This window comes from Amycolatopsis sp. VC5-11 (assembly GCF_037034185.1).
GTDB classification, from domain to species: Bacteria; Actinomycetota; Actinomycetes; order Mycobacteriales; family Pseudonocardiaceae; genus Amycolatopsis; species Amycolatopsis nivea.
The window spans coordinates 281,337-393,497 of sequence record NZ_JBAGKF010000004.1; the positions used below are offsets into that span (position 1 = coordinate 281,337).

Sequence of the window (112,161 nt, forward strand, 5' to 3'; positions counted from 1 at the left end):
CGCCGGAGATCGCGGACGCGTTGAAGGACACCGGGTACGACACCTGCTCCACCGCGTCGAACCACACGCTCGACCAGGGCGCGGCGGGTATTCAGCGGACGCTGGACAAGCTCGACCAGACCGGGCTGAAGCACACCGGGTCCGCGCGTTCGGCGGAGGAGGCGGGGAAACCGCTGATCCTGGACGTGCACGGGGTGAAGGTCGCGCAGCTGTCGTATTCGTTCGGGTTCAACGGGATCAAGCGGCCGGCCGGGAAACCGTGGCTGGCCAACGAAATCGACCCCGACGAGATCCTTTCCGCGGCGCGCGAGGCGAAAGCGGCCGGGGCGGAGGTCGTGATCGCGAGCCTGCATTGGGGCGTCGAATATCAGCACGACGTGACTGCTGAGCAGAAGCAGCTGGCGCAGAAGCTGACGGCGTCGCCGGATCTCGACCTGATCGTCGGGCATCACGCGCATGTGGTGCAGCCGTTCCAGAAGGTCGGCGGCAAGTGGGTGGCGTTCGGGCTCGGCAACGAGGTCGCGCGGCACGACGAACCTCGCGGATCCACGGAGGAAGGGGTCGCGGCCCGGTTCCGGTTCAGTCGGGCGGGCGGGAAGTGGACGGTGGACAAGGCCGAGTACGTGCCAACGCTGATCGACCTCGGGCCGCCGATCCGGTTGCGGGACCTGACGACCGCGCCGCCGACGGAGCGCGGGAAGGAAGCGCTCGGGAACACCGACGAGGTGGTGCTTTCCCGGGGTGCTGGGGATGACGGGTTGAACCGACCGGGGCGGTGACGGTTCCGCGGCTTCAGGCGGCCGACGGCACGGGTGCTTTCAAGAACAACACCAGGCCGCCGGTGATGGTGCCAGCCATCACCAGAATGCCGAGCGCGTCGAATCCGGACCAGGTCAGCAGCGCCCCGCCCAGCGCGGCTCCCAAGAGGTACCCGGTTTGAGTAATCGCGGTCCTCGCGGTCATCATCGCGTCTGTTCGAGTCGGTTCGACCTGTGTGCCGATAAAGCTGGCGACTGGGGTGCGAACTCCGCAGAACGCCGACATGACGCAAAACAGGGCGGCTAGCAGTGCGGCGGGAAGAGGGAGCAAAAAGAGCGCTCCTCCCGTTATCGACATGCCTGCGGAAGAGGTGATGATGGCTGCTTTCGCGCTCGTTCTGGAGAGAAGGTTCTTGACGCGGCTGGAGATGATGAAGAACATGCTGGCGCCGAGACCCAGGCAGACGCCTGCGAGGGTTTCCGACAGCTGACCTCGTTGGATCAAAAGCGGGCCGACGAAAGTCATGGTTGCCGTCCAGGCGGTGTAGGCGGCCAGTTCGGCGAGAATCCACATTCGAGCTGGCTTCGCGGCCAGCAGTTGCCATACTGTTGATCTTTCGCTCTGGTTTTGTGTCTTGGTCGGGGGTACGTATCGTGCGCACCACATGGCGGTCAGGGCAAATCCTGCTGGCAGCAAGAAGGAAAACCGCCAGCTGAGCGTCTGGGCGAACAGTCCGGAAAGAGGGTTGATCGCTACCCAAGCCAGTGAATTCGCCGCTGCCACGAGGCCGAGTGTTCGGACGGGGGACTCGGCGGCAGCGGCACCCGAGAACGAGGCGGAAAGAAGAAACGACACCGCCAAACCGACGATGAGATGTGCTAGCCAGAAAATCCACAGCGACGCGGAAAGTCCTACGACGAGGCAAGCAGCAAGCGAGAGCAGTCCGCCTGTTTGAATTGCTCGCCGTACTCCGATCTTGCTCAACCTCGGGCTGAGCCAGAAAGACGAGACAACTGCCGCGACGGCCGCTACTGCGCGAGCTTGGCTCACCGTGCCTACTGACGCGTGGAACGATTCGGCTATGCGAACCATTGCTGGCGCCAGAACAACCATGAGAGATTGCGACGCCATCGAGGCAAGCATGAGTCCGGCAATGCGACGCGACTCGCGGTTGGCCACTGGCGAACCCTACCGCAGGCGCGGCTTTATCCGCCGCGTCTCAGCGGCCTGCGGAGGCTCGGTATGAGCTCCGAGCGGCAACCCTGGTGAAAGGGTGTCTGCCCGGATGCTGCGGTTTGCTCCCTTCAGTGGTCCCGGCGGGTGATGAGCTGGGCGATCGCGGTCAGTTCGGCTGTCGCGCGGGCGGCTGGGTGGGCGGCGGTGAGGGCGGTCAACGCGTCGGTGAGCAGTTCGTCTGCTTGGGCGTGGCTCCAGGATCGGCCGCCGGCTTCGTCGATCAGGGCCGCGGCTCTCGCGAGGCAGTCGTCGGGCAGGGGCTGTCGGTACAGCATTGCCAGTTCCTGTCCGGCTGACGTGCCTGACGTGAGCGCCGCGACCACGGGGAGGGATTTCTTGCGGCTGCGCAGGTCCGAGTAGACCGGCTTTCCGGTGACTGCTGGGTCTCCCCAGATGCCGAGGAGGTCGTCGACGTGCTGGAAGGCCAGGCCTAGCGATCGGCCGAAACGGCTGAAACGTTCGACGTGTTCGCCGCGGCCTCCGACTACCAGCACGCCGAGGGTGCAGGCCGCGCTCAGCAGGGCTGCCGTTTTGCCTTGGGCCATTCGGACGCATTCCGCCACTTCGACGTTCGTTCGCTGCTCGAACGCCAGGTCCTCGTGCTGTCCGTGCAGCAGGTCCAGCACCGCGGTGCTCAGCAGGCGGGCGGCGGCTGGGCCGTCCGCGGACAGGACGTCGAAGGCCAGTGCGAGCAGGGAATCTCCGGCCAGCACGGCTTGTCCGGTGCCGAACACGGTCCACGCGGTGGGGCGGTGCCGCCGGGTGCGGTCGCCGTCCATGACGTCGTCATGCAGCAGCGAGAAATTGTGGGCCAGTTCGACGGCCACCGCGGCGGGGATCGCGTCTTCCGGGTCTCCGCCGCAGGCTTCCGCGCACAGCAGCACCAGCGCCGGGCGCAGGGCTTTGCCGCCGGAGGCGCTCGTGGCCGTTCCGGTTTCGTCCCACCAGCCGAGGTGGTAGCCGGCGATCCGGCGCATCGACCCGGGCAGCCGGTCGACCGCCGCTCGCATCGCCGGTTCCCAGCGGCTCCGGCTCCAGTCCAGCACCTCGGCCACGGAGCGGGCCCCGGTGCGCGCGTCCACCGTCGTCATCGTTCTACCGCTTCCGGACGCAGCGCGGCGGCCACAGTGGACAGTGCGGAGGGGCTCGGGACGATCACTGCGAAACCACCTAACGTCGAAAACGCCGGAACACGGCGGAGCGGTGTTTTCCGGGAGAGGAATGCGAATGGTAAGCGGCGCCGCGCATCAACTTAGCAAGAAGGATGACCTCGACAATCACTCGATCGGGTAGGCGCGTTCGATTCACCTGTTTGCCGAAGCTCCTTTTCTGACATTGCCGGTGCTGTTGTCCGGTCGACAACGAGAAGCGCGTCACGGTGGGTCTGCTGCCGTAACCCGGTCGAGTGCGCACCAGCGGTATCCGAGGCGTTTCCCTTGCCGAGCAAGAGCAATCGAGGGAACCCGTACCCGGCCCGCTGCTCCGATCCGGCGAACCGCGCGGGCGGTGGACGGCCACCCGGCTGAATCGCGGGTGGCGCCGTTGTCCGTTCCGGAATCGGCTGGATAGCGTCGGCCAGCGTATTCACCCGCGCGAAAGGAACCGGATGAACGTCTACGTGACCGGGGTGTTCTGGGTCGTCGGCGCGGCGATCGCGGCGGCGGTGATCGGCTATCTCGTCCGGCGCTTCGGCTGGGACGAGGGCCGCCGCGACAACAACGACGCCGCGGGCCAGGTGTTCACCATCGTCGGCGGGCTGCACGCGGTGCTGGTCGCGTTCGTGCTGATCTCGCTCTTCGACGCCGTCACGGCCACGCGCGAGGGTTCCTACACCGAGGCGGAGGGCCTGGTCGCCGCCACCTGGTCGGCCGAGGCGCTGCCCGGCGACACCGGCGAGCAGGTGCGGCGCCTGGCCATCGCGTACGCGACGACGGTGTCGAAGCAGGAGTGGCCCCGGCTCATCGACGACGGACCGGTCCCGGACACCGGCTGGACGCAGCTCGACCAGATGCGCCGCGTCGTCGCCAACGCGCAAGCCAGCGACGACTGGACGAACGACCGGAAGAAAGACGCCGCCGCCCAGCTCTGGCAGGTCTACCAGGCCCGGCAGACCCGGCTCACCGGCGCGGAAACCGACGGCGTCGGCTCGGTCATGTGGTTCGCGCTCATCCTCGGCAGCGTCATCTCGATCCTGCTGCCCAACCTCTTCGGCGGCACGCGGATGGCCGCGCACCTGGTGATCGTGTCGACGCTGGCCGGCACGATCGTGCTGCTGTTGTACGCGATCTTCCAGCTGCAGAACCCTTACGCCGGCGGCGCGAACGTGCATCCGGACGCGTTCACCTCGGCGATCTCGCGGCTCGGCTGACCGGTGCGAGGTTCCCGGTACCTGACTGTGGTGGCCGCCGCGGCCGCGGTCGCCGGGCTGCTCGTCGCGTCGGGGTGGCTCGCTCCGGCTCGCCAGCGCGCGGCCGCGACGTCCTGCCGGGTGCTTCAGGTCGAAAGTCGCGACGGGCAGTCGTCCGACATCGTGCGGTTGACCTTGCCCTCCGGTGCGCGACATCTGTTGCACCACAGTCCCTTCGCGCTGAATGCCATCGCGTATTCGGCGGCGCAAGACGTAACGTACGGCGTCGCCGACGGGCGCTTCCGCGACGGCTGGCACGCGGTGCGGATCGACTCCGATGGCGAGTTGACCGACCTCGGCGGGGTCGGCCGCGACACGCACCACGGAGTATGGAGTTGGGTGACTGGCGCGACGGCCGGGGCGATGTCCGGCAACTCCTGGTACGTGAAGCGGGCGACCAGTCTGTACACAGTGGACGTCGACCCGCACAGTTCCGGTTATCTCACCGCGACTGGGCCGGTGTTGCTGCATCCGTGGTGGCTCGCGTCCGGAGTGGACGATTTCGCGTACAACTCCGAAGACGGCCTGCTGTATGGGGTTTCGTCCACGGGCGAGGGCGCGGTGGTCACGGTGAATCCGGTGACCGGGAAGGTCGCGAAGGTGCCGGGGGAGCGGTTTCCGGAGGCGACTTACGGGTCGGTCGTGTTCGGGCCGGACCGCAAGCTCTACGCGACCGCGAACTGGGTCGACGGGCGGAGTGTCACTTACCGGCTGGACGGCGGTTCCGCGGTCGAGGTGAGCACTGGGCCGCCGATGGTCATGTCCGACGGTGCCGGGTGCTTGGCGGAACCCCCGCCGCCACCGCCTCCGCCACCCCCGCCGCCGCCGTCGTCCTCGGCCCCGCCGACGACCTCGTCCACGCCGACGCCACCACCACCCTCGACGTCGTCTGCGTCCCCGACGCCATCGACCTCGGCGAGCCCCACGCCGTCGTCCACCCCACCGTCCTCATCGTCACCGCCACCCATCACGCCGAATCCGGTCACCCCCACCCCGTCCCGGCAACCGCCAGACGCGATCATCCCGCCCATCCCGATGCCGCAGCCCCCGGCGCCGTCGCGCGCCGCCCCGGTGAAGGCCATCCCGAAACTGCCCGAGAAACGTGCGGCGAGAGCACACGACAACGTCAAGAAGCAGCGGCGCTGGGGCATCACCGCGGTCCTGCTGATCGTCGGAGGAGGTGCGGTGGCGGCTCGAGCACGGCGCGCTCGTTAACGCGGCGGTCGTCTCGATGACGGACGCTGTCCAACTCGGCCGTCAAGACTCCCCCAGGCGTCGAAACGACGCCAGAGGAGGAGAAAGCCGAATGAAAAGCGTGAAGATCGGGTTGGTCGCGCTGGTGCTGCCGCTGGCCGCCGCGGGCCCGGCCGAGGCCAAGGGCCGTCCGGACGACCATTACCGGGTGCGGGCCGGGCACACGCTGCAGGTGCGCGGCGACGCGCAGCGCGACGGTGCGGTGGTGCGGCACACCGATCCCGGGCACGGCGCGCTGACCATCGGCCCGGACGGGTCGTTCCGCTACACGCCCGCTGCCGGGTTCACCGGACGCGACACGTTCGCCTACACGGTGAGCGACGCGGTCCGGCTGTACCCGACGGACTTGCCGCCGCTCGGCACTGTCGGCGGCGTCAAGATCACCGGCGGCGGGTACGGGTCTGCGCTCACCCCGGTGCCGGGTTCGCGTGACGAGTTCTACGGGCTCACCGACCGCGGCCCGAACGTCGACGCGCCGGATGGGGCCAAAGTGGAGCCGCTGCCGTCGTTCACGCCCGCCATCGGCAAGTTCCGGCTCAAGGGCGGGAAAGCTGTGCTGGAGCGGAACATTCCGCTGCGCGCGGCCGACGGATCGCCCTACAACGGCCAGGTCAACACTCTGGCGAACACCGGCGAGACCATCGTGGACCGCGACGGCGCGAAACTGCCCGCGTCGCCGAACGGTTACGACTCCGAAGGGCTCGTCGCGCAACGCGACGGGACGTTCTGGGTGTCGGACGAGTACGGCCCTTTCATCACGCACTTCCGCGCGGACGGCCGGGCGATCGAGCGGCTCTCGCCGTTCGACGGGTCGCTGCCGAAGGAACTCAAGAACCGCGTGCCGAACAAGGGCATGGAGGGGCTCGCGCTCACTCCGGACGGCCGGACGCTCGTCGGCATCATGCAGTCCGCGCTGCAGCAGCCGGATCTCACGAAGAAGCCCAGCAAGGTTCCCGCGCTGCGGATCGTGACGGTCGACCTGAAGACCCGCGCCACGCAAGAGTACGCCTACCTGCTCGACAACCCGGACGAGACCGGCACCGCGGTCTCCGAGATCACCGCGCTGTCGGCGACCCGGTTTCTCGTGGACGAGCGCGACGGCAAGGCCGAGCCCGGCGCGTACAAGAGGCTGTTCGAGATCGACCTGAGCAAGGCGACCGACCTTGGACCGGCGGCGAAGGTGCCGGGCGCGACCTACGACGCGGCGAAGGGCGGGCTGCTCGTCGACGGCGGCAAGAGCATCGAGGCGTACGTCGGCAAGGCCACTACCGCGGAGGCTCAGGAGGCGCTGGCGAAGGTCGGGGTGACGCCTGCGGCGAAGAAGCTGTTCCTCGACGTCGGCGGCCTGGTGACCGGGCTCGACCCGAGCGGCGGTTTCTTCGGGCACGACAAGGTCGAAGGCGTCGCGACGACCGACGGCGGCCGCACCGTGGTGATCAGCAACGACAGCGACTTCGGCATCGACGGCGTCGCGAACTCGGCGGCTCCCTACACCCTGCACGCCAAGACTCAGCCGAACGGCCGTCAGGACGACGGCGAGTACCTGAAGGTGGACATGACGAAGCTGCCGGCGCGGACGCGCACGTTGACCGTGACCATTGACGTGCGCTGAGGACCGTCAGTACTTGAACTGATCCACGTTGTTCTGCGTGATCAGCAGGGGATCGCCGAGCAGGACCGTCTGGGTTGCCGCGTCGTAGCGCACCGCGGGGAGCTCCGGGCTCACGTTGTTCTTGGGCCGGAGCGGGGCGCCGGTCGCGAGCTGCTCGGCGGTCCAGGCGGTGAGGTAGCCGAGGGATTCGACGTTCCACAGCACCGTCATGGAGCAGGAACCGTCGACCAGGTACGGCTTCATCGTCTGCGGCGTGCCCGTGCCGACGGTGAAGACCTGGCCGATCTTCTGCTGATCACGCACCGCTCGCGCGATGCCGGGCGTCGCCGTGGTGCATTGGCCGATCATGCCGGTGAGCTTCGGATGCCGGTTGAGGATCTCCTTCGCCAGCTTCGTGGCGGTGGTGGTGTCCTCGTCGGCGTACACCGTCTCGACCAGCTTCGCCTGCGGATAGCGTTGCGCCGCATACGTTTTCTCGGCTTCGATCCACGAGTTGAGGTTCGCCGCGGCGCGCCCGCACGAGACGATGGCGTACTCGCCGGTGCCGCCGGTTTTCTTCATCAGCGAGTCGACCAGCGCCGAACCGATGCCCTCGGCCGTCGTCTGGTTCACGAAGACCTCGCGCTGGGAGCCGGCGGCGTCGGTGTCGGTGGTGAGCACGTGGATGCCCTTCGCGCGCGCCTCCGCGATCGTCGGGGCCAGCTGCGCCGGATCGTTCGGGGCGACCGCGATGACGTCCACGCGTTCGGCGATGAGCTGGCGCAGGATCGCCGTCTGCGCGGCCGGATCGACCGACGCCGGGGCACGCAGGAGCCACTTCGCGCCGAGCCGGTTGGCGGCCGCCATGCCGCCGGCGTTCATCGCGTCGAAGTACGGGATGCCGCCGATTTTCGGCACGAAGGCGATTTTCGCCTGCTCCGGGGGCGAGTCCGACAGAACCGGCGAGCAACTGGCCGCCATCGCCGCCGCGGTCGCCACGAGCGCCGCACCCAGCACGAGCGTTTTGGTCCGCCCTCGCATCCCCCACCGTTCCCCGGCTATGTGACCTGGCAGCCGAAGGTAGGGCCAGTGACGGCAGGGGGTCAACCGAACGCGACCAAACGGTTACGCAAGCGAGTTCAACCGCCGGACGGCGCAGCCTCCTCTCCGTCCGTCGGCTGGTTGACGCGGCGGTGCCGGGCGACAGTCATCACATCGGGCGACCTTGCGTTATTGATACCCCCAAGGGGTATAGTCGCCAGCATGAACGAACACCAGCACGGAGCGTCTTGGTCCACCGCCGCCCAGGCGACGCTGCACTGCCTCACCGGTTGTGCCATCGGCGAAGTGCTCGGCATGGTTCTCGGCACCGCGCTCGGCCTGCACAACGCGGCCACTGTGGTGCTGTCCATCGTGCTGGCGTTCGTCTTCGGCTACGCCCTCACCATGCGCGGCGTGCTCAAGTCGGGCCTCGCGCTCGGTGCTGCCTTCAAGGTCGCGCTCGCCGCCGACACGGTGTCGATCGCGGTCATGGAGGTCATCGACAACACCGTCGTCGTGGCGATCCCGGGCGCGATGGACGCGGGATTGTCGAGCGGCTTGTTCTGGCTGTCGCTGGCGTTGTCGCTCGCGATCGCCTTCGTGGTCACGGTTCCGGTCAACAAGTGGATGATCGGCCGCGGTCGCGGGCACGCCGTCGTGCATGCCCACCACCAGCACTGAGCCTCAGCAGGACGGCACGGCCGCGTCGGCTCGGAGGTAGGCCCCGGACACGTAGTGCCCGGGGCCGATCCGGTTCCAGCGCGTGGTTCCGTCCACCGGATCGCCTTGTACGGAACACTCGATCGGCACCTGCGCGGAGTCGGCGGCCAAGCCGGCCGAGGGCGCGTCGTTGCTCGCGGACGTGCGCACGACCAGCGGGGCGCCGCCGGTCACCACGCCGGTGGCCGGAGCGCTGCCGGTCCACAGGAAAGTGACGTCCACGTAGCTGCTGCCTTTGAGGCCGAGACCGTCCCAGAACGTGCCGTCGGCCAGGTCGAGACCGGCTGGATTGCGCACGGTGCGGCCGCGTTCGTCCTTGCCGCCGTTGAACCCGTCTTGGTACGCCGCTTGCGCTTCCGGCACGCCTTGCGGCAGCGAACCGAACGTCGCGCGCCGGTCGGCGGGGTTCCAGTAATCGTCGTGTTCGTTCCACGGCCCGACATCCCACACCGGCGCGTACTCGCAGCGGGTGCCGTCGGTGCGGCAGACCCGGACGGTGAAGGTCCCTCTTCCCTTCGAGGACACCGTTTTCGTGGACGGGAGCGCGACGAAATGGTCCCGTTCGGTGATCCGGTGCCCGCTCGAAGTGGTGCCGCCGACGAGTCCTTCTCGGGTCGCGTAGAGGCGGTAGGTCAGCGGTCTTTCCAACGCTCTCCTGCCGTGCTTGGGTTTGGCGCCAGCGGGAGCCGGAGTCGACAAAGCGATAACCGCCACTGCGAGAAGGACGTGACCAGCCGCTTTCCTGGTGTTCATCTGCGCATCGTGGCCCGGCGCGCGGGTTTGGCCGCGCAACCGGGCCCGCGCGTCAGGCGGACACGATCCGGTGCGGTCCGGTCTTGCGGGGCTGGTCGTCGACCGGGGTGCCGGCGGATAGTTCGCGGCGGATGGCCCGGGCGCGTTCGGCGTAGCTGCGGGACCGTTCCGGCTGGCTGAGCGCGGAGTGAAGTTCGCCGAGGAGCTGGGACACCTCGGCCTCGGACCGGCGGTCGCCGTTGCGGCGGTGCACGCTCAGCGAGTTCACCAGCAGCAGTTGCGCGTGCGCGAGATCGCCGCTGTACAGGCACAGTGCGCCCAGGTTCTGGTTCGCGTAGCCGACACAGTGGTCGTCGCCGAGATCGGTGAACACGGCGATGGCGCGCGTGACGTGTTCGCGGGCTTCGGCGAGGTTGCCCTCGCGCTGGTTCAGGAGCCCGAGCCGTTGCAGCGCATGGGCTTCCCGGTGCCGGTCGCCGATTTCGCAGGACAGCTCGAGCGCGTCGGTGTACCAGCGGCGCGCGGTCGCGTAGCACTTGCGCGCGACCCAGATCGATCCGATCGCGATCCGGATCACCGCTTCGCCGTGCGGATCGCCCGCCTCGCCGAACAGCCGGAGCGCTTCGTGGCACGGTTCGAGCGCGCGGTCGGTTTTGCCTTGCATCCGCAGTACGGTGCCGAGACCGGCGTACGCCTCGCCGAGCCCTTGCTGGTCGCCGATCCGTTGGTACAGCTCGCGTGCTGCCTCGAAGGCGACCATCGCGTCCGCGTCGTTGTCTTGGTACAGCAGGACTTGGCCGAGGTTGCGCTGAACGACTGCCTCGCCGCGGATCGCGCCCGCCCGGCGTGCCGCTTCCAGTGCGATCAGGTGAGTGGCGTGCCAGTCGTCTTGGTGGCCGCGGAGGTCGAAGTACGGCGTGAGGGCCACGGTGAGCCGCCAGGTCAGGTCGTCGAACCCGCGTTCGGCGGCAAGCGCGACGGCGGCGACGCAGGTGGCGCGTTCGGCGGCGAACCAGGCGGCGGGGTCGGTCAGCAGACGGTCGGCTTCCGGCGGCAGGGCCAGGTCGGTGTCGTCGTGGTACTGGCCGAAGAAGTGGATCGGCATGCGTTCGGCGGCTTCTACTGCCAGCGCAAGGTATCCCTCGAGCACGCGGCCGATCGCGGCGCGGGTTTCGCCGGGCTCGGCCAGTTCCGCGGCGTAGACGCGCAGGAGGTCGTGCAGCCGGTAGCGCGGCTGTCCCGCGACGTCGGTGGCGACTAGCTCCACGAGGTGGGCGTCGACGAGCACGTCGAGGACGTCGTCCGCGGACGGGCGGCTCAGGACCGCGGCGACTGCCCAGGCGGGGAATTGCACGGGGCCCAGTGCGCCCAGGCGACGGAAGGCTGCGGCGGCGGACATCGGCAGGAGGTCGTAGCTCAGGGTCACGCTCGCCCGGACGGCCAGATCGCCGACGCGCAGCTCGTCCAGGCGGCGGTGCTCGTCGTGGAGGCGGTCGGCGAGGATGCGCAACGACCAGGTGGGCCGGTGGGTGAGTTTGGCTCCGGCTACCCGGATCGCCAGGGGCAGATGTCCGCATTGGCGCAGGATCGCCGCGGCGTCTTCGGGTTCGGCGGCTACTCGTTCGTGGCCGACGATGCCTTCCAGCAGCCGCGCGGCTTCCGGCTCGGGCAGGAGGTCGACGTCCACCGGGACCGCGCCGGCGAGGTCGGGCAGGCGGATCCGGCTGGTGACCAGTACGGCGGACGCGCCCGCGCCGGGGAGCAGCGGGCGTACCTGGGCGGCGCTGCCCGCGTCGTCGAGGACGATGCACATCCGGCGGCCGGCGAGCTGGGAACGCAGGAGCGCGGCGCGTTCGGCCAGGTCCCGGGGGAGGCCGGAGTCGGGAATGCCCAGGGCGCGCAGGAGTTCGGCAAGGACGCTCATGGGCGAGCGCGGCGACGACGAGGTTCCGGCGAGGTCCACATGCAACTGTCCATCCGGGAAAACGGTGCGGACGGCGTGCGCTACCCGTACGGCGATTGAGGATTTGCCGATGCCTGGTGCGCCGGAGAGGACGACGATCGTGGGGCGTTCCGCTTCGGCGTGGTGGCGGAGTTTCGCGACCAGGTGCTCGATGACTTCGCCGCGGCCGGTGAAATCGGGCAGATCCAAGGGGAGTTGGCAGATCGGCGGGATTTTGGCGCAGGGGACTTCGAGGGTGGTGCGGAGTTCGCGGAGTGCGGCGCCGGGGCTCGCGGACAGTTCGTCGGCGAGGGTTTGTTCGACCAGTTCGTACGCTTCCGCGGCTTCGGTGGTGCGGCCTGAGTCGCGCAGGGCGGTGATGAGGTGGTGCCAGAGTTCTTCGCGCAGCGGGTGCTCGGTGACGAGGGCGCGGAGTTCGGCGATGACTTCGTTGTGGCGGCCCAGATCCAGGCGGGCGCGCAGGCGTTGTTCCTGCACTGCCAGGCGCAGTTCGTCCAGGCGGGCGACGGTGGGTCCCCAGGTGGGGTCGTGGGGGAGGCCTTCCAGTACTTCGCCGCGCCAGAGGGAGTGGGCTTGGTCCAGCAGGGCCAGTGCGGTTTCCGGGTCGTCTTGGGATTCCCAGGCTTGGGTGGCCAAGCGGGTGAAGACGAGGTGGTCGAGTTCGTCTTCTTCGACGGTGAGGAGGTAGCCCGACGCTCGGCTGGTGATGCGGTCGGCGAGGTCGGGGGAGGTTTCCGCCAGGCGTCTGCGCAGGGAGTGGACGTAGGTGCGGATGTTGGCGGCCGCGGAGCGGGGAGCGGTGGTCGGCCAGAGGACTTCGACCAGGGCTTCGGTGGACACGACGATGTTGGGCTGGAGGGCCAGCGCGGCCAGCAGCAGACGGGGCTTCGGGCCGCCCAGCGGTACGGCCCGGCCCTCGGCGATGACCTCCAGCGGCCCCAGGATCCGGAAGGTCAGCGAAATCAATTTACCCGCCTTGGCGGCAAGGTCCCCATGGTCGGCATGCTAGGAGCGTTTGGGGCGGTTGCCTAGATCCACTGGGGGAGGAATACCCCATATGGGGTGATATCGGGGGTGGATGTTGCTTGGTGTTCGGCTGGGGTGGGGTGAATTGTTTTCATGTGCGGGCCGCGGGCGGCTCGTCGCCTGGCGGCGACATTGGCCTGAGCGTGCGTGGGGCACCCCGAAGCTTGATTGTGCTGACGGTCTGGGGGTGCTTGTCAAGGCGGGAAAGATGCCTTGACAAGCACCCCCAGACCGCAGGGGAGCTTCGTATCGGGGTGCGGGGGAGGGGCTGGGTGCCTCGCTCGTTGGGTGCATCGGTGCGGGTTGGATGGGGTGGGGGCTTGCGCCCCAATGTGGCATTGGGTGCGTGGGATGCACCCAATGTGGCGTTCGGTGCGTGGGATGCACCCAATGCGGCATTGGGTGCATCCCGGGTGGGGTGGGCTGGTCGTGGGTCGTGAGGGTTCCCCTCACGGAATCAGGGTCAATGTGGGTGGCCCACATGGCGGCTTGGGCAATGCGCTCGGCAGATGGGTGAGGTTCTGGTGTTGCTGAATGGGATTGTGCGACCTTCGTAGGTGGTGTTGCTGGCCGTCTAGTGCTGGGAGGGGGTTGTGGGGGAACGGGCATTCTTCTGATTTCTGGACATTCCGCTGTGGACAGTGCGGATGAAACGGACTTTGGTCGCAGTTGTCCCTTTGGTCGCGATGAGGGGAGCAGATAACGGTTCCGCACCGGGGAGCCGGACGCTTCCCTGGCGGGCCGGGCAGTCCTAATCTCGTTCCGGCGGCAGGCGGGGGTCGAGGGGCCGCGCAACACGAGGGAGTTGCTGTGCGTAGAAGCGTCACCATGTTTCTTTCGCTTGCGGTGGTGGGCGGTTTAGCCGCTTCGCCTGCCGTGGCGTCGGCTCAGGGGCGGGCGGACATTCCGCAATCGCACCCGGTTTGGGCCAATCCGCAGTCCAAGGTGGCCGACACGGCCGGGTCGTCCACTATGGACTTTCGGGTTTACTTGAACCTCAAGGACCAGGGCGCGGCCGAGGCCGCCGCTCAGTCGGTGTCCGATCCGAACAGTCGCAACTACCGGCATTACCTGTCGCCGGACCAGGTGCGGGACCGGTTCGCGGCTACCGACCAGACCGTGTCCGCCGTGAAGAACTGGCTGTCCGCAAGCGGATTCGGCATCGGCGAGGTGCCGTCCAACCGGGCGTACGTCGAGGCGACCGGTACCGCCGATCAGGTCCAGCGCGCGTTCGCCGTGACCCTGGGCAAGTACCAGGTCAAGGGGCAGACGTTGCGGGCGGCGGACAAGGACCTGTCCGTTCCGGCTTCGCTGGCGAACGACGTGCTCGGCGTCGTCGGCGTCGACCAGGCGACGAACCTCTTCAAGCCGGACCACACCGACGGTGCGGACCCGACCGCGAAGAAGCAGTCCCGGGCGCAGGCCAGCCCGTCGACCGCGCCGCCAAGCAACGGGTTCCGCAATTCTGGTCCGTGCAGCGCCTACTACGGCGAGAAGACCGACACGACTGACCCGGCGTACAACGGCAAGCAGCTTCCGTACGCGCCGTGCGGCTACACGCCCGCGCAGTTGCGTTCGGCGTACGGGCTGGACCAGGTCGCGAAGTTCGGTGCGGACGGCCGCGGCACCACGATCGCCATCGTGGACGCCTTCGCGTCGCCGACGATCTACGCCGACGCCTCGGAGTACGCCAAGCGCAACGACCCGGCGCACCCGCTCACCCAGCAGCAGTTCAAGCAGCACATCTTCCCGCCGAACCCGGTGCTCGAGCCGCCGGACCAGTGCGACGCTTCCGGCTGGTACGGCGAGGAAACCCTGGACGTCGAGGCCGCGCACGGGCTCGCGCCGGGCGCGAACATCCTGTACGTCGGCGGGCAGGACTGCGAGGACCTGTCGCTCGACACCGCGCTGAACTACGTCGTCGCGGGCCACAAGGCCGACATCATCTCCAACTCCTACGGCGACACCGGCGAGGACATCCCGGCCGCTGAGGTCAAGGTGTTCAACCGCATCTCGCTGCAGGCGGTGCTCGAGGGCATCGGCGTGTACTTCTCCTCCGGCGACAACGGCGACGAGGTCGCGCGCCTCGGCACGCCGTCGCCGGACTTCTCCGCCTCGGCTCCGTGGGTGACCGCGGTCGGCGGCACGTCGCTGGCGGTCGGCAAGGACGGCAAGCGGATCTTCGAAACCGGCTGGGAGACCGGCAAGTCGACGCTGACCGACGGCACGTACGCCCCGGCGTTCCCGGGCGCGTTCAACGGCGGCGCGGGCGGCGGCACCAGCCGGCTGTTCGGCCAGCCCTTCTACCAGAAGGGAATCGTGCCGGACGCGCTGTCCACGAAGAACCAGACCGGCGGCGCGAAGGGCCGGGTCGTCCCGGACATCTCCGCGATCGCCGACCCCAACACCGGCTTCCTGGTCGGCCAGACGCAGACCTTCCCGGACGGCGTCTACTACGACCAGTACCGGATCGGCGGCACGAGCCTCGCGTCGCCGGTGTTCGCGGGCGTGATGGCGGTGGCCGACAGCCTCGACCACTACCACCACGGGTTCATCAACCCGGTGCTGTACCAGCTGACGTCGCGCACGTCGGCGATCCACGACGTGCAGCACGTCGACGGCGCGGTGCAGCGCGTGGACTTCGCCAACGGGGTCGACGCCACGGAGGGGCTGAAGACCTCCGCCCGGGTGCTCGACTACCCGAACCTGACGATCCACACGACCAAGGGCTACGACGACGTGACGGGCCTCGGCTCGCCCAACGGAGTGGCGTTCCTGTTGCTGGTGTGACCGAGGGGTGAAGGAAGGGCCTGCCGGGATTGCCTGGCAGGCCCTTCCTTGCGTTCACGGCACGCGGACCGGCGGATGCCGCAGCGCGCGGACCGCGGGCGAGCGCAGCGGGGACAGCGCGGCGACGGCGATGACGATCCCGCCGACCAGCACCACCTGCGGCGCGCCGAACGCCGCCCCGAGCGGACCGGCCAGCAGTTCGCCGAGGGGGATGCCCGCGTAGGAACCGAAATCGTCGAAGGCGGCCATCCGCGACAGCAGATGCCCGCAGGTGTTTCGCTAATAGGTAGACTAGCACCCATGCCTGACACCGTGCCTGCCGTGTTGCGTTCGATGCGGTTCTACCTGCGTGTTTCGTTCGACCGGTCCGGCCAGCAGCGCAGCCCCGACGAGCAGCGCGCAGACCTGCGGAACGATTGCGAGCGCGAGGGGTTTGCCTGTTCCGGTGGCGACTACACGGACCTCGGCTCGGCGAGCCGGTACGCGGCCAAGCGGCGCGACGACTTTCCGCAGATGCTCGCCGACCTTGAGACGGGCGCGTTCGGCGCGTCGGTTCTCGGCCTGTGGGAGACCTCGCGCGGCACCCGCAAAGCGGGTGAGATGGCGCATCTGCTGGACCTGTTGGCCGAGCGTCGCATCCTGGTGTGGGTGCACACGCACCGACGCCTCTACGACCCCCGGATCGCGCGCGACTGGCGCGCGCTGATGGAGGACAGCGTCCACGACGAGTACTCGTCGCGGGAGACCTCGGACCGCGTCCTGCGCACGGTGGAGGCGGGCGCAGTCCGGGGCGAGGCGTATGGCCAGGCTCCGTACGGCTACCGCCACGTGTTCAACGCCAAAACCGGCAAGTTCGAGGCGCGGGTCATCGACGAGCCGAAGGCCGAGCACGTGCGCACTATGTTCCGCCGGTGGCTGGCCGGTGATACCGCTGTGGCCATTGCCCGCGACTTCGAGAAGAGCGGCGTCACGAAGCCGAGCGGCGGTCCGTTCTCTCCCGCGCACCTGCGAGCCTGGCTGCGCACACCGGCCTACACGGCCTTGCGAGTGCACCGACCGGGGATCGGCTCGACGGGCAGTCGCTCGGCACCGGGCCAGCTTTACGAGGCGCAGTGGGAGCCGATCATCTGCCGAGAGGACTGGCTGACCGTGCAAGCAAAGCTTGACGACCCGGCGCGCAAGAAATTCCGGAGCGGGCGTGCTCGGCACCTGCTCGGCGGGATCGCTCGGTGCAGCGTGTGCGGGGGCCCGATGCATCGTGTCAGCTCCACGGTGTCCCGCCGCCCGAAGTACCGCTGCCTTCCCAAGGGATGTGTGACTGTCTCGTTCGGCGGCCTGAACTCGGCCGTGCGCCGCGTCCTGTACGCGTTCCTGTCCGGCGACGCCTACGCCGACCTGGTGCAGCCGGACGAGGACCGGTCGACGGAGCAGAAGGCCGCCGACCTGAAGCTGAAGGCGGTGCAGGCCGAACTGGCCAATCTGAAGGCCAAGGTGCGGACCGGTGCTCTCACGCTCGATTTCGCGGCAGAGGTTGAGCCAGGGTTGCGCGAGCGGGAAGCATCGGCCCTCGCGGAAGTGGAGCGGCTCAAGCGTCCCGCGTTGAAGGGCTTGCTCGACCCGGGCGAGGACATCGTGCAGCGGTGGCGCGTCATGTCGGCCCCGGCGAAGCGCCAGCTTGTGCGCGCGCTTCTCGTCCCGGAGATCCTGGGGGAGCTGTGGGTGCTGCGGAACCCGGTGAACGGCATCGAAGCACCGGCCCGGGACCGGGTGCACTTCCATCGCGGTGAGGGCTGTTCGACCGGCCCGTGCGCGACGTGACCAAATCGAGACGCGAGCTGGGCCGTCCTGTCCGGCGGCGAGTGCCCCAGGTCTCTGACCTGGGGTTTCTTTTACTCTGAATACGGACCGTATTCAGAGTTTATATGCAGGATCCTGAGTTTGAGCCTAGATGCCACTACCCATTATGGGAGTTAATTGGGTGTCGTAGGTTGTTCGTTAGTGGTGCACGGTGACATCGGCCTGTACATTCGTTTTCGTAAGCGGGAGTACGCAGCGCACCGGAGCAAGCGCCCCCAACCGTTGAACTGGTTGGAGGAATGGCGTGGAAACGGTGCGCGTGCCATTGAAGGCGTTCCGAGAAGGGCGTCTGACTAATTCTGCGTGGCGGGCCTACGTTCTGGGCGTGGCCGAAGGTCGCCCGCTGCGGGCTACCGAAGTCGCCGAGTTGCTCGGCATCTCCGGGGTCCGTGCGCGGCAGGTGCTTCAGGCGCTGGAAGCTGAGGGGCTTGTGGTCCGCGGGCTGATGGAGATGCCGCGCACTCGCCAGCCTGCCGCCACGTGGACGTTCCACGAAGTCCAGGCCGCGTCGTGAGCCCGGCCGATGAGGCGTGGGTCGACGAGGTCGTCCGCAATGCGGGCCCGCTGACCGCCGAAGCGCGATCCGAAATCCGCCGCCTTCTTCCGCCCGCCCCGAAAAAGGAAGCAGATCCGGCCCGCTAACGCCGGATCTGCCCAGGTACTTCCCTTGTCAAAAGGAGCAATTCCGATGGTACTCCGGAACTTCAATAACTACACCCCGCCCCGGCCAGTTTCCGTCCCCGAGAACTGGCGGCGCGTCCCTGGCGCGGCGGGTTACCTGATCAGCGACGCAGGGCGGCTGATGTCCATCTGCGGCCGCGAGGCGCGCATTCTGCGGCCGAGCAGCAATCGCAAGGGCTATCAACTCGTCAAGGTCCACGGCCTCAACCGGTCGGTCCACCGCCTCGTCCTGGAAGCCTTCGTCGGCCCGCGCCCCGAAGGGCAAGAAGCCAGACATCTGAACGGGAATCCGGCGGACAACCGGCTGCACAACCTGGCCTGGGGCACGTCGAGCCAAAATAAGGCAGACATGGTCCGGCACGGCACGCACAACTGCGCGCGCCGAACGGCCTGCCCGGCGGGCCACGAGTACGTCGACTTCGGATACCGCGACTGCTCCGGCAAGAGGCGCTGCGGCCGGTGCGAGCGGGACCGGTCGACGGCGCGCCGCCAGGCGAAGGCGGCCGACCATGGCTGAGGGGGACGCCCTGCGGCGCTTGAAGCACCGCTACGACGACCAGGCGGCATTCCGGGCGATGGAGTGGGCCGTCAAGCTCCCGGTGATCCGGACCGCCAAGGGGCACGTCGATCATGTCCTGCACCGGGTAGCCGTCGTCCTGGCGCTGCATGCCGACGGCCGGACGGGCGAGAACGCCTTCCCCTCCCAGAAGACCATCGCCCAGTTCTGCGGAGCCGACTCGCTGTCCACAGTGGCCGACGCCCTGGAGCGCGGCGAGGATTTGGGGCTGTGGGCGAGCGAGGAGGACGCCAGCCCCTGGGGAACAGTCCAGTGGCACCTCGCGATCGACGACGACGGGCTGCTGCTGCGCCTGGAGAAGGCCGAGAACGAACGCCTTGAGCGCAAGCGTTCCCAGAGGGCGGCGAAGAATCGGCGACAGTACGAGAACCGCGTGGGAATTCAGCCCCAGTCCACGGGGTCTGAATCTTTCAGCCCTAGTGGACTGGGTATTCAGCCCCGGACGACTGGGTATTCAGCCCCGGTGGATGGGGGCTTCAGCCCCAGTGGACCGGGTATTCAGCCCCGGCCTGCCCTAGACAACCAGCCAACTACACCAGCCACTTTGGACCAGCCCTCTTCGACGAGCCCGCGTGAACAGCGCACCCCGCCAGCTGCGCTGGGCGGGGGTGTGGGCCGGGACCGGGCGTGTGGGGCCAGGGAGTCCGGGCGCGTGTGGGTTCGCGGTCTCGTCAACGCGGTCGCTGCGGGCTTGGTCCCGGACGACGAGCTGGAAGACTTCGCGGGCCTGAAGGTCCAGCCGTGCGGGAACAAGGCCCACGCGTACGAGGCCCGTGTGGTCCGCACCGCCAGGGGATCGCGATGACGCAGCCCCAGTACCGCGAGACCCGGACCCGGCTCCCGGACGGGTCGGTCCTCGTCGAGCGCCTGCTCGTGGTCCCGGTGGTCCCCGATCCCGCCACCGAACTGCTGGACGCGATCGACGGGACCGGGACCACTTCGGGCCCAAAGCCTTCAGAACAACAACGAGAGGAAAGCGAATGAACGTCGTCAACGTCGAGCCCGCATGCTGCGAGTGCGGGACCACCATCGGGCCCAACGAGCGAGCCGTGGTCGTGGTCCTGCGGGACCGCGCTGGTACTCCCGCCGCGTGCGCCGCTCACGTGGCCTGTGCCGAAGTGCTCGCGGAATCGCCGGCCGCGGTTCCGGACGGGCGGGACCGTCCTGTCACCGGCCGGGCCTAAGTCCATCAAGAGGTGAAGGGCAAGACCATGGGCCCATCGGGCCCGAGATCACGATGGAGGAGAGACCATGCGAGAGATTCCCGGACAGGCCCAGTACCAGGCCCTGAACGACGATGAGATTCTTCTGCACATCAGCCGGGCCCGAGCGGCGGGGCGGCCGCCGGTCCTGGCGCTGAGGGAGAAGCAGGACCGCGAGGCCGCCGGTACCTGGGCCCCTGACACGTCGATGGAGGGATGGGCCTGGTCCGACGAGTTCAGCCGGAAGCAGGCCCAACGTCTGGGCCGGTCTGAGGACTGGGCCCGGCGTGAAGTCGAGCAGTGGGCCCGCGCGATGACCCGGGACCAAGGAGTCCGGCGATGAGCCCCTTCTGGGTCCAGTTGGGCCTGACCTTCGCGTGCACGCTGCTTGGCGTGGGTCTGCTGGACCTGGGCTCGGCGATCCTGCGGTACTGGAGGCGGTCTCGATGAGCCGCTGGGACCGGGACCGGCTTAACGATCTGCTGCGCCGGATCGAGCAGGCGGGCCCGCTGGACCGAGACCCGGCAAAGCCCGGTACTGAGGCCCTGGAGGACCGCCTGGCGTGGCTGGAGCGGGCGTGGCCCGGAACAACTCGGGCCCAACGGTTGGCCCCGGCGCTCGACGACCTGAGCCCGGACCAGAGGGACCAGCTGGCGGCGGAACTGCTCGGGGACCTGGACGGGCCCGAGGACCACGAAAACGACTGGGAGAACTGAAGATGTCCAAGCCGAAGACCGCCGAGGAAACCCTGGACGCCATCGCGGCCGAGATGCAGAGACAGACGCACCAGCAGGCCGAGCTGCTGCGCGAGCTGGACAGCCTCGGCCGGAGCATCGTCGACCTGACGCGAGCGATCGAGCGCCAGCGCTGACGCTGAGTCATCGAAACGTCGAGCCCCGGGTTTCCCACGCCCGGGGCGTCTTCGTGAGAATTCTCGGCGCCGACGCGCGCACGCGCGCCTGCGCGCATTATGCGCGAGGCACGCCGCCCCGTGAGAAACCGGCAGCATGGCACCGCTCGGCGGTCACGCCGGGTTACTATTGGGACGATCGTCCCGGTTGTTTCGGTAGGAGGCTCCCGTGTCCGAAGTCCTCGAACTCCTGGCCCACGTCATCGAGCGCACCGCCGTCACCCGCAAGCCCGGCCCGATGTCCACCGGCGGCGGCTTCGGCAGCACCGTGCCGATCGACCTGGATGCCCTGGAACTGCGGGACAAGCTCCGCTGGGCCTCGGGTTTGAGGTGGCTGGAGCTGGAGGAGCTGGCCCTGGACCTGATCGAGCGCCCGCACCGGATCCCGCTCGGCGCGTGCCCGAACTGCGGCGAGCAGGTGGCCGTCGAGTTCGACCGCGTCGCCGCCCAGTGCCCGGACCCCGAGTGCGGAATCTGGGTCAGCCGCGCGGACGCCGTGCACGCCGCGCGGGAGTACGTGGAGCAGACCTGGCTGAGCCCGGCGGAGATCGAGCAGGAGACCCGCGGCTGGGGTACCCCGGTCCGTGCGGGTCGCGTGCGCACCTGGCGCTGGCGCGGCTGGATCGAGCCCAACGAGGACGGGCGCTACTGCTTGGCCGACGTGCTGGCCCTGATTGACAGCGAGGCAGTGAAAGCACGCGCAGGCTGACCGAGTTTTCCCTACCCACTTGGGTATTACTCGATCGGGTAGGGCCTTTCCCTTGCTTGCCAACAGGTTTGGCGACACGTACTGTCACAGGAGTGGGCGGAGCTGCGCCCAACGAATCCCAGCGTGAATCCCCTCGGGGAGGCAGCGGGAGGCGAGGCGCAGCGACCGCCCTTTCTGATCTCCGGACCCCCGCCGACACGCCAAGCGGACACACCTGCGGCGCGAGGGATCCGGCCTACTCCGGTCGAGCGCGGGCACGCGCCTCCTACCCGCGTGCCCGCGCTCCCGGTCCAAGTTGCGGGCACTCAGGACCATTCGCTGTTAGGCATGAGCTTCCCTTCTCGGGTCCGGGTCCATCGGTTTCCGTTGCTGTCGGAAAAGTAGACCTCCACCCATCCGAACGGCACGATGTTCTCCAGATCAGTTCGTGCTGCGAGGGACAAGGCTCTTCGTGCGCCGGGTTCGTCCGGGATCGTGAAAGCGGCCTCTCCCAGGTGTTCCTCGGCGACGTCGACCAGGTGCCTGATCAGCCATTTGGTTGCGTACGTGTGCACTTGAGGACCATCGGTGGGGCCCACGCTGTCGATCCTTATGACGCTCTTCTTGACGCCTTCTCCGGATTCCCAGGCGGCTGTGAGCTGGCCGGGGTCCGGGAACGTGAACCCCAGCAGCACCTGGTAGATCGGCAATGGGCCGCTGTTCGCGACCATGACCTTCGGGTTGACGACGTTCCCCCGGTCAATCCAGACGCCGAACCGCGAGGCGAGGTACTGCAGCTCCGCTGTCTCCGTACGCTGCGCTTGCTCGCGGTATTGGGCATCGGACTTGCGCCATCCCACGACGGCGATCCAGACCGCAGTGCCAGCCGCGGCGACCGAGCCGAAGGCACCAGCCCACTGGCCCCAGGCCGCCCACCACGTCGCGTCCTTGCCGTTTGAGATGCCCACGACGAGGAGCACCAGCGCACCGATCGCGGCGAGGAAAACCCAGAACATCGCACGGTCGCTCAGTCTCATGAGCGCGAGTATCGCCCGCTGCCTGACGGCCGCCGGGTCGGCACGCCGTGCCCTTGACGTAAGGGGGTTGACGCCATGGCAGGAGAAGGCGGCAACGCCCACAACAAGCGCACCGAGGCCGAGACTGCCGAGCTGCGGGCCGAGGCATACCGGCTCCGCTTGCGGGGCCTCACGCTCCGCCAGGCGGCCGCCGAGTTGGGCGTGAGCCACCAGACGGTCGCCAACTGGTCCAAGACCGAGGCCGAGGAGCTGGTGACCCCGCTAGCCGCGGAGCTTCGGCAGCAGCAGTTGGACCGCCTCGGCGAGCTTCGGCAGCGCGCACTGGAAGTCCTGGAGCGCGCGCACGTGACCGTCTCGCACGGCCGAGTGATCCGCGAGGGCCAGCCCTTCGTCGACTTCGACGACGACGGCGAGCCGGTGGCGAAGATCGCGCCCGGCCAGGGCGAGCCGATCCTGGACGACGGCCCGGTGCTGGCGGCCATGGACCGCCTGCTGCGCATCGAAGAGCGCATCGCCAAGCTCGCGGGCCTCGACGCGCCGGTGAAGTCGGACGTCGTCATGACCGCCGAGATCACCGAAGCGCCGGCCGACGCGGCCGAGCTGCTGCGCCAGGCCCGCGAACGCAACGCGGCCCGGCGTGCCGAGCTGTCCGGGGACTAGCGCCTGACCAGTTGGCCGTCGGGCTGCCGCACCCACCGCAGCCCGTTTGCGTCTCGGAACGTGACGGTGATCTCCGAACGGCGTGTGATCACGTCGTGCGGATCGCGGTAAAGGCGCTTGAGATGTCGCAACTCGGCTTCCCTGACGCGGGCCAAGCTGGAGTCATCATTCGGTGTCGCGTCCTGGACGAGCGACGTTAGGCGTGCGTGGAAAGTTTGGCTGTCGTCGCCGTCGAGCACCTGCGGCAGCGGCCCCGGCGGGCAAACCTGGGAGCGTACGTTGAACGAGCGGTCCCGAAGCACTCGCACGCTGACGGCGACCTGGTAGATCGGCAGAGGGCTGCTGTTCTGGAACATCAGCACGTACTCATCGAGCTTCAGGGTCCTCTGGTCCCCGAGGATCATGGCACCCATCACGCCGATCTCGGCCAACATCTGCGGGCTGATCTCCTTCTCCGTCTCCATCTTGCCGATCCACACGGCGAACTTCGACGCCTGGTCTCTGGTCTGCTGCTCGGCAGCTTGGTGCTCGGAGCGACGCCAGCCCTCGACCGCGATCCAGACCGCGACCCCGGCCGCGCCGATGGAGCCGACGCCACCGACCCACTGACCGGCCGAGGCCCACCAATCGGTGCCGCGCCCCGTGGCGATGCCGACGTCGAGCAGCACGATGAAACCGATGACGGCGACGAAGGTGACGAACAAGCCGCGTTGTCCAAGTTGCATGTACGGTCAGTCGTCGACCGGCTGCTGATCGTTTCGACGGGGCGCGTTCGGGTTGGATGTACAGGTGCTCAGCGCGTGTACCGGCGTGCGAGAACCGCGAAGTCCAGCGTCGTTTTTTCGAGCGCCTGCAAGGCTGCATCGAGGTCTGCCGGAACTGTCATGGGGTCCGGATCCGTGCCCGGTGATTCCAGCAGTTTGTGCGCGGCTAGCTCCGCATCTCTGACCTCGCGAGCCTTGCGTGCAAGGACGTCAGGACCATAGAGGAACAGCAGGTCAGATGACTGGCGAAGAGCAGCCTTGCCGTCGTTGACCTCCTGGATCCAGCCTGATCGCTGATCATCAGTAGCTGTCTGCTCTCGTGCTCGTTCGGCCCGGAAATCGGCGTTGAGCGACACCAATCGTTGCTGAATGACGGTGGCTGCCCCGATGAGCCTCGCGCATTGCTCGCCGCGTACCTGACGAGTCTTCGCACGAGCAGTGATCAAGTTCTTCACCGGCTCCAGGGCAGTGCCGACGAACACTCCGGCCAGTGCGAAGACGCCGGTGATGACGGTGGTCCACATGTCAAGTGAGTCGCGCGTGACAGCGGTGGTGTTTCGCCGCACGGCAGGGGAAGGAGCGGGGCGCGTGAAGATCTTCGGGTGGCTGGCCGACCGTTCCGGCTGCGGCTACTACCGCCTCATGCTGCCGGGCGCGGAGCTGGCCCAGCGCGGCCACGACGTGATGTTGGACGGCACGCTGCCCGCCGAGGCGAAGAGTGGCGAGTGCGACGTGGTGATCGGCCAGCGCGTGTGCAATGAGGGCGCGAGCGTCACGTGGCAGAAGCTGGCCCTCGCCGGGCACACCAAGCTGGTGTTCGAGACGGACGATCTGCTGACCGAAGTGGACCCGTCCAACCGGATCGCGCACCGCTTCTACACCGAGGACACCGTGCGCCGGTACCGCGAGAACATGGCCGTGGCGGACGTGATCACGGTGACCACGGACCGGCTCGCCGAGCACGCGCGCGAGATCAACCGAACCGCGGCGATTCACGTGCTGCCGAACATGATTCCGGCGTGGCTGCTCGACCACGAGCGCCCGAAGGCAGGCGACCTGGTGACGATCGGCTGGCGTGGCGGGGCAAGCCACTCGCGCGACTTCGGCGAGCTGGCCAAGCCGCTTCGCCGGTTCTTGCAGCACCCGGACTTCCGCGACCGCGCCGAACTGCACTGCATGGGTGCGCCGTATCAGGTGCGCGTGGAAAGCAACCACGGCCGCACCCGCTGGACTGGTTGGCACGAGGGCGTGTCGGACTTCCTGCGGGCCGTCGATTTCGACCTGGCGGTGATCCCGTTGCGGCCGTCGTCGTTCAACGAGTGCAAGAGCCCGCTTGCGGTGCTGGAGACGGCGGCGCTCGGCATCCCCGCGATCGCGTCGGACTTCGGCCCGTACCGGCTGGCCGCCGAATCAGGCTCAGCGACGCTCACAGCGTCGACACCGCGCGAGTGGACCGAGCACCTGACCACGTTGGTGAACGAGCCGGAGACGCGCACACAGCTGGGCAAGCAGGCCAAGGAATGGGCCAGCACACAGACCATCGAAGGCAACGCGTGGCGGTGGGAAGCCGCCTACACCAACGACTGAGGGAGTGAGCGAACATGGCGCACTGGGTGGAGTGCAATAACAACAAGTCCGCGTACGTGAACCTGGACGCGGCGGCCTTCGCCGACGTGGTCAACATCGGCGGGGTCGAGCAGATCACCGTGCACGGGCCGGACGGTCAGACCTACACGCTGACCAACACCTACGCCTCCAGCGCGGACGCCATCGCTGCGCTCGGCAAGCTGCTCCAGGGCTACACGGTCCCGTGACCGCCGCCGCGCCCATCACGGTCGTGGTCCCCACGATCCCGCCCCGGGAGCGCTTGCTCCGCAAGGCGTTGCTGTCAGTGAAGCGGCAGACGTTGCAGCCCGCCGAGGTGATCGTGGAGACCGACGGCGAGCACACCGGGAGCGCGGCCACCCGCAACCGGGCACTGGCCCGCGTGAGCACCGAGTGGGTGGCGTGGCTGGACGACGACGACCAGTTCCTGCCGAACCACCTGGAGCGCCTGCACGACGAGGCACAGCGCACCGGCGCGGACGTCGTCTACTCCCTGCCCCGCGTGCTCGACGAGCACAACAACGTGAAGCCCCGGCAATGGTACTGGGGCGGCGGGCCGGAGTTCGACCCCGAGCTGCTGCGGCGCAAGGCCCACATTCAGACCACGAGCTTGGTGCGCACCGAGTTCGCGCGCAAGGTCGGCGGCTTCCGGTTCATCACCGACGAGACCGGGGCCGTCAACGACGACCACGGGTTCTACCTCTCGTTGTACGACGCCGGGGCGAAGTTCGCCCACGTGCACGAGGAGACGTTCATCTGGCGTCATCACGGTTACGGCCTGCCCGGCCGCTCCGGCAACACCTCGGGACAGCCTTCCCGGTGGTGAGCTGCCGGACGGAGCCCGGCAGAGCCCTCGGTCACAGCCCGCCCACGGGCAGGACGCGGAGGGCACACCATGTTCGACCTCGACGCGCACCTGGCCGGGATCGACGAGCGTCTGCTGGAGTTCCCTGAGGGGCGGCGGGTGCTCACCGAGCTGGATCCTCTGCTCTTCGGCGTGGTCTATCTCGCGGATCATCTGCGGGGCCGGGAAACCGGCGGCGAGATCACGTTCAGCAAGGCGCACGTCGAATGGTGCGAGCTGGCGCAGCGGTACGTCCGGCCCATTTCGTCGTACCGGCCCGGCGACCTTCGCGACGGCATCATCGCCCCGCGCGGGCTCGGCAAGAGCACGTGGTGGTTCCTGATCATCCCGATGTGGCTTGCCGCGCACAGGCACCGTCGGTTCATCGCGGCCTTCGCCAACAGCGACAAGCAGGCCACAGACCACCTCGGCACGTTCAAGCGCGAGCTGGAGAACAACCCGCTGCTGCGGTCGGACTTCCCGCAGCTGTGCGCGCCGGCCAAGCGGCCCTCGGGCACCACGGTGTCGGACTCGCAGCACATGTTCGTGGCGCAGAACGGCTTAGTGATGACCGCCTCGGGCATCGACTCGCAGGTGCTGGGCCTGAAGGTCGGCAACACCCGGCCGGATCACTTGATCTTGGACGACGTCGAGGGCACCGAGGGCAACTATTCCCCGGCGCAGAAGGAAAACCGGCTCAAGACGATCGTGTCGGGCATCCTGCCGATGAACAACCTCGCCTCGGTGACGATGGCGGGCACGGTGGCGATCCCCGGCGCGATCATCGACGACGTGGCCGCGAAGCAGCGCGGCGACCAGTACCCCTCGTGGGTCGACGACCACGGCTTCGTGCCGCGTTACAGCGACATCATCGTGACCGACGACGACGGCACCGAGCGCAGCTTGTGGCCGGAGCGCTGGCCGATGGCCTGGATCGAGTCGCAGCGGCACATCCGCGAGTTTCAGAGCCAGATGCGGAACAACCCGATGGCCGCGGACACCGCCTTCTGGTCGGGTGAGGACTTCGCCTATCGCGACGACCTGCCGCTGACGCACCAGCTGTTGAGCATCGACCCTGCGGTGACCACGCGGGAGAAGTCGGACTACACGGCGCTCGCGGTGGTCGGCGCGACCGCGCCCGGTCCGGATCGTGCATGCGTCGTCCGCTACGCCCGGCAGGTCAAGATCCCGCCGGGGGAGAAGCTGCGGCAGCTCGTGCTGGAGATCCTGAACGAGTACCCGGAGATCACCGGCGTTCTGGTGGAGACCAACCAAGGCGGAGACGCCTGGAAGGCGATCCTGCATCACCTGCCGGTGAACGTCCGGACGGTGCACCAGTCCCGGCCGAAGGAAGTCCGCGCGGGCTCGCTGCTGGCGAAGTACCAGCGCGGCCGCGTTTTCCACGAGAAGCGCTTGCACCAGCTCGAAGCACAGATGATCCGGTTCCCCCTCGACGCGCACGACGACCTCGTGGACGCGGTGGGCTCCGGCGTCGACCTGTTCCTGAAGGACGCCCCGCCGCTGCGGGCCACTGCACGAGAGGGGGCGGACTGATGGCGGATCTCGACGACGGCCTGAAGGCGATGGACGACGCCGCGCCCGGCTACGACAAGGCCAAGGCGTACAGCGATGGCCCGGTGGAAGAGGTCTTCACCTCGCGGCGCGTGCGGCGGCTGCTGCGCGACCAGGGCGTGAGTTTCGAGACGCTGCACGGGAACGTCATCATCGACGCCGTCGCGAACAAGCTGCGCATCGAGTCCATCACCAGCGACACCGACGAACGCACGCAGATGATCGCGGACGCGGACGAGGCCAACCGGATGGCGCAGGTCCGGCCCGAGGTGATGCGCCGCGCCTTGCAGCTCGGCGACTGCTACCTGACGGCGTGGCCGGTGCTCGACGACAACGGCGACGTGGTCGAGGGCAAGGTGCAGATCTCGGTGCACGGACCGAAAACCATGCGCGTGATCTACGACGACGACGGCGTGGAACGGTTCGCGATCCAGCGGTGGAGCATCAAGACCACGCTGGGCGCGAAGCGGACGCGGGTCGACCTGATCTACACCGACCGCATCGAGCACCTGATCTCCAAGGGTGCAAGGGCGAGCAAGGCCGGGGACTTCCAGCCGTACGAGGCCGACGGCGTTCCGGCCGAGGAAGAGAACCCGTACGGCGAACTGCCGGTGTTCCACTTCCATGGCCGCGGATTGCCGGGCGAGTACGGGACACCCGAGCACAAGCCCTTCTACGGCAGCCAAAACAAGCTGTTGAAGCTGGAGATCTCCCACATGGCGGGCGTGGACTACAACACGCTCCCGCAGCGGGTGGCCCTGCGCGACGCGGGCAAGGTCGGCCCGTCGGACATCGACGACCTCGACGAGGACGAGTTCTTGGCGAGCCCGGACGGGCAGCGCACGGACTCGGCGATGGGCGACCGCAAGTCGAAGCTGTCCAGCGAGCCGGGTTCCGTGTGGGACCTGGAGGGCTACAAGGACGTCAAGCAGCTGGACCCGACGACGCCCGCCGTGTTCCTCGACCCGCGCGAGACGTACTTGCGCGAGGGCGCGCTGGTGTCGGCTACCCCGCTGCACCTGTTCGACCGCACGGGCCAGATCCCCAGCGGGGAGAGCCTGAAGACGGCCAACGAGCCGCTGGACGACAAGACCCGGGCGCACAAGACCTCGTTCGACGGCACCTGGCGGGGGTTCTACCGCTTCGTTCTCCGGCTGCTGGGCCAGGAGGACGCGCCGGTGTCGATCGCGTGGGCTCCGATCGAGTCCACCGACGAGACCACGAAACTCAGCCAGGCCAAGCAGAAGCAGGAACTCGGCGTCCCGCTCGACCAGTCGCTGACCGAGATCGGTTACAAGGCCGAGGACGTGCAGCGCTGGTTGGACGAGGGCGACGGCGGCCTTTCCGTTCGCGTGGCGCTGCTCGCGCAGCTCGGCGACGCGGTGGCCAGCTTCGCCACGGCCGTGGCCGGCGGTCTGATGGACACGGCCAGCGTCCAGGCGGTCATCGCCAAGACGATCGGCGACGTGGCGGGGCCGAGCGATGACGGCACCGGCTAGCGTCGTCCCGGCGGTGATCGTCGCCCACGACGGGCAGGCGCTCCAGCTGGAGGACGCGGCAGCGGCTGCTGCGGCCGGTCCGGTGCGGGACGCGCTCAAAGCGGCGCTGTCGTGGGCGCACGTGGCCTGGTCGCGGCGTTTCGGCAAGCCTGCGGGCCTTCGCTCCGGCGAGGACTTCGACGCCTACACGGCCGAGCTGGCTGCCCGCATCCGTGCCGTGAGCATCGACCCGGCACCGGTGCTGCTCGACTTCGCCCGGCGGGCCCGGATTCTCGGGGTCTCGCAGGGCCTGATCGAGGCGAACGCCCCGCAGCGGAACCTCGGCCACGAGATCCGCGCGGAGACCCGGCGGCAGATCGACGAGAGCACCGCGACGGCACGCGCGAAGCTGGCGCAGGCGGCGGATCTCGTGGAGTCCTTGCAGCGCGGCAGCTTCAAGACGATCAACCGGCAGCTGGCCGTTGCCGACCAGGCCGGGAACATCGTGGAGCGCGCCGCCCGCACGGCCGCGAACGACGAGCTGAACGAGGGCCTGGCCGCCGCTGCCGAGCACGTGGGCGGGCGGCTGGTGTGGATCGCCGAGCGCGACGCCTGCGTGGCTTGCCTGGCGTTGTCGGGCCACGTGATCGAGCCGGGGGACGCGTTCGACTGGCGGCTGACGTTCGGTGCCAAGGCGTACCCGCCGATGGGCTTCGACGCCGAGGGCGAGCTGGTCGAGATCGAGCTGGAGCGTCCGCCGAGGCATCCGTACTGCCGGTGCCGGGTTTCGCCCTGGCTCGGGCACGACGAGGCGGGCGCGCTGTCGGTGACGCACGACTGGGCCGACGCGGCCGCCGATTCCCTTGCCCGGGGCGACTTGGTGGGCGCGGCCGCCGCGCAGAAGGCCGCAGCGGAGGCCTCGGCCTCGGCTGCATTCGACCTGCCTTCGGCGCTCCGGCGCGAGGCCGAGCGCTCGATCCTGCGCGGCGACGCGCTGCCGAGCGAGTCCGAGAACGTCCGCATTCAAGCCGCCGACCGGTTGCTCAACCGCATCGGCAGCCAGAAGAACTCCCGCTCCCCGTCCGGCTGGCGTGTTCCGGCCTCGGTGAAGAAGCGGGCCGAGCGCGCCGTGCAGCGCGGCGCATTCACCAGATAGCCCGTGAGGGCGCAGAAAGCAGAGGAGACGCCGAGATGGCGATCAAGACCCTGAACTCCCGGTTCCGCCGGTTCGCGCGCGACGCGGACCCCGACGGCGGTTCGGGCGGCGGAGGCACCGGCGGTGGCGATGGCCAGGACACCGGCGGTACCGACGACGGCAAGGACGGCGGCGCCGAGTGGACGCCGCCGACGAAGGCCGAGTACGAGGCGTTGCAGGCCAAGCTGTCGGCCACCAACGCCGAGTCCGCGCAGCGGCGGGTGAAGATCCGCGAGCTGGAGCAGCAGCACGAGACCGACGCGGAGAAGGCCAAGCGCGAAGCCGACGAGGCCGCAGCCGCCCGGTACAAGCCCACCGCCGTCAAGGCCAGCGCCCGCGCGGCGCTGCTGGAGGCGGAGGCGAAGACCGATCGCGTGGCCGCGCTGATCGGCCTGGTCAACGTGTCCGCTTTGGACATCGACGACAAGGGCGACGTGACCGGCCTGGAGGCCGAGGTCAAGCGCGTCAAGGCCGACTACCCCGAGTTCTTCAAAGCCGAGGGCGACGGCGAGAAGCCGCGGCCCGGACGGCTGACTCCCGGCGGCAAGCAGACCGCCGAGACCCCGAAGACGGCGGGCGAGATCATCGCCGCCCGCTACGGCGGCTGATCCAGTCCGCCACCGCAGCACCAAGAGCAGCCCGTGAGGGCATTCCGGCCGAGCCGCAGCAATCCGAGGCACGGCCCTTTCCCTCATTTCCCAACTGAAACGGAGAGCCGTCATGGCTGTCGCTTTCACCGGGGCGGGCTGGATCCCGATCGAGACCAACCCCGATGTCATCCAGAAGGTTCAGCAGGCTTCGGCCGTGGAGCGCTTCGGCCACCACGTTCCGATGGGCTCGCAGACCAAGTACACCCCGCGTTCCGGCGGTGTCGTGCTCGGCCACTGGGAGAAGTCCCAGAGCGCACCGGCCGACTCCAGCCCGAACGACTCGGTGCTGCTGAACGCCGACAAGTTCGGCGGCAAGGTCACCGTGGCCGAGGAGGACATGGCCGACTCGCTCGCGGACGTCGTGAACGCCAAGAGCGGCGACGCGGGCACGGCCTACGGCAAGCTCTTCGACAATGTGTGCCTGGGCATCACGGCGGCGAAGGCGACGAGCGGGTGGGGCTTCGACAGCCTCTACTACCTGCTCGGTCAGAACGACTCGGCGGTGGGCTACACCGGCGGCACGAACCTGACCACGGGTGCCACGGCTGCGACCTACGACAACCTCTCGGCCCTGATCGGCCAGCACGAGGTCAGCGACTGGTTCGACGAGTCGCAGGTGGTCGTGATCGCGCACCCGTCGTTCAAGCAGGCGCTGCGGGGCATCAAGAACGCCAACGGCGATCCGGTCTTCCAGGAGTCCACCAACGGCACCGCCGGTGGTGGCCAGGCTGCGACCGCGACCCGGCTGTTCGGCTACGAGATGCAGTTCTCGATGGGCTGCAAGACCAGCGCGGCGGGCTCGGCGACCCCGACCGGGAAGCCGTTCATCGTGGTCGGCAACCGCCAGCTGCTCCAGGTCGGCGACCGCAACCCGCTCGCGGTCAACTTCCAGGACAGCCAGACCGGTATCGGCGTCGACACCGACGAGAACGTGCTGTACTTCCGCGCTCGCAAGGCGTTCGCGCCGGGCGCGGTCAACGGGTTCTCCATGCTGGTGATCGGCTGAGGCACGGCGTGACGGGGCCGCGTGGTTCGCTGCGCGGCCCCTCCCCGGAAGGGAGAACGCCGTGCCTGACACCGAAACCTGGGCCAATGCGGGTGACGTGTTCACCTACGCCAAAGCCACAGTGGACGACGACGCGGTGCTGCGCGCGCAGGCGACGATCGACCTGCACGCGGGCCGGATCTTCGCCGACGCGGACAGGATCGGCGGGCGGGACAGGTACTGGCTGAAGCTGGCCGTGGCCTACCAGGCCGCGTGGCAGTCTTCGCAGCCGGATCTGTTCGAGCGCCAGGACATCACCACGACCGGCGGCAGCAACTCGACGCAGGGCACGCCCACGTGGATGGTGCTCGCTCCGCATGCGGCGCAGGCGCTGCGGCGGGTGTCGTGGATCGGCTCCGGCTCGTTCCATGTGCGCGCACCGAACGAGCCAACGGACCAGCGCCGCGAGGTCTACGGGGACGACGGGGGAGATCCCGGAGTTTGGAGTCCGGTCTGATGTGGGCGCTCGCGACGTGCCGGGCGTCGATCTTCAGGGGCACCGCGCCCAGCCCGTACGGCGACCCGGTGCCGAACAACACCACTCCGGCCGCCACGGGAGTGCTGCTGGCGGTGGAAGAGCGCATGGCGCGCACCTGGGACCCGGCCACGCAGACGCCGCGCGTGGTGCGCGTCGTCTCCGGCACGGTTCCGTCCACTGCGGACATCCGCACGGGCGACCGGATCCGCGACGACACCAACGGCGTGCTGTACCTGGTGCAGAACGTCACCCGCCCGCGGACGCCGGGCCGGACGCCGGACACCGTGCTGGAGCTGAAACGCATCGGCGACGACGGGGGGTGAGCCGTGGCGGAGTACCGCGAGGAACCCGGCTGGAAAGAAAAGATCGCCGATGACGTGCGGGAGCTGTTCGGCAAGCTCACCGGGGAAGTCCTCGAAGACGCGAAGCGGCTGGTCCCGGTCGACACCGGGCACCTGCGCGAGTCGCTGTCGAGCGAGATCAACGGCGACACCGCGCGCATCGGCTCGGATCTCAACTACGCGCTCTATGTAGAAGAGGGCCATCGCGTCGGATACGCGGGGCCGGACGGCGAGACCGTGTTCACGGGTGAAGTCGTTCCGCCGCAGCCGTACCTTCGCCCGGCGCTCTACCGACGGCGGGGTGCGTGATGACCGCCCCGTTCATCTACGCCTCCGACGAGGCGGTGACATGCGCGTGGCTCGCGCAGCTGGCTGGCTTCTCGGCCGGGATGGTCGGGGAAGTCCTGCCGCGCGACGCGAGCACCTGGGCCGCAACGGGTTTCCTCACCGTGGCGGTGGCGGGCGGCGACACCGTGCCGGAGTACCGGTTCGAGTCGCCGGTGATGGACGTGCGCAGCTGGGCGACCACGCCGGGCACGGACGCTCCGCCGTGGAACAGGGCGCGCAACCTCGCCACCTCGGTGCAGGCGGGGACCTATCGGCGGGAGCCGTGGTTCCTGGAGTTGACCGGGTGCAGCGAGAACGCGGTGGTGAAGACCGCGTGGGTCCTCGGGAAGCCGAGGCGGGCGTACGGCGATTTCGGCGACTACGCCGTTTATGCGCTCGACCTGGTCCTGAACTGGGTCCCGGTCGCCAAGAGCACCCCGTGAGGGGACTGACAACCAACCATTCGGGCCGCACGGCCCACAGTCCTCTCTGGAGTGATCATGGCCGATCTCGATGGCCTTCAGCCCGGAAACCTGGTGATGGGTCCGGCCCGGCTCTACATCTACAAGTTCGCGTTCGACCCGTCGCTGGCTTACGAGCCCGCGCTGGCCGACGTGAACATCGCACCGGCCGCGAGCGCCTGGTACGACACCGGCATCACGCTCGGCGGCACCGATGTGTCGGTCGAGCCCACCTGGACGCCTCTCCAGGGCGACCAGCTCGTGGACAAGCTCGGCGGGCGGCTGACCGACCGCGACATCAAGGCGACGGTGAACTTCGCCGAGATGACCCGCCCGAACCTCGCCTACGCCTGGAACATGACGGCCGGGCCGACCGGCACCAGCTACGCCACGTCCGATCTGAACGCCGGACAGAACGCGAACCGCGCGCCGTACCGGACGCTGATGATCGACGGTCTCGGCCCGGACGTGACCGACGGTTCCCGTTCGCTGAAGCGGCGGGCGATCCTGCGCAAGGCGCTGCCGTCCGGCAACACGAAGCTGAACTGGGCCAAGGCCGACCAGCAGGTGCTCGCCGCCGAGTTCCAGGCGTACTTCGTCTCCGAGTCGGTGAGCCCGATTCGGATCATCGACGAGGTCGAAGCCTGATCCGTCCCCAGACGCAGTCCCGCGTCCGTGCGCGCCTGACCGCCACGGACTCGGGGCTGCCCCATTCCCTTGTCCTGTCAGGAGGACCGCACCATGGCCGCATCCACTCCCCGCAAGACCACTGCCCGCAAGCCCGCTCCGCGCAAGCGCCCGGCCAAAGCGCCGGCCGACCTCGGCCTGGTGCTCGACGACGCCGCCGCGCGCGCCGAGACCGACAAGCTGCTCGCCGACCGGGAAGCGCTGTTCACCATCGGCGGCACTACCTACACGATCCCGAAGCAGGTTCCGCCGTCCTGGTCGGTGAAGGCGTTCTCGCTCGCCGTCACGAAGGGCGAGGCGGCAGCCATCTCGTACGCGGCGGAGAAGCTGCTGACCCCGGAGGCGTGGGAAGCGTTGCAGGAGTGCGAGACGGTCACCCCGGACGCGTGGCAGACCGTGTTCAAGGCGCTGATGGACCGGATCCTGCCGGAGAGCGGGTTCGGCCCAAAAGCCTGACCGACGCCTGGCACGAACGGCTGTCGGCGGTCGGCTGGTTCTTCCAGCACCTCGACGACGTGCTCTCGGACATGTCGGTCTTCCACCGCGTGGACGAGCTGGACCAGCTGCCGGTCTCGGTGTTCCTGCCGCGCATGGTGCGGCTGCCGCTCTATGACGGCGCGGTGCGTCACGCGCTGCGGCTGGAGGCAGAACAGCCTGCCGCAACCGTCCACGAAGCCGTGGGCACGCCGGAGGCCGTATCGGTGACGGCGCACAGCCGGGATCAGCTGGCCGCGCTGAACCAGACCCGCGAGTTCGGGCCGCGCGGCGTGAACGAGGCCGGGGTGTTCGACCTCGGGTGAGGGGGTTCCGGTGGCAGGCGAGTTCAAGCTGGCCGGCGCTTACGTCGAAGTCAACCTGCGGGACAACACCTCGGGGGACGAGAAGCGCATCCGGGCCCGGATCGAGGGCGAGTCCGCGATCCGCTGGGACACCGCGCTCAACGACCCGAAGAACACCGAGGCCGTAAAGAAAAAGGTCTCCGCAGGGAAACCTGTCCAGTTCGACACAGACCTGGACGACAAGCTCGCGCAGGCCAAGGCGGACGAGTTCGTCGCCAAGCGACGCTCGGCCGTCATCGACCTTGACGCGAACATCGCCAAGCTCCGCACCAAGCTGGAGGAGCTGAACAAGAAGCGCGGCACGTCGGTGGAAGTCGACGCCGACATCCGCAAGGCCGAGGCCGAGCTGGCTGCGCTGGTGGCCCGTCGCCGTACGGTTCAGCTGGAAGTCCAGGCCAAGACCCGACCGGCCGAGGACGATCTGGCGCGGATGGCCAAGCGTGCCAACGCACAGTTCGACGCACTGAAGTTCACCGCCCTGTCGGTAGGTTTGCCCGCTGCGGCGGCTGCCGGTGCGGTCGGCGTTGGCGGGTCGCTGGCGTTGGTGGCGGGCGGTTTCGCCGCGCTGGGCACGTACATCGCTTCGACCGACGACGAGATCGCCCAGAAGTTCACCGACATGGTGAACAGCGTCGAGCGCGATGCGAAGCAGATGGGCGGCGGCTTCAAGACCGAGGTCTCCGGCGCGATCGACGATGCAGGCAAGGCGTGGGACCGGCTGCGTCCGCAGGTGGCCGCTGCGGTCAACGGCTCGGCTCCGGCGGTGCGGATCCTCACCGGCGCGGTGACGGACTTCGCGGAGAACGCCATGCCCGGCGTGGTGACTGCCGTCATGGCGTCGAAAGAGCCGCTGCTGGGCTTCCGTGCCCTGGTCGGGCAGACCGGTACCGGCGTCGGGCAGTTCTTCGCGAACGCGTCGGCGGGCTCTGCCGGTGCCGCGCAGGGCATGGCTCTGCTCGGCGGGATCGTGCAGCTGCTGCTGTCCCGGTTCGGCACGCTGTTCGCGAACCTGGCGCAGGGCTCGGCTGGTCCGCTGCACTCGCTGTACGCGATCACCGACGACGTCACCGGCGCTCTGGTCGACCTGACCGCGCAGGGCTCGGGAGCGATCGGGTTCCTGTCCGGGTTCACCACCACCGGCACCGGGGCCGTGGGGATGCTGCGGCTCGTGCTGGGCCTGGTGTCGCTGCTGCCGCCCGAGCTGACGCACCTGGCCGGATCGCTCACCGCGTCGACCCTGATCCTCTCGAAAATGGGCATCGATGTCGGCAAGAACTTCGAGGGGATCGGGCAGAAGGTCCGCGATGCCGGGAACAACCTGACCGGTGTCGAGCGAAATGCCGCGAAGGCGGGCACCGCAGTGGGCGGTCTCGCACGCGCCGCGCTGAGCCCGGCGACGCTCGCAGCGGGTGCGCTCGCAATCGGGCTGGACATCCTCGGCCAGAAGCAGCAGGAAGCCGCGGCGAACGCGGCGGCGCACGCCGAGCGCGAGCGCAACCTGGCGCAGGCGCTGCGGGACTCCGGCGGCGCGATCGACGGCAACGTGCGTTCGCAGGCCGCCTACGACCTCGGGAATTACAAGGTCGCCGACGGCGTGCGGAACCTGAACAAGGACGTCCTGAACCTGGTGGGGCAGCAGGGTTTGCAGCAGCTGCAGGACGCCTACCTGGGCAACACACAGGCGGGCGACACCCTGAAGGCGTCCCTCCAGGCGATCGCGACCGAGCACAGCAAGGTCGCCACGGGATTCCAGGCAGGGCGCGCGGCGTTCGACGACCACATCAACTACGTGGACGGCGTGGCCCGTGCCTATGACGACACGGGATTCCAAGCGCAGCAGCTGCTGGACATCATCAGTGGCGAGGGCGGCACGTTCGCCGACGCGTCGAAGGACGCGAACGCCAATGCGCAGGCGCTGAAGGGCGTTTCCGCTGCGGCGCAGGAGGTCACGCCCGCGCAGTACGCGGCGAAGGTGGCGGCGTCCAGCCTGAACTCGGCGTTCACGACGCTGAATCAGACTGCCGGTGACACGGCGGCCAAGGGCCAGGCGATCATCGATGTGCTCGACCGCCTCTCCGGACGGCACAAGTCCGAAGAGGAAGCGCTGCAGGCGTGGAACGACCACCTGCGGGCCATCGGCGACTCGTTCAAAGACCTCGGCTTGTCCAAGCACACCAAGGATCTGATCGACAACTCGGGCGCGATCAACACCACGTCCGAGGCCGGGTCGAAGCTCCAGGACGTTCTGGAGCAGGGCGCTACCGACATGGCGTCGTATGCGCAGTCGCTCAAGGACGGCGGCGCGTCGGCGGCGGACATCACCTCGAAGCTCGGGCCGATGCGGGACAAGTTCGCCGAGCAGCTCAAGCAGCTCGGGCTGAACGACATGCAGATCCAGACGCTGCTCGCGCACTACGGGCTCGTGCCGGATCAGATCGTGACGGCGCTGGGCTTGGAGGGCAATGAGGAGGCGCAGAAGAAGATCGGCGACGTGGTCAAGCAGTTGGCCACGCTGCCGCCCGGCGCGACGGTGACGCTCAACGCGGACGAGAAGCCCGCGGCCGATGCCCTGGAGAAGCTGGGGTACAAGGTCGAGACGCTGCCGAACGGCACGTTCTCGGTGTCTGCCAACACGATCCCGGCCGAGACCGGGATCAAGCTGATGGTGGACAAGGCGGGCAAGGTCACCGGCACGATCAAGCTGGACGCCAACTCCGCCCCGGCGGACGGGAAGCTGAGCTTCACTGTCCAGAAGGCCAACGGCTCGACCGGCACGATGACGCTCGACGCCCGCCAGGACCCGGCGACGAAGAAGCTGCAAGTCCTGGTGCAGAACGTCAACGGCAGCTGGGGCTGGATGAACATCGACGCCTACAACTCGGCGGCGAAGTCGATCATCGGCGACACCGTGCGGGTGGCGAACACCAGCAAGGGGTTCATCCAGGTCGGCGCGAACGCGTCGGAAGCCGACGGAGCGATCAACTGGGCCGCGCGCAACCGGTCGACGACGATCGTCGTCACCTACGACGTGCGCGGCGCGCCGAAGCTCCCTGCCGGTGCGAACCGGGCGGACTTCGCGGCGACGGGCGGTTTGCTGACGCACCACGGTGCCCGTCGGTACGCCTCGGGCGGTGTGACAGCGATCGGCGGCGGCCTGCTGTCCGGGCCGGGCGGTCCGCGTCAGGACCTGATTCCGGCGTGGGTGTCGCCGAAGGAGTTCGTAGTCAATGCGGTGGACACCGCGAAGTGGCTGCCGGAGTTGCTGGCGATCAACCGGGGGATGACCCCGGATGCGTTCGCGCCGAAAACCGCACCGGTTGCCACGGCGGCGGTACCGGTGCGGCGGTCGGCGTCCCCGACGGCCGCGAAGGTTGAGCAGCACTTCCACATCTACTCGCCGCCCGAGTCGAATCCGCAGCGGATCGCCGCGTCGGTGTCGTCGTCGGTCGGCTGGGCCATGAGGGGAGTGTGAGATGCCGACGCAGGTGATCCTGCCGACGTACGCGATCGGCTCGTGGTCGGCCAATGTGGACGACGATCTGGGATGCCGCTGGGTGGTGTCGCCCGGCGGTGCCTCGTTCGTCTCCGACGGCGTGGCGCGCAAGATGCACAACAACGAGCGGCCGTTTGGGTCCGGCGCGTACCGCTCGCGTTCGTATCCGGCGGCCCGTGCCGGTGCGCTGCAAGGCTGGTGCGACGCCGGAGACCGGGTTTCCCGCGTGGCTGCGCGGAAACGGCTGATGAGCATCTTCCCCGAGGGCGGCCAGGCGCTGCTCGTGATCGACGACGGGATCGACCCGCAGCAGATCACGGTCGAGCTGGACGCCGACGCGCCCAAGTGCGCGCTCTGGCAGGACGGCTGTGGGTTCGACTGGCAGCTGCCGCTCTACGCGGCGGACGGCCGGTTGCTCTCCACCGCGGAACGTTCGGCGAAGGCGACGCTGGCCACCGGCACCACCGACGGCCTCGACTGGATCGGCGGCTCGCCCGGCGGTCTCGACTGGGCCAACGGCGGCCTGGATTGGGGCAGCAGCGGCGCGAACAACGTGCTGGCGCTGGAAAACAGCGGCACCGCGACGACGTGGCCGCTGCTGGTCGTCACGACGCCGTCGAGCTTGCAGAACCCGGCGTGGACCGACCCGGTCACCGGCGGGGTTCTCGCCTACACCGGGTCAATCACGGCAGGGCAGACGCTGCGCATCGACTGCTCGCCCTTCAACCCGACGCCGGTGACTCTCGACGGGATCGACCGCACGGGCGCGCTGGGCAGCGCCAAGTTCATCTCTCTTCCGCCCAATTCCTCTCGCGCGGTGCAGTTCACCGGCGTGGGGGCCGGAACCACTGTCGCCTTCTGGCGCGACGCGAACAACTGAAAGGGGGCTGTCATGGCGCCTGTGAACGCCGATGCGGACGGCTACTTGACCGCGATGCCCAATGGCAACCGCGTCAACAACGCCCGCCAGGGCCGCGCCCTGATCCAGTCACTGTTCCTCGGCGGCTCGAACACCTCTCCGCTGTCCGCCATCCGGTCCGGCGTGATTCCCACGGCGGCGGACGCGTTGTCCGCGTACGACCTGCGGGTGTCTGTCCAGTCCGGACGGACGCTGCTGGTGAATCCGGGCTCGGCGGTCATCGGCCGGTCCGGGCAGGGCGGCTACCTGTCGTGGGAACTGCCTGCGGCGCGCACCGTCACGTGTGACACGCCTCCCGCGTCCAACCCGCGCAACGACATCGTGGTGTTCCGCGCCTACGACACGCAGCTGGGCGACACGATCCCGGCGAGCGGCGGCATCCCGGGCCGGATCGAGATCATCACCGGGCAGCCGGGCGGGACCCCGGTCGACCCGGTCACCTGGGACCCGTTCCTGGGGCACATCTCGACGTGGCCGGCGGCCGCGTCCGGCGGCGGGGCGGGCATCCCGCTGGCTCGGGCAAGGGTTGCCACCGACGGGACGGTGACGCTGACCGACCTCCGCCGCAGCACGGCTCCGATCGGCGGCGTGCGTGTGCTGCTGCCGGGCGACTTGCTCTCGGATCCCTCGTACATGCCCGGAGATATCGCCTGGTACAACGGGCATCGCTACTGGGACGGCAGCGCCTGGCAGGAGCTTTCGTCGTCGCTCGGCTACGCGAAAGGGCTGCTGGCCAAGAACGTCTACAACGGCGAGGGCGTGTTCGGCACGCAGACCGAGGTGGTGGGCGACAAGGCGTCGTTCACGTTCGACCCGGCGCGGTCGTACACGTTCGAGTGGCAGGGGTGCGTCTCGGCCGCCGCCGACCGGCCGTACATGACGATCGGGTTCCGCGCGGCGAACGGCGCCACGGTGACCAACACCAGCCCGCTGTTCCACAGCACCACGCAGACGCTCCAGGGCAACGGAAAGTTCCACACCTGCCACCTCACGGCCCCCGTTTCCGGCGCGTCGCTGGCGGCGCTCGGCCTCACCGCCGGAACCGTGACCGCGGCGATCACGCACTACATCACCCTCGGCAACGGCGGCTCGGGCTGGCAGGCGCGGGGCGGCCCGGGCGGCGGCGGGGAGCTTCCTGACAAGCGCCACTTCGCGGTGTTCGACACCGGGCTGAGCCGGTAAGAGGGGGCGACAGTGGCGACCGTCGAGCGCGAGTATTCGGCGCTGGTGTACCAGACCGTGACCGGCCGCGTGCTCTACGACCTGGATTTGCTCGCCGAGCCGGACTGGTCCGCACTGCTCAACGAGGCGGGCGGCTGGAAGGTCGCCGTCCCGCTCGACGGCGGCAACGGACCGCGGACCGCGCGGGTGCGGGAGTGGTGCGTGCCGGACCGGCATTCGGTCGCGGTGCTGCGCGGAGACTTCGTGTGCCAGGCCGGGCCGATCACGCCGTACCAGCCGGACTCGGAGACGACCGACTTCACGGTGTCCGGCAAAGGAATCTGGGACATCCTCGACCGGCGGGTGCTGCACAACGCGGCATGGAACCCGGCGACGCAACGGCTGACCGACCCGGCCGCCGACATCACGATCAACGGGACGCTGCCCTACATCGCCCGCGAGATCGTCAACCACCAGATCAACATGTCCTATATCGCGGGCAGCAACCTGCCGATAGATCTGCCGACGATCAGCCCGGGGAGCGGGAACACCCGGACCTATCACGGGTACGACCAGGCGTACGGCGGTGCGCGGCTGCGCGAGCTGACGCAGGTCGACCAGGGCCCGGACGTGTTCTTCCAGCCCTACCTCACCACCGTGGGCGGCCAGCGCTACATCCGGCACCGGCTGCTGATCGGCAGCCCGTACCTGGTGCAGCCCGGCGTCGATCTGCGGTTCTTCTACCGGCGGACGCTGACGAAGTTCGACATCGCCGGGGGACTGAAGCCCGGGGCGGTGCGCAGTTTCGTGAAGGGCGCGGGCCAGGACGCCGGGCAGCTGTACGGCACGGCCACCGCCTCGGGGCTCATCGCCGCCGGGTGGCCGTTGACCGACGACGTGGACAGCAGCCACGCCGACGCATCCGTGCAGTCCACGTTGGACAGCTGGGCGACCGCGAACGTGGCGCTGTCCTCTTCGCAGTCCGAGCAGTGGCAGGCCACGGTGCTGGCGGATGCGGACCCGCAGCTGGGTACGTACGCCCCCGGCCACTTCGCCGCCTACTCGGCGACCGATCACCACTGGCTGCCGGACGGCGAATACCGCTGGCGCGTGATCGGAATCTCGCGCACCAGCACCACCCCGCGCGACCGCGTCGACCACCAGTTGCAGGCCGTTCGCGCCGGATAGGAGGCCACGTGGTCGCGAACCACCCCGTCGAGCGTCCCGGCTCGGCCGACTACATCGTCAATCAGCTGACCGCGTTGCAGCAGCAGGCCGAGACCCAAGCCCGGCAGTCCAAGTTTCCGTTCGTGGTCAGTCACGACGATCCGGTGCTGGGCCGGATCACGGACATGCAGATCGTGCCGAACCCGAACGGGCTGGGCGGCGCGTCGGTGTCGGTCTTCGACGGTTCGGGAAACCTGGTGCTGGGCACCGACCCGGACACCGGCTACGGGCTGGCGCAGCCGCAGGTGCAAGTGCCGATGTACCCGAGCGCACCGGGTGCGATCTTCAACAGCAGCAGCGCGTTCACTTCGTACTACACCGGCCAGGTGCAGCAGAACAACAGCTGTTTCCTGGCACAGTGGCGGATGTCGACCGCGTGGGGCAACACCAATCCGGCTGCGGTCGGCGAGAGCTACGTGAAGATCGTCGATTCGGTGACCGGGTGGATGTGGCAGTCCCCGACGGTCACGTCCGGCCCTTCGACCAGCCCGACGGGAATCGTCACTCCGTGTGGCCCGTACACGGTGCAGGTTCCCGAAGCCAGCATCGGCCACTTCCTCGGAATCGACATCTACTCGCACGTGCTTTCCGGCGGGGCCAACTCCAGCGTCGCAGTCACACCGCTGTCCATGATCGGCACCTCCCTCGCGTTCGCCAGCCAGTGGCTGGCGGGCACTTCATCGCCTTAAGGAGACAGATACACGTGGCCACATTCATCGTGGACGGCGTCGAGCAGCTCCCCGTCACAGGCGAGTCGGTCTATCCGAAAATCATCTTCAACCGGGAATTCGGCCTACTGCGGGTGGAGTTCGACGACGTCGACCCGGACACCGCGCAGTCGTGGGGCGTGGTCCGCCAAGCCGTGGTGGCTCGTGCCGACGGAGTGCCCGCCGGGGTCTGGTACTTCCTTCAGGGCTACGTGCCGCCGCTGGCCGAAGAGACGGAGCCTGGCTCATGACGATCACGTTGCGGCGCAGCCGTTCTCCGTTCCAGGTCGGCGTCCTGCTGGCCCTGTTCCTGCTGTCGGCGGCCTCGGCGCTGTTCTTCGACGCCATGGCCACCAGCAGCGCTCGCGAGTTGGGTCCGCTGCTCGGTCGGCTGATGTACGGGGGGATGGCCGCGGCCGCGTGCGTCGGGCTCGTGGGGGTGTGGCTCGACGACGTCGTGGGCCTGCTCGTCGAGCGCGCGGGGTTGCTGTCGCTGGCCTGCTGGAGCCTGGCAGCCGGGTTGGCGGTGCTGGCGAATTCCGGTGTTCGGGGCGGCCAGTTCGGCGGCTACATGCTCGCCGTCGCCCTGATGTCGCTGTGGCGCGGCTGGCAGATCGGTCGGGAAGCGCGCGAGCTGGCGACCGTACGCCATTTGACCACTGTGGACAGACCCGAGGGGGATGAGTGAAGGACTGGATTCCGGTCGTCGTGGCGTTCCTCGGCGCGGGCGGTGTGGGCGTTCTGCTGGACCTGCTGCGGGCACGCAAGCAGGCGAAGAAGATCGCCGCCGAGACCGAGCTGACCGACGCCAACGCCGCCGACAAGCTGACCAGCGTGGCGCTGAAGCTCGTCGATCCGCTGACCAAGCAGCTGCAGGAAGCCGAGGACCGGGCCGCGCGGCTGAACACCCGCCTGCAGTCGGCCGAGGCCGAGGTGCAGCAGTTGCGCACGGAGGTCGAGTTGCTGACCAAGGACGTGCAGGCGAAGCAGGCCGAGATCGACCGGCTGAAGGGCGGCGAGTAGCCCCATGCGCATCATGTACGACTCGGTCACGCCGAGGAACATCCTCAAGGCCAACCCGAAGCCGCAGATGGTCGGCGGCTACATCAACGGCCGGTACAAGTGGTCCGACGCCGACTGGGCGCTGTTCCCCGATGCGGTGCACGTCCGGATCTCCGTGCGGGCCAGCTTCCTCGACGGGGACGTGCTCGACGTGGAACCGGGCGACGCCGACCCGTCCGAGGTTCCCGCATGGCTCACCGCCCGGCGCAAGGCCGGGGCGGACCCATCGGTCTACTGCAACCGCAGCACCTGGCCGCAGGTCGCCGCCGCGTGCAAGGCGGCCGGGATCGCCGAGCCCCACTACTTCATTGCCACCGCGAGCGGCAGAGCCCAGATCCCGGCCGGGGCCGTGGCCGCCCAGTACCTCCTCGACATCGCACCGGGCATCGACGTGTCGGCGGTCGCCGACTACTGGCCGGGCGTCGATCCCATCACTGCGAAGAACGGCGGTTTTCTCATGGCCCTCAACGACACCCAGCAGGCCCAGCTGTACACCTGGGTCAAGGGGCTCTACGACGACGCCTCGGAAACGTGGCTCGCCAACGGGAAAGGCTCCCTGACGCAGGGCAAGGCCCTCGCCCAGGTGTACGCCGACGTCAAGTGGATGGCCGCCAACCTCGGGAACACCCCGGACATGAACAAGGACGGCCGGGCGGGCGACGTGAGCCTGCTCGACTTCCGGCAGTTCCTCGTGAACAAGCTGAACGAGATCGACGCTCTGCTGAAGGCGCAGCAGCCCGGCACCGTCGCACCGGGGACCGGCAAGTGACCGCCGCCGCGCCGTACACGCCGCCGCTGTGGCTGCGCTACGCCAAGGCCCTGCTGGCGCTGGCCGGTGCGACCCCGCCCGCTGCCGTGTTCGCATGGCTCGACAGCGCGGGCGTGCACGCGGTCCCGCCGTGGGTCTCCGCGCTCGTGACCGTCGTCTGCGCCGTAGCCGCGGTGGCCGCCGGACCGAAGAACGCCGAGAAGAGCTAGGAGACCGCGATGTCCGAAGCCGAGTACCTGCCGGTCGTTCCGCACTTCAACCCCGCGCACCCGGACCACGAAGGCTGGGCGGCGGGAGCGACACCGCAGCCGGTCGCCAAAGCGCCGGCCAGCGAGGAACCGCCGGTGCCGGACCCCGACGAGAACCCCAAGCCGAGCCGCAAGCAGTCCTCCTGACCGCGAGCACACGAAAAGGCCCCCGTCTCCTGCACACGCAGGCGGCGGGGGCTCTTTTTCGTTTTCCTACAGGGAATCCAAGTCGACGGCCTCAGCTTGCGGCCGCTGGTAGCCGAGCTGTGCGAGCCGGGCTTCCAGTTGACCCCGATCGCGCTCGCGCTGCTGAACCTGGTGTGCCGACGGCTGAGCGGCCCGGCGGAGCGTTTCGGCGCGCTGGTCCTGGTTGGCCTGCATGGCGGCGATGCGTTGGGCGATAACGGTTTGCTGGTCGCTGGCCACGTCATTCTCCGTTCAGGGTCTTCTCGACGTTGTCGAGAGTGAGAGTGCAGTAGCGCGACTGCCGGGCCTGCGCGGTGGGGTAGCGGTTCCCTGCCGTGTCGTCGATGAGGCTGTAGAGGCCGTAGCCGAGGGCGCGGGGGTCACGCACGCGAGCCTTCACGAGGATGAGGCCCTGCCGGTCGGCCGCGCGGCGAAGCCGGTTCTCCCGCGCCTTCTCTTCTCGGTCCATGCCACCAGTGTACCCAAATCGTACTGGAAACGTACTGGTGTAACCTTATCGTTACTCGATGCGGGGATGGGCGGGCCCGGCGACCCGAGGGGGAGGGTGGGCGCCGGGCCCGCGTCGCCGATCGTTCCACACTGGCCGTTCAGCGACCGGCTTTCTGCTTGAGGTTGGTCAGCACCTGCCCGGCGATCTGGGTCGCGACCGGGCAGGCGTCGGCGGTGCTCTCGTCGCCGACGTGCACACCGACCACGAAGTCGGCGGTGTCGGCGATGCCGACTGCGACCTGGCAGAAGGACGACACCGGCCCCGGCTTGTCGGAGTACGCGACGGCCGGGTAGCCCTGGATCGGCGGCAGCACGTCGAAACGCTTCATTTGCTTGCGCGTCTGGCTGTAGTAGGGGCTCAGGCCCTCGTGCCGTTTGTTGGTGAAGAAGACGGCGAGGTTGGCCCCGGCTGAGTTGAACCAGTTGCAGGACGGCCCCGAGCCAGGCAGTGTGTCTGGCTGGCCGTCGGCGGCGTGGCCCACGTCGGCCTTGACCTGTTCAGGGGTGAGCGCGTCGCAGGGGCTCCCGGAGATGACGCTGTCCGGCAACGGGTTCTCGACCTTGGGTGCTCCGGCGTACGGCAGCGACGGGCTGTTCGGGGACGATTCGGGTGGGCTCGTCGCGGGTGAGGGGGCACCGCCCGTGGGGGTCGAGCACGCGGCGAGCAGCAGCCCGGCTGCCGCGACGGGGAGGAGGGTACGGGACTTCATTCGCTCTTTCCTGCTTGGGTGATGAGGCCGCCTTGGTCCTGGTCGTTGGCCACGGTGATGCCGAGCGCCTGCCTGATGCGTTTGATCAGCTCGGTGACGTGGTCGAGCTGGAGATCGATGTGCCCACCGCCATAGGAGTATGCCCCGAGTTGTCCGTGGCCGTCGCCGTGCATCGCTGTGTGCGCGGCAACGGTCGACGGGTCTTGTGACGGCGTTGTCATCGAGCAGAGTTTTGCCGCCTTCTGGTGCATCGCCTGGAGCTTCTGCTGAACGCCGGTCAGCTTGTCGAGCAGCATCCGGGCCTCGTCGGGCTCCAGTACGAAACCGTCCGGAGCGCTGGCCTTGTCGTCCTGGCTCGCGGCGACGGTGAACGCGGTGTCTTCCCACATGCTCGATCCAGCCCCTCCCTGGCCGCTGTCTGCATTTGCAGACACACGGATGGTAGCGGGTCGTTGACTGCACGCGCTGCGGAATCGGGAAGGTAGGTTGCCGCGCATGGCGAAGGAACCGCAGTCGGAAGCCACGCGGGAGCTGGGCGTGCGCGTGCGGACGCTGCGGGAACAACGCGGCATCGGCCAGGAGGAGCTTGCCCGGCGGGCCGGGGTGCACTGGACGTTCGTCAGCCAGTTGGAGCGCGGCCTGCGGAACGTCAATCTGCACAACCTGCTCAAGTTCGCCGCCGGTCTGGGCGTCGACCCGGCCGTGCTGGTGCGCGGGCTCAAGCCGCCGGAGGACTAGGCGCGTTCGCCCGTCCGGTAGAGGCGGTGGAACAAGGCCAGCTCCAGGATGCGCTTCTGCTCGGTGCCCACGATGCCGAGCGCGCCGAGGATGAGCGCGACCTGGATAGGGCTCGGCACGCGCTCGCCCTGCTCCCACACGGCGATCCGCCCCGGAGAGACGCCGATGCGGCGGGCCAGCTCGCGCACGCCGAAGCGCCGTTGCTCGCGTGCTTCGCGGAGCGCGTCGCCGAGCTGCTGCGCCGGGTCGGCGTTCATTCGCAGGCGGTGTCGTGCTTGGCGCAGTCGGGGCACTTCGCGGGGTCGCCGACGGGCGGTGCGGGCACCAGCCATCGACGGCACATCGCCTTGACGATCGTGCCGTCGGATTGCCGGAGCACGTACACCACCAGGTGCCGCCACCCGTCCGTGGTGATCGTCCAGACCGGCATCACGGCCGAATACCCGCCCATCGCAGCCTCCCGAACGCGGCGAAACGCGACAAGCGTACGTGAGCGACCGTGTTCGCGGCTCAACGCGGTGGAGTGCGTCACTCAGTTGGACGAGTGCGACATCTGCGGGCGAAGGTAGGCAAGTGACTGATCGACTGCTTCCCACCGCCGAGGCCGCCAAAGCCATCGGCGTCGACCGCCGGACGCTCCAGCGGTGGTGGAAGGCAGGCGACGTCAGCCCGGAGGTCGTGACGCCTGGCGGGCACGCCCGATGGAACGTGGAAGATCTCAAGCGGCAGCTGCGCGATCGCCGCTGACGCACGAAAACGGCCCGCCCGAGGGAATCGGAGCGGGCCGTTGACGCCGGTTTCGTGGCGCGCGCGGTCAGAAGGTGCGCATCTCGGCGAAGGTCATCGGCGCAGCGTTGAGCGTGCAGGTGTGCAGGTTCCGGAACCCGCCGCTGCCGTCGCTGTTCCAGCCTTGCAGCGGCTCGGCGTTGGAGTCGGTGACCGTCGTCCCGTCCCACGAGATCGTGCAGACCGGCCGCGGCTTGGATCCCATGCTGTCGGCGATGTCCTCCATGTCGACCGACGGCTGGGCCACCGCCACCCGCAATCGGAAGGCGTCTCGGGCCGCGTACGTTCCGAGCGTGAAGGTCTTCGTCCGGTTGGCGTCCGAGCCGTCGAAGACGCTGGCTTCCCGGGTTGTTCCGTACACAACCGATGCGTCGGGATCGAGGACGTAGCCGGTGGGGGACTTGATGTAGCGGTAGCTGTCGGCGTTCTGCGCGTCCCAGATCGTCACGGTCACCACGTGTGCGATAGCTCCGGGCGACCGCTCGGCGGTGCCTGTGACGACCGGGGCCGGTGTGGCGAGGGCTAAGGCTGCGATGCCGCCCGCGAGCAAGGCCCCGACGAGCGCGGCGATCTGGCGTCTTCGGCTGGTGTTCATGGTGGATTCCTCCGTCGCTCTGGAAGAAGAATCGCGAAACCGCCCGATTTGTAACGTGCTCATGCCCACTTCACCCGGCAGGCCACGGTGTTGGTGTGCTCCAGCGGAACTCGCTCGGTGGTCGCGATCTGCTTGCCGTCGTAGGTGATCGCGCATCCCACCGTGGTGTCGCCGATCGGCGCGGCCACGTACACCACGAGGTCCAGCTGATCGGCCGCCTTCTTGGTCTGGAAGCGCGCCGAGTCCGACCCGGAATCCGGCAGGCCGATCGGGCCGGTGTCGCCGAAGACCTCGCCCTTCACCCGGAACTGGGTACCGGGCGCACCGGTGACGGACACGACGACCTCGTGCTGCTCCGGCCCGCACTGGCGGTTGCCGTCCTTGTGGCAGTCCCAGCACGGCTCGTCCTCCTCGCAGGAGGCAGCCGCCGGTTCGGCCTTGCCCGGCACGGAGTCGGCCAGCGCCCCGGACGCCCAGAGAGCCAGCAGCGCCACGAGCACGATCACGGCGGCCAGGCCGAGCAGGGCAGCGGCGACAACCGCGGCGCGCCTCATCGGCCCGCCTCCTCGTCGTTGTCGGCCAGCTCGCGCCACAGGGCCGCAGCCGAGTTCTCGTCGAGCGCGTCCAGAAGGCCGGCGATCGCCTCGGCCTCCCCGGCGGCCATGCCCGGGGCCAGCTCCCGCACGCTGTCCTCCTCGGTGAGGGCGGTGCGGAACGCCTCCAGGGCGCTGCCGAGCCGGTCGCCGCCCTTGCGGCACCAGCAGACGCTGTGGTGCACGAGGAATCCGCCGGGGATCGCGCTGGTGTCGTGGATGCGCACGCTCATGCCGCCACCGCCTGCGCCTCGCGGACCTGCCTCAGCCATGCCCGCTCGTTCGGCGTGGTTCCGCCCCACACTCCGAATTCCTGTTCCGTGGCGAGTGCGTAGGACAGGCACTGCGCCCGCAGATCGCAGTTCCGGCAGGTGCGCTGGGCTGCCTTGGGGTTCTCGCCCTTCTCGGGAAAGAAGATCTCGGAGTCCGTCTCGGCGCACCGGCCGCCGACGGGGGCGTCCGGCCGGACCAGGTCCGCCTCGGCCAGCCACTCCAGGAGCTGGACCCGGCGGGTCTCCCGGCGGGGTGCCGTCCGGAATCTCGCCGCGCTCATCGGACGTCCCACCCGGCGTCGATCTGCGCGGGGGTGATCCCGGCGTGCAGGGCCTTGTTGACTCGACCGGCCAGCCGTGCGGCCGCCTCGCGCACGTCTCCGTCGGCGGCGGTGTGCGTGCCCTGCCGGACGGCGAGCAGGTGCCGCAACACGCGGTTCGCGTCGTTGGCTTCGCTGATGTTCACTGGTCCTCCTACCTGGGTGAATGGAGGCAAAACACCAGCTCAGCAGTGGTGCAATTAGCGCACTAGATGCCCGGGGATGTTCTCCTGCATCGTCGTGTCCCAGGCGACGCCCATGACGCCCGCGCAGAACCCGGCGGCGAAGGTCGACCCCGCCAGCACCGCGAACCCCGCGTGCAGGCCGAGCGCGATCAGCGGCAGCACAGTCAGCGCGGCACTCGCCAGCCCCAGCGGCAGCAGCCGTCGCGGCGCGAGCCGGTACATCACCAGCCCCGACAGCAGCGCGCCCACCGCCCGCACGCTCAGCACCACGCCCCAGCCGGCCGCGCCGATCGTGTCCTGCGCGATTCCCGGCCCGAGCACCAGCCAGCCGCCGGTGAACACGATGTTGTAGACGGTGAAGGCACTGACCACCCGCCACAGCCACGGGATCCGCCAGAACTGCCGCCAGCCGGTTCGCACACTGCGCAAGACGCTGTCCGGCCCGGAGTGCTCCGCCGGGGGCAGCGTGATCGCCTGGTAGAGCAAGGCGGCGAGCACGAACGACACCCCGTCGGCGGCGATCGCCCAGCCACCGCCGACCGTGCCGACCAGGATCCCGGCGACGGCCGGGCCGGCCACCTTGGTGAGGTTCCGCCCGGTGGCCAGCAGCGAGTTCGCCTGGCGCAGCGATTCCGCCGGGACGATCTGCGGCACGATCCCGCGCAGCACCGGCGTGGTGAACGCGGTGCAGACCCCGCCGAGGAACTCGGTGCCGGCGAGGGCGGCCAGCGAGTAATTGCCGGTGAGCAGGATGGCCGCGGCGACCAGCTGCGCCGCGCCCGCGCCGAGGTTCGACAGCCGCAGCACGCGGTTGCGCGGGAACCGGTCGCCGACCGCGCCGCCGACGAGCAGGAACGCGAGCCGCGGCACGATCCCGGCGGCGAGCACGACGCCGAGGTCGGTCGGGCTGCGGCTGCTGCCCAGCACCGCGAACGCCAGCGCGACCGGGGTCATGGCGCTGCCCAGCAGCGAGACCAGTCGTCCGGTGTAGAAAACGGCGAATGCCCGATGGCGCAGCGGAGTGCGCGGTCTTTCCCCCACCCCGCGATCTTGGCGAGAACGGGTCGGGAACGCCACAGAGTATTGGCGAGGTTGGGTACTCCGGTTCAGACTCACGGGTCAGCCGGGAGAAAGGGCACGAAATGAGCGGGATCGACGCCGAGGTCTTCGGGGGCCGAATGCCGTCTGGAGCAGGGGATTTCGCGATCGAAACGCACGGAATCACCCCGATCCCGCACGCGAACCGGTTCGGGCGGCCGTGGCGGCTCGCGGGCGTGTGGTTCGCCCCGAACCTGACCATGACCGCCGTCTTCACCGGCACCCTCGGCGCGACGCTCGGGCTCGGTTTCACCACCGGGTTCGTCATCGCGCTGATCGGCACCGTGCTCGGTTCGCTGCCGGTCGCGTGGCTGTCCACCTGGGGTCCGCGCACCGGAACCGGGCAGCTGCCGCTCGCCCGGCTCCCCTTCGGCCGCGGCGTCGTGCTGCCCGGTCTGGTGCAATGGCTCGGCTCGATCGCGTGGGACGCGCTGGTCGGGCTGTTCGGCGGCGAGGCGCTGGCGCAGCTGACCGGGCTGCCGTTCTGGGCGGCGGTGCTGGTGGTGCTGGTGTTGCAGTGCACGCTCGGCGTGTTCGGCTACGCGGTGATCCACCGGGTCCAGGCCGTGATGAGCGTGGTGCTGGTTGTCGCATTTGTCGCGCTCGCGGTAAAGGTGGTGCTTGATCACCCGATCACGTTCGCCGATTCCGCGACCGGCGGCGATTTCGCCGGAGCCGTCGTGCTGTTTTCCACCATTACGCTCAGCCTCGCTATTTCGTGGGCTCCTTACGCATCGGATTTCAGCCGTTACCTGCCCGCCACGACCCGGTCGAGCGGCGTCTTTTGGTACACGCTGCTCGGACTGACCGCGTCGTACGCGATCGGCGAGGGCATCGGTCTCGCCCTCGGCACAGCATTGGGCGACCAGACCGCCGCTGGAGTGTCGACGCTGCTCGGCGGTGGCGTGCTGGGTGCGGTGGCGCTGCTGGTGATCGCGCTGGCGGCGGTGTCGTCCAACGCGATGAACGACTACAGCGGTTCGCTCGCGTTGCAGACTGTCGGCGTGCGGGTGCGTCGTCCGGTGTCCGCGGTGGTCGTGACGGTGCTGGCGTTCGCGTTGATCCTCTGGATGCACAGCGGCGATCTGGCGGCGAAATTCCAGAATGTCCTGCTGGTGGTGAGTTACTGGATCCCGCCGTTCCTCGGTGTCGTCGTGCCGGACTGGCTGCGGCGCACCCGTCGCGGCCGCGAGGTCGACGTGCTGGCTGAGCTGCGCCGACCGGTTCGCAGCTGGGCCGCGCTGGTGGCGTTCGTGGTGGGCTTCGCGGCGGCGGTGCCGTTCATGAACACGACTGTCTACACCGGACCGGTCGCCGCGGCGCTGCACGGGGCGGATCTGGCCTACTACGCCGGCTTCGTGGTTTCGCTCGTGGCGTATTTGGTTCTACGCGGCCGCCGACCGGTTGACCTCCAGTAAGGTAGAGGTCGCACGCTGGCAGGTGCCTACTTCTGGAGGGACCATGCCAGTAGCTGTTGTCACCGGCGCTTCCGCCGGTCTGGGCCGGGCGCTCGCCTCGGCTCTCGTCCGTCGCGATTGGACAGTGCTGGGCACCGGACGCGACCCGGGGACGCTGCGCGCGGCCGCCGCGGACCTCGGGTTCACCCCGGTGCCCGGCGACGTCACCGATCCCGCACACCGCGCCCAGCTTGCCGAAGCCGCCGGACCCTGGCTCGATCTGCTCGTCAACAACGCCAGCACGCTCGGCGCCAGCCCGCTGCCGCCGCTGGCCGAGTATCCGCCGGACGAGCTGGAAACTGTCTTCCGCACCAACGTTTTCGCGCCGCTCGCTCTCACGCGGTTGCTGCTGCCCGCGCTCGCCGCGGCAAAGGGAGTGCTGGTGAACATCAGCTCCGACGCCGCCGTGGAGGCGTACGAGGGCTGGGGCGGCTACGGTTCGGCGAAGGCCGCGTTGGACCACGTGAGCGCGGTGCTGGGCGTGGAAAACCCGGACATCGCGGTGTATGCCGTCGATCCCGGGGATCTGCGCACCGCCATGCACCAGGCCGCTTTCCCCGGCGAGGACATCTCGGACCGGCCGCTGCCGGAGACCGCGGTACCGGCTTTCCTGCGGCTGCTGGAGGAACGTCCGGCGAGCGGCCGCTTCCGGGCAGCGGATCTGGAGGTGCAGTCATGACCGCACCGCGCACCCGGTTCGACCTGGCCGAGGACCGCAGCGCGTCCGCGCCGCCCGAAGCGCGCGGCCTCGCCCGGGACGAAGTGCGGCTGCTCGCTGCCGGTCCGGAAGGCGTGCAGCATGCCGTTTTCCGTGATCTGGCAGCGTTCTTGAATCCCGGCGATCTGCTGTTGGTCAACACTTCCGGCACGCTGGCCGCCGCGGTCGACGCCGTCCGGGACGACCACGTCATCACCGTCCACTTCTCCACTGAGCTGGACGACGGCACCTGGGTGGTCGAGCTTCGCGCTCCCGGCGGCCCACTCCTCGACGGACGCGCGGGGGAGCGGCTCCGGCTGCCCGCCGGCGCCGTCGTCACGTTGCGCGAGCCGCACGCCGCCGGGGCGCAACGGTTGTGGCGCGCGAAGATCGAAGTAGAAGGCGAGGTCCCGCGGTATCTCGCGAAGGTCGGGCGGCCGATCCGCTACGGCTATGTCCCGCGCGCGTGGCCGCTGCCGAATTACCAGACGGTGTTCGCGCTTGATCCGGGTTCGGCGGAGATGCCGAGCGCGGCGCGGCCGTTCACTGCGGAATTGGTCACACAACTCGTCTCGCGCGGTGTGCTGTTCGCACCGATCTTGTTGCACACCGGCGTCTCGTCGCCGGAAGCCGGGGAACCGCCGTACGGTGAGCGATTTCGCGTTCCGGCCACGACTGCGGCGTTGGTCAATTGGGTGCGTGACCAGGGTGGACGCGTTATCGCAGTAGGGACAACGGCGGTGCGCGCGATCGAATCCGCCGCGAATCCCGGCGGACTCGTCACCGCGGCTGCGGGCTGGACCGAACTGGTTCTCGGCCCGGACCGGCCGGCGCGCGCGGTCGACGGTTTGCTCACCGGATTGCACACGCCGGAGGCTTCCCACCTGCTGCTTCTCGAAGCGGTGGTGGGTCCGGAGCTGGTGCAACGGGCTTACGACGCGGCGGTGCGTCGGGAGTATCTGTGGCACGAGTTCGGCGATGTCTCGCTCCTGACAAGCAGGTGAGGCCCAGGCCTGTCAAGTAATCCCGCACAATTTCCCGGGATGCGGATGCATATGCAGTCTCGCGGGTGAACGTGTCATTCTCGCCCCGTTCCGCTGACCGCGAAAGGGCCATTTGTGCGTACATTTCCGCGAACCCGATTGCTCGCTTCCGCACTCGCCGCTGTGACGGTGCTCGGGGCGCTCGCCGGGTGCACCCGCGCGGATCGCACCGAGGCCGCGACCAACCAGGGCGCCGCCGGGGAGGTGCGCGTCGGCTTCTTCCCGAACGTGACGCACACGCCCGCGCTGATCGGGGTCAAGAAGAACTTCTTCGCGCAGAACCTCGGCGGCACGAAACTCACGACACAGACGTTCAACGCCGGTCCGTCCGAAGTGAACGCGTTGCTCGGCGGTTCGCTCGACGTCGCGTTCATCGGCTCCGGGCCGGCGATCAACGCCTTCACCAAGTCCAAGGGCGCGATCCAGCTGGTGTCCGGCGCGGTCACCGGCGGCGCGCAGCTGGTGGTCAAGCCCGGGATCACCTCGGTCGACCAGCTCAAGGGCAAGACGATCGCGACGCCGCAGCTGGCCAACACCCAGGACGTCGCGCTCAAGAAGTTCCTCGCCGAGAAGCACCTGACCGGCCAGGTCAACGTGACCAACCTGGACAACCCGAAGACGCTCGACGCGTTCCGCAAGGGCGAGGTCGACGGCGGCTGGCTGCCCGAACCGTGGTCGTCGCGGCTGATCGCCGACGCGGGCGCGAAGGTGCTGGTCGACGAGAAGTCGCTGTGGCCGCAAGGCCGGTTCCCGACGACCGTCGCGATCGTGCGCAGCGAATTCCTCAAGCAGCACCCGGACACCGTGCGCGCGCTGCTGAAGGGCGAACTGCAGGCGATCGACTGGGCGAAGAAGAACCCGGCCGAGGCGAAGACCGTGGTCAACGGAGCGCTCAAGGAGCTGTCCGGCAGCTCGCTCAGCCCGGCCGTGCTCGACCGCGCGTTCGCGAACATCGAACTCACCGCCGACCCGGTGCCCGCGCAGTTCCCGCAGCTGGCCAAGGACTCGGTGACCGCGGGCGTGGTCGACCAGGTGGTGGACCTCAAGGGGTTCGCCGACTTCGGCCCGCTCAACGAGGCACTCAAGGCACAGCAGCTGCCCGCCGTCAACGCGCCCGAACTGGCCAAGTGACGTCCCGACCGGAAGGCGATCCGCGATGACCACCACCCTGGCCCGGCCAGTGACCGCCGCCGTCCACCTCGACCGCGTGGGCAAGGTGTTCGGCTCCGCCGGCAACGCCGTGACCGCGCTCGACGGGGTCGACCTCACCGTCGAACCGGGCGAGTTCGTCTGCCTGCTCGGCGCGTCCGGCTGCGGCAAGAGCACGCTGCTGAACCTCGTCGCCGGCCTCGACCAGCCGTCCGCCGGCGAGATCACTCTCACCACCTCGCGGCCCGCGGTGATGTTCCAGGAGGCCGCGCTGATGCCGTGGCTGACCGCGTCCCGGAACGTGGAACTGCCGCTGCGGCTCGCTGGCTTCGGCCGTTCCGAGCGTCGGGAGAAGGCCGCTGAGCTGCTGGACCTGGTGCGGCTGAGCGACGCGGCACGCAAGCGTCCGCACGAGCTGTCCGGCGGGATGCGGCAGCGGGTCGCGCTGGCCCGTGCGCTGGCCGCGACCCACCGGGTCGGCGGTGACGACGGCAACGCGCTGCTGCTCATGGACGAACCGTTCGCGGCGCTCGACGCGATCACCCGCGACGTGCTGCAGAGCGAGTTGCTGCGGGTGTGGCGCAGCACCGGTACGTCGGTGCTGTTCGTGACGCACGACGTGCGCGAAGCCGTCCGGCTCGGACAGCGCGTGGTGCTGCTGTCGTCGCGTCCGGGCCGCGTGGTCCGCGAGTGGGACGACGTGCCGTCCGCCGACGCCGAACTGCTGGCCGAGGAGATCACGGCCGATCTGCGAAAGGTGATCAGCACCCATGCCGCAGCCTGATCAGGCGGCCCCCGAGCTCGACGAAGCCGTCGGCGCCGGCCTGGACCGGCTCGACACCCCCACCGGCGCGCGGCCGGCTTCGCTGCGCCGCCGGTTCGTGCGCGGATTCCTGCCGCCCGTCGGCGCGCTCGTGCTGCTGGTGATCCTCTGGCAGATCCTGTGGGCCGCCGCGTTCTGGCCGGAGACCACGCTGCCCGCGCCGCTGGACGTCTGGGCCGAGTTCTGGAGCACGGTCACCGACGGTTCGGTCTTCGGCTTCATCTGGACCTCCGTGCACCGCGCCGCCTTGGGTTTCGCCGCCGGGGTCGTGCTCGGCACGCCGCTGGGCATCCTGGTGGCGAAGGTCCGCGTGGTGCGCGCCGCGATCGGCCCGCTGCTGAGCGGATTGCAGAGCCTGCCGTCGGTGGCGTGGGTGCCCGCCGCGGTGATCTGGTTCGGCATCAACGACGCGGCGATCTACTTCGTCGTGCTGCTGGGCTCGGTCCCGTCGATCGCGAACGGCCTCGTGTCCGGCATCGACCAGATCCCGCCGATCCTGCCGCGCGTCGGCAAGGTGATGGGCGCTGGCCGCCTCGCCGCGGCCCGGCACATCCTGCTGCCCGCCGCGCTGCCCGGGTTCCTGGCAGGGCTCAAGCAGGGCTGGGCGTTCTCGTGGCGTTCGCTGATGGCCGCGGAACTGATCGCGCGCTCGCCGAGCCTCGGCGTCGGGCTGGGGACGTACTTGAACGACGGGTCGTCGTACAACTCGATGCCCAAGGTGATCGCGGCGATTTTCCTGATTTTGTTCGTCGGGGTGGCGATCGAGCTGATCGTGTTCCGTCCGCTGGAACGGTCGGTGCTGCGCGCGCGGGGCTTGACGGCGTCACTCTGAGTACCTGCCCGAGCGCCGCTCGCGGGTGCCAGACAGAATGCTGGACCATGACTTCCGGGCTGTTCGCGCTGGCTTCCGTGCTCGTGTTCGTCGTACGGTTCGCGCGCGAGCCGCGGCGGGTCGGCAACGCGGTGTGGTTCCTGATCGCGCTCGGCTTCACCGGATTGTGGCTGCTGTCGTTTTTCAACCACGTCGAATGGGCGCAGGTCGCGATCATCGTGGTGGTGGCGCTCGTCGGCGGGCTCGGTGCTTTGGCCCTGCCGTGGGCACTGATCGCGAACGGCGTCGTAATGCTGCGCCGGGAAGGCCGGCGGCTCGCGAACCTGTTGTCGCTGCTGGCCGGGCTCGGTCTGCTCGCGGTGTTCGCTCTCGCGGTGAGCTCGCTCATCTTCGACGATCAGCCGCTGCTGCGCGTGGCCGCGATGGCGGTGCTGCTCGTGACCGGTTATCTGGCGTTCCTGTTCACGGCGCTGCTGCTGTACTCGATCCTCTACAGCCGGGTCACCCGCCGCGCCAGCGCCGGAGCGGTGGTCGTCCTCGGCTCCGGGCTGCAGGGCGACCGGGTGCCGCCGCTGCTGGCCAGCAGGCTCGACCGCGCGGTGCAGGTGCAGCAGCGGTCGCCGGGTGCGTTGCTGGTGGTGTCCGGCGGGCAAGGCGCGGACGAACTGACGTCGGAAGCGGACGCGATGGCGCGGTACCTCCTCGCGGCGGAGGTCCCGGCGGAGCAGATCGTGCTGGAAGACCGGGCCACGACCACGAGCGAGAACCTGCGATTCAGCGTCGCTTTGCTTGCGCAGCGAGGCTTTTCCGGGCCGATTCTGGCGGTGACGAACAACTACCACGTGTTCCGGACCGCGGTGCTCGCGCGGCAGCTGGGGTTGCGGCTCAACGTGATCGGCGCGAAGACGGCGTCGTATTTCGTGCCGAGCGCTTTCTTACGGGAGTTCGTCGCTCTGCTGCTGGAGTACCGGAAGACGAACGCGGCGGCGTTGCTGTTCTTGGGTGTGGGACCGTTTTTGCTGTACCTGATGAGCTGATCAGACGGCGCGCACCTGGATCGCGCGCCAGTGGCAGCCGTCCTGCTCGGCCCGTTCGACGGTGAACCGCACCTGGTCGCCCGCGGTGAGGAACCGGAATCCCTCAGCCTCGATCATCGAGTAATGCGCCCAGATCGGCCCGTCGACGGCGGCCGATTCGAGGATGCCCCAGCCTTCGTCGACTTCCCAGCGCACGACCTTCCCGAGATGTTCCACGACGGCCAGCTTAGGGAAGGATCGCCGCGCCGCACAGGGAATTACGGCACGGCGATCCTGTTCTAACGAACCAAGGTGCAGGAATTGCGTTGCGCCTCGACGTCGGAGAACTGCTGCCACCCGCCGTCGCCGATCACGGTCGGGCCGGGGGACCAGGTGTCGCTGTAGGGCAGATAGCGGTACCAGCGCAGTTCGCCCTTGCCAGTGACGGTGTAGAGGACATCCGCGCCCGCGGAGGTGATGCGGGTGAACGCGTTCCAGCCGCCGTTGCCGACGAGCTTCTTTTCCTGTGCCCACTTGTGCCCGGCCTCGTCCCAGGCGTAGCGGTACAGGAAGCCGTCGGTGCTGCGGGCGTAGAGCACGCCGTCGCCGCCGCCGGTGATGAGGTTGTAGGAATTCCAGCCGGTCCCGAGGGTTTCGGACGACCAGGTCTTGGCGGCGGTGTCGTAGCGGCGGCGGGAGAGCGAGCCGTCCGCGTTGACGACGTAGATGTCGCCGCGGCTGTCGATGGTGATGCGGTTGTGGTTGGCCGCGTTGTCGAACCCGGTCCAGCCGGTGGCGACAACTGTGCGCGAGTCGGGTGTCCAGCCGGTGCCGTTCCACTGGTAGCGGTAGACGTCGCCGTTCGCGCGGATGCCGTAGAGCAGCCCGTCGGGTCCGGCGAGGAGCCGGACGTAGCCGTTCCAGCCGCCGGTGCCGATCGTGGACTGGCGGGGATCCATCGGACCGCCGTCAGTCGGGTTCGGATGCGGGTAGAGCTGCAGGTCGCTGGTGACGGCGAAGAGCGGAACCGTTGTCCGGCACTGGATGGCCAGCTCGGGCGCCTGCGCGCGGATCCAGTCGACGAGGTCGTCGGTGCGGGTTTCGACGCTGCCCTGGCGGGTTTCGGTGACGGCGAGGCAGCCGTGCTGCCACGACCGCGAGCTGATCCCGATGAGCTCGGGAGTGTTGTTCGCCGTGGTGCGGATCGCGGGACCGCCTGCGTCGCCGAGGCAGGTGTCGTGCCCGTCGGCGTTGGTGAGGCCGAAGGCGGTGGCAGCGACCGACGCGGTGGTGAACGGCGAGGTCGTGGCCTTGTCCGGAACCCAAGTGTCGGAGGTGCGGCCGAAGCCGGCGACGGTGAGCGTTTCGCCCGCTGTCGGCGCGGTCCGTCCCAAGGAGATCGGGGTGACGTTGGCGATCGGGGTGGCGAGCTTGGCCAGCACCAGATCCCGATCCGGTCGCGGAATCAGGGTTGCGACCTTCGCCGTGGCAGCGCCTGCCGTGACGGTGACCGGGCTTGCCGGTGTCCCGGAACCGGCTGGCACGCAACCGCTGGCGGTGACGATCCACTGCGGTCCGAGGAGAACGCCGCTGCAGCCGTGCCCATCGGCGGCGACGCGAACGACGAAGTCGAAAGCCTTGTCGGGGACGGGAGTTCCGCCGCTGATGGCGTCCGCGGGCGGGACGATCACCAGGCCTGCCGCGACTGCGGCCGAGGCAGCGACGGCCAGCCGGAGGCGTGGGGGAGTAGTCACGGCAACGCTATCGATCTTGGGACCGCGCCATTACCGGATGTTCCGGTGAGCGGGAGTGTTATTCCTGGCTGCCGGAACCGTCGAGCGGAAACGGCCGGAGAAACAGTTTCCGCTCGACGGTGCTCGATCACGAGGAAGCGTCCAATTGGAGCAAGGTGGTCGGCGCGCCGGGCGGATTGGTTCCGACTCCGACCTGCGTCGTTCCGCTCGGATTAACGTCGACGGTGCTGTGCTGCCCGCTGTCGGTGGTCAGTTCCGCGCGCACCTTGTGCCCCGCCCCGGAATTGATCCCGTCGCCGCGGATGGAATAGACGGCCGGGATTTTCATTGTGAGATGACCGGTCGGCGCGATGACGTGGAAGCACACCCGGCCGTCGCTGCCCTGCCCGACCGGCTCGCTGGTCCGGACCTGGATCAGGCCGACCGTGTCCGGGCCGGAGGGGCAGGCGGCGAACAGGATGTGCCCGTCGCCGGAGAGCAGCTGGACGTGGTAGTCGGCGAGGATCTGGTCCGCGCCGGGGTAATGGAAGTCCTCGACGATCGCGGGCTGCTGGTCCTCCGCGGTGGCGGCGGACCCGGTGCCCAGGGTCAAGGTCGTCGCGGCGGCGGCGCACACCGCTGCCGAGGCGACGACCGCGATGCCGGACTTCGTTCGGGTCGACAAGCTCAAAGGTTCCCCCTTGCGGACTAATAAACCGTGGCAAAGCGAGTAGTGAACCCGGTTCGGCGTACTGGTTCCGGCGATCCTGGCGCGCGTTTTTCGGTGGAATCGGTCCCGGTGTTAGCAAGAATGTGATGCGGTTCACTTCTATTATTTTGGAAAAGGAATCGTAAAGTGTTCTTGACTGGGTTTCGGTTGGTAACTTTATGAATTCGAAATCGCTCGCGGGTGCTCGCGGCTGGCTAGTCTCGGGCGGAGACGCGTGGTGATCGGACGGTCACCGGGGATCGCGTGGCATTTCACAGGGGGAATCGATGCGTACGGCGAAAGCCCGCTTTCGTGCTGCTCTGATGACGTTCTTGACCGCCTCCTTGGCCGCGGGAACGGTGCAGGCCCCGGCCGTCGCGGCCGAGGCGCCGCGAGCAGCGGCTTCCGCCGCGCCGGCGGGCAGCACGGATACCGATCGGGCCAAGACCTGGCGGTTGTGGCAGTTCGGCGGTCCGGCGACCAAACGGGACGCGGCGGTCGCGCTGGTCGGTTCCGACGCGGACGTCACGCGATTCCTCACCGCGCAAAAGGATGTCGACGCGTCCATCGACCGGAGCATCCACGTCAACCAGCTGATGTCCTCCGGCGGTGTCGCGACCCGGACGGCCGCGCAGAAGGCACTGGACGCCAACAGCGACGACGCACTCGAAACCTTCCTCGACACCGGCTGGGAAGGCGCGCACGAGAACGACCTCGCGCTGCGCGTCAACCAGATGATGGCCGCGGGCGGACCGCAGCTGAAGCAGGCCGCTCAGAAAGCCCTGGACGCCAACAGCGAAGAAGCTTTGCGGACCTTCCTCGCCACCGGCTGGAAGGTTCCGTTCGGGACCGACCAGGCGGTCAAGGTCAACCAGGAAATGGCCGCAGGCGGACCGGAGGTGAAGAAGACCGCGCAGCAGGCGCTGGACGCCAACACCGACGACGCCCTCACCCAGTTCCTGGCCATCGATCTTCCGGTCGCGCAAGCTCGCGACGCTGAAACAGCGACCATCGCCGACCTCGTCGCCACCGCCAACTCGGCTTCGGCGCAGGCAGCGACCCAAACTGAGCTGGCGAAACAGGAATCCGACCGCGCAGTCGCCGAAGCTGCTGCGGCGGCGAAGGCCGCGCAAGCCGCCAAGGACGCTGCTGCGGCCGCGCAGGGACATGCCGGTCAGGCGACCGAAGCTGCTTCGCAGGCTGCGTACGCCGCAAACCAGGCCGCGATCACCGCTCGAGAGGCGATCGGGGCCGCGAACGCTGCTTCGCGCGCCGCACACACTGCGGCCGCGGCGGCGTCTCGTGCTGCCGCGGCGGCTTCCCGCGCGGGACAAGCTGCGTCGAATGCGTACGACGCAGCTGCGCAGGCATCGCTCGATAAGGAGCACGCGGACGTCGCGCGCAATGCCGCGCAGACCGCGCGCGATGCCGCTGTAGGTGCGGAGAAAGCAGCTGGTGCTGCCCGCGCGGCGCGGACGGTGTCGCAGCAGGCGGAGAACGCGGGTGCCGCTGCACACGATGCTGCACTGCAGTCAAGCAACGCTGCCGCTGCCGCCACGGATGCCGCTAACAACGCTGCTGCCGCAGGCGCGGACGCACGTCAGGCGCAAGCCGCGGCCGCGACGGCTCGCGCGCAGGCGGCCCGCGCCGTCTCGGCGGCGAACGCGAGCCAGTCGTGGGCACACCAGGCGAGCGATGCCGCTGATCAGTCTGCGAACGCAGCGCACGCGGCTGCCCTCGACGCGAACGCCGCTGCGCAAGCGGCCGACGACGCGGCGGCACACGCGGGCGAGGCAGCGGACGCGGCGAAGAAAGCCACCGAGCACGCGAACGCCGCGACAGCCGCCGCGAACGCGGCGGTCACCGCGGCGAACCAGGCCATCCACATCGCGCAAGCCGCGCGCAAGGCGGACGACGACCGGATCGCGCAGGCCAGCCAAACGGCTGACGACGCCGCCAAATCAGCGTTGGCCGCTTACGCCGCACAGCCGAAACCGAAGCGGTGGGACGTCGACCAAGTCAGTACCTGGGACGCGGAAACCACCCGGTTGATCGCCGAAGCGACGGCGGCAGGCGCTCCGCGGGCCACGGTGCTCGCCGACGCGCGCAAGGTCGCGCTGACCCTGGCCGACACCGGAGGACAGTGGACGAAGGCGGCCGCGCAGGCGGCGCTCGCCGCGACCGACGACGAGGCGATCGACTTCGTCACCACCGGTGTGCAGGCCGCCGCCGGACAGGACGACCGGTCGATCCTCCGGCAACTGTGCGAAACAGCGACGACCGGTTTCCAGAACGCGGCGAACACCGCGCTCGCCGGCAGCGACGCTCAGGTACGCGACTTCCTGCGCAGCCGGGATTACGCGGGCCGGGAGCAGGACGACGCGCTGCAGGTCAACCAGATCATGTCGGGCGCTCGCACGGCCGGGCGCACGATCGTCGTCCAGTACGCGCAGAAGGCGCTGGACACGAACACGGACAAGGCTCTGCGCGACTTCCTCGATGTCGGCCAGTACACGGCTCTCGGAATCGACGACCAGGTCAAGGTCAACCAGGTCCTCTCCGGTGCCCGGAACGCCGGGCAGCGCGAGGTGGCCGCCGGAGCGCAGGCCGCGCTGGACGGACCGCCGACCCTGGCCCACGAGTTCTTGGCCGTCGGGCAGTACAGCGCGGCGCGGCGCGACCAGAACACTGCCGCGCACAACGCTGCGATCGATTCCTTGCTGGCCCAAGCGTCCCGCGCGGCCGCGAACGCGACTCACGACGCCAATGAAGCGCAGGCCGCAGCCGCCCGCGCCCGTAACGCGGCGGACGACGCGAACAGGTACGCACAAGAGGCCAACGCGGCCGCCGCCCAAGCCGCGGACTACGCGAAGACCGCGCAGGCGGCCGCCGACCGCGCAGCCGCGTCCGCTAAGCAGGCGCAGGATTCCGCGAACGCCGCCGCTCGGGCAGCGGCCTCCGCGGTCGCTTCCGCGGACGCGGCCGGCCGCTCGGCGGCCTGGGCGCAGCATTCCGCGCAGGTAGCCGCGAACTATGCCCGCGAGGCAGCGGATTCAGCCGCGACCGCGCATCAGATGGCGGTCGACGCGGGCAAGGACGCCCACGATGCCGCGGTCGCCGCTCAGCAGGCCTGGGAGGCCGTCGCCACCAAGGCGAAGGCGGAGAAACAGCAAGCGATCCAGGACCGGCAAGCGTCCTGCCGAGACCAGTACCGGTCGCACGACTCGCTGCTCTACCTGAACAACCAGGACTGCAACCTGCTGTTCTCCGGCAGCAAGGCCGACCAGGAGCGCATTCTCGCGCACCTGCAAGAGGTCTGCCGGAACATGAACCCGGCAGGCAGCGCCGACACCGCGCGCTGCCTCGACCCGCACAACCTGCTGAGCTCCAACTTCGCGGCCCGGCCGTTCGACGGCTCCGGTCAGGAACTCTCCGAGTACGGCGGCTTCGTCCTGATGGGCTTGGTCGCACTGGCCTGCCCGGAATGCGACCTGGTCGAACTCCTGGGCGGGGCGGTCGCCGACCTGGCGGACGGGGTCGGACTCGGCGAGATCTTCGCCGGGGACCTGCTCGACGCGGCCATGGGCAGCGCGCTGGACACGGTGACCTCGCGGGCCATCGCCGCGGCCGGCGAGGCCGGTGACCTAGCCGCTGAGGCGGTCGCGGAAGCGGCGCAAATGGCCAGGGTGGCGCAAGAGCTGTCGGAAAACCCGTTGCTGTGCGGGCTGAACAGCTTCACGCCCGAGACGCGGGTCTTGATGGCCGACGGGTCGGCGAAGCCGATCAAGGACGTCCGCGTCGGGGACGCGATCACCAACGCCCGCCCCGACGACGCGACGCGGCAGCAGCACACGGTGGCGCACATCAGCGTCACCGACACGGACACTGATTTCGTCGACCTGCGCATCGACACCCCGGCCGGCCCCCGGACGATCACGTCGACCGCGCACCATCTGATCTGGAACACCGGTGCCCATGCGTGGACCGCCGCGGCCGACCTGCGTCCCGGCGACCAACTCGACACGCCGGGGGACGGCCATGCCCGGCTGATCGACAGCCGCCGGTACACGGCGAACAGCCGGACGTACAACCTGGCGATCAACACCACGCACACGTTCTACGTGCTGGCCGGCGAGACGCCGATTCTGGTGCACAACGGGGCCAAGTGCATCGAAGAAGTCGAACCGGGAATCTTCCGCTACGACGACGGCTCGATCCGGACGTCGGACGGCAAGTTCGCGGGAACCGACGGGACGAACGTCGGGGCGGACGCGGAGAAGGCGGTGTGGGACGCACTCGAGGCGGATGGATTCAAGGTTGTCCGTGGCCGGGTGTACACCAAGGGGAATGGCGACCAAATCCGGGTCTACGACGGTGCGGTCGATCTCGGGAACGGCCGCTATCGCGGGCTGGAAATCAAGAGCGGCAACGCGAAAAAGACTACTGCGCAGAAGCGGTTCGACAATTGGGTCACAGCGGGCAATGTCGCGAGAGGCATCGGAAATTCGATTGGCTTTGCTATCGTCGACGTCGAGTTGAAGCAGGTCGGCGGCTGACCCGGTAGGACCGGGCGGCCGCGGCGGATTCGGGCAAGGTGGGCAGCATGTTTTCGACGAGTCGGGCCCTGGTCTCGAGAGGGTTGGCCGAGTACGGCGAAGAGGCGGTGGCCGAGTGGGTTTCCGGATGCGAGGACGACGACTTCCATCGGGTGTGCGGCGTCGCGGACTGGCTCCTGTCGGACCCCTCCGGCTGTCTGCCCGAGCCTGGGTTCACGCCGGTGGCTGCCTCCTCGATCGCCGCGGTTTTCGTGCATGACGGGCATCCGAGGAAGCTCGCCAGGTCCCGGAGGCGGAAGCTCCCGGAGTTGTCCAGGGAGGAAGCTCTGAAACTGTCTTTTTCCGGTTCTCCGAGTTCGCGTGACTTGGCGGTAAAAGGCAATTTTTACGGGGTGACCGAGGAATTCAAGTCGTTTTGGCAGCAGGCGCGGCGTCCGGGGCGTGCATGATCTCGGCAACAAGAGGCTTTATTCGACGATACCTTATCGAGTACGGCGAGGACACCGCGGCGGAGTGGGTCGTTTCGTGTACCGACGACGAACTGCTTCGGCTGGGCTGCATCGCTGGCTGGGTCTCGCACAACGGCCCGTCGACGCCTTCCGGCGCGGGAATGATGTTCTGCAAGGCGTTGGCGATCGGCGCGGTGTGCGTGCACGACGGGAAGCCGCGGAAATTGGCGCGGGCTCGGCGGAAGAAGCTGCCGGAGTTGTCGGAGGAGGAGCGTCGCCGCATTCGTGCGGAGGATTATCCGTACGCTTTGTCGTTGGAAATCCCGCAGGATTACGGCATTACGGACGAAATCAAGGAATTCTGGGCGGATCCCGGGCCGGTGCGGTGAAGGCGACGTTGCGGGCGTCCAACGGCGTCCAGGTGAAAGACGTGGCCGAGGACAACGTCGTCGCCGTGCTGGAAGCGATGGCACGGGATGGGAACGCAGTCGTGGCCAGCGACTCCGATCCGGACAACGTCTTTATTCAGGTGTGGCTTCGCGACAACGGCGTGTACCAGCTGGAATACCGGGACGGGAAGCCGACCAGTCATTACCAGACGCTGACTGTCTCGCGGGACAAGGTCGCCGCCGCCATCGTGGGATGGCTTGCCGACGACGACTCCTGGAAAGAAGCTTTCCAGTGGAAGGACATCGGCGACTGGTTCGCCTGATTTCCTCCGCACAGCAAAGCGGGCCGGAGACCTGATCTCCGACCCGCCCAGTGCACAACTCAGGAGTCTGACTGACGCCGTCCGCTCGAGCCGTTGCGGCGGTTTCGCGGCGGCTGGCCCGATCCGCGACGGTCAGCGCCAGCAGCGCGACGCCCAGCGCCCTCCGCGCCGCGGCGACCGGCACCCGTACCGCGACGCTGGTCTTCCCGGCGGGCCTGACCTGGCTGCCGCTCCGTGGAACGGGCCTCGCCGCCCTGTCGAGGTCCGCCGCGGCCGCCGGAGCGGCGGGGCTGCGAACCAGTCCGCGCGCCGAGTCCGCCGCGGTTTTCCGAGGGGGCGCCGCGGCGGCGGCCGGTGCCCGGTGCGGCACCGGAGGCGGTGACGGTCTTCGGGCGGTTGTCCACCACGGGGCGACGCGGCGAAGCGGTGAACGAGCGGTCCCCGGGGGCGAGCTCGGCCAGCAGCGGGTGCGTCGGCGAGATCCGCGTGGTGGTCGGCGAGATCCCGGCCTTGCGGGTCAGCGCACGGACGTCCGAGACCTGCTCGTCGGTCATCAGCGTCACCACGGTGCCCGACGCGCCCGCCCGGGCGGTGCGGCCGGAGCGGTGCAGGTACGCCTTGTGCTCGACCGGCGGGTCGGCGTGGATCACCAGCGTGACGTCGTCCACGTGGATGCCGCGGGCGGCGATGTCGGTGGCCACCAGGGTTTTCGCCGTGCCGGACGAGAACGCTTCCAGGTTGCGCGTGCGCGCGTTCTGGCCGAGGTTGCCGTGCAGTTCGACCGCGGGGACGCCGCTCGCGACGAGTTTGCGGGTGAGGGCCTTCGCGCGGTGCTTCGTGCGGGTGAAGACCAGGGTGCGGCCGGGGGCCGCGGTCAGGTCGACCAGGACGGGCAGGCGGTGGGTTTCCTCGAGGTGCAGCACGTGGTGCGTCATCGTCGAGACCGGGGACTGCGCCGAGTCGACGCTGTGCAGCATCGGGTCGTTCATGAAGCGCTTCGCGAGCACGTCGATGCCGTTGTCGAGGGTCGCGGAGAACAGCAGGCGCTGGCCGCGCTCGGGGGTGGCCGCCATGATGCGGCGGACCTCGGGCAGGAAGCCCAGGTCGGCCATGTGGTCGGCCTCGTCGAGGACGGTGATCTCGATCTTGTCCAGCTTCGCTTCGCCGGAGCGCATGTGGTCGGCGAGCCGGCCGGGGCAGGCGACGACGATGTCGACGCCGTCGCGCAGGCGGGTGATCTGCGGGTTCGCGCTCACGCCGCCGAAGATCGTGGTGGCCTTGAGGCCGAGCGGGCGCGCCAGCGGCACGATCGCGGCCTCGATCTGGGTGGCCAGTTCGCGCGTCGGGGCGAGGATCAGCGCCCGCGGACGGCCGGGGCGGCGCCGCGTGGGCCCGGCGGCGAGGCGGGCCAGCACGGGCAGCACGAAGCCGTAGGTCTTGCCGGAGCCGGTGCGGCCGCGGCCGAGCACGTCACGGCCCGCGAGCGTGTGCGGGAGCGTGGCGGCCTGGATCGGGAAGGGCTCGGTGACGCCCTGTGCGGCGAGCGCGTCGACAAGAGTCTTGGGCAGGCCGAGTTCGGTGAAAGTCGTCATGGGTTGGTGCGGACGCGACAGCGTCCCGTATCTCCGTACGTAGCGCGGTTGTCCTGCCCGGCGCGGCCTCGGGTGGCTGCGGCGCGTGGTCGTCGACAACAGTGAAACGCGGTCCGAGGCAGAACTGAGCGGACCGCATCGCCCACTGTACCGTCCCAAGATCCAGCGGGCTACGTGATATCGCCCGCAGGCCGCCACGCGCGAACCGACGAAGCGGGCGCGCGATGTTCGTCCGTTTCCACCATCGCCGCCGCGCACGCGGGTGCGAGGCTGGCCGCATGAGCACAGACGAACTCCGGGGACTGCTGGCGGAATGGGCGCGAGAAGCGAAAGTTCCCGGCGTCTCGGCCGGAATTTTCCACGAGGGCACGGAAACCCTGCTGACCGCGGGAGTATCCAGTGTGGACACGGGAGCGCCGGTCGACGACGGCACCCTGTTCATGATCGGCTCCACCAGCAAGACGTTCGCCGCCGCCGCGGTGCTCGTGCTGGTCGAGGACGGCGTGCTCGAACTGGACCGGCCGGTGGCCGAGTACCTCCCGGAGCTGAGGCTCGCCGACCCGCTCGCCACCAAGACGGTGACGCTGCGCCACCTCCTCACGCATTCGTCCGGCTTCCTCGGCGACATCGAGGTCGACACCGGATGGGGCGACGACGCGCTCGCCCGCGCCGTGGAGCAATTCGCCGAGCTGCCGCAGGTGTTCCCGGTCGGTGAGGTGTTCTCCTACTGCAACGCTGGCTTCCTGCTGGCCGGCCGCGTCGCCGAGGCGGTGTCTGGGGGCACTTACGAGGACCTGGTCCGCACCCGGCTGCTCGAACCGCTCGGGATGACCGACTCGTACTTCCAGCCCTGGGAGGTGCTGACCCGGCGGCACGCGGTCGGGCACGCGCTGCGCGAGGACGGTCCGGCGGTCGCGCACACCGTCGGCATCTCCCGGGCCGAAGCCGCGGCCGGCGGCCTCTGGTCGACCGCCCGCGACCAGCTGAAATGGGCTCGATTCCAGCTGACCGGCGCGGACGTGCTGAGCGACGAGACCCGCCGCCTCATGCACGCCGCGCAGCGCACGGGCGCGCTGCCGTTCGAGGAGGTCGGGCTGTCCTGGCTGCGGCTGAGCCACGGCGACGCCCAGGTGGTGCGGCACGGCGGCAACATCAGCAACCTGCAGCTGTCGGAGTTCGTGATGGTGCCGAGCGAGAACCTCGCGGTCACCGTCCTCACCAACAGTGCGGGCGGCGGCGCGCTCGGCCCGCGGATCGTCGACTGGTGCCTGGAGAACGTGGCTGACCTGCCGAAACCGGGCGGTCGTCCGACCCGGGCAGTCGACCCGGGCGACTGCCCTGGACGGTATCGGACCGGTTCGCTCCTCTTCGAAATCACCGAACGCGACGGCTCGCTCTGGGCGCAGATGATCCTCGACACCGAGGATCCGGACATCCTCTCCGCGCCGCCGTTCGAGGTCGTCTTCGTCGCCGACGACGTGCTCGCCCGCGCCTCCGACACCAGCAGGCCGAGCGCCCGTTTTCGGCGCGACGGCCACGGCCGGGTGGACGCGGTGGAGTTCGGCGGCCGCACCGCGCTAAAGTTACCGGGCAGTAATATCGGCTGACCTGGAGATGCGATGAGCGAAACGGCGACAGCGCTGCTGAACCCGCGCGACTACGACGCCCGGAAGTTCGACCCGGAGACCCAGCGGCTGCTGCGGGCGACGATCGACTGGTTCGAAGCGCGCGGCAAACGCCGTCTCGCGCAGGCGTACCACGACCGCGAGTTCTACGCCGACTTCCTGGAGTTCGCGGGCAAGGAAGGCCTGTTCGCCACGTTCCTCACCCCGGCCGCGGATTCCGCGGGCGACCCGGACAAGCGCTGGGACACCAGCCGGATCGCCGCGCTGGCGGAAATCCTCGGCTTCTACGGGCTCAACTACTGGTACCCGTTCCAGGTCACCGTCCTCGGCCTCGGACCGGTGTGGCAGAGCGGGAACGCGGCCGCCCGCAAGCGTGCCGCGGAGGCGCTGGCCGAGGGCGGCGTCGGCGCGTTCGGACTGTCCGAAAAGGAGCACGGTGCGGACATCTACTCGTCCGACCTCGTGCTCACCCCGGACGGCGAGGGCGGCTACCGCGCGAACGGGTCGAAGTACTACATCGGCAACGGGAACTGCGCGCGCACGGTTTCGGTGTTCGGCCGGATCGACGGCGTCGAAGGACCCGAGCAGTACGTGTTCTTCTACGCCGATTCCGAGCACCCGAACTACCACGTCGTGAAGAACATCGTGCCGTCGCAGATGTACGTCGCGGAGTTCCGGCTCGAGGACTACCCGGTGCGCGCCGAGGACATCCTCCACACCGGGGCGGAAGCCTTCAGCGCCGCGCTGAACACGGTCAACATCGGCAAGTTCAACCTGTGCTTCGGCGGCATCGGGATGGCGACGCATTCGCTGTACGAGGCGATCACGCACGCGCAGAACCGGATCCTGTACGGCAACCCGGTCACCGATTTCCCGCACGTGCGCCGCGAATTCGTCGAGGCGTACGCGCGGCTGACCGGGATGAAGCTGTTCTCCGACCGCGCGATCGACTACTTCCGCTCGGCGAACCAGCGGGACCGCCGCTACCTGCTGTACAACCCGATCACCAAGATGAAGGTGACCACCGAGGCGCAGAAGGTGATCGGACTGGTCGCGGATGTCGTGGCGGCCAAGGGTTTCGAGGCCGACACCTACCTCGCGATGGCCAAGAACGACATCGACGGCCTGCCCAAGCTGGAGGGCACGGTCGCGGTGAACCTCGCGCTGATCGCGAAGTTCATGCCCGCGTACCTGTTCGCGCCGCAGGAATACCCGGCGGTGCCGACCCGCGACGACGCCTCCGACGACGACTTCCTGTTCCGGCAGGGCCCGGCGCGCGGGCTGTCGAAGATCCGGTTCCACGACTGGAAACCGGCGTACGAGAACGCGAAGCACCTGCCGAACGTCGCCCGCTTCACCGAGCAGGCCAACGTGCTGGTGCGGCTGCTTTCCGAGGCGACGCCGGACGAGGCGCAGCAGAAAGACCTGGACTTCGGCCTCGCGCTGACCGAACTGTTCACACTCGTCGTGTACGGGCAGCTGATCCTGGAGCAGGCTGAGCTGACCGGCGTGTCAGACGATGTGCTGGACCAGCTGTTCGCGGTGCTGGTGCAGGACTTCAGCGTCGCCGCGGTCGATCTGCACGGCAAGTCGAGCTCGACGGAGAAGCAGCAGGAGCTGGCGCTGGCCGGGCTGCGGAAGCCGGTCGTTGATGCCGAGCGGTTCAACCGCGTGTGGGAAAAGGTGCGCGCGCTTTCCGGCGCGTACGAGATGAATCCCTGAGCCCAGACAACGAAAACGGCCTCCCGAGCAGTTCGGGAGGCCGTTTTCCGTTGTGCTACTTGCCGAATCCGGCGCGCCGCAGCGCGTCCGCCATCGCGCCGCCGCCCCCGGAATCACGACGGTCCCGGCCGCCGCCGCGCTGCTGCGGCTGGTTCCGGCGCTGACCGCCGCCGCCCTGACCGCCGCCACCGCCGCCCTGGCCGCGATCACGGCCGCCGCCACCGCCGCGGTTGTTGCCCGCACCCGGCTCGTCGTCCAGGCGCAGGGTCAGCGAGATCCGCTTGCGCGGCACGTCGACCTCCAGGACCTTCACCTTGACGATGTCGCCCGGCTTCACGACGTCGCGCGGGTCCTTCACGAAGTTCTTCGACAGCGCCGAAACGTGCGCGAGGCCGTCCTGGTGCACGCCGACGTCGATGAACGCGCCGAACGCGGCCACGTTCGTCACCACGCCCTCCAGGCGCATGCCCGGCTTGAGGTCGCCGATCTTCTCGACGCCCTCGGCGAAGGTCGCGGTCTTGAACGCCGGACGCGGGTCGCGGCCCGGCTTCTCCAGTTCGGACAGGATGTCGGTGACCGTCGGGAGCCCGAAGGTGTCGTCGACGAACTCCGTGGGCTTCAGCGCCTGCAGGGTCCGCGCGTTGCCGATCAGCTCGCGGATGCCGGTGCCGGTGCGGTCGAGGATCCGCCGCACCACCGGGTACGCCTCCGGGTGCACCGAGGACGCGTCGAGCGGGTCGTCGCCGTCCGGGATCCGGAGGAAGCCCGCGCACTGCTCGAACGCCTTCGGGCCGAGCCGCGCGACGTCCTTGAGCGCGGTCCGCGAGCGGAACGGGCCGTTGGAGTCGCGATGCGCCACGATGTTCTCCGCGAGCGAGGTCGTGATGCCCGAAACCCGGGTCAGCAGCGGCGCGGACGCGGTGTTCACGTCCACGCCGACCGCGTTCACGCAGTCCTCGACGACCGCGTCCAGCGAACGCGACAGCGACACCTCGGACAGGTCGTGCTGGTACTGGCCGACGCCGATCGACTTCGGGTCGATCTTCACCAGTTCGGCCAGCGGGTCCTGCAGCCGGCGCGCGATCGAGACCGCGCCGCGCAGCGAGACGTCCATGCCCGGCAGTTCCTGCGAAGCGAACGCCGACGCCGAGTACACCGACGCGCCCGCCTCGGACACGACGGCCTTGGTGAGCTTCAGCTCCGGGTGCTTCTTGATCAGCTCGATCGCCAGCTTGTCGGTCTCGCGCGAGGCGGTGCCGTTGCCGATCGAGATCAGGTCGACGTTGTGCTTCCCGGCCAGCACGGCCAGCTCCGCGATCGACTGGTCCCACTTGTTCGCCGGCTGGTGCGGGTAGATGACGTGGGTGTCGACGACCTTGCCGGTCGCGTCGACCACGGCCACCTTCACGCCGGTGCGGAAGCCCGGGTCGAGGCCCATCGTCGCGCGGGTGCCCGCCGGGGCGGCCAGCAGCAGGTCGCGCAGGTTCGCGGCGAACACGCGCACGGCGTCGTCCTCGGCCGACTGGCGCAGCCGCATCCGCAGGTCGATGCCCAGGTGAAGGAGGATCTTCGTGCGCCAGGCCCAGCGCACGGTGTCGCCGAGCCACTTGTCCGCCGGGCGGTCCTGCTGGCTGATGCCGAACCGCGCGGCGATGCGCTGCTCGTACTCGGTCGGGCCGACGCGGACCGGAGCGTCCTCGGCGACCGGCTCGGAAGGCTCCATCGACAGGTCGAGGATCTCTTCCTTCTCGCCGCGGAGCATCGCGAGGATCCGGTGCGAGGGGAGCTTGGTGTAGGGCTCGGAGAAGTCGAAGTAGTCGGAGAACTTGGCCCCGTCGGTCTCCTTGCCCGCGCGGACCTTCGACGCCAGATGGCCCTCGGTCCACATCTTCTCGCGCAGCTCGCCGATCAGGTCGGCGTCCTCGGCGAAGCGCTCGACCAGGATGGCGCGCGCGCCGTCGAGGGCGGCCTGCGCGTCCGCGACGCCCTTGTCCGCGTCGACGAATACCGCGGCGGCCGCCTGCGGATCGGTCGTCGGGTCGTTCAGCAGGCCGTCGGCCAGCGGCTCCAGACCGGCCTCGCGGGCGATCTGCGCCTTGGTCCGCCGCTTCGGCTTGTAGGGCAGGTAGATGTCCTCCAGCCGCGACTTCGTGTCCGCGGCGAGGATCTGCGCCTCGAGCGCCTCGTCCAGCTTGCCCTGGCTCCGGATGGACTCCAGGACCGCGGCGCGGCGCTCGTCGAGCTCGCGCAGGTAGCGCAGCCGCTCCTCGAGCGTGCGCAGCTGCGCGTCGTCCAGCTCTCCGGTGACTTCCTTGCGGTACCGGGCGATGAACGGCACCGTGGACCCCTCGTCGAGGAGGGTGACGGCGGCCTTGACCTGCCCTTCGCGCACCCCCAGCTCTTCGGCGATCCGCTGCTCGACCGACTGCACGCTCAAAACCAGGCTCCTGCTTCGTCTCGGGTTGCTCCGAGCCTGCATTGTGCCGCTGCCCGCCCCGCGCGCTGCGGATGGCCCGCCGAAGCACCTCCGGAAGTTCCTTGACATCCGTATTGGTCTAGTCCATTTTGAGGTGATCTGGCTCACTGCCCCTGCGGAGGTCTGCCCGTGTCCCCACACCCGTCCCCCCGGCGGCTGCCCGCCCTGGTGTCCCTGCTGGCCTCGGTCGCGCTCGCGCTCGGAGTCACGCTGGCCCTCGGCACCACCAGCGCGTCGGCCGCGAACATCCTCGCCAATCCCGGCTTCGAGAGCGGCTCGCTCTCCGGCTGGACCTGCACCGGCACCTCGTCGGTCGTCTCGACCCAGGCGCACGACGGCAGCCACTCGCTGAGCGCGGTGCCCTCCGGTTCCGACACCGGGCAGTGCTCCCAGCAGGTCACCGTGCAGCCCAACACCGCGTACAAGCTGTCCGCGTGGGTCCAGGGCAGCTACGTCTACCTCGGCGTCTCCGGTTCGGCCGTGCAGAACACCTGGACGCCCGGAGCGACCGGCTGGCAGCAGCTCAGCCTGAGCTTCACCACCGGCTCGTCCACGAGCCTCACGGTGTACCTGCACGGCTGGTACGGCCAGCCCGCCTACCTCGCCGACGACGTCAGCCTCGACGGCCCGGGCACCCCGCCCACGACCTCCACTTCGCCGACGACGCCCACGACCCCGACCACTCCGACCACGCCGCCGACGACCACCACGACCAGCACCCCGCCGCACAACGGCGACCTGCCGAAGCACATCCTCACCGGCTACTGGCAGAACTTCGACAACGGCGCGAAGACCCTGAAGCTCGCTGACGTGCCCACGACGTACAACGTCATCGCGATCGCCTTCGCCGACGCGACCACGACGCCCGGCGCGGTGAGCTTCACACTCGACCCGGCGTTGTCGTCGAAACTCGGCGGCTACACCGACGCGCAGTTCCGCGCGGACATCAAGACCGTGCAGGCACGCGGCCAGAAGGTGATCATCTCGGTCGGCGGCGAGAAGGGCACGATCAGCGTCGGCGACAGCCAGTCGGCGAGCAACTTCGCCAACTCGGTGAAGCAGCTGATCTCGACCTACGGCTTCGACGGCGTCGACATCGACCTGGAGAACGGCATCAACGCCACCTACATGGGGCAGGCGCTGCGCAGCATCCACGACGGCGGCGGCTCGGTGATCACCATGGCGCCGCAGACGATCGACATGCAGTCCACCCAGGGCGGCTACTTCCAGCTGGCGCTGAACGTCAAGGACATCCTCACCGTCGTCAACATGCAGTACTACAACTCGGGCGCGATGAACGGCTGCAACGGGAACGTCTACTCCCAGGGCACCGTCGACTTCCTCACCGCGCTCTCGTGCATCCAGCTGCAGGGCGGACTGCGGGCCGACCAGGTCGCGTTCGGGCTGCCGTCCTCGGGCTCGGCGGCCGGCGGCGGGTACCAGTCGCCGTCGAACGTCGTGTCGGCGATGAACTGCATGGCCAAGGGCACCGGCTGCGCTTCGTTCAAGCCTTCGACGACCTACCCGGAGTTCCGCGGCGCGATGACCTGGTCCATCAACTGGGACGCGTCGAACGGCTACTCCTTCTCCAACACGGTCAGCGCGGGCCTGAAGAACCTGCCCTGATCGAACGCACCAGGTAGTCGGCCGGGTCGAGTGCCCTGGTCCGGCGGTCGTATTCGGTGACCAGCCCGGGCCAGTTGGTGCTCACCCGGCCGTTCTCCTGCCGGTACCAGCTCGTGCACCCGCTCCAGACGCTGTGCGAGAGCCGCGCCTGCACCTCGCGGTCGTAGCGCTCCTCGACCTCGGCGCGCACCTCCAGCGACGCCACGTCCGGCCGGGCGAGGTGCTCGACGGCCTGGCGGAGGTAGCGGGCTTGCCGTTCGATCATGTAGATGATCGAACCCGCGCCGAGGTTGGTGTTGGGGCCGTAGACGCAGAACAGGTTCGGGAATCCCGGCACCGTCATGCCGAGGTACGCCCGCGCGCCGCCGCTCCACGCCTCGGCCAGCGACCGTCCGTCGCGGCCGAACACCTTCATCGGGCCGAGGAATTCCGTCGCCTTGAATCCGGTGCCGTAGATCAGCACGTCCGCCTCGTGCTCGACGCCGTCCGCGGTGCGCACGCCGCGCGGGGTGATCTCCTTGATCGAGGACGTTTCGACCGACACGTTCGGCTGGGCGAGCGCGGGCAGGTAGTCGTTGGTGAACAAGATCCGCTTGCAGCCCAGCGGATAGTCCGGCTTGACCTTGCGGCGCAGCGTGCGGTCCTTGAGATGACGGCGGCGCAGTTGAGCGGTGCGCAGTTCGAAGGCCTTGGTCAGCACCGGGTGCCGCGTCATGCCGTAGGTCGCGTACTCGGCGAGCAGGAAGATCCGCGCGCGGCCGAACAGCTGCGTCTTCGGCACGCGACGGAAAAGCCGCTTCTGCCAGGCTTTGTAGCGGCCGTCGTTCTTGGCCATGATGTAGGGCGGCGTGCGCTGGAAGACCGTGACGTGCGCGGCTTCCTTGCGGATCTCCGGCACGAACTGGATCGCACTCGCGCCGGTGCCGATCACCGCGATCCGCTTGCCCGCCAACGGGATTTCGTGATTCCACTCCGCGGAGTGGAAGGCCGCTCCCGCGAAGGTTTCGCGGCCGGGGATCGACGGCAAGGCGGGCCGGGAAAGCTGGCCGACGGCGGGCACGAAGACGTCTGCCTCGAAGGTTTCGCCCTGTGCGGTCTCGACGCGCCAGCGGCCGTCGTCGTAGGTCGCGGACGTGACCTCGCGGCCGTACCGGATGTGCGGTTCGATGCCGTATTTCGCGATCACGCGCTTGAGGTAGGCGTGGATGTCCGGCTGCATCGCGTACCGCTTCGGCCAGTCCGGATTGGGCTCGAAGGAGAACGAGTACAGCGGCGACGGGATGTCGCAGGCCGCGCCGGGGTAGGTGTTCTCGCGCCACACGCCGCCCGGTTCGGCCGCCCGCTCGAGGATCGTGACGTTCGGGAAACCGGCGCGCTTCAGCTCGATCGCGGCGCCGATTCCGCCGAACCCGGTGCCGACGATCAGCACCGACGGGGTGTCGTCCATAGGCCGAAGTTACGCAGGCGGCCGCCGGTGCGGAAGGCACGAACGGCCACTCGATCGAGAATTCCGGCCAGCGGACGCGGCTACCCGGGCACGACCTGGACCTCGTGCGTCTTGCCGGGCTCGGCCCACGCGAGCAGCTTTCGCGCGGAGCTTTCCAACGCTGCCGTGTTGTGTTTCGCGAGCCGTTCAAACGGGGTGAGGACCATCGTCGCCGACGCGCGGCTGGTGGTGGTCTCCCAGATTCCCCGGACCTGGCCGTCGACCAGCAGGGTGCCTTTGACCAGGCCGTTGATGGTGATCACGCGTTTGCGGTGCTCGTCGCTGATCATCCGGGTGCGGTCGGCGTAGGACAGCAGCGTCTGGTCGAACGGACCGAGCAGCCTCGTCGGCGCGGGCGTGTCCTCGTCAGGCAGCGTCGCGTCCGGCAGGTCGTAGAGCGTGCGTCCTTCGGGGTCGAGGTACGTGCGCAAGTCCATCTCCTCAACCACCTCGCCGAGCTTCGTGACGCCGGCCCAGGCCTGCACGTCAGCCACCGACGCCGGGCCGAACGCGGCGAGATAGCGGCGGACCAGTTCGGCGGCGGACTGCTCCGGCGCGTCGACGCCGTCGAGCCAGTGGTCCGCGACCTGGTAGGTGGGCTGCCCGGCCTTGCCCCACACGCCGCGCGGCGGGATCTGCACGAGCGGCAGGATGGCGCGGACCAGGAACATCAGCGACCCGGCCGGCGTCTCCGGATAGTGCTCGACCAGCGCTTTGCCGAGCTGATCGCTCGAATACGGCCGCTCGCGCAGCAACTCGCTGGTCGTCTTCGCCACCGCGTCGTGGTCGAGTTTGGACAGCGGTTCCCGATGCTGGTTGGCCGCGGTCAGGGCGCGGTCCATGACGATCTGCACCAGCGGCCGCCACGCGAGCGCGTCCGCGGCCGGGACGAGGTGCACCGTGCCGCGCATCAGCACCATCCGCACCACGCTGCGGTCGAGCAGCAGGCTCGCGAGATCGTCCGGCTGGAAGCCCTGCAACCGGCACCACAGCGCGTAGTACGGCGGGAACGGCGCTTGCGCTTGCAGTCCGGCGAGGTGGGTGACGGCGTCGAGCACCGGCATCTTGGCGGGCTTCAGGAGCAGTTGCCGGTGGAGGGTGGCGCGGTTGAGGACGCGGTGGGAAAGGTGCACGGCGGGAGCTTAACGAGCAACCCGGACAGTTTTGGCCCTCGAACGCACGCGGGCGGGCAGTTGATCCATAATTCCGGCCATGGCCGAGCTAGCCGCACCCGCCATCCGCGACTGGGACTACCCGCGCGGCACGGCGAGTGTGCTGCTCATGCACCGCTTCGCCGAGGAACGCGGCGTCTCGCTGCCCGGAGTGCCGGTCGAGGAACTGCGCGCGCCGGATCGGCAGCTCGACGCGCGGCAGGAGCTGGCCGTCGTGCGGGCATTGCTGTCGACGGTCGGCTCGGGCGACGACGTCGCGCTCAGCCTCGGCTGCCGGTACCGCGCGACGACGTTCGGCATCTTCGGGTTCGCCTGCATCAGCAGCCCGACGATGCGCGACGCGATGGTGTTCGCGTTGCGCTACCTGGATTTGTCCTTCACCTTCTGCATTCCGCACGTCGAGCTGGACGCCGCCGGACTCCGCCTGGTGCTGGACGATTCGCGGGTGCCGGACGACGTCGCCCGGTTCCTCGCGCTGCGCGACCTGTCCGCGATCTGCACCGTCATGCGGGACCTGCTGCCGGAGATCTCCTTGGAACGCCTGGAGTTCCGCTTCCCGTCGTCGTCCTTTGTGGACTCTTACCGGACGGCCTTCGGCGTCGCCCCGGTCTTCGGCGCGGCCGAACACCGGGTCACCCTCGATCCGGAGCTGCTGAACCTTCCGCTGCCGCAGGCCAACGAGCAAACCGTCGCCTTGTGCGCCGCGCAGTGCGACGCTCTCGTCGCCCGCCGCCGCACGCGCTCGGGCGTCCCGCAGCTGGTGCGCGAACGACTGGTGCGGCTCGGCGGCGCGGACGCCGGGATGGACGAGATCGCCCGTCAGCTCACCCTCAGCACGCGAACCCTGCGACGGCGGCTGACCGAGGCGGGTACCGGCTACCGGCAACTGCTGGACGAAGTCCGGCAGACGCTCGCGGAAGAAATGCTCGACACCGGCGTGCTGTCCGTCGACGACGTCGCCCTGCGCCTTGGCTACGCCGAAGCGTCGAGCTTCATCTACGCCTTCAAACGCTGGACCGGGACGACTCCGGCCGCGTACGCCCGCCGCAACCGTTAGTTCTTTTGCGCCAGTACCGCCGGATAGGTGACTTCCAGCAGCTGCACCAGCGATTCCACCAGGAACGCGCGCAGTTCGGCCCGCTCCAGCGTGCCGCGGACGAGCCATTCCCGGGACGCGGCGCGCAACATCCCGCCGTACGCGCGGATCATCGCCCGCAGCTGCGGATGCCCGTTCTCGGGCAGCTGGGCGGCGGCGAGCACGCGGTCGGCGGCGATCTCGTCCGCCTCGCGCATGATCCGCTCGACCTCCGGGTCGTGCGCCGCGTCGATCACGGTCAGCCAGGCGTCGCGGTTGCGTTCCACGACGTCGATCCACCGGTCGATGCCGACCTCGAGCCGCAGCCGGGGCGGGCCGTCCGGCAGCGCGTCGACGACCGGGGCGGGCACGATCGTCATCTGCCGCACCACTTCGAGGTACAGCTCGCGTTTGCCGCCGAAATAGTGGTTGATCAGCGGCCGGGCGACTCCCGCGGCGGCCGCGATGTCCGAAGTGGACACCGAGGAGTAGCTGCCGGCGCCGAAGCACCGCCGGGCCGCGGCGAGGATCTCGGCGCGGCGCTGCGCGGGGTCCAGCCGCCGCCGAGATCCGCTGTTCACCGGGCCAGCCTCGCCGCCGGGCGAGGTCGTTGTCAACACGTTGCGAAGCGCCCCGCGGCGTCGGCGCCGGATGCCGTTACCCAACCGGAACAACCGGCCGGTAACTCCGGCCGCCCCGGGCGCGACCTTCAGCCGGGGGACGTGGGGCGAGCGGGAGCGGGCGATGGACGGCACGGACCAGCAGCCGCGGCCGTCCGGCCGATGGGTCGGGGTGCGGTTGCACTACCGGCATGTGCGGATGGACGACCGGCCGTGCGCGACCGGCTGCCCGGAGGACGAGCTGACGGTTTCGTATCCGGGGATACTGATCAGCAGCTACGACGACGGCGAACTGGTGGAGGAACGCTGGGTGCCGCTGGGAGCGGACCCGAGCGAGGACGACGACGAGGCCCTGATCGAACGGCTGCGCGCGGCGCTGTGGTGGCAGCTGGGCGAGACTCAGGCGGACAGCTGAAGCACGCCGACGGCCGTGCGGGGAACCCCGCACGGCCGCGTGGCGAACTGTCCACAAGAGACGGACGGTGGCTCCGCCCTATGCTCCTGACCCGGTGACCGCCCGGTCGGCCGCTTCCGTCTTCTCCCGCAGGTCCACGCCCCGGGTCTCCGGCAGGGTGAACACCACCAGCGCGCTGATCACCATCAGCACGATCCCGTAGACGATGAACAGCGACGGATGTCCGTTACCGGCGAACAGCGTCTGCAAGTACGGCGCTGTGCCGCCGAACGCCGCGACCGCGATCGAGTACGGGACTCCGACGCCGACCGCGCGGATGCGGGTCGGGAAGATTTCCGCGTAGACCGCCGGGCCGATCGAGGAGAACCCGGCCATGAAGATCAGCGCGATCGACATCGCCACGAACAGCTGCCACGCCTCGTGCCCGACCATCGCGTTCAGCGGGAAGCTCAGCAGGAGCAGGCCCGCGATCGCGATGAACAGCACCGGCTTGCGGCCGATGCGGTCGGACACGATTCCCCACAGCGGCAAGGCGATCAGGAAGACCACGTTCGCGAACACGCCCGCCCACAGCGCGCCGGTCGGCGGGACGCCGCGCACGGTGATCGCGTACGACGGCGCGGCGACGGCCCACATGTAGTAGATGACCGTCGCGCCGACCGTCAGGCCGATGACCTGGGCGAGCAGCTTCGGGTTCTGCTTGATCGTCTGCCAGATCTGGCCCTTTTCCTTCCCGGCGTCCTTCTTCGCCGCCTGGAAGACCTCGGTCTCGCGCATGCGGAGCCGCACGTAGAGCGAGTAGATCCCGAAGACGCCGCCGAGGATGAACGGGATCCGCCAGCCGAAGGAGAGCATCTGCTCGTGGGTCAGCACGCCGGAAAGGACCGCGCCGAGCAGGGTGCCGACGAGGACGCCGCAGGTGCCGGAGAAGTAGATCAGGCTCGACCACAGTCCGCGGCGGGCCGGCGGCGCGACCTCGGCGATGTAGGTCTGCGCGGACGGCAGCTCGCCGCCGTGCGCGAGGCCCTGTGCCAGCCGTGCGACCACCAGGATCACCGACGCCCACACGCCGATTTGGCCGTACGTCGGGGAAAGGCCGATGACCAGGCTGCCCGCGGCGGCGATCGCGACGGTCAGCGCCATCGCCAGCTGGCGGCCCTTGCGGTCGGCGATCCAGCCGAACACCCAGCCGCCGATCGGCCGCGCGGCGAAGCCGACCGCGAATACCGCGAGCGTGCTCAGCAGAGCCGAAACGGCGCTGTGAGCGTTGAAGAACTGCGCGGCGAAGAACGACGCGAACGTGGCGTAGACGTTCCAGTCGAACCACTCCATCGCGTTGCCGGCGCCGAGCCCGAACAGGGTGCGGCGACGGTCTGGGACCACAGAAGTCATCGCAATGCTCCTTCGGCGAACCGGTCGAGACGGCGGACGGCGAGTTCGGCGTAGACGGTGGCGGCGCGGGACAGCACGGACGGGTCGAAATCGGCGTACGGGCTGTGGTTGTTGGGCGCGGTGTCCGGTTCGAGGCCCGGCATCAGCGCGCCGAGGCCGAGGAACGTGCCCGGCACCGCGGCGAGCACGCGGGAGAAGTCCTCGGAACCGGCGACCGGGTTGGGCAGATCGGTGTAGTACTGCTCGCCGATCGTCTCGCGGACGACCTCGGCGCCGAACGCCGTTTCGTCGACATCCGTTACGGTCACTGGATATTCGTTCTCGAACACGACGTCCGCGGTGACGCCGTTCGCCCGCGCGACACCGTCGATCGTCTCGCGGATCGTGGTGTCCAGCAGAGCGGCGGTGTCGTCGGAGAAGCAGCGGACGGTGGCCTCGAACTCGGCGGTCGCGGGGATGACGTTGCGCTTCGTGCCGCCGCGGATGACGCCGACGGTGAGCACCGCCGGGTCGAAGATGTCCAGGCGGCGCGTGATCATCGTCTGCAGCGCGGTGATCATCGCCGCGGCGGCGGAGATCGGGTCCTTGGCACGGTGCGGCATCGACCCGTGGCCGCCTTCGCCGTGCACGGTCACGAGCAGCTTGTGCGACGCCGACATCAGCGTCCCGGGACGGCTCGCGAACTGGCCGCTGGGCAGCATCGACGAGAAGACGTGGAGCCCGTACGCGGCGTCGACGCGTCGGCCGGCGGCGTCGAGCACGCCTTCCTTCAGCATCACGCCCGCGCCGTCCCAGCCTTCTTCGCCGGGCTGGAACATCAGGACGACGTCGCCGTTGATCCGGTCGCGGTGCGTGTGGAGCAGCCGGGCCGCGCCGACCAGCGACGTGGTGTGCAAATCGTGGCCGCACGCGTGCATCGCGCCGTTGGTAGCGGCGAAATCGAGCCCGGTCGCTTCCTGAACCGGGAGCGCGTCCATGTCGGCGCGCAACAGGACCGTGCGCGGCTGAGCCGAATCCCGGGCGGAGCCTTCGCCGCGGAGCACCGCGGTCACCGACGTCGTGCCGGTGCCGGTGGAGATCTCCAGCCCGAGCCCGTCGAGTTCGCGCAGGACCCGTTCCTGGGTGCGCGGCAGGTCGAGGCCGATCTCGGGCTCGCGGTGCAGTTCCTGGCGCAGCCGCGCCAGATCGTCCTGCTGGCTGCGGGCGTCTTCGTGGAGGTCCACCGGCTCGGCTCCTCTTCGTCGGGGAACGGCGTCTTGGTGGTCGAGTGTGCGAACTCACGCCTGATATCGCGTTAGAGTTGTCGGAATCGCTCGCGAACCGGCCCTCTGGAGAAGAAACAATGATCGACTCACTGGAGGAGGAAGACTTTTCGCTCATCCACGCACTGCAACTGCGCCCCCGCGCCACCTGGACGCAACTGGCCGCGGCGCTCGACTCCTCCCCGGTGACGCTGGCCCGGCGCTGGGAACGCCTGCGCGACGGGGGAGCGGCGTGGGTGACGGCGTATCCGCACGTGCCCGGGCTGTACCAGGTGCAGGCCGCGTACGTGGAAATCCGCTGCGCGAGCGGCCAGGTACGCGAACTGATCCGCGAGCTGGCGACGTGGCCTTCGGTGGCCAGCATCGAGGAGGCTTCGCGGGAATACAGCCTGGTGCTGACCGTTTTCGGCCTCGGCCTGCGCGACCTGTCCGCCTTGCTGCTGGACGCGATCCCCAGCCTGCCCGGGGTGCTCAACACCCGCTCGCACCTCGCGTCGCGCCTGCACGTCGAAGGCAGCTCCTGGCGAGTAGGCGCGCTGGATCGACGGCGAGTGCAGGCTCTGTCGCAACTACCGTCCATCGGCGGCGGGCGAATGGCCAAACTGCAGCCGTGGGAAGAGCCTTACGCGCCTTTGACTGTCGCCTTGGGCGAGGACGGCCGACGCAGCGCCGCTGATCTGGCGCGGATCACCGGCCGTCCGGTCTCGACCGTGCGCCGCCAGCTCGGACACCTGCTGAACGCCGATGCTTTGACGTTCCGCTGCGAGATCGCGCAGGGCTTGACGCCGTCGCCGATCGTCGTGAACTGGTGGTGCCAGGTGCCGGTGGCCCACGTGTCGACGTGCGTGGACCGGTTGCGTGCCAACCCGACCGTGCGGCAGATGGCGAGTTTGCCCGGGCCGGCGAATCTTTTGGTGACCACGTGGATGCGGTCGATCGAGGAATCGATGCGGATGCAGGAACATCTGGAACAGGACCTCGCGCCGCTGTCGGTGGTGGACTCGGCGCTGATCCTGCGGACGGTCAAGCGGATGGGCTGGCTGCTGGACGATTTGGGACGCAGCACGGGGTTTGTGGTGACTATGCCCGCTCCGGCTCGGGAGGAGCGCTGAGCGAGCCGGTGAACTCTTGCAGGTGGACGTCGGCGCCGCGGAGCTGACGGAGGAACTCGACGGCGTCGGGGAGCAGGACGCGGCCGGAGATGGTCAGGGCGGCCAGCTGGGGGAGACGGTGGCCGGAGGCCAGGAGGCGGGTGAGCTGGTTCGCGTCGAGGGTGAGTACGCGCAGGGCTGGCAGGTGGGCTAGTTGGTCGATGGCTGGGATGTCCAGGCCGCTGATGGTGAGCCGGGTGAGGTTCGGGAGGGTGGCCAGTGGGGACAGGTCGACTGGGTGGGTGAGGTCGCTGAGGGTGAGATCCCACAGGGTCGGATGACCGGTGAGCGCTTCGAGGTCGGCCTGTTCGGCGGCGATGGTGAGGGATTCCAGGAGCGGTAGGTTCGTCACAGTGGGAGTCACGGTTTTCGCGCCGCGCACGCCGATGTCGCGCAGCGAGCCGAGCGACTCGAACACGGTCAGGTCGAGGTCGCCCTCGTGGCGGAGGTAGCAGGCCTGGACCAGTTCCGGATGTTCGGCACCGGCGATCGCCTCAGCCGGATCCGCCCGATCGCGAACGCTCTCGGCGGGGTCCCGCACCGGCAGACCGGTAAAGGACGCGTGGACCTCGATCCGGTGATCGCCTTCGTGCAGGGTGTACCGGCCCGCGCGCAGCGCTTTCAAGACCTCCTCGATCATTTCAGCGACCGAGGTGCCGACCAGGCGCGGCGTTTCGGAGAAGTCGCCGTACGCGAGCACTTGGCCCGGCTTCCCCTCGATGTCCGGATCGAGGTCAACAGCGAGATACTCGCCGCCGTGGTTGCCGCCGAAGGTCACCCACCAGTCATTGCGAAACACGCGCTTGAGCCGCCCCGGCGGATCGGCGTCGAACACGGGGCAAGTGTCTTCCAGCGGGCTGTCGAACGAGACTCCGGCGCATGAGCCGGGCAGGCCGTCGTGGTACTCCCTGACCAACGTCTCCAGGGAATCGTGGGCGTAGTAGCTGAGCAGCCCGGTCTCACCGGAATCCTCGCCGACCAACCGGAAAAGCGCGCGCAGGTCTTCCGGCAGCCGAACCCCGATCTGAGTTTCCGCCGCGGCGATTTCCTCCTCGCTGGCTCCGGGAGCCCACTCGGGGGCGTGTCCCATGATCGCGGTGTACCGCTCGGCGAACTCTCCGACGAGAGCGCCGACTTCCCGCAGTACCGCCGGATCGGTCGGCCTCCCGGTCGGCTCGATGCCCGCTGGTCTCGGCATGCCGGGCACTGGGTGCCCCGGGTAGCGGAAATCCGGGTCGAACACGAGGCGGGCCCGCTCGGTCAGCAGCTCGATGTCGGAGCTGAACGAGAACCGGTAACTGCCGTCCCGGCGCAGCCGCATTTCGTACACTCCATGCGGCAAGTCGGGCGGGAACACCCCGAAGGTGTCGACGTACAGGTTCGGGTCCTCCGGCGGCCCCTCGTCCAGCCACTCCGCGGCCCGTATTCCCCGGCCGTGCCACGAGATTTGCAGCACCGCGTCCGACCGACGCTCGCCGACCGCGTCGCGAAGCCGTTCTGCCAGAGTCCGCCCGATCTCCCCCACGTCCACAAGATCAGCCTAGCGAGAAACGCCCGCCGACAGAGGGGATCAAGCACGCAACCCGTCGAACGCCATCTTGCACACCGCGTCCGCCAGTTCCTCCGGAGACGACCCCCGCCGCGGCCGGTACCACTCGATCAGCGAGTTCACCGTGCCGAACAACAACCGCGCCGCGATCGCCGGGTCGATATCCGGGCGGACATCCCCCTCCGCCTCGGCCTGCTTGACCAGATCCGTCACCAGATGATCGAACTCGCGCCGCCGCGCCAACGCCGCTCGCTCGGCCTTCGTATTGCCCCGCACCCGAAGCAGCAGCGTCACGAACGGCAGCCGGTCCGCCAGCACCAGCACGCTTCCGCGCACCAGGTGTTCCAGACGGTCGATCGCCCGTCCGTCGAGAGCTTCCGTCGATTCCGCGACCTCGAACAGTCCGTCCAAGGCCCGGCCCACCGCCAGCCGCAGCAGTTCTTCCTTGCTCGGCACGTGGTGATAGATCGCGGATTTCGTGATGCCGAGCTTGCGCGACAGGTCCTCCATGCTGGTCCCGTCGTAGCCGCGGTCGTTGAAAAGCTTGACCGCGACCTGGAGCAGCGACTCCAGGTCGTAGCCAGGCCGGCCGCGGCGGGCGGGGGCGGTCACGAGCGTTCGTCCAGCACGCGGCGCATTTTACCGAGCGAGCGCTCGAGGGTGTCCGGGTCCACGACTTCCACCGAAACGCTCACGCCGACGCCGTCCTTCACCCCGGCGGCCACCAGCGCGGCGGCAGCGTTCCGGGCTTCGGCGGTCGTCTCGGCGCGGGCTTCGACCCGCACCGTCAGGTGGTCCAGGCGGCCTCGCGTCGAGCGGACCAGCTGGAAGTGCGGGCTCAATCCCTCGGTGCGCAGCACGATTTCCTCGATCTGCGTCGGGAAAACGTTGACCCCGCGCAAAATGATCAGGTCGTCGCTGCGTCCGGTCACCTTCTCCATCCGGCGGAACGCGGGACGCGCGGTGCCGGGCAGCAGGCGGGTCAGGTCACGGGTGCGGTAGCGGATGATCGGCAGCGCCTGCTTGGTCAGCGACGTGAACAGCAGTTCGCCGCGTTCGCCCTCGGGCAGCACCTGATCGGTGAACGGGTCGATCACCTCGGGGAAGAAGTGGTCCTCCCAGATGTGCAGGCCGTCCTTGGTTTCCGCGCATTCCTGCGCGACGCCGGGGCCCATCACCTCGGACAGGCCGTAGATGTCGACCGCGTCCAGCGCGAACCGTTCCTCGATCTCGGACCGCATCTGCTCGGTCCACGGCTCCGCGCCGAAAATGCCCACCTTCAGCGAACTGGCCCGCGGATCCACGCCCTGGCGCTCGAACTCGTCGAGCAGCGTCAGCATGTACGACGGCGTGATCATGATGATTTCCGGCTTGAAGTCCGTGATCAGCTGGACCTGCCGGGCGGTCATGCCGCCGGACGCCGGGATCACCGTGCAGCCGAGCTTTTCCGCGCCGTAGTGCGCGCCGAGCCCGCCGGTGAACAGGCCGTAGCCGTACGCGACGTGCACCTTGTGCCCGGGCCGTCCGCCCGCGGCGTGGATCGAGCGCGCCATCACGGTGGCCCACGTGTCCAGGTCCTTCTCGGTGTAGCCGACGACGGTCGGCTTCCCGGTGGTGCCGCTCGACGCGTGCAGCCGGCGGATCTGGTCCTGCGGCACGGCGAACATCCCGAACGGGTAGCTCTCGCGCAGGTCGGCCTTGGTGGTGAAGGGGAACTTCGCCAGGTCGCCCAGTTCGCGGCAGTCGTCGGGGTGCACACCGGCGTCGTCGAACTTCTTGCGGTACAGCGGGACGTTCTCGTACGCGTGCCGCAGGGTCCACTGCAGCCGTTCAAGCTGGAGTGCGGCCAGCTCGTCGGCGCTGACGTTTTCGGCGAGGGTGGGGGTCACTGTGCTTCCCGGGTCTTCTCGATGACGCGGCTGCGGCCGCGGAATTCGGCGACGACTTCGGGCCCGCCGGGGGTCTCCCGGTGCACCGTGACGTCGTAGATGCCGTTGCGGCCGTAGCGGGTGCGCTCGGCGGCCGTCGCGACGAGGTGGTCGCCCAGTTTTCCGGCGGCGACGAACGAGATCTCCGCGCCCGAGGCGACGGTGACCGGCCCGTGCGTGTTGCAGGCCAGGGCGAAAGCGGTGTCGGCGAGCAGGAACACGTAACCGCCGTGGGCGATGTCGTGCCCGTTGACCATCGTCTCGGTGACCTTCATCGTGGCCACCGCCCTGCCGTCGGCGGCCTCGACGAGTTCGATGCCGAGAGAGCGGGACGCCTCGTCGGTGTCGAACATGGCGTGCGCGGCGTTGCGGGTCACGAGCTAGCCCTCCGGGACGGTGACTTACTGACCGAATGGCCGGTAATCCCGGCTGGAGCCCAGTAAAGGCCGCGACTCCGGCGGTGTCAAGCAATGCGGGGGTTCCGATCAGCCGGGAGAACGGCTATCCTGCGAATTACTGAACGTCCGGTTGGTAATTCGGCGAGAGGGTCGGCATGGTTCTGCTCCGCAGCTACGTCTCCGGGGGATGGCACACGGCGCCAGGCGAGGGCGCCCCGCTGCACGACGCGGCGACCGGGGAGGAAGTGGCCCGGATTTCGTCGGAAGGGATCGACTTCGCCGCGGCGCTCGAGTACGGCCGCAAAGTCGGCGGTCCGGCGCTGCGGAAGCTGACGTTCCATCAGCGGGCCGCGCTGCTGAAGTCGCTCGCTTCGCACCTGCGCGAGCACCGCGAAGAGCTGTACGCGCTGTCAGCGCGCACGGGTGCGACGCTCGGCGACTCGAAGTTCGACATCGACGGCGGCATCGGCGTCCTGTTCAGCTACGGCTCGAAGGGCAAGCGCGAGCTGCCGAACGACACCGTGTACGTCGAGGGCGCGGTCGAGCCGCTGAGCCGCGGCGGCACGTTCGTCGCGCAGCACATCGCGACCCCGCTGCAGGGCGTCGCGATCCAGATCAACGCCTTCAACTTCCCGGTGTGGGGTCCGCTGGAGAAGTTCGCGCCCGCGTTCCTCGCCGGCGTGCCGAGCCTGATCAAACCGGCCAGCCAGACCGCGTACCTGACCGCGCGGCTCGTGGAGCTGATCGTCGAGTCCGGCATCCTGCCCGAGGGCACGGTGCAGTTCGTCGCGGGCAGCGTCGGCGACCTGCTCGACCACGTCACCGCGCAGGACCTGGTGTCGTTCACCGGTTCCGCGTCCACCGCGCAGAAGCTGCGCGCGCACCCGGCGATCGTGCGGAATTCGGTGCGGTTCAACGCCGAGGCCGACTCGCTGAACTGCTCGATCCTCGCCCCGGACGCCCGGCCGTCGACGCCGGAGTTCGATCTGTTCGTCAAGCAGCTGACCACCGAGATGACGGTGAAGGCGGGCCAGAAGTGCACCGCGATCCGCCGCGCGTTCGTTCCGGCCGAGATGCTGGACGACGTCGCCGAAGCGGTCAGCGCTCGGCTCGCCAAGGTGACTGTCGGCAACCCGAACGCCGAGGGCGTCCGGATGGGTGCGCTGGCCAGTCTGGAGCAGCGTGAAGAAGTACGTCGTTCGCTGAAGGCCCTGCTCGACGCGGGCAGCATCGTCTTCGGCGACCCGGAGCACGTCGACGTCGTGGACGGCGACGAGGCGACCGGCGCGTTCATCTCGCCGATCCTGCTCAAGGCCGACCCGGAGCGCGCCGAGCCGCACGAGGTCGAGGCGTTCGGCCCGGTGTCCACGCTGATGCCGTACACGTCGGTCAAGCAGGTCATCGAGTTCGCGGCACGCGGCGGCGGCAGCCTGGCCGGGTCCGTCGTGACCGGCGACCCGGTGTTCGCCCGCGACATCGTGCTGGGCGTCGCGCCGTATCACGGCCGGCTGCTCGTGCTCGACAGCGAAGACGCGAAGGAATCCACCGGGCACGGTTCGCCGATGCCGCAGCTGGTGCACGGCGGCCCCGGCCGCGCGGGCGGCGGCGAGGAGATGGGCGGCATCCGCGGCGTGCTGCACCACATGCAGCGCACGGCCGTGCAGGCCAGCCCGAGGGTGCTCGGTGCCGTCACCGGCCGGTGGGTCGAGGGCGGTTCGCGTGTCGAAGGCGAGCACCCGTTCCGCAAGTCGCTGGCGGAGCTGAGCATCGGCGACACCGTGGTGGCCGGTCCGCGCACCGTCACCCGCGCCGACATCGACCACTTCGCCGAGTTCACCGGCGACACCTTCTACGCGCACACCGACGAGGCTGCGGCCGCGGCGAACCCGCTGTTCGGCGGCATCGTGGCGCACGGCTACCTGGTCGTGTCGTTCGCGGCGGGCCTGTTCGTCTCGCCCGAACCCGGTCCGGTGCTGGCCAACTACGGCCTGGAGAACCTGCGCTTCCTCACGCCGGTCAAGGAGGGGGACGCGCTGACGGTCACCCTGACGGCCAAGCAGATTACGCCGCGGATCGACCAGGAGTACGGCGAAGTCCGCTGGGACGCCGACGTCACCAACCAGGACGGCGACTCGGTCGCGAAGTACGACGTGCTCACCCTCGTCTCGAAGGAGCAGCCGTGACCGCTGTGGCAGAGCCGGAATTGGAAGCCCTGTTCGAGCACGCCATCGAACGGGACCAGCGCATCGAACCGCGCGACTGGATCCCCGAGGGCTACCGCAAGACGATGATCCGCCAGATCGCGCAGCACGCGCACTCGGAGATCATCGGCATGCAGCCGGAGGGCAACTGGATCACCCGCGCGCCTTCGTTGCGGCGCAAGGCGATCCTGCTCGCGAAGGTGCAGGACGAAGCGGGCCACGGGCTGTACTTGTACTCCGCGGCGGCGACGCTCGGCGCGGACCGCGCGGACCTCACCGACAAGCTCATCACCGGCAGGCAGAAGTACTCGTCGATCTTCAACTACCCGACGCTGACCTTCGCCGACGTCGGCGTGATCGGCTGGCTGGTGGACGGCGCGGCGATCTGCAACCAGGTGCCGCTGTGCCGGTCGTCGTACGGGCCCTACGCGCGGGCGATGATCCGGATCTGCAAGGAGGAGTCCTTCCACCAGCGGCAGGGCTACGAGCTGCTGATGACCATGATGAAGGGCACCCAGCAGCAGCGGGACATGGTGCAGGAGGCGGTGAACCGCTGGTGGTGGCCGTCGCTGATGATGTTCGGCCCGCCGGACGCGGATTCGCCGAACACCGCGCAGTCGATGGCGTGGAAGATCAAGCGGCACACCAACGACGAGCTGCGGCAGCGGTTTGTCGACATGTCCGTGCCGCAGGCCGAAGCGCTCGGCGTGACGTTCCCGGACCCGGAGCTCAAGTGGAACGCCGACCGGGAGCACTACGACTTCGGAGCGGTCGACTGGGACGAGTTCAAGAACGTGCTCAAGGGCAACGGCCCGTGCAACGCGGACCGGATCGCGCACCGCAAGCGCGCACACGACGAAGGCGCCTGGGTTCGGGAGGCCGCGGCGGCGCACGCGGCCAAGAAAGAGGTTTCGGCATGAAGCACGACTGGCCGCTGTACGAGGTTTTCGTCCGCGGGAAGCGGGGACTGAACCACGTCCACGTGGGTTCGCTGCACGCGGCGGACGACGAGATGGCGCTGCACCACGCGCGCGATCTCTACACGCGCCGCAACGAGGGAGTGTCCATCTGGGTCGTTCGCGCCTCGGACATCACCGCGTCGTCGCCGGACGAGAAGGACCCGTTCTTCGCGCCCAGCGGGGACAAGGTGTACCGGCACCCGACGTTCTACGACATTCCCGACAACGTTCCCCACATGTGAGGTCTGGGATGTCTTTCGACAACGTCTACGAAGCGATCACCGAAGACAACGACGCCCGGTGGGCCTTCGGCACTGGGTTCGCCGATCCTTTGTCCGGAGTGGACACCTCCGTTCCGTCCGGAGTGGACGGTGCGCAGCTCGCCGCCTATTGCCTGATGCTGGGCGACGACGCGTTGATCTTCTCGCACCGGTTGCAGGAGTGGGTCGCGAGCGCGCCGGAGCTGGAGGACGAGGTCGCGATCGCGAACATCGGCCTCGACCTGCTCGGCCAGGCGCGGTTGTTGCTGGCTCGTTCCGGCAAGGCGGACGGCACGGACCGGTCCGAGGACACGTTCGCGTTCTTGCGCGCGGAGAACGAGTTCCGGAACGTCCGGCTGGCCGAGCTGGGCGGCGGGCACTTCGGGCACCTGATCGCGCAGCTGTTCGTGTTCTCGACTTGGCGGCTCGCGTTGTTCCAGCGGCTGGAGTCCAGTGTGGACCCGGTGCTGGCGGCGATCGCGGCCAAGGGCGTGAAGGAATTGGCCTATCACCGGGATTACGCCGCGCAGTGGCTGGTGCGGCTGGGTGACGGGACGCCGTTGTCGCACGAGCGGATGGCCGAGGGGCTGGCCGCGGTGTGGCCGTATGTCGAGGAGCTGTTCTCGACGCATCCGTCCGAGATGGTCGACGCGGCTTCGCTGCGGCCGGAGTTCGACGCTGTGCTGGATCAGGCGTTGGCGGCGGCTACGTTGGAACGGCCGGAGATCGGCGCTATCGCCGGGGTTTCCGGGCGGATGGGGCGCGACGGCGTGCATACCGAGCAGATGGGGTTCCTGCTGGCCGAGCTGCAAAGTGTGGCTCGGGCGATGCCGGGAGCGTCGTGGTGACCGCGGTCGCGGTGGCTTCGACGGTCACCGATCCGGAGCTGCCGATGCTGACGCTCGCGGATCTCGGTGTGCTGCGCGAAGTGTCCGAAGAGGACGGTCGGGTGACGGTGTCTATTACGCCGACGTACACCGGTTGTCCGGCGATGGACACGATGCGGGACGACCTGGAGCACGCGTTGCGGGGTGCCGGGTACACCTCGGTTGAGATCCGTACGGTGCTGGAACCGGCTTGGACGTCGGATTGGATCAGCGCGGACGGGCGGCGGAAGCTGGCGGAGGCCGGGATCGCGCCGCCGGGGTCCGCGCCGCGGCGGGCTGCCGGGCCGATTCCGTTGACGTTGGGGCCTTCGGTGCGGCGGGTGGCTTGTCCGCATTGCGGGTCGATGGACACGGAGGAGCAGTCCCGGTTCAGCGCGACTGCGTGCAAAGCGTTGCGGCGGTGCCGGTCTTGCTGGGAGCCGTTCGAACACGTCAAGGAGATTTGAGTGACTGCCACCGTTTCCCGCCGTGCCGGGTTCCATCCGTTGCGGGTGGCTGAGGTCGAACGGCTTTGTGACGATGCCGTGGCCGTGACGTTCGACGTGCCGGAGGAGTTGGCTTCGGTCTACGCGTTCGCGCCTGGGCAGTCGCTGACCTTGCGGCGTCTTGTCGACGGGCGGGACGAGCGGCGGTCGTATTCGATTTGCGCTCCGGCGGGGGAGCGGCCTCGGGTCGGGGTGCGGTTGGTGCCGGACGGGGTGTTCTCGTCGTGGCTGGTCAATGAGGTTCGTGCCGGGGATACGGTCGAGGTCTCCGCGCCGACTGGGTCGTTCACGCCGGATCTCGCTGCTGGCGGGCATCATGTGCTGATCGCTGCCGGGTCCGGGATTACGCCGGTGTTGTCGATTGCGGCCTCGTTGCTGGCTACGCCGGATGCTTCGGTGACTGTGCTGTATGGGAACCGGCGTACTGACACGGTGATGTTCGCGGACGATCTGGCTGATTTGAAGGATCGGTACCCGGCCCGGCTGGAACTTGTGCATGTGTTGTCCCGGGAGCCGCGTGAGGCGGAGTTGTTCACCGGGCGGCTGGATGCGGACAAGCTGCGTGCGCTGTTCGAATCGATTGTGCCGGTTGAGGATGTGGACCATTTCTGGCTGTGCGGGCCGTTCGGGATGGTGACCTCGGCGCAGGATCTTCTTGGTTCGCTGGGTGTTCCTGAGGAGCGGATTCATCAGGAACTGTTCTATGTGGACGATGTGCCGCCGGAGCCGGTCAAGCATGTCGACCCTGCTGTTGCCGGGGCTTCGTCCGAGGTGACGTTGGTGCTGGACGGTCGGTCCACGACGATGAATCTGCCCCGGGAATCGTCGGTGCTGGACGGGGCGCAGCGGTTTCGGCCGGATTTGCCGTTTGCTTGCAAGGGCGGGGTTTGCGGGACCTGCCGGGCTCGGGTGACCGAGGGGGCGGTGGACATGCGGCGGAATTTCGCGTTGGAGAAGGCTGAGGTGGAGGCTGGGTTTGTGCTGACTTGTCAGTCTCATCCGGTTTCTGAGCGGGTTACTGTTGATTTTGATGCTTGAGGTTCGTAGGCGGGGTGGTTGCGTGGGGCACCCCGAAGGTTGATTGTGCTGACGGTTCGGGGGTGCTTGTCAAGGCGGGAAAGATGCCTTGACAAGCACCCCCGAACCGCAGGGCGGCTTCGTATCGGGGTTGGGGGAGGGCTGGATGCCTCGATAGCTGGGTGCACCGGTGCGGCTGGGGCCCTCGATGCGTTGAGTGGGCTGGCTGCGGTTTGGGTGGGGGTTAGCGCACCAATGTGGCATTGGGTGCATCTCACGCACCGAACGCCACATTGGGTGCATCTGACGCACCCAATGCCGCATTGGGGGCGGCACCCCAGCGGCGGCGCGGCGGTGGTCCGTGAAGGGCCCCTCACGACCGAGTGGCGGGTCGTGAGGGGAACCCTGAGGGAATCAGAGTCAATGAGGGTGGCCCTCACGTACGGGGTCAGCGGCGTCGGCGGCGTTTGCGGGGAGCAGCGGGGGTGGGGAAGTCGTCTGACTCCGGGGGTTCGGGCGTCGGCTGGTCGCCTAGGCCTAGCATTTCCGCGGCCAGTTGCTGGGACGACGCGAAGCGGCCGGTGGGTTTGTCTTTCGCTCGCCGTAGGGCAGACGGGCGTAGGCGGTTGTAGCCGCGGACTGCGATGGGGCGGCGGGTGCGGAGATCGAACTGTGGCAAGGGTTCCAGTTCCCCGGCCAGTTCTCGGTCGACCAGTACGGTTCCTGGCCTTGCGGCTGACGTGAGTCGCGCGGCCAGGTTCACTACGGAGCCGTAGACGTCGCCGAAGCGGGACAGGACTCGGCCCGAGGCCATTCCGGCTCGGACTGCGGGGAGGCCGCCGTCTTCGCCGGTGCGTTCGGCTAGCGTCAGGGCGATTTCCGCGCCGTCGGCGGGGGTGTCGGTGACGAACAGGACTTCGTCGCCGATCATTTTCACGACCCGGCCGTGGTGTTCCGCGATGACTTCGGTGGCCAGGGATTCGAAGCCGTCCAGGACCTGGGTCAACTCTTCCTCGTCGGCTTCTCTCGTGAAGCGCGTGTAGCCGACCATGTCGACGAAGCCGACTACCAGGGCGCGCGTTTCCAGGTCCTCGTCGGGGCTGGCGAAGGCGCGGCCGGCGAACGCGGCCAGGTGGCGGCGCCAGACGTAATTCTGCACTTGCTCCAGTTCGGGGAGCAGGCGTTCCACCAGGCGGGTGACCTGCCGGTCGCTGCGGGCCAGTTCCGGGTTCTCGGTGATCAGCGACCACAGCATGTGGACCTGCCACTCGGCCAGCCGGGACAGATGCTGGCCGAGGGCACGGGTCACCGCGACTTCCATGCCGGGCGCGACCAGGCCGGAACTCACCAGGCCGTCGGCGATGCGCATGGCTTCGACGTCGGCGTCGGTGAACACCACCTCGTCGTCTTCGACGGTGGCGAAACCCAGCGCCCGCCACAGCCGCCGCGAGCGTTCTTCGGGTACTTCGGCCCGTTTCGCTACTTCGAGCCGGGTGTAGCGGCGAGGGCCGCCCAGCAGCGCGCGTTCCAGCCGCTGCTGCAGGTCCCGGGAAGGATCGGCCACGGCCTCAGGTGGTGTGCACGATCAGCACGTCGACGCCCGACTTCCGGGCCACCTCCGACGGCACCGAGCCCAGGATCCGCCCGGTCAGGGTGTTGAGGCCGCGGTTGCCGACCACCAGAAGGTCGGCCTCGCGGTCCTTCACGACCTTGCGCAGCATGTCGACCGGCTGACCCTCCAGCGCGACCGTTTCGATGTTCGCGGCGCCGGCCTTCGCCGCGCGGTCCCGTGCGGACTGCAGCGTGTCCTCAGCGGGCGCGGACCCGACTACCTGATAGGCCTCGTCGCCCAGCTCGTCCTGCGCGCGTTCCACGTCCTGGCGGCTGGCCGGGTGGTACGCGCAGACGACGACCAGCGTCGCCCCCGCGTCGGCAGCCACCCCGGCGGCCTTGTCCACCGCGGCGAAGGACGAGTCGGACCCGTCCGTGCCCACCACCACAGTCCGATAGACAGCCATCCACAACCTCCCGGCGAATCGGTCAGCGGGGCGGCGCGGCCCCTTCGCGGGGGAAGGTTACTCGCCAGTCGGTTTTCCCGCCGGGCGCGGTTGCGGCTGCGGCTTGGGCACGTCGGACGTGCGCAGCCGGACGGTCTGCTCGACGTCGCCGCTCGCCGCGGGCTTTCCGCTGTTCGCCGGGGCGTTCTTGCTGCCCTGACCAGCGGATTTCTGCCCGGCCGGAGTGCTGGGCTTGCTGTTCTGCGCACCCGCGTTGCCGCTCGGCTGGGCGCTGCTCGCCTTCGCGCCGCCAGCCGGGGATCCGTTCGCGGACTTCGGCCCGGAGCCGTTGGCCGTCTCGGCGGCGGCCTTGATGTCCGCGGGCACCTCGCCGTCCATCTCGCCGAGCACGTGCTGCGCCTCGGCCAGCACGGTGCGCGCCGACCGGACCTGCTCGGCCAGGCTCGCCCGGACCGCGCGCAGGGCCTCGACCCGCTCGTTGGCCTGGGTGATCCGGCGGTTGGACTCGTCGGTGGCGGTGCGGACGCGGCGGCGGGCCTCGTCGGCCGCTTCCGCGAGCCGCGCGTTGGCCTCGGTGATCGAGTCCTGGCGGCGCTTGTTCGCGTCGGCGACCGATTCGCGCTGGCGACGGTCGATGTCGGCCTTGGCGGCGGTCTCCTCCTCCAGCACCTTCGCCCGGATCGCGGCCGCGTCCTCGGCGGCCTCGCGGACCCGGCGCTCGGCTTCGGCCTTGCTGGCCGCCTCCTGCTCGGCCAGCACGCGCATCGCCTCGGCGCGCCGGGTCGCCATCGCGATCTCGAAGTCTTCCTCGACCTGCGTGCGGCGGGCCTCGGACTCCGCGTCGAGCTTCTTGCGCTCGGCCTCGGCCTCGTCGGTGATCCGCTTGGCCTCGGCGCGCGCGTCCTCGAGCACCTTGCGGTGCTCGGCTTCCATTTCCTTGCGGCGCAGGTCGAGTTCGGTGAGCAGCTGCTCGTACCGGGCGCGCATGGCGCTGGCGTCGGTCTCCGCCTTGGCCCGGATGTGGCCCGCCTCGGCCTCGGCGCGGGCACGCGTGTCCGCGGCCTCGTCCTGCGCCAGCCGCAGCATCCGCTGGAGGCGTTCGGACAGGCCCTCGACGCTCGTCGGCGGCTGCGCGAGCCGGTCGACCTGACCGCGCAGATCGGCGATCTCGCCGCGCGCGACCTCAAGCTGCCGGGCCAGGTCGCCGGCTTGGGCGATGGCGGCGTCGCGGTCGGCGGTGAGCATCTTCAGGTCGCCGTCGAGCCGTTCCAGGTGCTCGTCGACCTGGGCCCGGCTGTACCCCCGCTTCGCTACGTCGAAGCCGGCTCCCAGCGGCACGAGTTCGCGTTCATCGCCAAGACTCATGACACCACCGTAGTCGCTCCGCGGTCACGGACGGGTGAGCACCCACGGGGTCCGGCCGCTCGTGCGGCGAGCGGCCGGACCGAAGAGGCAGGTGGTCTGCCCTCACGCGCCGCGGAAGGCGTTGATGCCGTCGAGGTGCTTCGCGCGCAGCTCCTCGTCGCGCACGCCGAGTCCTTCTTCCGGGGCGAGCGCGAGTACGCCGACCTTGCCCTGGTGCGCGTTGCGGTGCACGTCAAGGGCGGCCTGGCCGGTTTCTTCGAGCGAGTACGTCTTCGACAGCGTCGGGTGGATGAGGCCCTTCGCGATCAGCCGGTTGGCTTCCCACGATTCGCGGTAGTTCGCGAAGTGCGACCCGATGATCCGCTTCAGGTTCATCCACAGGTACCGGTTGTCGTACTGGTGCATGTAGCCCGACGTGGACGCGCAGGTGACGATGGTGCCGCCCTTGCGCGCGGCGTAGACGGAAGCGCCGAAGGTCTCGCGGCCCGGGTGCTCGAACACGATGTCCGGGTCCTCGCCGCCGGTCAGCTCGCGGATCTTCGCGCCGAACCGCTGCCACTCCTTCGGGTTCTGCTCGTTCTCGTTCTTCCAGAACTGGTAGCCCTCGGCGGTGCGGTCGATGATCAGCTCCGCGCCCAGCTTCCGGCAGATCTCCGCTTTTTCCGGGCTGGACACGACGCACACCGGGATCGCGCCGCCGTTGAGCGCGTACTGCGTCGCGTACGAACCGAGGCCGCCGGACGCGCCCCAGATCAGCACGACGTCGCCCTGCTTCATGTCCGCGCCGTTGCGCGACACCAGCTGCCGGTACGCGGTCGAGTTCACCAGCCCGGGGGAGGCGGATTCCTCCCAGGTCAGGTGCGCCGGCTTCGGCATCAGCTGGTTCGCCTTGACCAGCGCGACCTCGGCGAGCCCGCCGAAGTTCGTCTCGAAGCCCCAGATCCGCTGCTCGGTGTCGAGCATCGTGTCGTTGTGCCCGTCCGGGCCTTCCAGCTCGACGTTCAGGCAGTGCGCGACGACCTCGTCGCCGGGCTTCCAGTTGTGCACGCCCGCGCCGGTGCGCAGCACGACGCCGGACAGGTCCGAGCCGACCACGTGGTACGGCAGGTCGTGCCGCTTGGCCAGCGGCGAGAGCTTCCCGTACTTGCGCAGGAACTTGAACGTCGGGATCGGCTCGAAGATCGACGTCCAGACGGTGTTGTAGTTGATCGCGCTGGCCATCACCGCGACCAGCGCCTCGCCGGGCCCGAGCTCAGGCGTCGGGACCTCGTCCACGTGCAGCGAGCGGCGCGGGTCCTTGTCGCGGCTTTCGAGGCCTTCGAACATGTCGACCTCGTCGGCGTGCACGGTGACGCCCCGGTAGCTCTCGGGCACGGGCAGCTCGGCGATCGCGTCGAGGCGGCCGTCGAGGATCGCCTGCTGGATCTCGTCGAGGTGCGTCATCGGGAACCTCCAGGGGTCGGTCGCGGCGCGACTGGACGAAATTACTCGTCGGTAACCGGGGGCCTCACTGTACGAGACAGACACCCCGTACACGAGTCGAAGTGTGACGCACGAATCTTGACCGGCTGGCCAGTCAAGGAGCATAGTCGGCAGTGGGAAATCTCCCTGAACGGCTCTTTTCCGGCGGAGGTGAGCACGAATGAGTGAAGTCTCGACGCGCGCCTGGACGCGGCCCTATGACTGGGCCGAGGTCGTGATTGGTGTTGTCGCCGCTCTTTCACCCCTTTGGCTGAGCACGAACACCACGATGGTGTGGACGATGGTGGTCCTCGGTGCGCTGATCGCGATCGACGGCTTGGTGTCGCTCGCGTCGCCGAGCATGGTTTACGGCGAGGGCGTGCAGATCGTCCTCGGCGCGTTGCTGTTCATCGCGCCGTGGGTGATGGGGTATACGCAATTCAACGGGGCGTCGTGGACGTCCTGGGTCGGCGGTGCGCTGACGATCATCGCCGGCGCGGCCGCGATGCCGGAGGCCAACGCCGCCCACCGGATGGCGGGCCAGCACTGACGGGGCAATGAAGCCCTGACGAGGAAGGTGACATGACCGACGACTCGGCGAAGGAACGGATCCTGTGCGCGGCGGAGGAACTGTTCGCCGAGTCCGGCTTCGAAGCGACCCCGACGTCCCGCATCGCGGAGCGCGCCGGGGTCCCGAAGGGCCTGGTCCACTATTACTTCCGCCGCAAGTCCGACCTGCTGGCCGCTTTGGTCGACCGGCTGCCGGACGAACGCATCGAACCCGCCGCGGTCGTCGTTCCGGGCGACCTGGCGGGTTCGCTGCGCAGGCTGGTCGGCGAACTCGACCGCCGGTTCACCGGTTCGCTGGGGCTGTCGCACCTGCTGTGGCGCGAGGCCGACACCCATCACGTGGTCCGCGACGCGCTGTCCGAACGATTCCAGCAACTGGTCCGCCTGATGCGGTCGGTGATCGTGGCCGCCACCGGCGGACGGCTCCCCGGAGCGGACATCGACAACGCGTCCGGCCTGCTGGCCCGCGCGATCACCCACCGGCACGCGACGGCCCGCCACACCGGCGACGACCGCCCGGCGGAGTTCGACGGCGAGCTGACTTTCGTGGCGAACGCGCTGTCCGCCCGGGCGGCCAAGGGCAAGCCGCCCGCTTCGGCGGTGTGAGGTGCTCGTGGGTGTTTGTGCCGGTTAGAACCGGCGTCGCCGCTCACGACCTGGCCGCCACCGACTTCTCCCGGACGCGACTTGCCCGGCTCGCTTCGCCCTGGCCCGCGGTGGTCCTGTCGCCGAAACGCGCTCCGGCCGAGCCCCAGTGCCACATTGGGGTTTCTCAGTGGCGCGGCGGGTGGCGTTGGTGCGGCGAGGCGCAGCGTCGACGGGGCCGCGTTGCTTCTCCGCTCCGGTTGACGTCCGTGAGGGGCACCCTGAGGGAATCAGATTCCGTCAGGGTTCCCCTCACGACCTCCGCACTAGCCCGACCGCGCTCCTTGACCGAGGGCAGCGTCACGCGCCGCGCTCGCGGATGGCTGCGTCCCTCTGGCGGCGGGTGGGTGCGCGGAGAGGTCCGTGAAGGGCTCCTTGAGGGAATCTGATTCCCTCAAGGAGCCCTTCACGGACCTCGGCGGGAGAGGAGCCGCCCGGCGCGCCTAGTCGGCCGACGCCCGCAGCGTCCTGACCAGCATCGCTGCCACGAACCCACCGCATACCGCGCGCTACTGAGAAAACCTCATTGGGTGCGTCGCATGCACCCAATGCCGCATTGGGTACGCGGCTCAGTGCGAGGCGGCGGGCTCCACCAGTTCGACCAAAACCCCGCCAGCGTCCTTCGGGTGCACGAAGTTGACCCGGCTGTTCGACGTCCCGCGCTTGGCCGCGTCGTACAGCAACCGCAGCCCCTGTGCGCGCAGTGCCTCCGCGGCAGCGTCCACATCGGACACTCGCAGTGCGAGCTGCTGCAGGCCCGGGCCGTTGCGGCCGATGAACTTGGCGATCGTCGAATCGTCCCGGGACGGGGCGAGCAGCTGGATCATCGTCTCGGTGCCCGCGGTACCCGGGGCGCGCAGCATCGCCTCGCGCACGCCCTGCTCGTCGTTCACCTCCTCGTGCGCGACCTCCAGGCCGAAGTGGTCGCGGTGGAAGGCGATGGCCGCGTCGAGGTCGGGCACGGCGATGCCGACGTGGTCGATCGCGGTCACGAACGGCTTGAGCACGGATGCGCTGGGCTCGGTGTCCATACCGGGGAGGATAAGCCCCGGCGGGCCTCGCGGAACCCCGCGTGCGCCCCCTCACACTGGCTCCATCAAGACGCGCCGGGAACCCCGCACAGGCCGTATCGTGGGAACACTGCCAGTGCACCGATGCTTTGGAGGACGTCGTGTCCGGTTCCGTGATCCTGGGCGCTGCCCGTACCCCGATCGGGCGGCTGCTCGGCTCGTTGAAGGACTTCTCGGGAGCCCAGCTGGGCGGGATCGCGATCAAGGCCGCGCTCGAACGCGCCGGCGTCTCCCCGGACCAGGTCCAGTACACGATCATGGGCCAGGTGCTCACCGCGGGCGCGGGCCAGATCCCGGCGCGTCAGGCGGCGGTCGCCGCGGGCATCCCGATGGACGTCCCGGCGCTGACCATCAACAAGGTCTGCCTGTCCGGCCTCGACGCGATCGCGCTCGCCGACCAGCTGATCCGCGCGGGCGAGTTCGACCTCGTCGTCGCGGGCGGCCAGGAGTCGATGACGCAGGCGCCGCACCTGCTGCCGAAGTCGCGCGCCGGGTTCAAGTACGGCGACACGACGCTGGTCGACCACATGGCCTACGACGGCCTGTTCTGCGCGTTCGACCAGGTCGCGATGGGTGTTTCGACGGAGAAGCACAACGGCCGCTACAGCGTCACCCGCGAGCAGCAGGACGCGTTCTCCGCGCGTTCGCACCAGCGGGCCGCGGCGGCGATCGAGGCCGGGTTCTTCCGCGAGGAGATCGCGCCGGTGTCGATTCCGCAGCGCAAGGGCGACCCGGTCGTGTTCTCCACCGACGAGGGCGTGCGCGCCGACACCACCGGCGAGAGCCTCGCGAAGCTGCGCCCGGCGTTCGCCTCGGACGGCACCATCACCGCGGGTTCGGCGTCGCAGATTTCCGACGGCGCGGCCGCGGTGATCGTGGCAAGCCCGGAGAAGGCAGCCGAACTGGGCATCACGCCGCTGGCCGAGATCGGCGCGCACGGCGTCGTCGCCGGTCCGGACGCGAGCCTGCACGAGCAGCCGTCGAACGCGATCCGCGCCGCGCTGAAGAAGGCGAAGCTGGACGTCGGCGACCTGGACCTGGTGGAGATCAACGAGGCGTTCGCCGCGGTCGGCCTGGTTTCGAGCGAGAAGCTCGGGCTGGACGAGTCGAAGGTGAACGTCAACGGCGGCGCGATCGCGCTCGGCCACCCGATCGGCGCTTCCGGTGCGCGGCTGGCCGTGCACCTGGTGCACGAGCTGCGCCGCCGCGGCGGCGGTCTCGGCGCGGCCGCGCTCTGCGGTGGCGGCGGACAGGGCGACGCGCTGCTGATCCGCGTCCCGTCGGCGTAAGTTGGCCGGCCCGGACCTCGATGAGCTGGTCGGCCGCGCGCGGGAAGGACAACCGCGCGCGGTCGCCCGGCTCATTTCTCTTGTCGAGGACTCTTCGCCGCGAGTGGCGGACATCGCCCGTGCTCTGACGCCCTACACCGGGCGCGCTCGCGTCGTCGGGCTCACCGGCCCGCCCGGGGTTGGCAAGTCGACGTCGACGTCCGCGCTGCTCACCGCGTTGCGCGGCGAGGGATTACGGGTCGGGGTGCTGGCGATCGACCCGTCGTCGCCGTTCTCCGGCGGCGCGTTGCTCGGCGACCGGATCCGGATGACCGAGCACGCCACCGATCCCGGCGTGTTCATCCGCTCGATGGCGACCCGCGGCCACCTCGGCGGCCTTTCGTGGGCGACCCCGCAGGCGGTGCGGGTGCTCGACGCCGCCGGGTTCGACGTGGTGCTGATCGAGACTGTCGGGGTTGGACAGTCCGAAGTGGACGTTGTGAAACTGGCCGACACCACGGTAGTGCTGCTGGCCCCGGGAATGGGCGACGGCATCCAGGCGGCGAAAGCCGGGGTGCTGGAGATCGCGGACGTGTTCGTGGTCAACAAGGCCGACCGCGACGGCGCCGACGCGACGGTGCACGACCTCAAGCAGATGATCTCCCTGGCGCGGCGCGAAGTGCGCGGACCGAGCTGGCGGCAGCCGATCGTCCGCACGGTGGCAGCGAAGGGCGAGGGCGTCGACGACGTGGTGTCGGCGTTGCGGACGCACCATGAATGGCTTGTGGCGCACGGGGAACTGGACCGCCGCCGCGCCGCCCGCGCCCGGGAGGAGGTCGCCGCGATCGCGTTGCGGAGGTTGCACGCGGAACTGGCGGACCTCCGAGACGGCGACCGGCTGGGCGACCTGGCGGCACGAGTGGTGGCCCGGGAACTGGACCCGTTCGCGGCGGCGGACCGGTTGATCGCGGAGCTGAAGGGCTAACGCGCGGCTTGCGCGACCTCGTACAACGGCTTCGTCACCTTGCCGCTGAACTGCGGCCCCACCAAATACCGCGTGCAGCCCGCATCTCGCTCGCACGGTTTCCCGTCCGCGGCAAAGAATCCCGCGTGCGTGTTGTCCCCGACGACCGTTCCCAGTCCCGTCGACGGGTTGAAGTCGCGTAACCGGGGCCCACCGCTCGAGCCGCCGCCCATGACGCACGCCGCGCCCCACAGATCGGGAGAGTCCGGATAGGTGGGCGTACCGGTCCAATGCCGTGCGGTGCCAGTGCAATATGCCAACCTCGCCCCGGTGTACTCCGGAAGCCCTTCGCGTGCCGGATCGGACGCCGCCCGCGGGTAGCCGAACTGCGTCACCTTCGCGCCGCCCGGCCGGTCGAACCCGATCTGCTGCGCACCGCCGACCGCGTCCTGCACCAGCTGTCCCGCTTCGTTCGGCCCGAGGACTGCGAACGCCTGGTCGTAGGTGTCGAACTTCTGCGCGTTCTGCTGGTCGTTCGCGAGCCAGGTGCGGTCGACGACGCCGATCCGGGCGGCGAACTTCCCGTACGGCGCCTGGCCGTCGTGGTAGCCGGGGATGAACATGACGTGCGCGTTCCAGGCGTTGTGCTCGCCGAGAAGGTCGGTGTTGTTGACGCAATGTCCGGCGGTGACGATCGTGCTGCGGTTCTTGCTGCGGACGACGGTTGCTGTGCAGCTCGCGTCCTCGCCGTGGTCGGTGTAGAACAGCCGGCCGATCGTCTTCGGGAGCGGGCCCGGCCAAGGCGCTCCGTCGGGGCCGCTCTTCGGCGGGTTCTGCGACGACGGTTCGGTCAGCGCGGCCAGGCGTTGCGGGTTCCAGTAGGCGACCACCGCCTGCTGTTCGGCAGCGGAGGACGCGAGCGGTTGCTGAACCGGACCGGCGGGGACGGTCAGCAGTCCGGCGACCAGTCCGGCGAGGAGGGGAGTGATCATGGAACCGCACGGTAGGACGCGGGTGTCAGGAACCGGTCAGGATGCGACTTTCGCCGGAAGCGCGGGCGGTTTCCCGTCCCTATACTGCGATCCTCCGTGCACTGGGAGGGAACCGGAATGAAGAGACTGCTCGTGTCCGTGCTGACCGCGTTGTCGCTGGTCGCCGTCGCTGCACCGGCTTCGGCGGCTTCGGCGCCGCCGAAGGTCACCTCGGGGCCGTGCCAGTACACCTCGACTCCGGACGATCCCGCGGTGCGCCCGGTTTCCCTGCCGCGCGACCCGAAGCACACGCCGGACCACGGCAGTGTCGACGTTGCCGTGTTCTCCAACCAGGGCCTGCTCCCGCTGCGGCTCGACCGCGCGCAGGCGCCGTGCACCGTGCAGAGCTTCCTGCACCTGGCCGCCCACGGCTTCTACAACCAGACGACCTGCCACCGGCTCACCGCGTACCCGACGCTGAAGGTCCTGCAGTGCGGCGACCCGTCCGGCACCGGCGAGGGCGGCCCGGGCTACAAGTTCCGCGACGAACTCCCGACGACGCTCCCGCCCGCCCCGTCCGACCCGACCGGCAAGCGCCGCACGTACGCGCGCGGCCTGCTGGCCATGGCGAACGCCGGCCCGGACACGAACGGATCGCAGTTCTTCGTGGTGTACGGGGATTCCAGCCTGCTGCCGAACTACACGGTCTTCGGCACGGTCGGCTCGGCCGGTTTGCGCACCCTGGACCGCGTCGCGGCGGGCGGCATCCAGCCGGACGCGGACACCCCGCCGGGGAAGACGCCGGTGGACGGGAAACCGGTGCGGAAGACGGACCTGGAGCTGGTTCTGCCGTTGTGCCTGTTCTGCGGCCGCTGACGCCGGGCCTGGCCGTCGCGGCGATCGCCCGGCGGCCGCAACCCTGCGGCTGAACGCTCGACGCGGCCCGGATTACTGGTTTCCCCGGCATTGCCCGCGGGCGATGCCGTCGACCGGGTCCATGCCGTCGAATACCGCTGGCTGGACGCACTCTGTGCGGTGAAGTCGTTCGCCTACCGGCTTCTTGCGGCCAGGTTCTGGCCGTTCGGCGAGCCCGTCTCGAGCGGCTGCGTCGTCACGAATCCGCTCGGGTCGCCTAATCCGTGGGCGACGCCTGCAACGCGCGACCGCGACCCTGACTGGCCCACGCCACCCATGCTGAACTGGACCACCCAGCTAGGCCAATCCCCATTAGCGTGGGCGGCATGACGAAGCGAATCGCGCTCGCCACCGGCGAGTTGTATCGAGCGATGTCCCAGCTGCAAGGCGAGGTGAAGAAGGCCAGCGCGAACGCGGGGCTCGACGTGAAGCTCATCGAGCTCGTCAAGATGCGCGCGTCGCAGATCAACGGATGCGCCTACTGCCTCGACATGCACGCGGCGGAGGCGGTCGCGGCTGGGGAATCGCCGCGGCGGCTTTACGTACTCGAGGGGTGGCGCGAGACCGAGCTGTTCACCGAGCAGGAACGCGCCGCGCTCGCGTACACCGAGGCGATGACCCGGATCTCGGACCACAAGGACGTTCCCGAAGACGTCTACGCCGAGGCGGTCCGCGTCTTCACCGAGGACCAGCATCGCGCGCTCGCGTGGTGTGTCGTCGCCATCAACACCTGGAACCGGCTCATGGTCGCGAGCCACGCTGAGCTGCCGGAGCGTGCGGAGTGAGTGCTGAGGAGTTGCGGGCGCTGCATGTGCCCGGGAAGCCGTTGATTCTGCCGAACGCTTGGGACGCGGATACCGCGCAGGCGGTGCAAGCGGCCGGATTTCCCATCGTGGCAACGAGTTCCGCGGCGGTCGCGGCGGCGCTCGGGCAGGCGGACCACGAAGGCGCGTCGGCGGACGAGATGCTCGCGGCGGCCAAGCGGATCGTGGACGCGGTGTCCGTGCCGGTGACGGTGGACGCCGAGGCCGGTTATGACCTGAGCCCGGCGGATCTCGCGGCCCGGTTGAAGGAAATCGGTGCGGTCGGCTGCAATATCGAGGACACCGACCACGGCAAGGGCGCGTTGCGACCGGCGGCCGAGCAAGCGGGACGGATTGCCGAGTTGCGCCGGGCGGCTGGCGACGGGCTGGTGGTCAACGCACGAGTGGATTCGTTCCTCGGTGCACCGGACGAGCAGGCGGTGCTCGACGACGCCGTGGCTCGCGGGCGCGCGTATCTCGAAGCGGGGGCCGACTGTGTGTACCCGATTCTCGTGCGTTCGCCGGAAGTGCTGGCCGAATTCGTCCGGCAGGTGGGCGGTCCGGTCAACGCTTCGGCGCTTCCCGGCGGTCCGGGGCTGGCCGGGCTTGCCGAACTGGGGGTAGCCCGGATTTCGCTGGGGGCCGGGTTGTGGCGGTATCTTCGCCGGGTGCTGGAAGGCACGCTCGACGGTATCGCGCAGGGGAAGCTGCCGTATTGAAAAAACCGCTGGGCGCCGCGGCGAAAGCGGCACCCAGCGGTTTCAGCGGGACGAAAACTCAGTGCTGCACGGCCTTTTCCGCGCCGGCACCGGTCAGCGCCCGTACTTCCATTTCGGCGAACTTCGCCTTGTCGTTTTCCTTCGACAGGATCGTGCCGAGCCAGCCGAGGACGAACGCGATCGGGATCGAGATCAGGCCCGGGTTGTCGAGCGGGAACCAGTGGAAGTCCACGCCCTGCAGCATCGACGCGCTCTTGCCGGTCTTCGGGTCGACCGGCTTCCCGGAAACGGCGGGCGAGAACACGATGAGCACGATCGTCACGATCAACCCGCCGTAAATGCTCCACAGCGCGCCCTGGGTGTTAAACCGTTTCCAGAACAGCGAGTACAGAATCGTCGGCAGGTTCGCCGAAGCCGCCACCGCGAACGCCAGCGCCACCAGGAACGCGACGTTCTGCCCGTTCGCCAGAATGCCGCCGAGAATCGCGACGATGCCGATCACCACGGCGGTGATCCGCGCGACGCGGACCTCCGAGCCGGTGTTCGCCTTGCCCTTCTTCAGCACGTTCGCGTAGACGTCGTGCGCGAACGATGCCGACGCGGTGATCGTCAATCCGGCGACCACGGCGAGGATCGTGGCGAACGCGATCGCCGAGATCAGCCCGAGCAGGATCGGGCCGCCGAGGTTCAGCGCCAGCAACGGAGCCGCGGAGTTGACGCCGCCCGGGGCCTTCTTGATCGCGTCCGGTCCGACCAGCGCGCCCGCACCGTAGCCGAGCACCAGGGTGAACAGGTAGAACACGCCGATCAGCACGATCGCCCACACCACCGAACGACGCGCCTCGCGCGCGGTCGGCACCGTGTAGAAGCGCATCAGCACGTGCGGCAGGCCCGCGGTGCCCAGCACCAGCGCGATGCCGAGGGAGAAGAAGTCCAGCTTCGTCGTGCCGTTCTTGCCGTACTGCTTGCCCGGCCCGAGCAGCGCTTCGCCGGCCTCGCCCGCCTTGTCGACCGCGCCCTGCAGCAGCGACGAGAAGTTGAAGCCGTACTTGCCGAGCACCCACAGCGTCATCGCCAGCGCGCCGACGATCAGCAGCGCCGCCTTGATGATCTGCACCCAGGTGGTGCCCTTCATGCCGCCGATCAGGACGTAGGCGATCATGATCACGCCGACCACCGCGATCACCAGCGCCTGCGCGGCCTTGCCGTCGATGCCCAGCAGCAGCGCGACCAGCCCGCCCGCGCCCGCCATCTGCGCCAGCAGGTAGAAGAACGACACCACGAGCGTCGAAATCGCTGCCGCCGCGCGCACCGGACGCTGTTTCATCCGGAACGCCAGCACGTCGCCCATCGTGAACTTGCCGGTGTTGCGCAGCAGTTCCGCCACCAGCAGCAGCGCGACCAGCCACGCCACCAGGAAGCCGATCGAGTACAGGAACCCGTCGTAGCCGTACACCGCGATGGCCCCGGCGATGCCGAGGAACGACGCCGCCGACAGGTAGTCGCCGGAGATCGCGATGCCGTTCTGCGGGCCGGTGAACGCACGGCCCGCCGCGTAGTAGTCCGACGCGGTCTTCGTGTTGCGGCTCGCGCGGAACACGATCACCAGGGTGATGACCACGAACAGCGCGAAGATCGTGATGTTGAGCGTCGGGTTGCTGCCCTCGACGCTCGCCGCGAGAGTCTTCACGCCTCCTCCTTCGCCGGGTTCTCGATGTCGTCCTTGATCCGCTCGGCGAGCGGGTCGAGGTTCTTGTTGGCGTAGCGCACGTACAGCCACGTGATGAGGAACGTGGAGACGAACTGCAGGAGCCCGAAGAGGAGGCCGACGGTGAAGTTGCCCGTGATCTTCGTGCTCATGAAGCCGTGCGCGTAGTCGGCGAGCAGGACGTAGAGCAGGTACCAGGCGAGGAACAGTCCGGCCATCGGGAACACGAACCGGCGGAGCCTGCCGCGGAGTTGGCGGAACTCGGCGCTGTCGTGCACCTGCTCCCAGGTCGAGTCCGGCGGGGCGCCGGACGGGTCGCCTGCGCTCATGGGATCTCCCTTGTGCGACGCTGCGGATGTGGTCCGCGACACAGTAGGGAGGACTCCGGGCCAGGGAAACCGTCAGCGGCTCAAACGCCTCGCCGCACGACGAACGGTTGACGAACGGTCACCGGGCGCGGACGAAGGGCGCTCGTCGAGGTGCAGCCGCAGCATCGCGGCCCCGGCCCAGGACGGTGGGCGCCCGCGCAGTGACACCGTGATCATCACGCCGAACGCGAGCGGTACCGACCAGGGTGCCGGTTGCGAGACCAAGATCGCCACCCAACCTTGCATCGGCGGTCCGGCCAGCGCGAACAGGATCGATCCGGACGAGGCGGCCAGACCCGTCAGCACTCCGGCGATCGCGCCTGCGGCGGTGAGCCGCTGCCACCAGATGCCGAGCACGAGCAGCGGGCAGAACGTCGATGCGGCGACAGTGAACCCCCACGTCACCAGCACCCCGGCGTCGAGCCGCGCGGACGGCAGCGCGAGCAGCACCATCGCGATCGCGGCGAACACGACCGTCACGCGAAGGCGACGCAGACCGCCGGGCATCAGGTCGTAGGCGAGCGCGCCGGACATCACCAGCAGCAATCCCAGCGACGTCGCCAGAAACGCCGCGAACGCGCCCGCGGTGAGCAACGCGGTGAACAACTGCCCGGCCCAGCTGTGGTCGACCTGCGACGGGAGCGCGACGACCACCGTGTCGGTGTTGCCGGACAGATACAGCTGCGGCACGAGAACCCGGCCGAGGACGCCGTAAATGCCGGGGAAAAGGTAGAAAACTCCCAGCAGTGCCACGGTAATCGCAGCCGTGCGGCGTGCGGCGCGGCCGTCCGGACTGGTGTGGAAGCGCATCAGGACGTGGGGGAGACCCATCGTGCCGAGGACGGTCGCGATGAGGACCGCCCAGGTGCCGAGCAGCGGGTAGCCCTTGTCGATTTCCAGCAGCGGACGCTGCCAGTCCGGCCCGCCGAGCGCGACTTCTCCGCTGACGCCGGGGACCTGTGCGCCGGCGGCGAAGGTGAGCTGTTCTCCCTTGCGCACCACCAGTTCTCCGGGCGGCAACGTACCGCGGTCCTCGAGCGCGGTGGGTTCGCGGAAGGTGAGGGTGACGTCGTGGTCGAACTGCACCGGGGTGGCGTGCGAAAAGCGGGTGAACTCGACCGGCGTGAGGCTCGCGTCGCGGGTTTCGGCACCGACCTGGAGCACCAGCCACAGCGCGGGAACGAGGAACAGCAGGAGTTTCAGGAAGAACTGGAACGCCTGGACGTACGTCGCCGCGCGCATCCCGCCGAGCGCGAGCGTGACGCTGACCGCGGTGCCCGCGATGACGACGCCGACCCAGTACGGAGTGCCGCCGACCGCGGTGAGCACCAGCCCGGCGGTGCGGAATTGCGGGACCACGTAGATGGTTCCGATCACCAGCACGACCACCGCGGCCAGCCGGCGCAGCGCGGGAGAGGCGAGGCGCGCTTCGGCGAAGTCGGGGACGGTGAGTGCGCCGGATCTGCGCATCGGCGCGGCGACGAGGACCAGCATCGCCACGTATCCCGCGGTGAAGCCGACCGGGTACCAGAGCGCGCCGACGCCGTCCTTCACCATCAGCCCGGCGACGCCGAGGAATGAGGCCGCGGAGAGGTATTCGCCGGAGACCGCGGCGGAGTTGACGAAGGGCGAGATCCGCCGGGACGCCACCAGGAAGTCGGAGGTGGTGCGCATAGCGGCGACCCCGCGCACGCCGATGAGCAGCGTGACGAGGACGACCGGGGCTACCGCGAGCGCGATGTCCATCTATCCGCTCCTGCCCGCTCCGGCTGTGGTCCCAATGTGGCATTGGGTGCATGCGACGCACCGAATGCCACATTGGGTGCGTGAGATGCACCGAATGCCACATTGGGTGCGTGAGATGCACCGAATGCCGCGTTGGGTGCGTGAGATGCACCGAATGCCGCGTTGGGTGCGTGAGATGCACCCAATGCCACATTGGGGCGCTGCGGGCAGTCGGCTCACTGATCGTCCTCGATCTTCTCCGCGCGGCGCAGCTGCCACCACGAGAGCCCGGCCAGCACCGGGTACGGCAGAACCGCGATCAGCAGCCAGGACAGCGGAATCCCCCACAGCCGCACGCTGTCGAGCGACGGGGCGAGCGAGAACAGCACCGGCAAACCCAGCACCAGCACGAACATCCCCACCAGCGCGGGGATCCCGCGTCGCCGCTGGATCCGGTAGAGGACGGCCGCGCGTTCCGCTTCCGGCGCGCGCAGACGGGGCATCCGCCACCGGCCGCGTTCGAGCCGCCGCGACCGGGCGAGCCTCGTCTGCGGACTGGTGACGGCGACCCGCTTGGCGCGGCTCATCGGACGGCCCGCGCAATCCTTGTGCGCGGCGTTGCCGGTTCTAACCGGCTTTGCCGCTCACAAGGTGCCGGGTGCAGTCGGGTTGTCGTGCGTGGCAAAGCCGGTTCTAACCGGCCTAGCCGCTCACGAGCCCCCAAGCACCACCGCCCCCTCACCGAGCACTCCCGAGTTGCCCGCGCTGCGCCGCCTCCAGCAACCGGTCCCGGAGATCCCGCGCATGCCGTCGGCTCACCGGCACATCGCCAGCCTCCGTGTGCGCCAGCAACCCGCCCGTCGTGTCGCTTCGCAGTTCCAGCACCGCGCTCACCGCGAGCAGGAATCCGCGGTGTACCCGGGTAAATCCCGTCCCTTCCCAATATTCTTCGAGCCGCGAGATCGGCATCCGCACCGGATGGACGCCGCCGCGGGTGTGGAGGCGGACGTAGTCGCCGTTGGCTTCGGCGAACAGCACGTCGTCGCGGCGGACGTACCGCGTGCGGCCGCCGGAATCGACCGGCAGCGCGGCCATCGCGTCCGGCGAGGACTGGCGACGGCCGCTCGGCACCAAGCGCGTCACCTTCGCCAGCGCGGCGGAAAGCCGTTCCGTGCGCACCGGTTTCAGCAGATAGTCGACCGCGCCGATGCCGTATGCGGTCACCGCGTGCCCGTCGTGCGCGGTGACGAACACGATCACCGGCGGTTCGGACAGTTTCGCCAGCAGCGACGCGAGCTCCAGCCCGTCCAGGCCGGGCATGGAAATGTCGAGGAAGACCGCGTCGAAGTGGTCTGCCTGCAACAGTTTCAGCGCCTTCAACGCATCGCTCGCGCCGACGACCTCGCCGACCTCCGGCGCCTCGCGCAGCATCCGGCACAGTTCGTCCAACGCCGGCGCGAGATCGTCGACCGCCAGCACCCGCAGCCCGCTCACGGCAGCACCCCCGGCTGGAATCGCGGCACGCGCAGCACGACCCGGGTGCCTTCGCCGACCGCCGTTTCCACGGTCAGCCCGTACCAGGCCCCGTACACCGTGCGCAATCGTCTGTCCACATTGGCCAGTCCGAGCCCGGTGCCGTCGCCGCTGCCCGCGAGGATGGCCGCGGCGCGCTCGGGCTCCATGCCGACCCCGTCGTCCTCGACGCTGATCACGCAGTCGTTCCCTTCCGCCTGTCCGTGCACCTGGACGAGCCCGGTGCCCGACCGCGGCTCGATGCCGTGCCGGATCGCGTTCTCCACGAGGGGTTCGAGTACCAGGTACGGCACCGCCACCGCAAGCACCTCCGGCGCGACCCGCACCTGCACCTTGAGCCGTTCGCCCAGCACCGCCCGCTGCAGCGCGAGATACGTCTCCACCGCGCGGAACTCCTCGGCGACGACGGTGTACTCGCCGTGCCGCGACAGGCTGTAGCGGGTGTAGTCGGCGAAATCGAGCATCAGGTCGCGGGCGCGGTCCGGTTCCGATCGGACGAACGAGGCGATCACGGTGAGCGCGTTGTACACGAAATGCGGCGACATCTCCGCGCGCAGCGCCCGGAGT

At 69.0% G+C, this 112,161-nt stretch carries 120 protein-coding genes (2 of these 120 running past the window's edge); 73 read left to right on the forward strand and 47 right to left on the reverse strand.

Translation table 11 applies throughout. The features are described from left to right. Positions 1-779 carry the 3' portion of a CapA family protein gene (locus WA670_RS16155; protein WP_374204444.1) on the forward strand. The gene continues 343 nt to the left of window position 1, outside the view, so only the last 779 of its 1,122 coding nucleotides appear in the window; its start codon lies beyond the left edge, outside the window; its stop codon occupies positions 777-779. A 13-nt stretch (positions 780-792) separates the two neighbouring features. Here the strand turns inward: WA670_RS16155 and WA670_RS16160 are convergent, their stop codons facing one another. Together WA670_RS16160 and WA670_RS16165 are read right to left on the reverse strand one after the other, a co-directional pair. After that, positions 793-1,938 carry an MFS transporter gene (locus WA670_RS16160; RefSeq protein WP_238607978.1) on the reverse strand — a complete coding sequence of 382 codons (1,146 nt, stop codon included), beginning with the start codon at positions 1,936-1,938 and terminating at the stop codon, positions 793-795. Between the two features lie 125 nt (positions 1,939-2,063). Beyond that, positions 2,064-3,086 (reverse strand): family 2 encapsulin nanocompartment cargo protein polyprenyl transferase, encoded by a 1,023-nt coding sequence (locus WA670_RS16165; protein WP_336158159.1) that lies wholly within the window; start codon positions 3,084-3,086, stop codon positions 2,064-2,066. A gap of 515 nt (positions 3,087-3,601) precedes the next feature. Here WA670_RS16165 and WA670_RS16170 point away from each other — a divergent pair. From WA670_RS16170 to WA670_RS16180, 3 genes are all read left to right on the forward strand, one after another. After that, positions 3,602-4,363: a bestrophin-like domain gene (locus tag WA670_RS16170; protein ID WP_134732677.1), complete on the forward strand. Its 762-nt coding sequence runs from the start codon at positions 3,602-3,604 to the stop codon at positions 4,361-4,363. A 3-nt stretch (positions 4,364-4,366) separates the two neighbouring features. Beyond that, positions 4,367-5,617, forward strand: a complete 1,251-nt coding sequence (locus WA670_RS16175; protein WP_336158160.1) for a DUF6923 family protein — start codon at positions 4,367-4,369, stop codon at positions 5,615-5,617. A 91-nt stretch (positions 5,618-5,708) separates the two neighbouring features. Further along, positions 5,709-7,268, forward strand: a complete 1,560-nt coding sequence (locus tag WA670_RS16180) for an esterase-like activity of phytase family protein (protein WP_336158161.1) — start codon at positions 5,709-5,711, stop codon at positions 7,266-7,268. A 6-nt stretch (positions 7,269-7,274) separates the two neighbouring features. Here WA670_RS16180 and WA670_RS16185 read toward each other — a convergent pair whose 3' ends face one another. After that, positions 7,275-8,288, reverse strand: a complete 1,014-nt coding sequence (locus WA670_RS16185) for an autoinducer 2 ABC transporter substrate-binding protein (protein ID WP_336158162.1) — start codon at positions 8,286-8,288, stop codon at positions 7,275-7,277. A 222-nt stretch (positions 8,289-8,510) separates the two neighbouring features. On the opposite strand from WA670_RS16185, the gene WA670_RS16190 reads away from it, so the two are divergent. Further along, positions 8,511-8,969, forward strand: coding sequence for a DUF4396 domain-containing protein (locus WA670_RS16190; RefSeq protein ID WP_037811965.1), 459 nt, complete (start codon positions 8,511-8,513; stop codon positions 8,967-8,969). A 3-nt stretch (positions 8,970-8,972) separates the two neighbouring features. Here WA670_RS16190 and WA670_RS16195 read toward each other — a convergent pair whose 3' ends face one another. Together WA670_RS16195 and WA670_RS16200 are read right to left on the reverse strand one after the other, a co-directional pair. Further along, on the reverse strand, positions 8,973-9,656 hold the full coding sequence (locus WA670_RS16195) for a hypothetical protein (RefSeq protein ID WP_336158163.1): 684 nt from the start codon (positions 9,654-9,656) through the stop codon (positions 8,973-8,975). A 157-nt stretch (positions 9,657-9,813) separates the two neighbouring features. Next, positions 9,814-12,690 carry an AfsR/SARP family transcriptional regulator gene (locus WA670_RS16200; RefSeq protein ID WP_336158164.1) on the reverse strand — a complete coding sequence of 959 codons (2,877 nt, stop codon included), beginning with the start codon at positions 12,688-12,690 and terminating at the stop codon, positions 9,814-9,816. A gap of 888 nt (positions 12,691-13,578) precedes the next feature. On the opposite strand from WA670_RS16200, the gene WA670_RS16205 reads away from it, so the two are divergent. Then, the gene (locus WA670_RS16205) at positions 13,579-15,540 is read left to right on the forward strand and encodes a S53 family peptidase (RefSeq protein WP_442893102.1); all 1,962 of its coding nucleotides are present in this window, start codon (positions 13,579-13,581) and stop codon (positions 15,538-15,540) included. Between the two features lie 54 nt (positions 15,541-15,594). Here the strand turns inward: WA670_RS16205 and WA670_RS16210 are convergent, their stop codons facing one another. After that, entirely contained in the window at positions 15,595-15,789 is a 195-nt protein-coding gene (locus WA670_RS16210) for a hypothetical protein (protein WP_336158166.1), read from the reverse strand. Between the two features lie 51 nt (positions 15,790-15,840). Here WA670_RS16210 and WA670_RS16215 point away from each other — a divergent pair, with 51 nt between their 5' ends. From WA670_RS16215 to WA670_RS16255, 9 genes are all read left to right on the forward strand, one after another. Then, entirely contained in the window at positions 15,841-17,358 is a 1,518-nt protein-coding gene (locus tag WA670_RS16215; RefSeq protein WP_336158167.1) for a recombinase family protein, read from the forward strand. Positions 17,359-17,722: 364 nt separating this feature from the next. Next, positions 17,723-17,911 carry a helix-turn-helix domain-containing protein gene (locus WA670_RS16220; protein ID WP_336158168.1) on the forward strand — a complete coding sequence of 63 codons (189 nt, stop codon included), beginning with the start codon at positions 17,723-17,725 and terminating at the stop codon, positions 17,909-17,911. A gap of 174 nt (positions 17,912-18,085) precedes the next feature. Then, positions 18,086-18,595 (forward strand): HNH endonuclease signature motif containing protein, encoded by a 510-nt coding sequence (locus WA670_RS16225; protein ID WP_336158169.1) that lies wholly within the window; start codon positions 18,086-18,088, stop codon positions 18,593-18,595. Further along, positions 18,588-19,460 (forward strand): hypothetical protein, encoded by an 873-nt coding sequence (locus tag WA670_RS16230; RefSeq protein WP_336158170.1) that lies wholly within the window; start codon positions 18,588-18,590, stop codon positions 19,458-19,460. Before WA670_RS16225 ends, WA670_RS16230 begins: the two co-directional genes overlap by 8 nt. Next, positions 19,457-19,639 (forward strand): hypothetical protein, encoded by a 183-nt coding sequence (locus tag WA670_RS16235; protein ID WP_336158171.1) that lies wholly within the window; start codon positions 19,457-19,459, stop codon positions 19,637-19,639. Before WA670_RS16230 ends, WA670_RS16235 begins: the two co-directional genes overlap by 4 nt. Positions 19,640-19,906: 267 nt before the next feature. Then, a complete protein-coding gene (locus tag WA670_RS16240; RefSeq protein WP_336158172.1) occupies positions 19,907-20,200 on the forward strand; it encodes a hypothetical protein in 294 nt (97 codons plus the stop codon). A 103-nt stretch (positions 20,201-20,303) separates the two neighbouring features. Then, on the forward strand, positions 20,304-20,573 hold the full coding sequence (locus WA670_RS16245; RefSeq protein ID WP_336158173.1) for a hypothetical protein: 270 nt from the start codon (positions 20,304-20,306) through the stop codon (positions 20,571-20,573). A 2-nt stretch (positions 20,574-20,575) separates the two neighbouring features. Further along, positions 20,576-20,728, forward strand: coding sequence for a hypothetical protein (locus WA670_RS16250; protein WP_336158174.1), 153 nt, complete (start codon positions 20,576-20,578; stop codon positions 20,726-20,728). Between the two features lie 208 nt (positions 20,729-20,936). Next, positions 20,937-21,476 (forward strand): hypothetical protein, encoded by a 540-nt coding sequence (locus tag WA670_RS16255; RefSeq protein ID WP_336158175.1) that lies wholly within the window; start codon positions 20,937-20,939, stop codon positions 21,474-21,476. Positions 21,477-21,781: 305 nt separating this feature from the next. Here WA670_RS16255 and WA670_RS16260 read toward each other — a convergent pair whose 3' ends face one another. Next, on the reverse strand, positions 21,782-22,492 hold the full coding sequence (locus WA670_RS16260; protein WP_336158176.1) for a hypothetical protein: 711 nt from the start codon (positions 22,490-22,492) through the stop codon (positions 21,782-21,784). A gap of 75 nt (positions 22,493-22,567) precedes the next feature. Between WA670_RS16260 and WA670_RS16265 the strand changes: the two genes are divergently transcribed. Next, positions 22,568-23,152 (forward strand): helix-turn-helix domain-containing protein, encoded by a 585-nt coding sequence (locus tag WA670_RS16265; protein ID WP_336158177.1) that lies wholly within the window; start codon positions 22,568-22,570, stop codon positions 23,150-23,152. Here the strand turns inward: WA670_RS16265 and WA670_RS16270 are convergent. Further along, the gene (locus WA670_RS16270) at positions 23,149-23,856 is read right to left on the reverse strand and encodes a hypothetical protein (protein WP_336158178.1); all 708 of its coding nucleotides are present in this window, start codon (positions 23,854-23,856) and stop codon (positions 23,149-23,151) included. The two genes, WA670_RS16265 and WA670_RS16270, sit on opposite strands and share 4 nt — an antisense overlap. Positions 23,857-23,945: 89 nt before the next feature. Continuing rightward, positions 23,946-24,440, reverse strand: a complete 495-nt coding sequence (locus WA670_RS16275) for a hypothetical protein (RefSeq protein WP_336158179.1) — start codon at positions 24,438-24,440, stop codon at positions 23,946-23,948. Positions 24,441-24,504: 64 nt separating this feature from the next. On the opposite strand from WA670_RS16275, the gene WA670_RS16280 reads away from it, so the two are divergent. From WA670_RS16280 to WA670_RS16405, 26 genes are all read left to right on the forward strand, one after another. After that, entirely contained in the window at positions 24,505-25,503 is a 999-nt protein-coding gene (locus WA670_RS16280) for a glycosyltransferase (protein WP_336158180.1), read from the forward strand. Between the two features lie 14 nt (positions 25,504-25,517). Continuing rightward, positions 25,518-25,730 carry a hypothetical protein gene (locus WA670_RS16285; RefSeq protein WP_336158181.1) on the forward strand — a complete coding sequence of 71 codons (213 nt, stop codon included), beginning with the start codon at positions 25,518-25,520 and terminating at the stop codon, positions 25,728-25,730. After that, positions 25,727-26,347 carry a glycosyltransferase family 2 protein gene (locus tag WA670_RS16290; RefSeq protein WP_336158182.1) on the forward strand — a complete coding sequence of 207 codons (621 nt, stop codon included), beginning with the start codon at positions 25,727-25,729 and terminating at the stop codon, positions 26,345-26,347. Before WA670_RS16285 ends, WA670_RS16290 begins: the two co-directional genes overlap by 4 nt. A gap of 69 nt (positions 26,348-26,416) precedes the next feature. Beyond that, positions 26,417-27,919 (forward strand): hypothetical protein, encoded by a 1,503-nt coding sequence (locus WA670_RS16295; RefSeq protein ID WP_336158183.1) that lies wholly within the window; start codon positions 26,417-26,419, stop codon positions 27,917-27,919. Next, positions 27,919-29,436 carry a hypothetical protein gene (locus WA670_RS16300; protein ID WP_336158184.1) on the forward strand — a complete coding sequence of 506 codons (1,518 nt, stop codon included), beginning with the start codon at positions 27,919-27,921 and terminating at the stop codon, positions 29,434-29,436. The genes WA670_RS16295 and WA670_RS16300 overlap by 1 nt, the downstream gene beginning before the upstream one ends. Then, entirely contained in the window at positions 29,420-30,571 is a 1,152-nt protein-coding gene (locus WA670_RS16305) for a hypothetical protein (protein ID WP_336158185.1), read from the forward strand. The genes WA670_RS16300 and WA670_RS16305 overlap by 17 nt, the downstream gene beginning before the upstream one ends. Positions 30,572-30,606: 35 nt before the next feature. Continuing rightward, on the forward strand, positions 30,607-31,218 hold the full coding sequence (locus WA670_RS16310) for a phage scaffolding protein (RefSeq protein WP_336158186.1): 612 nt from the start codon (positions 30,607-30,609) through the stop codon (positions 31,216-31,218). Between the two features lie 112 nt (positions 31,219-31,330). Continuing rightward, positions 31,331-32,266 (forward strand): phage major capsid protein, encoded by a 936-nt coding sequence (locus tag WA670_RS16315; RefSeq protein WP_336158187.1) that lies wholly within the window; start codon positions 31,331-31,333, stop codon positions 32,264-32,266. 61 nt (positions 32,267-32,327) lie between these two features. Further along, on the forward strand, positions 32,328-32,762 hold the full coding sequence (locus WA670_RS16320; RefSeq protein WP_336158188.1) for a hypothetical protein: 435 nt from the start codon (positions 32,328-32,330) through the stop codon (positions 32,760-32,762). Beyond that, entirely contained in the window at positions 32,762-33,106 is a 345-nt protein-coding gene (locus WA670_RS16325) for a hypothetical protein (RefSeq protein ID WP_336158189.1), read from the forward strand. Before WA670_RS16320 ends, WA670_RS16325 begins: the two co-directional genes overlap by 1 nt. A gap of 3 nt (positions 33,107-33,109) precedes the next feature. Then, positions 33,110-33,433, forward strand: coding sequence for an HK97 gp10 family phage protein (locus tag WA670_RS16330; RefSeq protein ID WP_336158190.1), 324 nt, complete (start codon positions 33,110-33,112; stop codon positions 33,431-33,433). Beyond that, positions 33,433-33,894, forward strand: a complete 462-nt coding sequence (locus WA670_RS16335; RefSeq protein ID WP_336158191.1) for a hypothetical protein — start codon at positions 33,433-33,435, stop codon at positions 33,892-33,894. The genes WA670_RS16330 and WA670_RS16335 overlap by 1 nt, the downstream gene beginning before the upstream one ends. A 57-nt stretch (positions 33,895-33,951) precedes the next feature. Then, complete coding sequence (locus tag WA670_RS16340; protein ID WP_336158192.1) at positions 33,952-34,560, forward strand: hypothetical protein; 609 nt, start codon at positions 33,952-33,954, stop codon at positions 34,558-34,560. Positions 34,561-34,653: 93 nt separating this feature from the next. Then, positions 34,654-35,055 (forward strand): hypothetical protein, encoded by a 402-nt coding sequence (locus WA670_RS16345; RefSeq protein WP_336158193.1) that lies wholly within the window; start codon positions 34,654-34,656, stop codon positions 35,053-35,055. Next, positions 34,986-35,399, forward strand: coding sequence for a hypothetical protein (locus tag WA670_RS16350; RefSeq protein WP_336158194.1), 414 nt, complete (start codon positions 34,986-34,988; stop codon positions 35,397-35,399). Before WA670_RS16345 ends, WA670_RS16350 begins: the two co-directional genes overlap by 70 nt. 10 nt (positions 35,400-35,409) lie before the next feature. After that, positions 35,410-38,910 carry a hypothetical protein gene (locus tag WA670_RS16355; RefSeq protein WP_336158195.1) on the forward strand — a complete coding sequence of 1,167 codons (3,501 nt, stop codon included), beginning with the start codon at positions 35,410-35,412 and terminating at the stop codon, positions 38,908-38,910. Between the two features lies 1 nt (position 38,911). After that, positions 38,912-39,811 (forward strand): hypothetical protein, encoded by a 900-nt coding sequence (locus tag WA670_RS16360; protein WP_336158196.1) that lies wholly within the window; start codon positions 38,912-38,914, stop codon positions 39,809-39,811. A 12-nt stretch (positions 39,812-39,823) separates the two neighbouring features. Beyond that, positions 39,824-41,032, forward strand: coding sequence for a hypothetical protein (locus tag WA670_RS16365; protein ID WP_336158197.1), 1,209 nt, complete (start codon positions 39,824-39,826; stop codon positions 41,030-41,032). Positions 41,033-41,044: 12 nt separating this feature from the next. Next, on the forward strand, positions 41,045-42,199 hold the full coding sequence (locus tag WA670_RS16370) for a hypothetical protein (RefSeq protein ID WP_336158198.1): 1,155 nt from the start codon (positions 41,045-41,047) through the stop codon (positions 42,197-42,199). Positions 42,200-42,207: 8 nt separating this feature from the next. Next, positions 42,208-42,927 (forward strand): hypothetical protein, encoded by a 720-nt coding sequence (locus WA670_RS16375; RefSeq protein WP_336158199.1) that lies wholly within the window; start codon positions 42,208-42,210, stop codon positions 42,925-42,927. A 14-nt stretch (positions 42,928-42,941) separates the two neighbouring features. Continuing rightward, positions 42,942-43,196, forward strand: coding sequence for a hypothetical protein (locus WA670_RS16380; protein WP_336158200.1), 255 nt, complete (start codon positions 42,942-42,944; stop codon positions 43,194-43,196). Next, positions 43,193-43,633 (forward strand): hypothetical protein, encoded by a 441-nt coding sequence (locus tag WA670_RS16385; protein ID WP_336158201.1) that lies wholly within the window; start codon positions 43,193-43,195, stop codon positions 43,631-43,633. Before WA670_RS16380 ends, WA670_RS16385 begins: the two co-directional genes overlap by 4 nt. Next, positions 43,630-43,968, forward strand: coding sequence for a hypothetical protein (locus WA670_RS16390; RefSeq protein WP_336158202.1), 339 nt, complete (start codon positions 43,630-43,632; stop codon positions 43,966-43,968). The genes WA670_RS16385 and WA670_RS16390 overlap by 4 nt, the downstream gene beginning before the upstream one ends. A gap of 4 nt (positions 43,969-43,972) precedes the next feature. Next, positions 43,973-44,776 (forward strand): hypothetical protein, encoded by an 804-nt coding sequence (locus tag WA670_RS16395; RefSeq protein ID WP_336158203.1) that lies wholly within the window; start codon positions 43,973-43,975, stop codon positions 44,774-44,776. After that, entirely contained in the window at positions 44,773-44,985 is a 213-nt protein-coding gene (locus WA670_RS16400) for a hypothetical protein (RefSeq protein ID WP_336158204.1), read from the forward strand. The genes WA670_RS16395 and WA670_RS16400 overlap by 4 nt, the downstream gene beginning before the upstream one ends. Positions 44,986-44,994: 9 nt before the next feature. After that, on the forward strand, positions 44,995-45,171 hold the full coding sequence (locus WA670_RS16405) for a hypothetical protein (protein WP_336158205.1): 177 nt from the start codon (positions 44,995-44,997) through the stop codon (positions 45,169-45,171). A 66-nt stretch (positions 45,172-45,237) separates the two neighbouring features. On the opposite strand, the gene WA670_RS16410 is transcribed toward WA670_RS16405, so the two are convergent. From WA670_RS16410 to WA670_RS16425, 4 genes are all read right to left on the reverse strand, one after another. After that, on the reverse strand, positions 45,238-45,450 hold the full coding sequence (locus WA670_RS16410; RefSeq protein ID WP_336158206.1) for a hypothetical protein: 213 nt from the start codon (positions 45,448-45,450) through the stop codon (positions 45,238-45,240). A gap of 1 nt (position 45,451) precedes the next feature. Continuing rightward, positions 45,452-45,679: a hypothetical protein gene (locus WA670_RS16415; RefSeq protein WP_336158207.1), complete on the reverse strand. Its 228-nt coding sequence runs from the start codon at positions 45,677-45,679 to the stop codon at positions 45,452-45,454. A gap of 139 nt (positions 45,680-45,818) precedes the next feature. After that, a complete protein-coding gene (locus WA670_RS16420) occupies positions 45,819-46,430 on the reverse strand; it encodes a DUF3558 domain-containing protein (RefSeq protein WP_336158208.1) in 612 nt (203 codons plus the stop codon). After that, on the reverse strand, positions 46,427-46,819 hold the full coding sequence (locus WA670_RS16425) for a hypothetical protein (RefSeq protein ID WP_336158209.1): 393 nt from the start codon (positions 46,817-46,819) through the stop codon (positions 46,427-46,429). Before WA670_RS16425 ends, WA670_RS16420 begins: the two co-directional genes overlap by 4 nt. Positions 46,820-46,925: 106 nt before the next feature. Here WA670_RS16425 and WA670_RS16430 point away from each other — a divergent pair, with 106 nt between their 5' ends. Then, entirely contained in the window at positions 46,926-47,168 is a 243-nt protein-coding gene (locus tag WA670_RS16430) for a helix-turn-helix domain-containing protein (RefSeq protein ID WP_336158210.1), read from the forward strand. Here the strand turns inward: WA670_RS16430 and WA670_RS16435 are convergent. Continuing rightward, a complete protein-coding gene (locus tag WA670_RS16435; protein ID WP_336158211.1) occupies positions 47,165-47,425 on the reverse strand; it encodes a helix-turn-helix domain-containing protein in 261 nt (86 codons plus the stop codon). The genes WA670_RS16430 and WA670_RS16435 overlap by 4 nt on opposite strands. Next, positions 47,422-47,619, reverse strand: coding sequence for a hypothetical protein (locus tag WA670_RS16440; RefSeq protein WP_336158212.1), 198 nt, complete (start codon positions 47,617-47,619; stop codon positions 47,422-47,424). The genes WA670_RS16435 and WA670_RS16440 overlap by 4 nt, the downstream gene beginning before the upstream one ends. A gap of 122 nt (positions 47,620-47,741) precedes the next feature. On the opposite strand from WA670_RS16440, the gene WA670_RS16445 reads away from it, so the two are divergent. Beyond that, positions 47,742-47,915 (forward strand): MerR family transcriptional regulator, encoded by a 174-nt coding sequence (locus WA670_RS16445; RefSeq protein ID WP_336158213.1) that lies wholly within the window; start codon positions 47,742-47,744, stop codon positions 47,913-47,915. A 67-nt stretch (positions 47,916-47,982) separates the two neighbouring features. On the opposite strand, the gene WA670_RS16450 is transcribed toward WA670_RS16445, so the two are convergent. From WA670_RS16450 to WA670_RS16475, 6 genes are read right to left on the reverse strand one after another with little or no spacing between them, the layout of a single operon-like run. Then, entirely contained in the window at positions 47,983-48,618 is a 636-nt protein-coding gene (locus WA670_RS16450) for a hypothetical protein (RefSeq protein WP_336158214.1), read from the reverse strand. Further along, a complete protein-coding gene (locus WA670_RS16455) occupies positions 48,609-49,103 on the reverse strand; it encodes a hypothetical protein (protein ID WP_336158215.1) in 495 nt (164 codons plus the stop codon). Before WA670_RS16455 ends, WA670_RS16450 begins: the two co-directional genes overlap by 10 nt. After that, positions 49,100-49,375, reverse strand: coding sequence for a hypothetical protein (locus WA670_RS16460; RefSeq protein WP_336158216.1), 276 nt, complete (start codon positions 49,373-49,375; stop codon positions 49,100-49,102). The genes WA670_RS16455 and WA670_RS16460 overlap by 4 nt, the downstream gene beginning before the upstream one ends. Continuing rightward, on the reverse strand, positions 49,372-49,695 hold the full coding sequence (locus WA670_RS16465) for a WhiB family transcriptional regulator (RefSeq protein WP_336158217.1): 324 nt from the start codon (positions 49,693-49,695) through the stop codon (positions 49,372-49,374). Before WA670_RS16465 ends, WA670_RS16460 begins: the two co-directional genes overlap by 4 nt. Continuing rightward, positions 49,692-49,880: a hypothetical protein gene (locus WA670_RS16470; protein ID WP_336158218.1), complete on the reverse strand. Its 189-nt coding sequence runs from the start codon at positions 49,878-49,880 to the stop codon at positions 49,692-49,694. Before WA670_RS16470 ends, WA670_RS16465 begins: the two co-directional genes overlap by 4 nt. A 54-nt stretch (positions 49,881-49,934) precedes the next feature. Then, positions 49,935-50,960 carry an MFS transporter gene (locus WA670_RS16475; RefSeq protein WP_336158219.1) on the reverse strand — a complete coding sequence of 342 codons (1,026 nt, stop codon included), beginning with the start codon at positions 50,958-50,960 and terminating at the stop codon, positions 49,935-49,937. 101 nt (positions 50,961-51,061) lie between these two features. Between WA670_RS16475 and WA670_RS16480 the strand changes: the two genes are divergently transcribed. The 7 genes from WA670_RS16480 to WA670_RS16510 all read left to right on the forward strand — a co-directional run bounded on the left by WA670_RS16480 (position 51,062) and on the right by WA670_RS16510 (position 58,055). Further along, the gene (locus WA670_RS16480; protein WP_336158220.1) at positions 51,062-52,435 is read left to right on the forward strand and encodes a purine-cytosine permease family protein; all 1,374 of its coding nucleotides are present in this window, start codon (positions 51,062-51,064) and stop codon (positions 52,433-52,435) included. Between the two features lie 43 nt (positions 52,436-52,478). Continuing rightward, complete coding sequence (locus tag WA670_RS16485) at positions 52,479-53,153, forward strand: SDR family NAD(P)-dependent oxidoreductase (protein WP_336158221.1); 675 nt, start codon at positions 52,479-52,481, stop codon at positions 53,151-53,153. Beyond that, positions 53,150-54,175, forward strand: a complete 1,026-nt coding sequence (locus WA670_RS16490) for an S-adenosylmethionine:tRNA ribosyltransferase-isomerase (protein ID WP_336158222.1) — start codon at positions 53,150-53,152, stop codon at positions 54,173-54,175. Before WA670_RS16485 ends, WA670_RS16490 begins: the two co-directional genes overlap by 4 nt. A gap of 114 nt (positions 54,176-54,289) precedes the next feature. Continuing rightward, positions 54,290-55,345 (forward strand): ABC transporter substrate-binding protein, encoded by a 1,056-nt coding sequence (locus WA670_RS16495; RefSeq protein WP_037811955.1) that lies wholly within the window; start codon positions 54,290-54,292, stop codon positions 55,343-55,345. 25 nt (positions 55,346-55,370) lie between these two features. After that, positions 55,371-56,147 (forward strand): ABC transporter ATP-binding protein, encoded by a 777-nt coding sequence (locus WA670_RS16500; protein WP_037811954.1) that lies wholly within the window; start codon positions 55,371-55,373, stop codon positions 56,145-56,147. After that, positions 56,134-57,018 (forward strand): ABC transporter permease, encoded by an 885-nt coding sequence (locus tag WA670_RS16505; RefSeq protein ID WP_037811952.1) that lies wholly within the window; start codon positions 56,134-56,136, stop codon positions 57,016-57,018. Before WA670_RS16500 ends, WA670_RS16505 begins: the two co-directional genes overlap by 14 nt. Before the next feature lie 47 nt (positions 57,019-57,065). Then, a complete protein-coding gene (locus WA670_RS16510) occupies positions 57,066-58,055 on the forward strand; it encodes a YdcF family protein (RefSeq protein WP_238607969.1) in 990 nt (329 codons plus the stop codon). Here WA670_RS16510 and WA670_RS16515 read toward each other — a convergent pair whose 3' ends face one another. The 3 genes from WA670_RS16515 to WA670_RS16525 form a co-directional block, all read right to left on the reverse strand. Beyond that, positions 58,056-58,271 (reverse strand): cold-shock protein, encoded by a 216-nt coding sequence (locus WA670_RS16515; RefSeq protein WP_037811949.1) that lies wholly within the window; start codon positions 58,269-58,271, stop codon positions 58,056-58,058. Between the two features lie 62 nt (positions 58,272-58,333). Continuing rightward, positions 58,334-59,788, reverse strand: coding sequence for a tachylectin-related carbohydrate-binding protein (locus WA670_RS16520; RefSeq protein ID WP_336158223.1), 1,455 nt, complete (start codon positions 59,786-59,788; stop codon positions 58,334-58,336). Positions 59,789-59,915: 127 nt separating this feature from the next. Then, a complete protein-coding gene (locus WA670_RS16525; RefSeq protein ID WP_336158224.1) occupies positions 59,916-60,452 on the reverse strand; it encodes a hypothetical protein in 537 nt (178 codons plus the stop codon). Between the two features lie 347 nt (positions 60,453-60,799). Between WA670_RS16525 and WA670_RS16530 the strand changes: the two genes are divergently transcribed. The 3 genes from WA670_RS16530 (at position 60,800) to WA670_RS16540 (ending at position 66,193) form a co-directional block, all read left to right on the forward strand. After that, positions 60,800-65,032, forward strand: coding sequence for a hypothetical protein (locus WA670_RS16530; protein ID WP_336158225.1), 4,233 nt, complete (start codon positions 60,800-60,802; stop codon positions 65,030-65,032). A gap of 415 nt (positions 65,033-65,447) precedes the next feature. Continuing rightward, positions 65,448-65,870, forward strand: coding sequence for a hypothetical protein (locus tag WA670_RS16535; RefSeq protein WP_158714471.1), 423 nt, complete (start codon positions 65,448-65,450; stop codon positions 65,868-65,870). Next, complete coding sequence (locus WA670_RS16540; protein ID WP_051728877.1) at positions 65,867-66,193, forward strand: hypothetical protein; 327 nt, start codon at positions 65,867-65,869, stop codon at positions 66,191-66,193. The genes WA670_RS16535 and WA670_RS16540 overlap by 4 nt, the downstream gene beginning before the upstream one ends. 59 nt (positions 66,194-66,252) lie before the next feature. On the opposite strand, the gene WA670_RS16545 is transcribed toward WA670_RS16540, so the two are convergent. Next, on the reverse strand, positions 66,253-67,785 hold the full coding sequence (locus WA670_RS16545; RefSeq protein WP_275292093.1) for a DEAD/DEAH box helicase: 1,533 nt from the start codon (positions 67,783-67,785) through the stop codon (positions 66,253-66,255). A 278-nt stretch (positions 67,786-68,063) separates the two neighbouring features. Between WA670_RS16545 and WA670_RS16550 the strand changes: the two genes are divergently transcribed. After that, on the forward strand, positions 68,064-69,392 hold the full coding sequence (locus WA670_RS16550; RefSeq protein WP_336158226.1) for a serine hydrolase domain-containing protein: 1,329 nt from the start codon (positions 68,064-68,066) through the stop codon (positions 69,390-69,392). A 12-nt stretch (positions 69,393-69,404) separates the two neighbouring features. Then, positions 69,405-71,132, forward strand: a complete 1,728-nt coding sequence (locus tag WA670_RS16555) for an acyl-CoA dehydrogenase (RefSeq protein WP_336158227.1) — start codon at positions 69,405-69,407, stop codon at positions 71,130-71,132. Positions 71,133-71,187: 55 nt separating this feature from the next. Here the strand turns inward: WA670_RS16555 and WA670_RS16560 are convergent, their stop codons facing one another. Beyond that, a complete protein-coding gene (locus WA670_RS16560; protein WP_336158228.1) occupies positions 71,188-73,611 on the reverse strand; it encodes a Tex family protein in 2,424 nt (807 codons plus the stop codon). Positions 73,612-73,737: 126 nt separating this feature from the next. On the opposite strand from WA670_RS16560, the gene WA670_RS16565 reads away from it, so the two are divergent. Continuing rightward, positions 73,738-75,234 (forward strand): chitinase, encoded by a 1,497-nt coding sequence (locus WA670_RS16565; protein ID WP_336158229.1) that lies wholly within the window; start codon positions 73,738-73,740, stop codon positions 75,232-75,234. Here WA670_RS16565 and WA670_RS16570 read toward each other — a convergent pair. Together WA670_RS16570 and WA670_RS16575 are read right to left on the reverse strand one after the other, a co-directional pair. Beyond that, a complete protein-coding gene (locus tag WA670_RS16570) occupies positions 75,206-76,681 on the reverse strand; it encodes a flavin-containing monooxygenase (protein ID WP_134663204.1) in 1,476 nt (491 codons plus the stop codon). The two genes, WA670_RS16565 and WA670_RS16570, sit on opposite strands and share 29 nt — an antisense overlap. 80 nt (positions 76,682-76,761) lie before the next feature. Continuing rightward, positions 76,762-77,853, reverse strand: a complete 1,092-nt coding sequence (locus WA670_RS16575; protein ID WP_336158230.1) for a winged helix DNA-binding domain-containing protein — start codon at positions 77,851-77,853, stop codon at positions 76,762-76,764. 79 nt (positions 77,854-77,932) lie between these two features. Here WA670_RS16575 and WA670_RS16580 point away from each other — a divergent pair, with 79 nt between their 5' ends. Beyond that, a complete protein-coding gene (locus WA670_RS16580; RefSeq protein WP_134663202.1) occupies positions 77,933-78,949 on the forward strand; it encodes an AraC family transcriptional regulator in 1,017 nt (338 codons plus the stop codon). Here WA670_RS16580 and WA670_RS16585 read toward each other — a convergent pair. Beyond that, positions 78,946-79,548: a TetR/AcrR family transcriptional regulator gene (locus WA670_RS16585; protein WP_200864558.1), complete on the reverse strand. Its 603-nt coding sequence runs from the start codon at positions 79,546-79,548 to the stop codon at positions 78,946-78,948. The genes WA670_RS16580 and WA670_RS16585 overlap by 4 nt on opposite strands. 163 nt (positions 79,549-79,711) lie before the next feature. Here WA670_RS16585 and WA670_RS16590 point away from each other — a divergent pair, with 163 nt between their 5' ends. Next, positions 79,712-80,002 carry a hypothetical protein gene (locus WA670_RS16590; protein ID WP_336158231.1) on the forward strand — a complete coding sequence of 97 codons (291 nt, stop codon included), beginning with the start codon at positions 79,712-79,714 and terminating at the stop codon, positions 80,000-80,002. A 78-nt stretch (positions 80,003-80,080) separates the two neighbouring features. Here the strand turns inward: WA670_RS16590 and WA670_RS16595 are convergent, their stop codons facing one another. Further along, on the reverse strand, positions 80,081-81,394 hold the full coding sequence (locus tag WA670_RS16595; protein ID WP_275292085.1) for an MFS transporter: 1,314 nt from the start codon (positions 81,392-81,394) through the stop codon (positions 80,081-80,083). Next, the gene (locus WA670_RS16600) at positions 81,391-82,617 is read right to left on the reverse strand and encodes a M20 metallopeptidase family protein (protein WP_238607954.1); all 1,227 of its coding nucleotides are present in this window, start codon (positions 82,615-82,617) and stop codon (positions 81,391-81,393) included. Before WA670_RS16600 ends, WA670_RS16595 begins: the two co-directional genes overlap by 4 nt. A gap of 119 nt (positions 82,618-82,736) precedes the next feature. Here WA670_RS16600 and WA670_RS16605 point away from each other — a divergent pair, with 119 nt between their 5' ends. Further along, entirely contained in the window at positions 82,737-83,768 is a 1,032-nt protein-coding gene (locus tag WA670_RS16605; RefSeq protein ID WP_134663200.1) for an Lrp/AsnC family transcriptional regulator, read from the forward strand. Here the strand turns inward: WA670_RS16605 and WA670_RS16610 are convergent. From WA670_RS16610 to paaI, 4 genes are read right to left on the reverse strand one after another with little or no spacing between them, the layout of a single operon-like run. Continuing rightward, on the reverse strand, positions 83,737-85,338 hold the full coding sequence (locus WA670_RS16610) for an SMI1/KNR4 family protein (protein WP_336158232.1): 1,602 nt from the start codon (positions 85,336-85,338) through the stop codon (positions 83,737-83,739). The genes WA670_RS16605 and WA670_RS16610 overlap by 32 nt on opposite strands. Positions 85,339-85,377: 39 nt before the next feature. Next, positions 85,378-85,968 carry a TetR/AcrR family transcriptional regulator gene (locus WA670_RS16615; protein ID WP_037811921.1) on the reverse strand — a complete coding sequence of 197 codons (591 nt, stop codon included), beginning with the start codon at positions 85,966-85,968 and terminating at the stop codon, positions 85,378-85,380. Then, complete coding sequence (gene paaK, locus WA670_RS16620) at positions 85,965-87,245, reverse strand: phenylacetate--CoA ligase PaaK (protein WP_336158233.1); 1,281 nt, start codon at positions 87,243-87,245, stop codon at positions 85,965-85,967. Before paaK ends, WA670_RS16615 begins: the two co-directional genes overlap by 4 nt. Continuing rightward, entirely contained in the window at positions 87,242-87,637 is a 396-nt protein-coding gene (paaI, locus tag WA670_RS16625; protein WP_037812143.1) for a hydroxyphenylacetyl-CoA thioesterase PaaI, read from the reverse strand. The genes paaK and paaI overlap by 4 nt, the downstream gene beginning before the upstream one ends. A 200-nt stretch (positions 87,638-87,837) precedes the next feature. On the opposite strand from paaI, the gene paaZ reads away from it, so the two are divergent. Genes paaZ through paaE form a run of 6 tightly spaced genes read left to right on the forward strand, consistent with a single transcriptional unit; the run spans position 87,838 to position 93,512 of the window. After that, on the forward strand, positions 87,838-89,865 hold the full coding sequence (gene paaZ, locus WA670_RS16630; protein ID WP_336158234.1) for a phenylacetic acid degradation bifunctional protein PaaZ: 2,028 nt from the start codon (positions 87,838-87,840) through the stop codon (positions 89,863-89,865). Further along, the gene (paaA, locus tag WA670_RS16635) at positions 89,862-90,803 is read left to right on the forward strand and encodes a 1,2-phenylacetyl-CoA epoxidase subunit PaaA (RefSeq protein ID WP_336158235.1); all 942 of its coding nucleotides are present in this window, start codon (positions 89,862-89,864) and stop codon (positions 90,801-90,803) included. The genes paaZ and paaA overlap by 4 nt, the downstream gene beginning before the upstream one ends. Beyond that, positions 90,800-91,084 carry a 1,2-phenylacetyl-CoA epoxidase subunit PaaB gene (paaB, locus tag WA670_RS16640; RefSeq protein WP_009073848.1) on the forward strand — a complete coding sequence of 95 codons (285 nt, stop codon included), beginning with the start codon at positions 90,800-90,802 and terminating at the stop codon, positions 91,082-91,084. Before paaA ends, paaB begins: the two co-directional genes overlap by 4 nt. Positions 91,085-91,092: 8 nt before the next feature. Continuing rightward, on the forward strand, positions 91,093-91,950 hold the full coding sequence (paaC, locus tag WA670_RS16645; RefSeq protein ID WP_336158236.1) for a 1,2-phenylacetyl-CoA epoxidase subunit PaaC: 858 nt from the start codon (positions 91,093-91,095) through the stop codon (positions 91,948-91,950). After that, on the forward strand, positions 91,944-92,435 hold the full coding sequence (gene paaD, locus WA670_RS16650; protein ID WP_037811915.1) for a 1,2-phenylacetyl-CoA epoxidase subunit PaaD: 492 nt from the start codon (positions 91,944-91,946) through the stop codon (positions 92,433-92,435). The genes paaC and paaD overlap by 7 nt, the downstream gene beginning before the upstream one ends. Continuing rightward, positions 92,436-93,512 (forward strand): 1,2-phenylacetyl-CoA epoxidase subunit PaaE, encoded by a 1,077-nt coding sequence (gene paaE, locus WA670_RS16655; protein WP_134727790.1) that lies wholly within the window; start codon positions 92,436-92,438, stop codon positions 93,510-93,512. A 427-nt stretch (positions 93,513-93,939) separates the two neighbouring features. Here the strand turns inward: paaE and WA670_RS16660 are convergent, their stop codons facing one another. The 4 genes from WA670_RS16660 to ccrA all read right to left on the reverse strand — a co-directional run bounded on the left by WA670_RS16660 (position 93,940) and on the right by ccrA (position 98,317). Further along, positions 93,940-95,055, reverse strand: a complete 1,116-nt coding sequence (locus WA670_RS16660; RefSeq protein ID WP_336158237.1) for an adenylate/guanylate cyclase domain-containing protein — start codon at positions 95,053-95,055, stop codon at positions 93,940-93,942. A gap of 4 nt (positions 95,056-95,059) precedes the next feature. Continuing rightward, positions 95,060-95,509: a universal stress protein gene (locus tag WA670_RS16665; protein WP_037811913.1), complete on the reverse strand. Its 450-nt coding sequence runs from the start codon at positions 95,507-95,509 to the stop codon at positions 95,060-95,062. Positions 95,510-95,566: 57 nt separating this feature from the next. Next, positions 95,567-96,847, reverse strand: coding sequence for a chromosome segregation protein (locus WA670_RS16670; protein ID WP_442893104.1), 1,281 nt, complete (start codon positions 96,845-96,847; stop codon positions 95,567-95,569). Positions 96,848-96,976: 129 nt separating this feature from the next. Continuing rightward, complete coding sequence (ccrA, locus tag WA670_RS16675) at positions 96,977-98,317, reverse strand: crotonyl-CoA carboxylase/reductase (RefSeq protein WP_336158239.1); 1,341 nt, start codon at positions 98,315-98,317, stop codon at positions 96,977-96,979. A gap of 199 nt (positions 98,318-98,516) precedes the next feature. Here ccrA and WA670_RS16680 point away from each other — a divergent pair, with 199 nt between their 5' ends. Both WA670_RS16680 and WA670_RS16685 read left to right on the forward strand, forming a co-directional pair. Further along, entirely contained in the window at positions 98,517-98,885 is a 369-nt protein-coding gene (locus WA670_RS16680; protein ID WP_051173160.1) for an SPW repeat domain-containing protein, read from the forward strand. A gap of 32 nt (positions 98,886-98,917) precedes the next feature. Further along, complete coding sequence (locus WA670_RS16685) at positions 98,918-99,511, forward strand: TetR/AcrR family transcriptional regulator (RefSeq protein WP_037811911.1); 594 nt, start codon at positions 98,918-98,920, stop codon at positions 99,509-99,511. 608 nt (positions 99,512-100,119) lie between these two features. On the opposite strand, the gene mce is transcribed toward WA670_RS16685, so the two are convergent. After that, positions 100,120-100,581 carry a methylmalonyl-CoA epimerase gene (mce, locus tag WA670_RS16690; protein WP_037811910.1) on the reverse strand — a complete coding sequence of 154 codons (462 nt, stop codon included), beginning with the start codon at positions 100,579-100,581 and terminating at the stop codon, positions 100,120-100,122. 140 nt (positions 100,582-100,721) lie between these two features. On the opposite strand from mce, the gene WA670_RS16695 reads away from it, so the two are divergent. Both WA670_RS16695 and meaB read left to right on the forward strand, forming a co-directional pair. After that, positions 100,722-101,909 carry an acetyl-CoA C-acetyltransferase gene (locus WA670_RS16695; protein WP_037812139.1) on the forward strand — a complete coding sequence of 396 codons (1,188 nt, stop codon included), beginning with the start codon at positions 100,722-100,724 and terminating at the stop codon, positions 101,907-101,909. Position 101,910: 1 nt separating this feature from the next. After that, the gene (meaB, locus tag WA670_RS16700) at positions 101,911-102,873 is read left to right on the forward strand and encodes a methylmalonyl Co-A mutase-associated GTPase MeaB (RefSeq protein ID WP_336158240.1); all 963 of its coding nucleotides are present in this window, start codon (positions 101,911-101,913) and stop codon (positions 102,871-102,873) included. Here the strand turns inward: meaB and WA670_RS16705 are convergent. After that, a complete protein-coding gene (locus WA670_RS16705; protein WP_336158241.1) occupies positions 102,870-103,844 on the reverse strand; it encodes a trypsin-like serine peptidase in 975 nt (324 codons plus the stop codon). The two genes, meaB and WA670_RS16705, sit on opposite strands and share 4 nt — an antisense overlap. Before the next feature lie 117 nt (positions 103,845-103,961). On the opposite strand from WA670_RS16705, the gene WA670_RS16710 reads away from it, so the two are divergent. The 3 genes from WA670_RS16710 (at position 103,962) to WA670_RS16720 (ending at position 106,260) form a co-directional block, all read left to right on the forward strand. After that, positions 103,962-104,699 carry a peptidylprolyl isomerase gene (locus WA670_RS16710; protein ID WP_043839211.1) on the forward strand — a complete coding sequence of 246 codons (738 nt, stop codon included), beginning with the start codon at positions 103,962-103,964 and terminating at the stop codon, positions 104,697-104,699. A gap of 365 nt (positions 104,700-105,064) precedes the next feature. Further along, positions 105,065-105,523, forward strand: coding sequence for a carboxymuconolactone decarboxylase family protein (locus WA670_RS16715; protein WP_043839588.1), 459 nt, complete (start codon positions 105,065-105,067; stop codon positions 105,521-105,523). Beyond that, positions 105,520-106,260, forward strand: coding sequence for an isocitrate lyase/PEP mutase family protein (locus WA670_RS16720; protein WP_037811906.1), 741 nt, complete (start codon positions 105,520-105,522; stop codon positions 106,258-106,260). The genes WA670_RS16715 and WA670_RS16720 overlap by 4 nt, the downstream gene beginning before the upstream one ends. A gap of 58 nt (positions 106,261-106,318) precedes the next feature. Here the strand turns inward: WA670_RS16720 and WA670_RS16725 are convergent, their stop codons facing one another. The 6 genes from WA670_RS16725 to WA670_RS16750 all read right to left on the reverse strand — a co-directional run. Next, a complete protein-coding gene (locus tag WA670_RS16725; RefSeq protein ID WP_037811905.1) occupies positions 106,319-107,950 on the reverse strand; it encodes a solute symporter family protein in 1,632 nt (543 codons plus the stop codon). Beyond that, a complete protein-coding gene (locus WA670_RS16730) occupies positions 107,947-108,297 on the reverse strand; it encodes a DUF485 domain-containing protein (protein ID WP_037811903.1) in 351 nt (116 codons plus the stop codon). The genes WA670_RS16725 and WA670_RS16730 overlap by 4 nt, the downstream gene beginning before the upstream one ends. 72 nt (positions 108,298-108,369) lie before the next feature. Beyond that, a complete protein-coding gene (locus WA670_RS16735; protein WP_336158242.1) occupies positions 108,370-110,082 on the reverse strand; it encodes a sodium/solute symporter in 1,713 nt (570 codons plus the stop codon). Positions 110,083-110,297: 215 nt separating this feature from the next. Further along, positions 110,298-110,648: a hypothetical protein gene (locus WA670_RS16740; RefSeq protein ID WP_336158243.1), complete on the reverse strand. Its 351-nt coding sequence runs from the start codon at positions 110,646-110,648 to the stop codon at positions 110,298-110,300. Positions 110,649-110,799: 151 nt separating this feature from the next. Beyond that, complete coding sequence (locus WA670_RS16745) at positions 110,800-111,555, reverse strand: LytR/AlgR family response regulator transcription factor (protein WP_043839202.1); 756 nt, start codon at positions 111,553-111,555, stop codon at positions 110,800-110,802. Continuing rightward, positions 111,552-112,161: the 3' portion of a sensor histidine kinase gene (locus WA670_RS16750; protein WP_037811896.1), read on the reverse strand. Its footprint extends 440 nt past the window's final position; the window shows 610 of its 1,050 coding nt (coding positions 441-1,050); the start codon falls outside the window, past its right edge; its stop codon occupies positions 111,552-111,554. The genes WA670_RS16745 and WA670_RS16750 overlap by 4 nt, the downstream gene beginning before the upstream one ends.

Excerpts from the sequence above, each read along its gene's own strand:
- paaI (WP_037812143.1), bottom strand. The coding sequence starts at position 87,637 with ATGTTCGACACCGACGAGGCGTCCCGCTCTCTCGGCATCGAACTCGTC.
- WA670_RS16395 (WP_336158203.1), top strand. The coding sequence starts at position 43,973 with ATGCGCATCATGTACGACTCGGTCACGCCGAGGAACATCCTCAAGGCC.
- WA670_RS16440 (WP_336158212.1), bottom strand. The coding sequence starts at position 47,619 with ATGGGCGGGTATTCGGCCGTGATGCCGGTCTGGACGATCACCACGGAC.
- WA670_RS16235 (WP_336158171.1), top strand. The coding sequence starts at position 19,457 with ATGACGCAGCCCCAGTACCGCGAGACCCGGACCCGGCTCCCGGACGGG.
- WA670_RS16465 (WP_336158217.1), bottom strand. The coding sequence starts at position 49,695 with ATGAGCGCGGCGAGATTCCGGACGGCACCCCGCCGGGAGACCCGCCGG.
- WA670_RS16295 (WP_336158183.1), top strand. The coding sequence starts at position 26,417 with ATGTTCGACCTCGACGCGCACCTGGCCGGGATCGACGAGCGTCTGCTG.
- WA670_RS16285 (WP_336158181.1), top strand. The coding sequence starts at position 25,518 with ATGGCGCACTGGGTGGAGTGCAATAACAACAAGTCCGCGTACGTGAAC.
- WA670_RS16665 (WP_037811913.1), bottom strand. The coding sequence starts at position 95,509 with ATGGCTGTCTATCGGACTGTGGTGGTGGGCACGGACGGGTCCGACTCG.
- WA670_RS16230 (WP_336158170.1), top strand. The coding sequence starts at position 18,588 with ATGGCTGAGGGGGACGCCCTGCGGCGCTTGAAGCACCGCTACGACGAC.
- WA670_RS16425 (WP_336158209.1), bottom strand. The coding sequence starts at position 46,819 with ATGTGGGAAGACACCGCGTTCACCGTCGCCGCGAGCCAGGACGACAAG.
- WA670_RS16480 (WP_336158220.1), top strand. The coding sequence starts at position 51,062 with ATGAGCGGGATCGACGCCGAGGTCTTCGGGGGCCGAATGCCGTCTGGA.
- WA670_RS16365 (WP_336158197.1), top strand. The coding sequence starts at position 39,824 with ATGGCGCCTGTGAACGCCGATGCGGACGGCTACTTGACCGCGATGCCC.
- WA670_RS16590 (WP_336158231.1), top strand. The coding sequence starts at position 79,712 with ATGGACGGCACGGACCAGCAGCCGCGGCCGTCCGGCCGATGGGTCGGG.
- WA670_RS16405 (WP_336158205.1), top strand. The coding sequence starts at position 44,995 with ATGTCCGAAGCCGAGTACCTGCCGGTCGTTCCGCACTTCAACCCCGCG.
- WA670_RS16530 (WP_336158225.1), top strand. The coding sequence starts at position 60,800 with ATGACGTTCTTGACCGCCTCCTTGGCCGCGGGAACGGTGCAGGCCCCG.
- WA670_RS16730 (WP_037811903.1), bottom strand. The coding sequence starts at position 108,297 with ATGAGCGCAGGCGACCCGTCCGGCGCCCCGCCGGACTCGACCTGGGAG.
- WA670_RS16205 (WP_442893102.1), top strand. The coding sequence starts at position 13,579 with ATGTTTCTTTCGCTTGCGGTGGTGGGCGGTTTAGCCGCTTCGCCTGCC.
- WA670_RS16335 (WP_336158191.1), top strand. The coding sequence starts at position 33,433 with ATGACCGCCCCGTTCATCTACGCCTCCGACGAGGCGGTGACATGCGCG.
- WA670_RS16210 (WP_336158166.1), bottom strand. The coding sequence starts at position 15,789 with ATGGCCGCCTTCGACGATTTCGGTTCCTACGCGGGCATCCCCCTCGGC.
- WA670_RS16740 (WP_336158243.1), bottom strand. The coding sequence starts at position 110,648 with ATGAGCCGCGCCAAGCGGGTCGCCGTCACCAGTCCGCAGACGAGGCTC.
- WA670_RS16685 (WP_037811911.1), top strand. The coding sequence starts at position 98,918 with ATGACCGACGACTCGGCGAAGGAACGGATCCTGTGCGCGGCGGAGGAA.
- WA670_RS16180 (WP_336158161.1), top strand. The coding sequence starts at position 5,709 with ATGAAAAGCGTGAAGATCGGGTTGGTCGCGCTGGTGCTGCCGCTGGCC.
- paaZ (WP_336158234.1), top strand. The coding sequence starts at position 87,838 with ATGGTTCTGCTCCGCAGCTACGTCTCCGGGGGATGGCACACGGCGCCA.
- WA670_RS16300 (WP_336158184.1), top strand. The coding sequence starts at position 27,919 with ATGGCGGATCTCGACGACGGCCTGAAGGCGATGGACGACGCCGCGCCC.
- WA670_RS16570 (WP_134663204.1), bottom strand. The coding sequence starts at position 76,681 with ATGGACGACACCCCGTCGGTGCTGATCGTCGGCACCGGGTTCGGCGGA.
- WA670_RS16265 (WP_336158177.1), top strand. The coding sequence starts at position 22,568 with ATGGCAGGAGAAGGCGGCAACGCCCACAACAAGCGCACCGAGGCCGAG.
- WA670_RS16485 (WP_336158221.1), top strand. The coding sequence starts at position 52,479 with ATGCCAGTAGCTGTTGTCACCGGCGCTTCCGCCGGTCTGGGCCGGGCG.
- WA670_RS16165 (WP_336158159.1), bottom strand. The coding sequence starts at position 3,086 with ATGACGACGGTGGACGCGCGCACCGGGGCCCGCTCCGTGGCCGAGGTG.
- WA670_RS16710 (WP_043839211.1), top strand. The coding sequence starts at position 103,962 with ATGAAGAGACTGCTCGTGTCCGTGCTGACCGCGTTGTCGCTGGTCGCC.
- WA670_RS16605 (WP_134663200.1), top strand. The coding sequence starts at position 82,737 with ATGATCGACTCACTGGAGGAGGAAGACTTTTCGCTCATCCACGCACTG.
- mce (WP_037811910.1), bottom strand. The coding sequence starts at position 100,581 with ATGGACACCGAGCCCAGCGCATCCGTGCTCAAGCCGTTCGTGACCGCG.
- WA670_RS16415 (WP_336158207.1), bottom strand. The coding sequence starts at position 45,679 with ATGGACCGAGAAGAGAAGGCGCGGGAGAACCGGCTTCGCCGCGCGGCC.
- WA670_RS16580 (WP_134663202.1), top strand. The coding sequence starts at position 77,933 with ATGGCCGAGCTAGCCGCACCCGCCATCCGCGACTGGGACTACCCGCGC.
- WA670_RS16225 (WP_336158169.1), top strand. The coding sequence starts at position 18,086 with ATGGTACTCCGGAACTTCAATAACTACACCCCGCCCCGGCCAGTTTCC.
- WA670_RS16345 (WP_336158193.1), top strand. The coding sequence starts at position 34,654 with ATGGCCGCATCCACTCCCCGCAAGACCACTGCCCGCAAGCCCGCTCCG.
- WA670_RS16170 (WP_134732677.1), top strand. The coding sequence starts at position 3,602 with ATGAACGTCTACGTGACCGGGGTGTTCTGGGTCGTCGGCGCGGCGATC.
- WA670_RS16500 (WP_037811954.1), top strand. The coding sequence starts at position 55,371 with ATGACCACCACCCTGGCCCGGCCAGTGACCGCCGCCGTCCACCTCGAC.
- WA670_RS16310 (WP_336158186.1), top strand. The coding sequence starts at position 30,607 with ATGGCGATCAAGACCCTGAACTCCCGGTTCCGCCGGTTCGCGCGCGAC.
- WA670_RS16325 (WP_336158189.1), top strand. The coding sequence starts at position 32,762 with ATGTGGGCGCTCGCGACGTGCCGGGCGTCGATCTTCAGGGGCACCGCG.
- WA670_RS16240 (WP_336158172.1), top strand. The coding sequence starts at position 19,907 with ATGCGAGAGATTCCCGGACAGGCCCAGTACCAGGCCCTGAACGACGAT.
- WA670_RS16245 (WP_336158173.1), top strand. The coding sequence starts at position 20,304 with ATGAGCCGCTGGGACCGGGACCGGCTTAACGATCTGCTGCGCCGGATC.
- WA670_RS16340 (WP_336158192.1), top strand. The coding sequence starts at position 33,952 with ATGGCCGATCTCGATGGCCTTCAGCCCGGAAACCTGGTGATGGGTCCG.
- WA670_RS16385 (WP_336158201.1), top strand. The coding sequence starts at position 43,193 with ATGACGATCACGTTGCGGCGCAGCCGTTCTCCGTTCCAGGTCGGCGTC.
- WA670_RS16505 (WP_037811952.1), top strand. The coding sequence starts at position 56,134 with ATGCCGCAGCCTGATCAGGCGGCCCCCGAGCTCGACGAAGCCGTCGGC.
- WA670_RS16455 (WP_336158215.1), bottom strand. The coding sequence starts at position 49,103 with ATGAGGCGCGCCGCGGTTGTCGCCGCTGCCCTGCTCGGCCTGGCCGCC.
- WA670_RS16185 (WP_336158162.1), bottom strand. The coding sequence starts at position 8,288 with ATGCGAGGGCGGACCAAAACGCTCGTGCTGGGTGCGGCGCTCGTGGCG.
- WA670_RS16420 (WP_336158208.1), bottom strand. The coding sequence starts at position 46,430 with ATGAAGTCCCGTACCCTCCTCCCCGTCGCGGCAGCCGGGCTGCTGCTC.
- WA670_RS16360 (WP_336158196.1), top strand. The coding sequence starts at position 38,912 with ATGCCGACGCAGGTGATCCTGCCGACGTACGCGATCGGCTCGTGGTCG.
- WA670_RS16555 (WP_336158227.1), top strand. The coding sequence starts at position 69,405 with ATGAGCGAAACGGCGACAGCGCTGCTGAACCCGCGCGACTACGACGCC.
- WA670_RS16545 (WP_275292093.1), bottom strand. The coding sequence starts at position 67,785 with ATGACGACTTTCACCGAACTCGGCCTGCCCAAGACTCTTGTCGACGCG.
- WA670_RS16705 (WP_336158241.1), bottom strand. The coding sequence starts at position 103,844 with ATGATCACTCCCCTCCTCGCCGGACTGGTCGCCGGACTGCTGACCGTC.
- WA670_RS16190 (WP_037811965.1), top strand. The coding sequence starts at position 8,511 with ATGAACGAACACCAGCACGGAGCGTCTTGGTCCACCGCCGCCCAGGCG.
- WA670_RS16260 (WP_336158176.1), bottom strand. The coding sequence starts at position 22,492 with ATGAGACTGAGCGACCGTGCGATGTTCTGGGTTTTCCTCGCCGCGATC.
- WA670_RS16490 (WP_336158222.1), top strand. The coding sequence starts at position 53,150 with ATGACCGCACCGCGCACCCGGTTCGACCTGGCCGAGGACCGCAGCGCG.
- WA670_RS16715 (WP_043839588.1), top strand. The coding sequence starts at position 105,065 with ATGACGAAGCGAATCGCGCTCGCCACCGGCGAGTTGTATCGAGCGATG.
- WA670_RS16735 (WP_336158242.1), bottom strand. The coding sequence starts at position 110,082 with ATGGACATCGCGCTCGCGGTAGCCCCGGTCGTCCTCGTCACGCTGCTC.
- paaB (WP_009073848.1), top strand. The coding sequence starts at position 90,800 with ATGAAGCACGACTGGCCGCTGTACGAGGTTTTCGTCCGCGGGAAGCGG.
- WA670_RS16460 (WP_336158216.1), bottom strand. The coding sequence starts at position 49,375 with ATGAGCGTGCGCATCCACGACACCAGCGCGATCCCCGGCGGATTCCTC.
- paaC (WP_336158236.1), top strand. The coding sequence starts at position 91,093 with ATGTCTTTCGACAACGTCTACGAAGCGATCACCGAAGACAACGACGCC.
- WA670_RS16430 (WP_336158210.1), top strand. The coding sequence starts at position 46,926 with ATGGCGAAGGAACCGCAGTCGGAAGCCACGCGGGAGCTGGGCGTGCGC.
- WA670_RS16435 (WP_336158211.1), bottom strand. The coding sequence starts at position 47,425 with ATGAACGCCGACCCGGCGCAGCAGCTCGGCGACGCGCTCCGCGAAGCA.
- WA670_RS16215 (WP_336158167.1), top strand. The coding sequence starts at position 15,841 with ATGCCTGACACCGTGCCTGCCGTGTTGCGTTCGATGCGGTTCTACCTG.
- WA670_RS16305 (WP_336158185.1), top strand. The coding sequence starts at position 29,420 with ATGACGGCACCGGCTAGCGTCGTCCCGGCGGTGATCGTCGCCCACGAC.
- WA670_RS16680 (WP_051173160.1), top strand. The coding sequence starts at position 98,517 with ATGAGTGAAGTCTCGACGCGCGCCTGGACGCGGCCCTATGACTGGGCC.
- WA670_RS16315 (WP_336158187.1), top strand. The coding sequence starts at position 31,331 with ATGGCTGTCGCTTTCACCGGGGCGGGCTGGATCCCGATCGAGACCAAC.
- WA670_RS16595 (WP_275292085.1), bottom strand. The coding sequence starts at position 81,394 with ATGACTTCTGTGGTCCCAGACCGTCGCCGCACCCTGTTCGGGCTCGGC.
- WA670_RS16560 (WP_336158228.1), bottom strand. The coding sequence starts at position 73,611 with ATGCAGGCTCGGAGCAACCCGAGACGAAGCAGGAGCCTGGTTTTGAGC.
- WA670_RS16510 (WP_238607969.1), top strand. The coding sequence starts at position 57,066 with ATGACTTCCGGGCTGTTCGCGCTGGCTTCCGTGCTCGTGTTCGTCGTA.
- ccrA (WP_336158239.1), bottom strand. The coding sequence starts at position 98,317 with ATGACGCACCTCGACGAGATCCAGCAGGCGATCCTCGACGGCCGCCTC.
- WA670_RS16275 (WP_336158179.1), bottom strand. The coding sequence starts at position 24,440 with ATGTGGACCACCGTCATCACCGGCGTCTTCGCACTGGCCGGAGTGTTC.
- WA670_RS16550 (WP_336158226.1), top strand. The coding sequence starts at position 68,064 with ATGAGCACAGACGAACTCCGGGGACTGCTGGCGGAATGGGCGCGAGAA.
- WA670_RS16250 (WP_336158174.1), top strand. The coding sequence starts at position 20,576 with ATGTCCAAGCCGAAGACCGCCGAGGAAACCCTGGACGCCATCGCGGCC.